The sequence below is a fragment of the Oxynema mangrovii CENA135 genome, from assembly GCF_016632315.1.
GTDB classification, from domain to species: domain Bacteria; phylum Cyanobacteriota; class Cyanobacteriia; order Cyanobacteriales; family Laspinemataceae; genus Oxynema; species Oxynema aestuarii.
This window is the reverse complement of record NZ_JAEOXH010000002.1, coordinates 893,892-1,009,234: the sequence shown is the minus strand read 5'-3', so window position 1 is coordinate 1,009,234 and position 115,343 is coordinate 893,892. Positions and strand designations below refer to the sequence as shown.

The following is a 115,343-nucleotide window of genomic DNA, read 5'->3' as shown; positions in this document are numbered from 1 at the left end:
TTTGGCATCGATCTGATTCTAGAAAACCCCGCTACAATAAGCGTAGAACTACCCGATCTTGTAATATGAACGACCAACAAATTATTACTATAGAACCGGGAAAACGCGGTGGCAAACCCTGTATCAGAAAAATGCGGATTACAGTATACGATGTTTTAGGCTGGCTTGCCAGTGGGATGTCTCATGCAGAAATTTGAGATGACTTCCCCGAATTAACTGAAGAAGATATCCGCGCTTGTCTTGAATTTGCACGAAATCAGTGATGAATTGCACAAGAAATAAGAAGACAAGAAAGAGAAAACCGATCGAACCTCCCGAGGGAGGGGCGAACAATATTTCACCCCTCCCACCGTTCTACTCGGCGGCGTCGCCACTGGTTTGAGTGGGATAACCCCGGGTTACAAAGGGAATTTCGACGACTTCTCCTTCCGCTTCGCCGACGCGAACGCTTAACCCTTCGCCGCCTGCTTTGGTGCGGATGTACGCCAAGCCGAAGGCCCCGGTATCGCCGACGGTACAACTGGTGAGTTTGCCGACTTTGTCTTCGCCGACGGTGACCGGGGTTTCGGGTTCGACACGACGATCTAAACGGACGCCCCACAATTGTTGTTTGACGCCTTTATAGGTGTTGAGACGGGCGATGGTTTCTTGTCCGATGTAGCACCCTTTTTCAAATGAAATGGTTTGCCACAATCCGGCTTCGAGGGGATTATAGTCGTCGGTGAGTTCGCGATCGCTCGCCGGACGCCCTTGTTCGACTCTGAGGCGTTCCCAGGCGCGATCGCCCATGGGTACGGCCCCGGCTTCGGTGAGGCTTTGCCAAAGTGAGGCGCTGCGATCGCCCTCGCAAATTAGAGTATATCCGGGCAGTCCCAGGCCACTCCCCCGACACAAGCGCACTTCTGTACCGTCGATGGCGACGATCGCGTGAGACCCGTCAGTTTGCGGTCCGGCAATGTCCCATTGTTTCAAGAGGCGATCGGCCTCCGGTCCGATTAAACTAAAGGTTCCCGTGGTCTCGGTGAGATCGCTTAACTCGACTTTATCCGCCGGGAAGATATAGCGATCGAGCCATTGCAGCATTTTTTGACGGCGGTTCGGCGAGACCAGCAGCAAGACGGCGGTTTCGGTAACGTAAGCGCTGACGAGGTCGATCGTGCGAGCGGTAGAGGTGACAAACACCGTCTCGCATCCTTGACCGGGTTGCAACCGTTGAAAGTCGTTGGTACTTTGGTTGTGCAGAAAACGCAGTTTGTCGTCTCCGGAGAGTTGCAAGCGTCCCCAGTGGCGGCGATCGCACAAAGCGACCCCGTTGCGGGCGGCGGCGATCGCCTCGCCGTCGTTACCGAAGCTGACCGGGACGGGGCGATCGCCGTCCCCGGACTCAAAGGTGGCTCCGGCGGCTTTTTGTAAAGTTTCGAGATCGGTGGTCATCGTGGTTTTTGTATACAGGTTTTCGTCAATTTCAGCCGATTTAGCCTATTTATTCTACCGTTTAAGCCGGAAAGGCGATCTTATGCATTCGGTAAGTTTGCAAATAAATCGTCGATGACTTTGACCGTTTTTTCTTCCAATTGGGTCCAGTCCACCTCGCCGTTTTCGTCGAGTAAACCCGTATCGATTTCTACTTCTACGGTTTCGGCGGGGGTATGGGTTTCTGTATAATTAGAAAAGCACACCCGATAGCATAATTCCCAGACTTGCACGCGCACTTGTTGTTCTTGTTGGTGCAAACAAAGCTGATAGCCGGGAATGGGGGTTTCGACTTCTTCGTAAGTCCCTTCCCAGGTGGATTGTTCGATCTGTTTGCGGATGTTGTCGAGAACGCGCAGTAGGGTGGGTTGCATCAATAATTCCGCTTGGCGCCACGCTTCCATGTCTTTCAGTTTTGGTTTCATCGCCCCTGACTTGCGAAGTGTTCCTTCATCAGGATAGCGGTTGGTGGCGATCGCGCGCGAGAGCGGGGCGATCGCGCGGCGGACGATTCGATCGATTCTTGATATTTTGTAGCATTTCTTGATTTAATTTTTGGCTTTTTAAAATACGATTAAATCTATTGCATCGATCGAGATTTCCGCTTAAATTAATTTCTAGAATTTGCTAGATTCATGGGACTAGACAGGCTGATTGTACTCGAACTTTCCAGATTTTTAGATCGTTAGTTTACAGGATCGCTCCGATGAATAATCTGTCCGAACAAGATGTGTTCGTTGTCGAAGTCAGTCGAGAACGTTCGATCCGTCGCACGGTCATGTTGCTAGAAACGAAACGCCGACGAATGCGCGAAGAGGCGATCGAGTTAATCCGCAATCTGGCGTTTTTGTCTCTCCCCGTGGATTTAGCCCGCAACACGCCGGATTTGTCGGAAGATATTTTAGCAGAAGCCCTATCGCGCTTGGGCGACGATGCCTTTGCACGCTGGTTGTGGGAAACGATCCAAGAACCGACCCCGTAACCGCCTACTCGCGATCGAGGGGTTCGGCGTTGCGCTGTTCGAGGGAGTCCAACTCCGGCAATTCGACGAGTTCGACTTCTTTTTGAGATTCGGAGGCCGGAAGTTGCTGTAAATCCGGTAAAGCCACCATATCTTTTTCTTTTTCTTTGACGGAAACGGGCATTTTGAGCGGTTGGCGCTCTTCGACCCAGCAACTGGCGACGGGGAGAGTTTTTTCGAGGTCGTCGAGGGGTCGCGGAATCACCATCACGGCGTGGAATTCGCCAATCCGTTCGGCTTCGTACATTCCCGCTTCCACCGCGACGACCACGTCGGCGACGGCGCCGCGCACGATCGCCGTACAGAGTCCGTCCCCGATTTTTTCGTAGGCGGCGAGTTGGACGTTGGCAGATTTGAGCATCGCATCCGCCGCGCCGACCATCGCCGGAAAGCCCCGGGTTTCTAACAATCCGATCGCCTGATTGCTCAAGCGCGACTGTCCTTGTTCTTGGGCGAGGTCGGACAGGCGCGAACCGATGGGAAAGATAACTTCTAAATTGGGCAGGGGACGGGGCAGAATCAGCTTAGAAACGGTCTGTCCGAATTTTTCTGCCGTTTCGGCTCCTGCTTCGACGGCGAGGCGCACGTCGGCGATCCGACCGCGCACGATCGCCGTGCAGTGACCGCCGCCTATTTTTTCGTAACCGACTAAGACGACCCCGGCGGATTTGAGCATCATGTCCGCACAACCGACAATGGCGGGAAAACTCTGGGTCGAAACCAGTCCCAACGCGCTTTCGCTGAGGTTATCCGTTCTTCTCAATTGTTGGCGGGGAATAATTCCCGATTGTTTTCGATCCATAGTCTGACCTCCATCGCTCGCAAGGGCGGGGTTTTCCCCTGCTTTCATTGTAGGTGGAAGGGCGGGCGATCGCTCGGCGGTACGGGTGGAGTTCCGCCCGCAGGGGGGTGCTTCGGCGTGGGGGCGTCCGTGGCGGCGATCGCGATCGCCGTCCCTAACACCCGGTCATTTCAGGCGGATCCGTCCGAGGGATTGGGGGGTTGAGAATGGGGAAACAGAGTAAATAAGAAGCGACTGATATGCTCCTGACCGGAACGCAAGGCGTCCGAGGTGGAGGGGCGATCGTCCCCCGTCGATTCGGTGGTCGATTGGGTTTCCGTTTCTAAGTTCGTTTCGGTTTCCGTTGCCGTCGGGGAAGCCGATGGCGGGGCGGGGCTGGGTTGCTCCGCTCGATCCGGTTCTTTCGCGGCGTCGTCGGCCACGGGTTCGGGCGCCGGGGCGGGTTCGGGGGTCGGGGCGGGTTCGGGGGGAGTAATATCGCTCCACTGACGGCTGCGATCGCCGAGGATCGAACCTGCGGGAACGATTTGCCCGGGGGCGATCGCGGGATTGAGGACCGTGGTGGCGGCGCCGAGGCAGGCATTCGCCCCGATCGTTCCGCTTCCGATCGCCAATACTCCGGCCCCGAGGGTCGCCCCTTCGGCGATCGTCAGGGTACCTTGATGGGCTTGGACGATCGCCCCCATCCCGATCGACACCCCGGCACTGACGATCAACTGACTGTTTGGACTCGCTTGGAGAATCACCCCAGGCGCGATCGCCGCACTCTCGTCAAGCTTTACGTCGCCACTGACGTACACCATCTGGTTGTCAGTGGCTCGTACGGGCGGCAAATACATGGGAAATCAAACCTCAAAGGGTCTTGACAAAATTCGATTATCGTGCATACGACCGTCGGGCAAGCCGCGATCGCGCGGGCGATCGGGGGAATCGGAGCGAGGTTGGCGCCAACGCCACCCCGACTCCCCCCGCCGACGCAAAGGGATTGCCAACGAGATGCGATCTAGGGAGATCTACGGTCTTTGAACGATCGTCTCGACCACCCGGCGTTTGGCTTTCGGGTCGATACCGATCAGGCGCACGTATTCCCCGCTATATTGCGACATGAAGTTTTCCAGTCCGGCGATCGCCCCGGCGGCGCTGCTGGCGTCGAGTTGACCGCAACTCTTCCACGACCCAGTACGGAAACGGCGCTCGTCCACGTGTTCCGCGCCGATGCGGAAACCCCCCGCGAGGAGCTGTTGCACTTGTTCGACCACCTCGCGATCGAGCTTGGTACTCGTCGCCGTCGCCGTCGCCGAAGAACTCCCGCCGAAACGGCCACTACTGCTGCCGCTCGCCGGACGGGCGCCCGCACTCGGCGCCGGATCTCCGGGACGCTGGATAATCGTTTCGACCACCCGGCGTTTGGCTTTCGGGTCGATGCCGATCAGGCGCACGTATTCGCCGCTATGTTCCACCAAGCAGGCGGCGAGGGCGTCCATCACTTCGGAAACTTGCTTGCTGTCGATGGGCGCGCAGCTCTTCCACGATCCGGTGCGGAAACGGCGCTCGTCTACGTGCTCCGTACCGATGCGATAGCCACTCTGGATCAGTTGGCGCACTTGTTCGACCACTTCCCCATCAAAACTCGCCGATCCGGCAGTACCCGCACTGGCGGAACTGGGGCGGGAGGGGGTGTAGCTGCTGCTTTGGCTGCTAAAGGTAGCTTGACCGTTGGGGCGTTGGATGATGGTTTCGAGAACCCGGCGTTTGGCTTTCGGATCGATGCCGATCAGGCGCACGTATTCGCCGCGATGTTCCGCCAAACAGGCTTCCAGGGCGCCGACCACTTGCGAGACTTGCTTGCTGTCGATGGGGGCGCAGCTCTTCCACGATCCGGTGCGGAAACGGCGCTCGTCTACATGTTCCGTGCCGATGCGATAGCCGCTATCGAGCAGTTGCCGCACTTGATTCACCACTTCCGGGGAGAGGGTCGAGTTAGAGGAAGAAGCGCCAAAACCGTTAGAATTACTTGCTGTATTCATTTCGTTGCGAATATTGGTAACACAAGCCACGTTTTCCGCACATTGATATCCCGAGCGCAAGGCTTCGTTAATATCGACGACGTGGCGACTAAATTGAATATCGGCCTGTTGCACGTCGGGGAGGCGATCGGCCTGTTGTTGGTTGGTAATCACCGAGCCGGAAGGCACGTATTTTCCGGGGGGAATTTCCACATCTTGAATCAGGGCGTGCATCATGACGATACAGCCTTCTCCCACTCGGGCGTTGAACACGGTGGAACGGAAGCCGATAAAACAGTTATCGCCGACGTAAGCCGGACCGTGAATCAAGGTCATGTGGGTGATCGAGGCATTTTTGCCGATCCAGACGGAATATTCCTTGCCGTCATCGCCGATGACTCGGCCTTTTTCCAAGCCGTGAATGACGACCCCATCTTGGATGTTGCTTCCCGCACCGATATTGAAGGGGAAGCCTTCATCGGCGCGAATCGAGGTTCCCGGTGCAACGAGGACGTTCGGTCCGATACGTACATCCCCGATGATGTTAGAAAAGGAATGAACGTATGCGGATGTATCGATTTGCGGTTCGGCTAAATTTTTCGACCAGGGCGTGGGGGGGGCGGCGACGCCGACGCTACGGACTACCATAATCTTTGATTTCCTCCTTCCTGAAAACGGGTCATTTGTCATTTGTCGCGATCGATTACAAATGACAAATGACAACTGACCGAGACAACTAACGGTACTGGTCTTTTTTGCTATATAGGGTCTGATTTTCGACGGTCACCGTATCGACGATCGCCACGACGGTTGCATCGACGGGACGCTCTTGAGACGATCCGAAGACTTGGCGGGCGGCACTCCCTCGGGTGACGAGTACCCATTCGTCTACCCCAGCTCCTACGCCACTGTCGGCAGCGACCTCGTAGTCGGGCAGCAGTTGCCCGTTTTCGTCGAGCAGTTGCAATAAGAGCAGTTTGACTCCTCGCAAACTCGGTTCTTTTTGCGTGCTGACGACGGTGCCGCGAACTTTAGCCAGTTGCATGGATTACGGTCGATTCATCGGTCGAATTCCGGCGGTACTCTCGCGAAACTGCTCGACAGCTTCGGTGTACCGAATCGGTAGGACGTATTCGAGGTTTTCGTGGGGACGCGCGATAATATGGGTGGACGCGACTTGTCCGCCGTTGACTCGGTTGACGTTTTCGATTCCGGCAGCGACGGAGGCTTGCACTTCGGAGACGTCGCCGCGCACGATCACGGTGACGCGGGCGCTCCCAATTTTTTCATAGCCGACCAAGGTGACGCGGGCGGCTTTCACCATCGCATCGGCAGCTTCGACGACGGCGGGAAACCCGAGGGTTTCGATCATGCCAACAGCGATTGACATCCGTAATAACTCCCAAATTTAATGTTGGTTTGCGTTTGGCTGATTCGATCGCGATCGCCCTTCGAGCGCGATCGCCTCTAACGGTTAGTAACTGCGGAATTGTTCGACGGATTCGGTATATCGAATCGGCAGCACGTATTCGAGGTTTTCGTGGGGACGGGCGATGATGTGGGTGGACGCCACTTGACCCCCATTGACCCGTTTGACGTTTTCGACGCCAGCCGCGACGGAGGCTTGCACTTCCGACACGTCGCCGCGCACGATTACGGTCACGCGACCGCTTCCAATTTTTTCGTATCCGACTAAGGTGACGCGGGCCGCTTTGACCATCGCATCTGCCGCTTCCACAACGGCGGGAAATCCAATCGTTTCGATCATGCCGACGGCAATAGACATTTTCCTGACTCCCAAATGAATTGTTTCAACAAGATTTTATGGTGAGATCGCCCACTTTTAACAAAATATCGATCGCTTGGAATCGATGAGTAGATCGAACTCGATCTAGTAGGTTCGGAACTGCTCGACAGCTTCGGTGTACCGAATCGGCAGGACGTATTCGAGGTTCTCGTGAGGCCGGGCGATAATGTGGGTAGATACAACTTCTCCACCGTTGACCCGCTTGACGTTTTCGACTCCGGCAGCCACGGAGGCTTGTACTTCCGACACGTCGCCGCGCACGATTACGGTGACCCGGGCGCTCCCGATTTTCTCATATCCGACTAAGGTGACGCGAGCGGCTTTGACCATCGCATCTGCCGCTTCTACGACGGCGGGAAACCCCTTGGTTTCAATCATTCCCACGGCGATTGGCATCTGTTTTGTCTCCTGTTAGGATGAGTCGAATTAATAGCATGAAGCTGTCGAGAAAATTTTGACGGGAATTCCCAGTTTTTCTCGCTTTATAAAAGCTTTCAGTGTTCCTCTATCCAGAATAGGTGAAGCTTGTATCTCTTGACAATATAAATAAATATCATGTTGACAAATTAAAGTCATTAACAAAACTAATATCTTAATTAAAATTAATAATTTATTCATAAAATCGACGTACTTGAGGGACGACCTCCGACCCGGGGATCCTCGCCGATCGCGGCGTCAGGGAAGCGGTAGGACGACGGGTGGGAGGGGAAAAGCGACGGCGAGCGATCGCCGCCGAGATCGGTCCGGGGATCGGATCGATCGCCCGGGGGAATGTCCCTCAAGGGCCGTGCAATCGGGACGGGCGATCGCCGAGTTCCCCTAGGTAATGATGCTCTCGGCGATCGTCAAATCTCAGAAAAAGTGACCCGAGCGATTTATCATTTTTCTAGTCTTCCCGTTATTGGTTTTAGCAATAAAACCCTTAAGCTAAAATTAACCAAAACCTTTTTGCGGGTAGATTTTCCTCGAATTCTATCCGTTTGTTCGAGAGAAATAGAACGATCTACCTCCTGATTGAGGCGGAAGGAACGATGATATTTAACCGCAGATAATTACCAGGAAAATTTCGATGAATGAATTTCTCCTCCAAACGAGTTGGTGGATTCCTATATATGGATCGATCGGAGCCGTCTTAACCTTACCGTGGTCTATGGGTATCGTGCGCCGGACCGGGCCGCGTCCCGCGACCTACTTTAACCTCCTGACCACATTGCTCGCCTTCGTCCACGGCCTATTTCTATTTAGAAGTACCTGGGGTCAAGCCCCACAACAGTTAGTCTTTCACTGGCTTACCGTTGCCGATTTAGATTTATCTTTGATCTTTGAAATTTCCCAAGTCAGTACCGGGGCAATGGAACTGGTGACGGGCTTGAGTTTAATCGCCCAACTCTACGCCCTCGGCTACATGGAAAAAGATTGGGCATTAGCCCGTTTCTTTGGGATGATGGGCTTTTTTGAAGGGGCGATGAGCGGCTTGGCGATTAGTAACTCCCTGTTTCTCAGCTACGCCTTGCTCGAAATGCTCACCCTGTCCACCTACCTCATCGTCGGCTTTTGGTACGCCCAGCCCTTAGTCGTTACGGCGGCCCGAGATGCCTTTCTCACCAAGCGCGTCGGCGATATCTTGCTGCTGATGGGGGTCGTCAGTCTCTCGGCCCTGTCCGGGAGCATGAGCTTCTCCGACTTGGAGGCGTGGTCGGAGACCCAGCAACTGTCTCCCTGGATTGCAAACTTGCTGGGATTGGCCTTAATTGCCGGACCGATCGGCAAATGCGCCCAATTTCCCTTACACCTGTGGCTGGACGAAGCCATGGAAGGGCCCAACCCGGCATCGGTGCTGCGAAATTCCCTGGTGGTCTCCTGTGGCGCTTACGTCTTGATTAAATTGCAGCCGATTTTAGCCCTCTCTCCCTTAGCGTCCACTACCGCGATCGTCTTGGGGACGCTGACGGCGATCGGGGCGTCTTTGGTGGCGATCGCCCAAATCGATATCAAACGCACCCTTTCCCACTCCACCAGCGCCTATTTCGGCTTAGTCTTCATCGCGATCGGAATGCAGCACGTCGATATCGCCTTGCTGCTCATCCTCACCCACGCCCTCGCCAAAGCCCTGCTCTTCATCAGCACCGGATCGGTCATCTTAACCACCAACAACCAAAACATCACCGAAATGGGCGGTTTGTGGTCCCGGATGCCCGCCACGACGATCGCCTTCGTCGTCGGCGTCGCCGGATCGATCGACCTGTTCCCCTTGGGCATGTTCTGGGTCTTGCGGCGCTGGGTCAACGGCTTCTGGAGTGTGCCGTGGTGGTTAGTCGCGGTCTTAGTCATCGTCAATGGCTTAACCGCCTTTAACCTAACCCGCGTTTTTACCCTCGTCTTCTTGGGCGAACGGCAAGCCAAAACCCGCCGCGCCCCCGAGGTCGGCTGGCCGATGGCCTTGCCCCTCGTCTCCCTCACCATTGCCACCTTACTCGTTCCGGTGATGTTGCAACATTGGCAATTCTTGCTCAGTTGGACCGGACCGTGGGCGCGAACCGGACCGGACCCGGCACTGTTTTCGGTTCCCTTACTGGTCCTGTCCGGCGTCGTCGGCTGCGTCGTCGGCGGGGCGATTTACATGTCCCCGAGTTGGCCGAAACCCGTGCAGTTGCCGTGGCCTGCGGTGCAGAACCTATTAGCCTACGACTTTTACATCGATCGCCTCTATCGGCTGACCGTGGTCTTCGCCGTCGAGCAGTTTTCTAAAATCACCGCTTGGATCGATCGCTATTTCGTCGATGGTCTGGTCAACTTAGTCGGCTTTGCCACGATTTTTAGCGGTCAGGGCTTGAAATATACCGTTCCGGGTCGTTCCCAACTCTACGTCCTGACCATCCTCGTCGGGATTAGCGTTTTGGGACTGCTGATGAGCTGGTTGTTATAAATCCGATCCATCTTCTCCATCCTCAACCCGCCGAACCTCTCCCGCCGATCGATTTGGATAAGGAGTTTGACCGTCGATGCTCAGTTTGTTAATTGCTTTGCCCATTCTCGGGGCAATCGCGATCGCGCTTTTACCCGAAAAACCTACCTCCAACCGCTTTCGCCAGTTGGCCTTAGCCACGGCGATCGCCGTCTTCCTGTGGACCGTATTTCTCACGACTCAATTCGACTTCAATCAACTCGGATTGCAATTTGAACGATCCGTATCCTGGATCCCTTCCTTGGGATTGAGCTACCGCCTCGGCTTGGATGGCATTTCCCTGCCCTTAGTACTGTTAAACGGCCTGTTAAGCGCGATCGCCATCTACAGCACGTCGCGCTCCATAACCCGCCCCCGCCTGTACTACGCCCTCGTTTTACTCCTGATGGCGGGAGTTTACGGGGCCTTTCTCGCCCAAGATCTGCTGCTGTTCTTCCTCTTTTACGAAATCGAACTGATTCCCCTCTATCTACTGATCGCCATCTGGGGAGGCAAACGGCGCGGGTACGCCGCCACCAAATTTTTAATCTATACCGCCCTTTCCGGCATCTTAATTCTCGCCGCCTTCCTCGGCTTGGTCTGGTTGGGCGGATCGAGTAGCTTTGCTTACCAAGCCTTCGCCGGAAACCATTTACCCCTGACGACTCAACTCGTGCTACTGGGTGCCTTACTCGTCGGGTTCTGCATCAAAATCCCCGTGGTTCCCTTCCATACCTGGTTACCCGACGCCCACGTCGAAGCCTCGACCCCGATTTCGGTCCTGCTGGCGGGAGTCCTGCTCAAATTGGGGACTTACGGCTTATTACGTTTCGGTTACGGCTTGTTTCCCGAAGCGTGGCATTATTTAGCCCCCGGGTTGGCGAGTTGGGCCGTGGTTAGCGTCCTCTACGGGGCCTTAAGCGCGATCGCCCAAACCGATATGAAAAAAATGGTCGCCTACAGTTCGATCGCCCACATGGGCTACATCCTACTCGCCGTCGCCGCCGCCACCCCCATTAGCTTGCTCGCTGCCGTGTTCCAAATGATCGCCCACGGCTTGATCTCCGCCTTGCTGTTCTTACTCGTCGGCATTATTTACCGCAAAGCCGGAACCCGCGATCTCAGTGTCTTGACCGGATTGCTCAACCCCGAACGCGGTTTACCCGTAATCGGCAGTTTGATGGTTCTCGGGGTGATGGCGAGTGCGGGAATTCCGGGCATGGCCGGATTTATCGCCGAATTTTTGGTCTTTCGCGGCAGTTTCACTGAGTTTCCCGTGCAAACTTTGCTCTCGATGGTCGGTACGGGATTGACCGCCGTCTATTTCTTGCTGTTAATTAACCGAGCCTTTTTCGGTCGCTTGTCTGACGTGGTGGTCAATTTGCCCCCGGTTCAGTGGGACGATCGCATTCCGGCGATCGTTCTGGCAGTGTTTATCGTCATTCTCGGTTTACTCCCGAGTCCCTTGGTGGATTTGACGGAAAATCAAACCACTGCCCTGACCCGCTCCCCCTCTACCTTTTCCGTTTCGATCCTCTCCCCGGATCCTTCTCGGGCCGTAGAACCGTAAGGGCGATCGCCAAAACTTTACCCCTATTGACCGTAGAGTTTTGGCGCGATCGCCCGCTCCCCCTCACTTTGGCTGGAGAGCTGCATGGTAAGGTCAAAATAGACAAAATTTATCAAAAACTCCGCGCTTAACCGACCCCTTTCCCCTGATTCCCCACTTATTCATACCAATTCACAGCGATTCGCAACATTTACTAAATTTAGGGTGAAATTCCGATGACCCGTACCGCATTTAAACCATCCAATCATCCCCTAGCCGCTTATATCGAACGCCTGGAAGCAGGCGGCGACTTACTCCCGGACAGCCCGGAAAACCTCGTCGAAGTCGTCGGCATTTTAAAAAGTTATGGCGTCGTCCTCGATGCCTATTCCAACAACTTAATTTATATCGCCGACCATCAATTTTTAGTCTTCTTTCCCTTTTTTAAATACTTCAACGGCGACATTAACCCCGCCAAGTTGCTCCGCCACTGGTGGCACGATCGCATCAACTACGAATACGCCGAATATGTCATGAAAGTGATGATGTGGCACGGCGGCGGCGGTCTCGACGACTATCTCGATACCGAGCAATTCAAACAGTTAGCCGAAAAAGCCATTCGCGCTAAATTCAAATTCAATCCCGCCATCTCAGCCATTCACGCCATTTTCCCCGATTTCTTGCCGGAGTACGTGCGGCAGTCGTGCTACTATAGCGCACTCGGTCAATTCTGGCGGGTGATGAGCGATATTTTTCTCACCCTCTCCGACCGCTACGATGCCGGAGAGATTCAATCGATTCCCGAAGTCGTCCAATATATCCTCGATGGTTTGGTCGCCGCCGCCAGCAAGCCGATTACCTATGCCGTCAAGATCGGCGATCGCACTTACGACATCCTTCCCAAATCTGCCGGGTTGACCTTCTTAATGGATACCGCCGTCCCTTATGTCGATACGATTTTCTTCCGGGGTACCCCTTTCCCGGGGACGATTTCTTATAATGCCCAAGCCCATCAAATCCCCTATTTTCAAAGGGATTTCGCTTATGGCGCCTTGTATGCCGATCCCTTGCCGACCGGGGGCGCGGGCATTCCGCCGACGTTGTTGATGCAAGATATGCGCCACTATTTGCCGGATTATCTGCACGAAGTTTACCGGACTAACTGCCGGGGGGAAGATGACATCCGGGTGCAAATCTGTCAGAGTTTCCAAAAATCGATGTTCTGCGTGACCACTGCCGCAATTAAAGGGTTGGCCCCCCATCCCCTGACGACGACTAACCCGGAAGAACGCGAAGCCAATCGCCAGTATTTAGAAACCTGGATGGACCGTTTTATCACTTCGCGCCTGCAAATGGTCAACCAACCGACCGAACGCGCCTGTCAACTGTTTCCCGAACCGTCGGAAAAAACCAAATAAATTCAACGAAATCAATATATCAATCTAATCTAGGGGCGAACAATTTTTCTGGTTCGCCCCTAGATTGTCTTTTGATGGGCCGATCGCTTTTTCGAGCGATCGCCTAACTGGCGACTAATTGCGCCATCACGTCGGCGACGGGGACGATTTTTCGAGCGCGTCCGGCGTTACTTCCGGCGAAGATCAAGCCATTTTCGACGTCGCCGCGCGCGGCGCGATCGAGGGCCTGCACGATACAATAGGTCTGGCGCCGATCGCGACAGGCGCACACTTGCAAGCAGTTCGCCAGACATTTTGTCTCTAATTCGTCGGAATTGGCGATCGCTTTTTCGACGAAGGGGTTTTTTAAGGCCCGTCCGGGTAACCCGACGGGAGAGGGAACGATCACCACGTCTTCCGGACGGGCCCGACAGTGGAATTCTTTATAGCGTACGTCGGCATCGCATTCGTCGGTGGTGATAAAGCGCGTGCCGATTTGCACCCCCGCCGCACCTAGTGCGATCGCGCGATCGATGTCGCCGCGATCCCAGATTCCTCCCGCCGCGATGACGGGAATGGGGCGATCGTATTCGCTGTTGAGAAATTCGATTAACTCGGGGATGACGCGATCGGCGTCGAGGGCGGGATCGTCGAGTTCTTCGTATTTCGCGCCTAAGTGACCGCCTGCGGTATTGGGATTTTCGACGACGAAGGCATCCGGGAGGCGATCGTAAAGCCGTTCCCACTTGCGACAGATAACTTTCGCCGCCCGAGTGGAGGAGACGATCGGTACGAGGGCAACGTCGGGATGGTCTTTTGTATATTTCGGCAGGTGAATGGGTAATCCCGCACCTGAGATAATTAAATTGACGCCGCGTTCCGCCGCCGTTCTCACTAACGTTTCGTAATCTCGGGCGACGACCATCGCGTTAATCCCGAGAATGCCGTCCGGACTGAGGGCGCGGGCTTGGTTTAATTCGTCGATTAATGCTAACCGATTGGCTTCAAAAAAATTCCCTTTTTTCTGTTGGCGATCGTAGTAGGGCGAGTTCAGTCCCAATCCGACTGCAGAAACAATCCCAATTCCTCCGGCATTCGCGACGGCTGCCGCGAGTTTGGCTCCCGAAATTCTAATCCCCATACCGCCTTGTACGATCGGGTAGCGGGCGGTATGTCGGCCTATTTGAAGCGTGGGTAAAGAGGTCATCATCTGTTTTGAGAACGGTTAATTTTGTCTTGATTTCAATGAGTCATTGATGAGGAAAACCCCTTGTCTCGAAAAGCAGAAACAAGAGGTTTTTGGCTGTTAGAGAGGGAGAAATTTGAGGGAATTTAGAGTTGAGAGTTTAGATTTTAGATGGAGGGAAGGGGGAATTAGAACGGGCGACCCTCTTCCCTTTTACTTTTTGCCTACTCCCTACTCCCCTTCCTCTGGCCTTTTGCCTCTTTCTAAGCTTCACTTCTGCCTTGCTTGAGGCCATATCCGGATTGTTGCCAGCCCATACATCCACCTTGCAAGTTGTAGACTTTTTGATAGCCTTGGGCGACGAGCCAGTGACCGAGGGCGGCGCTACGGGCGCCGGACATGCAAGTGACGACGATCGCCCGATCTTTGGGGAGTTCTTGGAGAATGCGATCGCGGCTCATCCGTTTGGCGCCGGGAATGTGACCGAAGAGATACTCTAAAAATCCGCGCACGTCGATAATTTCTAATTGCTGTTTACGGGATTTTAATTGAGAGGGGGTCAGGGTTTTCAGGGTTGCCTTGCGTTGTTTGGTTTGAGCCATTGGTTGCAGATTCTCCTATTTGCAAGTTCAATGAGGGTTGGAGTTTGAAATCAATCTGAAATCTGGGTAAAGTTGAGAAAATTTAGGATAGCTTTGACGAAGCTGACACTCTCAAGATCTGCCCCAATTCTTCTTCGATTAGGGGGGTCTTCATCGTGCGGTTTGGTGTTAGCTGCCACCGTCTAAGGATAACTGGTGCAAGCCTAAGAATTGACCGCGAACTTGTTCGCCTTCGGGAAAAGCGGTGACGCCAAAGAGATAGAAACCATCTAATTCGGGATTGCGATCGGTGTGCAGGCGAATGGTGACTTTTTCGCCGGGTTCGATCGCGCGATCGAAGGAAAATGTCCAAGAGCGATCGTTATTGGGATCGGAATTCATTCGTTCGAGGGCAATTTTTCTCCCCCCGCGTCCGCCTTCACAGGCTACGGAAGCATCGAAGTTAAAGTCGAGTGCTTCGGCTCCTTCCGGTTGGGTGATGGTCACTTGTTTGAGCGCTTCTCCCGCACTTTCGGGAACTTCGAGGGTGAAGTAATAGTTTGACGGAACGCTCGCACAAGGATGATTGGCGGAGAGTGAGACAAAACGCGGCGGGGCTTCAAAGGCGATCGTGCCGTCAGGCAGTTCTACCGCACTCGCAGGGGTGGCGATCGCGCCGAGACTGCCTAAGCCAATCGCTACGGTGGTCAAAAGGGAGGAGGGGGAAAATAAATGGGTTAAGCGTTGCATTGAATGTACCTTTCTTTTTGATTGCTGATTTAACTATATATCTAATTAGTTATGTATGTAAATCTGTATTTTTGCTTATTTTTGCAATTAATAGAATCTTTTCAAAAAAGAACAGAGAGGCGCCAACTGTCCCCCCTGTTCGCTCGGACTCAGAGGTAGAATCGCTCTTTTTAGAGGGAGGAGTTAGCTGACACTTGAGTGAGCAGGAACTCGTCCCATCACGGCAAAACTTTTGACAAATGGTCCGGCCATGCGCGGATCTTTAATCATGGCGCCGTAGTCGCCTACGGGAAAGACGATATTGCGCTTCATGTAGGCCATACTCAGACCCATCATATTTAATCCTTGGGAAAGCCATTTTTCCCAGCTTTCTCGGGAAGCGCGCAAATCCCAATTCAGGGTTTGACCGTCGTAGCTTCCGGCGTTCACTGCTTTTCCGTTGACAATTTCAATAAAGCCAGTGGGGCGATCGCTATCTTTAAACCCATAGCCAATAATAGAATTAAAATTGATTTTAGCGAGAGAAGTGGTGAGTTCTTCATCGGCATTCCATGCTTCTTTAAATTGCTCCATCCATTGGGCAGAAAACAAATCTGACATCGATAATGCTCCTAGTTTTAATTGACGAGACTCCGGCTAATTTTTGCTAAATGTAGCCGATTCGATCTAGAGATTGGGTTTTCAATATTTTTGTAAAATCCCAATTTCTAGAGGCGATCGCTGTTGCAGTTCAAAGGGGTTTGACCGATCGCTTTTTAGTTAAAATCGCAAAAGCTTGAGGAATTTTTTAGAGAGAAAAAGGGGGAAGCGATCGCGATATTGGCATCAAATCAAGTTGTTTGTGAGGATGCGGACTCACCCAAATATCATTGGGTGGGGGGGTAGCCGAGGGGGAATGAAACAGTCCGAATCCAACAGCAAAAACAACCAGTAAGACATCGACTATGAGAAAAACCGATAGTAGTTGTCTGATTTGACGCCACACGATCGCTCACCTCTAGGTTCTAAATCAGTTAGGAGTTTGACGTTCTGGAAGGGGGTATACAACCAGAACGTCATTGCAGACTGGGCTTTCCACTCGGATTGTCCTTGCGGTCGATTCGAGTGGACGTGGCGATCGCGCCTCGCCCAGCGATCGATGGGTGCGGACTCTCTAACTCTACTCAAACATAACTATATAGTTGTTTTACGAATAAGTCAAGAAATAAAAAACAATTGGTCTCAAAGCCTTACCCGTGCTGGCTCTCGGCGATCGAGCAGGGGGGATCGGGTTCGGGTCACGGTACGCTGGATCCGAAAAAATAGGAAAGGGTCGATGGAGAAAATTCTCAAAAGTGGCGAAGGCTGGCGCTTGGGGTGGAATCCACAAGCGGAAATCCATCGAGGTTTAGTGGGAAGTGACGATTGGGCGATCGAATTGAGTGAAAGTGAGTTAGACGATTTTTGTCGGCTGCTCAATCAGTTGGCGACCACGATGGCGCAAATGGCTGAGGAGTTGATGGAGGAAGAACGGATCGCTTGTGAAGCGCAAAGCGATTTATTGTGGATGGAGGTTGAAGGCTATCCGGAGGCTTACAGCTTGCGCTTTATTCTCAATGAAGGGCGACGGGGTGAGGGGTTTTGGCCCGCCCGGGTAGTTCCGGAGTTGATTGCGGCGGCGCGAGTGCTGAAAGTCTTTTAAACCCGAGGGAGGGCGATCGCGCAGTGAGTGCGAAGCCCGATCGCGCCGGGAAAGCCAGACGCGCACAGAACCGAGCCACCTCCTAAAATGATTGAAGGAATAGTGCCAGAGGGTGAATTCATGGTCAAGGGGATTTGGCAAAAGTGGTTGGGGAGTGGGAACAGTCAGCCCCCTCGCCGACAACCAGAGGAAACGACAGCAACGCCTGCGAGTCCGCCCCCACCTTTGGAAGCAGAAGATTACGAATTACTGTTTCGACAGATTCGCGAAGGAATGATGACGGGATGGGATCGATCGCGCGTCGTTCAATTTTTCGAGGTGCTCGGGTCTCGGGGGGACGATCGCCTCTGGGCCGAGTGGCTGAGAGGGTACGGCGATCGCCTGTTGGCGCAAAACTCGTCAAGTCGAGAACTGGCCGTCGTTTTAACCCGTTTGGGTCAGATGCAAATCGGCGAATTCAGCAAAGTTGCGATTAGTATTGGCAGCCAGTTACTCGAACGGCAGATGGGGGTACAGACGCCACCCCCTCCACCCGTAGCGCCACCCCCGCCGCCGCCTGCAACGTCGGCAACCCCTTCGGCGACGGAAGCGGGAGAAGGTTCGCAACAGGAAAGTTCGGAACCTCCGGTGTCAGAATCGGGGATCTCGGAATATGAAGTTTCCGAACATGAAGTTTCCGAACATGAAGTTTCGGACTCTCAAGTGTCTTTGAGTCCAGACGAGTATTTCCAAAAAGGGAACGAACAAGTCAGCCAACAAGATTGGGAAGGGGCGATCGCGTCGTATCGTAAAGCGATCGAAATCAAGCCGGATTTTGGGGCGGCGTGGATTAATCTCGGTGGGGTGCATTTTTACGCGCAACAGTATCCGGAAGCGTTGGAAGCCTTCGATCGCGCTACGGCTTTTGCCGCAGACAATCCCAGTTTGTGGTTCAATCACGGCTTTACTTTATCGATGCTCATTCGACCGATCGAGGCGATCGAATCTTATAAAAAGGCGATCGAACTCAAGGGAGATTTTATCCAAGCGTGGCAACATCGGGGGATCGAACTGTCGAAACTACACCGCCATGAAGAGGCGATCGCCTGTTACGAAAAAGCGATTCAAATTAAGCCCGATTTTGCCGAAGGCTGGACCGGACGGGGCAATGCGTTAATGCAATTGGAACGGTACGAGGAAGCCACGACCTGTTACGATCGAGCGATTCAATTCCAATCGAATTATGTGGAAGCTTGGTTTAATCGGGGCTTGGTGTTGATGCAGCAACAGAAACCGCAAGAGGCGATCGCCTCTTTTGAACAAGTGGCGCAGTTGCAACCGCAAAACGATCGCGCCTGGATTAATGTTGGCTTAATTTATCTGAGCCTTCAGAACTACGATCGCGCGATCGCTGCCTTCGATACGGTTTTACAACTGCGACCCAACGACCCGGACGCGATCGCTTTGCGCGAACAAGCCCTCAAGCAAAAAGAGCACAATCCCGATGCTTAAACTACAGCTTTAACCGATCGAAATTGACGATCCAGGCGGGTGAACTTGCCCGTCTGCGATCGCTTCAATCGATGAATCGACCGATTAGGGATCGCTCTTAGTAGAAAATTGAGCAAGTTTCGATCGAGCGGGGGTTTGAGTGAGGAGATTGGCCACTTATGGGAAAATTTTTTGGGAGTTTGCGATCGTCCGCTAGGGAGGCGATCGCTCTTAGTTGAGACCTTATTTGAGAAGATAAAAGTTAAATTGTTTCGATCGATACCATCGAGTTTGTTTTGTTAAAGATCGTGTTTTTCCCTTGATTCATTGCCATCAATTAATGTATAAAATACATAAATAAAACCTCAAAACTAAGGAGATTTTAGGATGACCATCTGGGTAAACGAGCAAGTCGATCCGTCGGGGATGATTTACGCTTGCATCGCTTGTTCCGACGAACAGCAAGCCCAAAAATGCCATCAAGAGTTTTTAGAAAACCTCAGCGACGAACAGAAACAAACGGGCTGGATTGCCCGGATGAGAACGGTGAGTTCCTGGGATGAAGTTCCGGTCAGTGCGTTGAAACTGTCCTGAAAAAGACCGTGACAGGCGATCGCCTCACGGTTGGGGTGGAAACTTGCGCGGGAGGCGCGGCGTTTTCGCCTTTAGAGGGCTGAGAATTTGGTTGAGGCGGCGAAGCTGCTGGGCCGTCCCCATACAAATGAGCGTATCGCCGGGTAAGACCATCGTGTCTGCCGTCGGACCGCCGATCAGGTTGCCATCGCTGCGGCGAATCGCGAGAACCAACGCCCCCGATCGCGATCGCAGGCGCGTATCGGCGAGAGTTTGACCTTCACAGGGACAGGCGCCGGGTTCGATGCGAAACTCTTCGAGATAGAACGCGCGATCGGCCCCGGTAATGATCCCATCGACAAAATCCATCACCTGGGGTCGCAACGCCGCCGCCGCCATCCGCCGACCTCCGGTAATGTAAGGAGAAATGACCGCATCGGCGCCGCCACGCTGAAGTTTTTGCACCGCTTCCTCGCTGTTGGCGCGGGCGATCGACCGAATTTTCGGATTGAGTGTTTTCGCCGAAATCACCGTATAGAGATTTTCCGCATCCGAAGGCATCGCCGTCACCAAACACACGGCGCGATCGATCCCGACCTTCATCAACGTTGCATCTAAAGTAGCATCCGCCTGAATCGTGATATAGCCGAGGTCTTGGGCGATTTGAATCTGTTCCGTATCGGTATCGATCACCACAAACGGAATATTTTCCGCACTGAACTCATAGGCGATCTGACGCCCGGTGCGACCGAAACCACAAAGGATGTAATGATTGGAGAGAGTGTCTAACAAGCGTTGTTGCTGTCTCAAACGCAGTCCATCTTGAAAGTATCCCTGAATCAGGGCTTCTGTAAAGCGGTTGACGATGTAACCGATACTGACCAGACCCATCGCAATCAGCGACACCGTAAACAAGCGACCCCGTTCGCCGAGGGGGTGGACTTCCATATAGCCGACCGTCGAGAGGGTAATCGCCGTCATGTACGCCGCATCCGACAGCTTCCAACCTTCCACCAACCAGTACCACAACGTCCCAATTAACAAAACTCCGGCGAGTCCCACCCCTCCGGCGAGTAATTCATTGCGTATGCGTCGGTATTTTTTCTGAAAATTAGAATACAAGGATTTTGAGAGGGGGGACTCAGTGAAACCTAGCGGCTTAGTTTACCATGGGTATCAATGCGATCGAATGGGTAGTGGAGAACTATTTTGGCCGAACCGAATCAAACCATACATATCACCCTACCGCCGTTGAAAATTACCCTTAAAGACGGCCAGCAAGCGACTTTGGAGTGGCAACCGCAAGCCCAGAATCCCCCGGCGCCAGCGCCATCGCCAGAGGATCGAAGTCGGTATGAAATTAAAGCCTATCCGATTAGTTCGACGGAGGGCTGGACCATCGAACCTGCACCGCCACGGCGAGAATGGATGGATCGGATCCCCCACGGATTTGCTTATCGTTGTTTGCCTTTAGTGATGGCGAATCAGATGGGTTGGATCGTGCGCTGTCCGACGGACTTCGAGGCGGTCTGGAACGGACAAATGCATTATCTCAATTCGATCGCCATCCGGTTTAAGGAAGAAGGGACGCCCTATGAAAAATTGATTGCGTCTCACTTCGGTTCGGGAATCCTCACTTTTTCCCTGCCGTGGCTGTTTCGGACGCCGCCGGGAATTGGGTTGATGGTACGCGGGGCGACGAATTTTTTCAAATTCAATGCGGCGCCTTTGGACGGGGCGATCGAAACGGACTGGTCTCCTTATAGTTTTACGATGAATTGGAAGATCGTCGAAAAAGATATTCCGGTGAAGTTTAGCAAAGGGGATCCGATTTGTATGTTGGTTCCCTATCCGATGGATTTACTCGAACGCTTCGATGCGGGGTTTGTCTCGATGGAAAGCGACCCAAAATTGAAGCAAGATTATTATCAGTGGCATCAATCGCGCAATTCATTCAACCAGCGCCGCGATCGCACTCCCCTAGAATGGCAGAAAAACTATTATGGCGGCAAAGGGCCCGACAATACCCCAGCGCCGAATCATCGCACGTCATTTAAGTTATCTCGATTCGATAAATCGAAACCGTCGGCCCAGGAAGGGGAAAGCTGAGTCGGGAGTCCGTAGCGCGCTCATCAGACCCGCTACCGGGCAACTGTTCACCCCTATTTAAGTTGAGTGGCAATTTAGGAAAAATTGCCTATTTTATGGTTATTTATCTTAGCTTTTGGTACATTACTCGCACCGATCGGGCAAAAAATGCCGTTTTTAAGAAATTAGATCCGATCTCATGAGTAATATCGAACAGGGTAAATCCGGACTTCCTCGTTTTTATGTTGACGTGCGCGATCGACAAGGGACTTTACGTCGAGCTGTATTGAGTGAAGCTCGTCAAAGCGATATGCCCCAGGATTGGACTTGTGAATGGGTTACTTTTTGGGCTCGGTCTGATTTTGATTGTGAAGCAATCATTAAAATGGAGTATCGGAACCATCTAATGGGTCTGATTAGATTTGCCATATATCCTTACCCCTGTGACGAGCCAGAATTTGTCTATATTCATAATGTCGAATCTCAAATAACACAAAAACGTTGAGTAGATCCAGTAGGTTTTTGGTTGCTCTGGTATGCCTGTAAGACTGCCTTAGAGTATTGTTCTGGAGATGAGTCAGAATCGATCGTTTTGTTGGATTCTCTAGAAGATGCTATCCCTTACTATCGAGATAAAGGTAAAATGGAAGGTATCGGTTATGCTTTCAGGTTTACAAAGGAAGGCACGCGCGAATTTTGTCAACGACAAGAAAATACCTTTGAGATTCCAGCCGAATTCTAGGGAAGACTGGATGGAAGATTTTAGCGATCGCTTTACGATCGCCGGGAGTCCCACCGACATAAATCACCAAGAATTTTATGACTATTTGAAACATCGTACTTATCGAGACTCGAAGTAGATCGTCAAAACCATATCTTGGGCAAAAATGCCTAACATCCCCACGAGACCTTGATTGGCGATCGATCGCTCATACAAATCTGCTAACCTCTCCAGATCCCAAAATCGACCCGGTTTAGAATAGGTCAATTCAGTTTTTATTTTTGGGATGCTCATGAGTCCAGAGAGTGTGTTAGACAATCCGGCGGTAGAGAACACCCCTTTCGATGCGGACGAGTTCGATCGCGTGGTGATGAAAACTTACGGGCGTTTCGCGATCGCCCTCGAACGCGGTCGAGGGTGTCGGGTGTGGGATAGCGACGGCAAAGAATACCTCGATTTCGTGGCGGGGATTGCCACCTGTACCCTCGGTCACGCCCATCCGGCGATGGTGGAAGCAGTCAACCGTCAGATTCAAAAACTGCACCACGTCTCGAATTTATATTACATTCGCGAACAAGGGGAGCTGGCGAAATGGCTGGTCGATCGCTCCTGCGCCGATCGCGCGTTTTTCTGCAATTCCGGGGCGGAAGCGAACGAAGGGGCGATTAAATTAAGCCGTAAGTACGCCCATACGGTCTTAAACATCGACGAACCCGTGATTTTAACGGCCAACGCCAGTTTTCACGGGCGGACCCTGGCGACGATTACGGCGACGGGACAGCCGAAATATCAGAAAAACTTCAACCCCTTAGTGCCCGGTTTTCACTACGTCCCCTATAACGATTTCGAGGCGATCGCGGCGGCGATCGCCGAACTCGACGGCGGCGAAAAACGCCGGGTGGCGGCCATTTTACTCGAACCGTTACAAGGAGAAGGGGGTGTCCGTCCTGGCGATCGCGCCTACTTCCAAAAGGTCCGGCAACTGTGCGACGAGAAAGGCATTTTGTTAATTCTAGACGAAGTGCAGGTCGGCATGGGTCGCAGTGGCAAACTCTGGGGATACGAACACCTCGGAATCGAACCGGATATCTTCACCTCGGCGAAAGGATTGGGCGGCGGGATTCCCATCGGGGCGCTGCTGTGTAAGTCGTCGTGCGATGTCTTCGAGCCCGGAGATCATGCCAGTACCTTTGGCGGGAACCCCTTTGCTTGCGGGGTCGCCTTGGCGGTCTGCGAAACTCTGGAACGGGAAAATCTGGTCGAAAATGCCCTCAAACGGGGGGAACAGTTGCGTGCGGGCTTGCAGGCGATCGCCGATCGCTACCCGCAGTTATTCGTCGAAGTACGCGGTTGGGGATTGATCGACGGGATCGAAATTGCCGCCGAGTCGGAGGTCACCTCGATCGAGATCGTCAAAGCGGCGATCGCCGAAGGTTTGCTCTTAGTCCCGGCGGGACCGAAAGTGGTGCGCTTCGTCCCTCCGGCGATCGTCACCGAAGCCGAAATCGATCGCGCCTTGGAAATGGTCGATCGCGCGATCTCTGCCCGGGTCAGTTAATCGAGACCCCGCCCTAGATCCCGACAACCAAGCCCGTCCGAGGCTTGGTTTTTTGCTGGAAAAATGCCATCTTCGGGGGGTTCGCGAAGGGTCTCCAGAGGAGAATCGCCCGTCTCGATTCGTCGAAATTTGTGGCCATTTTCCGATCGCGGGGGTGAAAATCGGGGGTCTGACCCCTTAAGATGAAAATACAGATTAACTTTTAAGCCCACGAGGGGTGAGCTAAACCCATGGCTCCCGAATCTCCACCCACAGGCGAACGAGGACCTCAACTGAATTCAAAAGGAAGAGAACCCAACCCTACAGACTTCCTCTCGACCCCCGTGGGCAGAAATAACCGTTTGCCCGTCGATCCCACCTCGGAAGTCCCCAAAAGTTTTATCCCGGGCTGGTTGGTGGCGATCGCCACGGTCGGCGCCGTCGTTACCGGGGGCATTTCCCTGTACACCCTGTTGCAATTCAATCCCCTCAGTGACAATCGCCCGACCGTCGGGACCGATTCCAAAACCCGAACGACCCAAATGTATACCGTGAGTGCCTTGGGACGGTTGGAACCGGAAGGCGAAATCGTCCAACTGACCGCGCCGATGTCTTTTGAAGGCGAACGCTTGGAAAAACTGCTCGTCGAAGAAGGCGATCGCGTCCGCAAAAACCAGGCGATCGCCATTATGGACAGTCGCAACCGCCTCACCGCCGCCCTCGACATCGCCAAACAGCAAGTGCAAATCGCCCAAGCCCAATTAGGACAAGTCAGGGCCGGGGCCAAAGCCGGAGACATCGCCGCCCAAGAAGCGGCGATCGCCCGTTTGAACGCCCAACTCCCCACGGAAATCGCCGCCCAACAAGCCACGATCTCCCGCCTCGAAGCCCAACTTCAAGGGGATCTGAGCGCCCAACAAGCCACGATCTCCCGTCTCGAAGCCCAGTTACAAGAAGATCGCGTTGCCCAAAACGCTCAAATTGCCCGCCTCGAAGCCCAATTTCAAGGGGACGTTACCGCAGCCCGCGCCACCCTCGATCGCCTCCGCGCCGAATTACAAGGTCGGATCGCCGCCCAAACTACGACCGTCGCCCGTCTCGAAGCCCAATTACGCAACGCCAGCGCCGAATACCAGCGCTATCAAAATCTCTATCGCGAAGGGGTCGTCAGCGAATCCCTATTCGACTCCAAACGCTTGGACCTCGAAACCAGCTTGCAAGAAGTGAAAGAAGCTTACGCGATTTTAGACGAAATTCGAGCTACCGGAGACAAGCAACTCGAAGAAGCCAGCGCCAACTTGCAACGCCTGGAAGTGACCGGACGCAAGCAAATTGAAGAAGCCAAAGCCGCCTTAGCCCGCATCGAAGCCACCGGACGGGAACAACTCAACGAAGCCCGCGCCATTCTAGAGCAAATCCGCAGTACCGGACGGGAACAGATCGCCGAATCCCGGGTGAATTTAGACCGGATCGTGGTGACCCGCGAACAGGATAAAAAACAAGCCGAATCGACGTTAGAGAGTATCGCCGAAGTGCGAACGGTGGACGTCCAAGCCGCACAAGCCGAGGTCGATCGCGCGATCGCGGGGGTGAAAGAAGCCCAAGCGCGCCTCGACGAAGCATACGTGCGATCCCCGATTGACGGTCGCGTCATGACAATCCACACCCGCCCCGGCGAAACCGTCGGCGATCTCGGGATCGTCGAACTCGGTCGCACCGATCGCATGTACGCCGTCGCCGAAGTCTACGAAACCGACATCAAAAACGTCCGCGTCGGTCAACGGGCGACCATTTCCAGCGACGCTTTTGAGGGGGAATTGCAAGGGACGGTGGAGACGGTCGGCTTAAAAATTGGCAAAAAAGATATCCTCGATACCGACCCCGCCGCCGATGTAGACGTGCGCGTGATCGAAGTCAAAATCCGCCTCGATCCCGAACATAGCGATCGCGTCGCCAGCTTGACCAACTTGCAAGTCAGCGTCGAAATTGCCACCCTCACCCCCCAAGAAAATTAATCGTTTTCAATCCGATTCACTTGAAAATTTCACTTGAAAATTTCAAGTGAAAATTCGATCTCTTTCATCTAAACTCACCCTAGTTGTTTGAAATCATGTTCCGTCACAAAATTCCCCTCGCTTGGTGCCAACTGACCCGCGAAAAAAGTCGCTTGTTCGTCGCCTTAGCGGGGATTAGTTTTGCCAATACCTTGATGTTCATGCAACTGGGCTTTCGCGACGCCCTCTTCGACAGTTCCACTCGAATGCATCAAAATCTCAACACTGATTTGGTCTTGATCGATCCGAAGTCCGAGGCGTTAATTGCCATGCAGTCGTTTTCATGGCGGCGTTTGTATCAAGTTTTAGCCTTTGAAGAAGTCGAATCGATCGACCCGTTATATCTGGGATTGATTAATTGGAAAAATCCGGTAGAGAAAAACGATCGCTCCATTCTGGTGATGGGTTTTAATCCCAACAAACCTGCTTTAACAATGCCGGAAGTTAACCAGCATTTGGACAAAATAAAACTGCAAGATGTGGTGCTGTTCGATCGCGATTCTCGCCCGGAATTTGGCCCCATTCCCGATTTACTCGCCGAGAAAGGTTCTGTCGAAACCGAAGTGGGGATGCGCCGGATTCAGGTTCGCGGCTTATTTTCGATGGGGGCTTCTTTTGCTGCCGACGGCAATATTATCACTAGTGATTTGAATTTTATTCGCTTATTTGAAGAGCGCGATTACGGTCAAATTGATGTCGGCTTAATTCAGCTCAAACCGGGAGCCGATCCGGAAAAAGTTCGCCAAAAAATTGATGACTATTTACCGGAAGACGTGCGGGTTTTGACTCATCAAGGGTTTATCGAGTTCGAGCAGGACTATTGGGCGACGAGTACGGCGATCGGCTTTATTTTCGGCTTGGGTGTGGCGATGGGTTTTATTGTCGGTATCGTCATCGTTTATCAGATTCTCTACACCGATGTTTCGGATCACTTGGCGGAATATGCTACGCTCAAGGCGATGGGATATCGAGATTTGTATTTTTTAAGTGTGGTGTTTCAAGAAGCATTAATTTTAGCTATTTTGGGCTATTTCCCAGGATTTTCATTATGTAGTTTTTTCCTCTATTCTTTAACTCAGAATGCCACTCGACTCCCGGTTTACATGACGGCTTCTCGGGCTTTATTCGTGTTTTGTTTGACATTAGTTATGTGTGCCATTTCAGGGGCGATCGCAGTACGTAAATTAGGCGCCGCCGATCCGGCAGATATTTTTTAAAGGCAGATGTTTTGAGGGATATTTGAATCGATCGCAAACATCGATCGGTTGAGGCGATCGCCAATGTACAGCAATTGGCGCTGTCATGAGGTACAAGAGGCAAAGATCCCCCTACCCCCCTTAAATCCCCCTAAATCCACCTTATTAAGGGGGATTTAGGGGGATCGAAATGTACCGCCCAACAGCGAAAACTGCTGTATAGCCATCCTCAATCTTGTTGTAAAATAATCTTGTTGTAAAATGAATGGTTTGTAAGAACACGGCAATGCCGTGTCCTTACGGGTATTTTGTAATTTTACAAAGAACTGCTATATAAAAAAATAATCTTTTACCTTTCCTTAAAACTCTCCTCCTTCCCCAATTGTAAACCCCACAAAATAAATGAAACCTTTTACCTCTGCTGTCGTCAATATTAAAAAGTTGGATCATTATTTCGGTCAAGGAGATTTAAGAAAACAGATTTTATTTAATATTCAACTTAAAATTCATCCCGGCGAAATCGTCTTGATGATGGGACCGTCGGGATCGGGGAAAACGACCTTGCTAACCTTAATCGGGGCATTGCGATCGCCTCAAAATGGGAGTATTGAAGTCTTGGGAAATCAGTTGTGCGACGCACCGACGGAACGATTAGTCTCCGTTCGGCGGCAGATCGGTTATATTTTTCAAGGTCATAACTTGCTGCACTCGCTCACGGCCTGTCAAAACGTGCAAATGTCCTTACAACTACATGCGGACAGCTTGACGGATAAGGAGTTATCCGAACGAGCGGCAACCATGCTCGAAGCTGTGGGATTGGGCGATCGAATCGACTATTATCCGGAGAAACTTTCAGGCGGTCAAAAACAGCGCGTCGCCATTGCCCGCGCTTTAGTCAGTCATCCCCAACTCATTTTGGCAGACGAACCAACCGCCGCTCTCGACAGTAAATCCGGGCGAGATATCGTCGAAATCATGCAACGTTTGGCCAAAGAACAACAAACAGCGATTCTGCTCGTCACCCACGACCACCGCATTCTCGATGTGGGCGATCGCATCGTGCGCATGGAGGACGGGCGTTTAATGCGAGCTGAGGCGATCGCCACTTTACCTTAAAGTTGAAAGCGTTAACCATATTTAACGGCGTCCCGTCGAGCGCGATCGTCGAATGCGGGTATTGCCACCGCCTGCCCCCCTGCCATTGGCGGTGCGCCCCGACATCGAAGTATTTCCAGTCATTGGAGGTTTGCCAATCGAGGTCATTTCCCCTGCTGCCGCCGCTTTCGCCGCTCCCCGTCGGGTGTTGGTACGGAAGGTAACGTTTACCCCTTCGTTGGACTGTTCGAGAACGAGCAAGGGAGTCGGTTTCGCTTTTTGGTCCCAGTGGATGTAAGCCACTCGTCCTTGAATCGTCGGTTGCCAGGTATCGTGATCCTCGCGGGCACTCAAGTAGGTTTCCAAACAGTCGATAATTTGACTGATCGTTTTCGAGGTGGCTTGGGTCGGTAATTTCGTCAGTTTAATTTGAATCCGGAATAACACCCGTTTCCCTGATTTGGCAATTTCTCCGAGTTGATATTCCACGTCAAACACTTCGTCTACTTGCCGACCCGTGCCTCGGTTTTCGGCATTCGGACGCAAGGCGACAGAGATTTTTTCCTTAACTTTGACCTTAATTTGGTTGACAATGGCAAAGTGGAAGTTTTCTTCTTCCATCCGCATTCGCAAATAATCTAAGTTGAACTCCCGAGAGTGAATCAAATCGGGGTTCTTCTCCATTTTGGTAATGGTGGCGAGGGCCATTTTCAGTTTTTTCTGGAGTTCGCGATTTTTGAAATCATCGAACTTGATCTTTTTATTGAGCTTGTCGATGCTAAGTTTAGAAAAAACCGCAAAGCCAATTAATAACAGCAACAATACTCCCGAAACCCCCATCCAGATCTTATCTGAAGAGAGCTTGGCCTCGGCGGGCTGATTCGGAGTAGGAGTCTGTGCCAAAGTCGATGGAACGAGGATATGAGAGTTTGTCATTAGTTCTCCTTCATACAAGCACGCTGGAGTTTCACTTTTAGAATGCCCCCGATCCGACGGGCAGTTTCGGTGCATCCCTCAAACGTGATGGGGGAATTTGCCCCGTAAGACTCAATCTTTCATGGTCGATGCCTCCCTCCTCCTCTTAAGCACTATAACCCCTGGAAGCCGATCGCCCGAGGGCAATTCGTACCGATGACCTAGCTGTAGAAGTACGATAACGACAGTGACCATCCGTTCGAGTTCCGGAGGACTCGCCGGGTCGGCGCCTGTCGCGCGATCGCAACGCGACGCCGGAGGCGGATCGCCCGAGTTCAAAAAAGGAGCGGCAATGGTTGCTATCCTCCAAGCATAAAGCCGGGGAGCAGACTCGCCCAAAACTGACACTCGTTTCGCTATTTTTCAATAAATTTGCAAGTATTGGCCCTTGAAAATTTGACTCCCACCTTTAGCGAAACCTGACTTTAGTTTAAAATCGAGGTCTGTCAGTTGGTCACGCTCTGGCCCGTACATACAAAATCTTTAAAATCAATAATGTCTTGTTTGCCCTTATCCGAGGCGATCGCCCAATCTCGTTTGCAATCCGTGCGTTTGGTCGCTACCGATATGGACGGAACCCTCACCTGCAACGGTCAACTGAGTGGGGAATTACTCGAAGTTTTAGAAGCATTAAGAGATCGCGCGATCGCTACACTCATCGTTACCGGACGGTCGGCGGGTTGGGTCAATGGGTTGAGTCAGTTACTGCCGATTGCAGGGGCGATCGCCGAAAATGGCGGTATTTTTTATGCGGCCAATGGCGAATCCACCTTATTAACCCCTATTGTAGATCTCCCCGGTCATCGCCAACAGCTCGCCGCCGTCTTCGCCGAACTTCAACGACAGTTTCCCGACCTTTGCGAATCGTCGGACAACCCCTTTCGCCTCACGGATTGGACGTTTGACGTGCAAGGATTGACCACCCGAGCGTTACACTCACTTAAACTGCGCTGTCGTGAATTGGGGTGGGATTTTACCTATAGTTCCGTGCAGTGCCACATCCGCCCCCTCGGTCAAGATAAAGCTCAAGGCTTACTCTCGGTCCTGTCGCGCTATTTTCCCGACCATTCCCCGGATTGCGTCGTTACCGTCGGGGACAGTCCCAATGACGAAAGTTTGTTCGACCCGCACTATTTTCAGCTCTCCGTCGGCGTGGCGAACGTCCTCGACTACACCACCCGCCTGACCCACCAACCCGCTTACGTGACCGGACAACCGGAAGGGTGGGGCTTTTGCGAATTGGCCCGGGCCTTGGTCGCATCGGATTAGGCGATCGCACCCCCACGGCGGTGAATCGAGTTAATCGATGCTTTCTTGCTCTCCTGCTGGGATTTCATTGGGTTTGTTCCATAAATCTTGCGGGTTTTCGATCGGTTCGACGCTTCCCGAGAGAAATTTCCACTGTTGATTTTCGCGATCGAGAACGACGGTAATTTTAAACTCTTTATCAATCTCACCGAATAACATCGCGATGTCCTCTTTAAACTCCCAGCGATAAAAGTTGATATCTTCTCGATTCTCTAATAAAAACTGCAATCCCGGATTGCCTAACAAGCGTTGTTGAAAGCTTTCTAAAGTTTCTTCGGCTTGTAAGCGGCTCGATGAGGTGGTGTAGGCCGATTCTAAGTTGTCGATCTCAAATCCTTTTTCCAATCTCATGAAATAAGTATTGGTCGCCCTCGCCGTGGCTTTGGTTTCGGGAAAATAAGTGCTGACAAAATAAAACCAAATTGTCAAATTAACGATCGCGACGGCTAAGAGAATCCAACCGACGATTTTTTGCGGACTGAGGGAATATTTGTTACTCGGAATCGTCGGAACCGCCGCGTTCCTTTTAATCACGAGGGTTTTGGCAAAGCGATCGCCGAGGGTTTGATACTTCGGCGAGAGCAAAATTGGCGAGAGCAATAACAACAAATCAAAGGGTTTGAATAGATTGCGAAGGGCCGCTTGCACCAAACTGGGGCGATGTCCCCGTACTGTCACGACTTCGGCCTGAAAGATAAACTTTCCGAGGGTAAAGCCGAGGAAGGATTCCCCCAGGGACAAATAAGCAACCAGAATTAGGTAAATCACGAACAGGTTTCGAGGCTCGTTTAAGGTGACCACTTGACTGTCCGCAAATAACCCAGTAACCCCGATATTAAATTGAAGACCTAAGCCAAACCAACAGATTGAAATTAAGAGTAAATAATCGATTAAACCAGCGAGGATACGACGTAAAAGGTTGTCCGGAAATGATTGAGAGCGGCGAGAGGTCATAAGGATGGTTTGCGGTTCGAGCAACAATGTCGGTCGAGTGAGTGGTTGGCCGAGGTGTGGGAGCGGGGGAGACGAGAGGACAAGGGACAGCAACGGCAAAGGAAATCGACCAGGGCGTAAAAGTGGCGATCGCGTCAAATTGCCGTCGTTGCCGACCCCCCAGGGGGAGCTAAGGCTCAAAACCGGGCGATCGCGCTGCCATCGGTTCGGGAAATCATTCTAACCCACAGGGGCAGACCCGCGATCGCCACTGACGATCCCGAAATCGTCCCGACGGATTGGAGCTGGGTTGAGTTATGGTGGTGAAATAACCAGCGCTAAGGTTAATCGAATATGAAAAAAATATTCTTACTCGCCTTATTTTTAGTAGGGCTGAGTTGGGCGTTGTTCAACTTCAAAGGTCTGGCAAACCAAGGCACGTTCGATGCAATTGTCTTGGATTTTCGCGAAGATCTCGCCGCCGGACAAGTCGAACGACAACTCGACCAACTCGGCGATCGCTACGGGGTCAAAGCCCGCCTCAACAGCGAATTTTCCCGGGAGGACAACTTTTATATTGTCGAGGGCGATCGCCAACTGCTGAAAACCCTCAAAAAATCCGACCTCTCGAAGTACACCGAGTATATCGAGCCGGATTATCAGTACAAAGCTCTCACTATTCCCAACGATCCGCTCTACGGTCAACAGTGGAATTTCCGCAGTATCAACCTCGAAAAAGCTTGGGAAAATACCAAAGGCAACGGGATTACAGTTGCCGCGATCGATACGGGAGTTTCTAAAGTTCCCGACCTCAAAGACACCCAATTTGTCAAAGGCTACGACTTTGTCAACGATCGCGAACTCGCCGACGACGACAACGGACACGGTACCCACGTCGCCGGAACGATCGCCCAAACGACCAATAACAATTACGGGGTCGCCGGAATCGCTTACGAAGCTAAAATCATGCCCCTCAAAGTCCTCTCTGCAGGTGGAGGCGGCAACATCGGCGATATTGCCGAAGCAATCAAATTCGCCGCCAATAACGGCGCCGATGTCATTAATATGAGTCTCGGCGGCGCGGGCGAAAGTCAAGCGATGAAAGAGGCGATCGCCTATGCCCACGAGAAAGGCGTGGTCGTCGTGGCCGCCGCAGGGAACGAAAATCGCAATTCCGCCTCTTATCCGGCCCGGTACACCCACGTCATCGGCGTGGCGGCGATCGACTCCACCGGACAAAAAGCTCCCTATTCTAACTTTGGCGCGGGGGTCGATATCTCCGCTCCCGGTGGCGATACCAGTAAGGGCGAATCCGGCGGCATTCTCCAAAATACGATCGCGATCGATCCGGATACCCGCCGTCCCACCAGCGTTTTTAAAGCCTTCCAAGGCACCAGCATGGCCGCCCCCCACGTCGCCGGGGTCGCCGCTTTAGTCAAAGCCTCCGGCGTCGAAGACCCGGACGAAGTGGCCGAAATCCTCAAACAATCGGCGCGAGTGATTAAAGACGACCCCCTCAACCACTTTGGCGCGGGTCAACTCGATGCGGCGAATGCAGTGCAACTGGCGATGCACGGTAAAATCGACTTCCGCGACTTCTTCCGGTGGTTGCGCGATAATGGCTATCTCAATCCCGGTTTCTGGATCGATGGCGGCGTTTACGCTTTAGTCCCGAAACTGCTGATGATGCTCGGGTCTTACTTGCTGGCGTGGTTGCTGAAAACCTATTTCCCGTTCGGCTGGACTTGGAGTATGGCAAGCGGCCTGATTTTCGGCAGTTCCGGCTTGTTCGTCCTGCGCGGTTTCTATATCTTCGATTTGCCCCAATGGCCGATGCGGGTCATGGGCAGTTCGCTGCCGGAATTGGGAACGGCGATTCAAGGGAGTAGTGCGTTCAACCCGATTTTTGCGAGCGTGCTGATTCCGGGGATTTTAATCGTGCTGCTGTTGGGTCACCCGCAGTGGAAGAATTTCGCGATCGGTACGACTCTCGGTGTGGCAAGCTGTCTGGCGATTAGTGCGGTTCTCGTCCCGGGTCCGATGTTACTGTGGCTCGGCAGTGGTTTGGGCGCCCGGGCGTTCTTGTTGGTCAATGCATTATTGTGCTTTGGCTTGGCCCGTCTGGCGCTGAAAGGAGAGGAGAAATTGGCATGAGTGTATCGCTAAGCGGAACGATCGAACGTCGCGAAATGGGTACGGGCGCTTGGGCGTTGGTCGCCGATGACGGTCAAACTTACGAAATTTACGAAGGCGCCCCCTCGGACTTGTTGAAACCGGGTCAAAAGGTTAAGGTTAACGGTCGCATCCGCGATGATGTGATGACCTTGGCGGCGATCGGTCCGGTGTTGCAGGTCGATGGGTTCGAGCTGAATTAGGCAAGGATTTTGTGGGGCGGGCATCTTGCCCGCCTTTACTAAGGCTCCCCAAATTCCCAAGTAGGGCAATCGCATACTAAATCGAAGAGAGGACTTTGAGCAGATAGTCATTGTCCCAAGCGGCACGGAGACCTTTGACGTGTTCCACTTGGCCTGACTACTCCTTCACCAGATCTCCTATTCGAGTATCGGATTGCCCTGTGGATGACACGCCCTAGGTTAGGCGATTTCCCACAGTTCTTTAACGCACGATCGGTTTCATTTAATGTGAGTTTTTATCAAATACGGAAAAAAGCTGGGCGAGGAGCAAGCGACGCTTTTTTTCGTCCAACTGGAAGCTATTGTTAGGCTGAATATCTGATGGATTATCAAGAGGAGGTTTTTTGGCTATTAGAGCTGTAGTACAAGCCAGTTCAATATTTTTTTCCATGGGAAGTTCTTTGACAAATTTTTGTTCAAAATAGTCTATTGGGTTACCAATCAAATCAGCAACAGTCATTCTAAGAAATTCATTTTTTGCATCACGGTCTAAGCCGCTTAACCAACTCTTCAAAAACCAAGTTAATGTCCATATGGGCAAGCCACTAGCTATTACCTCTTGTTTCTCGATATGCAAAAAGTCATCAAACAGGTTTTTTAACCCTTGCATACTCATGTTATAATAATGGTTGGGATAGCCATGCAGGGGTTGCAAGAAAGGAACTACACAATAAAGCGTTGCACCAGGCTTCATAACTCGTGATATTTCAGATGCACATTTAAAAGGATCTTTGACATGCTCTAATACGGCAAGAGAAAAGACTGCATCAAAAACGTTATCTTTGAAAGGAAGCTCTTCCCCAACCCCTAAAACATCTGTGGTATCATACGGCACAATTTCAAAATTAACCACATTATTGTAGTAAGTGGAACGCTTCCCAGAACCACAATCTAATATTAAACCATTTGAGTGTTGTTCGATAATTGATAAAGCAATTGGATCGTAGCTATTTGATGAAACGTTCTTGGTATTAATAATATTGTATTTTTTCTGTATTTCTTGACTTAAAAAATTAAAATTCTTCCTTGATTCCTTGTAAGGGAGATCGTCCCTAATTATCGCTCTTATTTTATTTAATTTTTCTTTCTTGCCTTTCACGGAAAATCTCCGATAGGTTTGGAAGCCCTGTCGCTTGAGCGCAGGGAGGAAAAACGACACGGGCGGTTTTAATCGCCGTCCCCTCGTGGGGGGGAGCGAAAAGAGGTACACTTTTCCCTCGCTCCTGTTAGCCGGAGCCACCTAACGTGCACGGCGTAATAGCGCCTCGCCAATGTTATCGGTCGGTACTTTCCAAACCGCACGGTCTTACCCCTCGTACGACGGTTTAACTGTTTGGTTCTAGAGCAGGGGACTGGCACCTTATCCCCAGGTAGGAGCTTTAACGCTTGCCGATAACGTAGCCCTCAAAGGACTTAGGCTGAGTAGGGGCGTTTCGCGAAACGCCCCTACTAAAGGAGAGGCACGAAGCCCCGTCTCTTTAGAGCGGGGTGCTGACGATCGCAACGTGCGTTCTGGATAAGTTGAAAGAGGTGCATCCCAAATTGACTATAATTATATAGCTATTTTCAATTCTATGAGGTAAAAATTGGGGGAATGAATTTCCTCTTCCGCCGGAATGACCGGGTGAGTGGGTGTACCTCATGCTGGTGAGAAATGCTATAAATCTCAAGTTCTATCTCTCAAGCGGAGCTAAGCTTGGAGCAGGGTAAACGCATCAAAATTCAGAGCCATGTTGTGCATGGGAATCCGGGAAAGCATAGCTAAGAATCTCAAGCAGGAAGGAGTTATCCAGCCGAACACGATAACGCTCGATCTTGAAACTGCCCTTACCAGGAGGCTGCTGATGCAGTAAATTCAACGCCAAACGCCTTAAGAGACTGACATTATGAGCCGCATTCTCGGCACGAAGACAGGAGGTATCTTCAGCAAAGACCGCATCCAAACACCAGTTATACAGGATTTTCAACCTCCCAGTGAGTATGAAGCCAAGTCGCTGAAGATGTAACGTCAGCCTCAAAGGAACCTTGATTGTCGCGCTTGGAGTTGGTGTTCCAACCAGACAGAACATTGTAGCACAAAGATTGGCTTGCGATTCATCTCTCGCTTCAATGGGAGATTTAAAGCGAGAGATGAATTGCGGATTTGGCTAAAATCTAAAATCCCCCCTCTCTACATCTTCGCCAATACGAAGGGTTAAATCGGAGTCGAGGTAGCCTGTGGAACTGGTTTCTAAACGAGGGAATTTTAAGAGGGTTTGAAGGGTTTTTGCACTTTCTAAATCACCTTTCTGGACGATGATTTGGCTGTGGGGTTGGCGATCGGGCCAATCTTCGATCGCGTAGACGTTTTTAAATCCTTGTCTTTGTAACTCGTGTAAGAGTTTGCGGGGGATTTGGGGGTTGCCGGAGGCGTTTTGAACGGCGATATCGAGGCGTTTTAGGGCGCGTTCGTCGGGTGGCGATCGCCGCTCGGTTTCGTCGCCGTTGCCGAAATATTGAGCCATGACCCGATCGCGCCCTTGGCGATCGACGATCCAATAACTGCGATCGCTGTCGTGTCCGTCGCTGATTTTTCCGGGAAGCATCACCATTTGCAAGCTTTCCGGCGATCGCCCCAATCCCATTTTGACGGCGGCGAGCAGTTCTTCCAGACTCAAGTTGGTATTGATATACTTCTGCATGACTCGCACAACTTTAGACACTTGAGGTAAAACACTCGGATCGCTCAGCCGCGTCTGTAGGGCTTCGACGAGTAAGTGTTGGCGTTGAATGCGTCCGATATCGCCGTAAGCGTCGTTACGAAAGCGGGCGAAATGTTCGGATTGTCGTCCGTTGAGGGTCTGCCAGCCGGGTTTGAGTTCGATTTTGAGTTGTTGGGTGCGATCGGTGTAGGACATCGGGTAGGGGACGAAGACCTCGACGCCACCGAGCAGATCCACGAGTTCGCGAAAGGCTCCAGTTCCGATGCGGATGTAGCGGTCGATCTCGACATCGAGCAGGTCGGAGATCGCCTCGGAGGTGAGGGTAATTCCGCCGAGGTAGTTCGCTTCGTTAATTTTGGCGTAGCCGCGATCGCCCAACCGGACCCGGGTATCCCGGGGAACGGACAGTAAACTGATGCTTTCGCGGTCGGGATCGAGCCGGACCAGGAGTAAGGTGTCGCTGCGTCCGGAAAAGACGGCTTCGGGGTCGTCAGGAGCGTCGAGGGGGGGATCGACGCCCATCACCAACAGGGTCATCGGTCGGGCTAACTCGAAGCGGGGAAAGCCCATCGAATCGCGATTGGGGGCGATCGCCTTCAATTTTTCGGCAGCTTGTCGGGCTTGCAGTTGTTGGGGACTCAGGGCATTTTTCGGATCGATCAGCGCTAGAACGCCGCCGACGGTGGCGGCGACGGTCGTCATCAATAAGAACGTAAAGCTCCAAAACACCAACCGCGCCAGTTTGACGCTCAACGGTTCGGGGGACATCGGTATCGATTTGCGGGATTTGCGCGATCGCCTCGGAGGGCGCTCGGGTCGTTTCGGTGATTTTTTCCCCGATTTGGGTACGTTGTCATATAGGTCTAGCGCTTCAAACATTTTCACGCAAAGATTTTGAGAGGTATTTTGAGATTGACTTGGAGATGGCCGAGGGTTAAGTTCGGGTTAACAACATTTCTGGAAAAAAGTAGGGGAATTTTTCAATATTTTTTGAAAAATAAATTATCGCTAGTTTTCTGTGGACTCAAGTTTAAACCTCAAAATACTATTTTTTAGCCCAAAACTTTACTCTAAATTCATAAAAAAATAGCTCGTATTTTTGAGGCACATGTTATCATCATTTGACAGAAAAATAAAGAGAAATCGGAGGGTTGAATTGTCAAGGTTTGTGACAACTCAATTCTCCCGGCGATCGCGAAGCCTCGATCGCGATCGAGTTGTCTAAATGGAGCAATGAAATCATCTATGATCCCCGTTATTTTAGCTGGTGGAAAAGGCGAACGATTTTGGCCGCTCAGCCGTCGGGCGCGACCCAAACAGTTTCTTTGCCTCGATCGCACGGGTAAAAGCCTATTACAAGCGACCGCCGACCGACTGCTCGACGTGGCCGGAGGATGGCAAGGCTTGTGGGTGATTACCAGTGCCGAATTGAGCGACGGCGTGCGCGAACAACTGCCCGAGTTACCCCCGGAAAACCTGCTCGCCGAACCGCAAGGACGGGATACCGCGCCTGCGGTTGCCTGGACTACCTTAGAAATTGCCAAACGCCACGGGGATGATGCCCTCATCGGCTTTTTCCCGGCAGATCATTGGATCGGCGATCGCGAGGGGTTCAAAAACACCTTAGAAGCGGCGAGCCAACTGGCGAACAGCCAACGGGCGATCGTCACCCTCGGGATCGAACCGACCTATCCTTCTTCCGGTTACGGTTACATCGAACAGGGACAAGGCGCCGGAACCTATGCCGGAATCAGCGCCTATCGGGTCAACCGCTTTACCGAAAAACCCGACCGCGAGACCGCCGAAACCTTTATCAAAACGGGAACGTACACCTGGAATAGCGGCATGTTTATTTTTCGGGCCGGAGTCGTCATCGACGAATTGCGCGCCTACGCCCCGGAAATTCTCGATCCGATCGCCGAACGCGGGGTCGCCGCTTATGCGGATTTACCGAAAAAGAGCATCGACTACGCTTTGATGGAAAAAACCCATCTCACTTACGTCCTGCCCGCCGATTTTGGTTGGGACGACCTCGGGGACTGGAACGCCCTCGAACGACTGCTCAAAGATGACGAGTGTCCCAACGTGGAAGTCGCCCGTCATCTCGGACTCGATACGCAAGGGAGCATTTTCTACGCCAGCAACCCCGAAGAGGCGATCGTTACCATCGGTTTGGAAGATGTGGTCGTCGTTCGGGATGGGAACGTCACCCTAATTGTTAAAAAAGACCGCACTCAAGACATCAAAAAAGTGCTCCAAATCTTGAAAGAACGACCGGAATACGAATCGGAATTATAACGACAACAGTCCCGACGCGATCGGCGCGTCGAGCCAACTGCGCTATGGTGGAAAGTAACTCGCGATCGGCCCCGATCCTCAATGCGGCGATCGCCCCACCCGTGCGCGACTCTCTCCCGATCTTACCGAGTAAATTTAGAGGTCAAACCATGAGCGAAACCACCACCCCAACCCAAAACGCCACCCAAACCCCCCAAGAAGAAAAAGAAGCGGCCCGCTATCCGGAAACTTCCGAAACCCAAGAACGCTACTGGGGAACGGTCACGGTTTTAGAAACCGGACAGCGCTATCGCATCAGTCGCTTGGAAATTAAACCCGGTCACCGGATCATGACCCAAATTCACTACCACCGCAGCGAACATTGGATCGTGGTGTCCGGAACCGCCAAAGTGATTTGCGGCGAAGACGAATCCCTCGTGATTCAAAATCAGTCTACTTACGTCCCGCCGTGTACGGCGCACCGGGTGGAAAATCCCGGCGTCATTCCCCTGGTCTTGATCGAAGTGCAGAATGGGGAATTTCTCGGGGACGAAGACACCGTGCGCTTAGCCGACGACGCGATCGGCCATGGCGATCGCCAACCATCATAAACCGTAAATTCGCAATCTCCATTCACGGGCGATCGCCTCGCCGTCGCACTCGATGACTCTGGCGGATGGGAAGCCTTCAGGGAATGTCCTACAGGTCGAGATTGGAGTCAACCGTCGCAGGAGCGGCGATCGCTCCAATCCAAAATCTACACTCTACACGCTAAATTCTGCTTCATGCTTTCCAATTTCGTTCAATCTAGCGCTCGCCAACGAGAGATCGTCGAAATCGTATTTCGCAACGGTTGGGATTACATGCGGCGCTTGCTCACCGCAGGGAAAGCCGACGACGAGCCGAAACTGCCCCCCCCTGCGGTCTTACGCAATATCCTCATCGATCTCGGTCCGGTCTACGTCAAATTAGGGCAACTCCTCAGTACCCGCCCGGATATTTTACCCCCGGAATACATCGAAGAACTGACCGCCTTACAAGCAGAAGTCCCTCCGGTTCCTTGGGACGAGATCGAAATCCTCATTCGCCAGCAAATCCGCCAACCCCTCGAAGAGGTTTTTCACACCCTCAATCCCCAACCCGTCGCCGCCGGATCGATCGCCCAAACCCACCGCGCCACCTTGGCGGACGGTCGCGAAGTCGCCCTCAAAGTCCAGCGTCCCGGACTCGAAGAAGTCGTCGAGCAAGATATTGCCTTGCTCAAAGGCTTGGCGGAGTTGGTCTCGATCACCGATATCGGACAGGCTCAAGATTTGATGGGATTGGCGGATGAATTTGGCAACGCCTTACGCGCCGAGTTAGATTTTGCCAAAGAAGCGACCTATACCGATCGCCTCAGCCGCAATTTATCCAAAAGTCGCTGGTACGACCCGAAAAAGCTCAAAATTCCCGAAGTTTTTTGGAATTTAACCACAGAAAAGTTATTGGCGATCGAATGGTTGGACGGCGACCCGATTTTACTCGCCGACTATAACGGACGAGAACACGGTGGCGACAGCGAAGCGCAGAAAAAAGAACTCGTTACCCTGTTAACCCGGGTCTTTTTCCAGCAAATTTGCCTCGACGGGTTTTTCCACGCCGACCCCCACCCGGGGAATTTATTTTATTTAAAAAACGGACAAGTCGCCTTACTCGACTGCGGGATGATCGGACGCATGGACCCGCGCACCCAGCAGTTACTGATCGAGATGCTCTTGGCGATGGTCAATTTAGACGCCCAACGCTGTTCCCAGCTTTCGGTAGAAATGGCGGGAGTATCGAGCAAGCGGGTCAATTTGGCGAATTTAGAGAGCGGTTACGATCGCCTCTTGCGGCGCTATTACAATTTGAGCTTGTCCGAGTTGAGTTTCAGCCAGATGTTTTACGAAGTCCTGCAAGTTTCGCGGGAAAATAATTTGAGATTGCCCTCGAATATGGGACTTTGTGCGAAGGCGATCGCCAACCTCGAAGGAATCGCTCGCACTCTCGACCCAGAGTATAATTTCGCCGAACAGATCAAGCCCCTCATGACCGACCTGTTCGGGCGCCAACTCGTCGGCGAAGCCCCGTTACAAGGCTTGTTGCGAACCGCCCTCGATTTGAAAAACCTCTCGTTACAATCCCCCCGCCAATTGGAAGTGTTTTTAGACCGGGTGACCACGGAAACCTTGCAATGGAATATCGCCGTAAGCGGACTCGACGGACTGCGCCGGACGATGGACGACGCCGCCAACCGCCTCTCGTTCAGTATTTTGGTCGGTTCTCTGATTATGGGCGCCGCGATGATTTCCTCCCAAACTGAGATTTCGCAAGTCTACTGGGTCAGCGACGTGTTGTTCGCGGCGGCGAGTATTGTCGGGTTATGGCTCATTTTTAGTATCCTGCGATCGGGTCGCCTGCGCTAACCATTACTCTCGTCACATCCAGACCCTATCTATCCTTCCTGTTGCAGGCGCAATTCTGTGTAGGGGCGAACAATTTTTCGCCCCTAAAAAATTTGGGCATCGTGCAGACATTCTCTCATCGATCGCGACGATCTCAATCTTCATTGCAGTAATGATTTCAGTAATGATATAACTAATCACCGAGATTCGCCGCATTTTGCTCGGCATAATTCAAGTTATTCTGATATTCCTTAACTTTGGCTTGCGCCCTTGCATAGTCGGAACTCGACTCGGGAACCACCTGCATTAATTGAATGGCTTGTTCCCATTTTGCCGCTACCGCTTGCCACTGTTCGGGAGTTTTCGCCTCCTGGGTTAAAACCGATGCCCGCGTTGCTGCATTTACCCCTTCTCGAAAGGCATTTTCGGGGGAAGATCGAATCGTCCTCGTTTCTGTTTGAATGATAAATTCAACCCGGCGATTTTGTTGCCGTCCTTCTGGATTGTCCGTTCCGTCACTTTTCTGATTGGGGGCGATCGGTTTTGCCTCTCCAAACCCTTGCGTTTGAATGCGAGTGGGTTCTCGATTAAACACGTTGACGAAATAATATTTAACCGCCGCCGCCCGCTTTTCAGATAATTCTTGATTGTAGTCTTCCTCTCCTTTGTTGTCAGTATGTCCGTAAATGACTACGGCGGGATTATCAAAATAAGTGAGCAGGCGATCGATTTTGGTTAAAAGGGGTTTGGCATCGGCTCTAACGTTATACTTGTCAAAGTCAAATAAAACATTATCGGGTAAATTGAATTTAATCCCTTCTAATGTTGTTTCTGCTTCTAATTCGGTTAAAGTTTGCTCGACTTCAGGTGTTGTCGGAACGATAGTTTCAACAATTAAATTGCCGGGATTCGTCGGATTAGTTGGAGGTATTGGCGTCGGCGTTGCTGGTTCGGGTTCGACCTCAATTTCTGTCGTTGTTTCTGGTGAAGTTTCGGCGGTGATGGTACTGGTATTGGAGGAAGTGATGTTAGTTTGGCTGTTATTGGTTTCAACGATCGCAGTCGTTGATGTCGAGTTTGGATTTTCGACGATAAACGTACTCGTTTGGGTCGTCAGGGGTTCGACTTCGACACGACTCGGGGAGATGGGAATTGAGGTGAGTGTGGTGACTTCTGGATAATTTTTGGAGGGGAATTGGCAAGCGGTGAGGATAACAATCAGGATCGGGGCGATCGCAACTTCAGATTTACTAGTTATAACACCCATCATGCTATCACCGTTCGATTAACATATTTTTAAATTCAAGTCTGGGATAATCTCTTGTATTAGCAGAAATTGAATTTGTCATCAAACCTAAATAATTAGCCTGTGGTGAAATGCGACCAATAAAAACAAATTGACCTTGGAGAGTAGTTCCAGGCTGAATGAGTATATTTGGATTTTTGGGAGGAACAGCTAACAAGTAATCATTACCTCTGTCGAGATGATTTTTATTGACATCATCATATAAAATCATCCCATCTCTATAGTTAAGCTGAATAGCATTTCGGCTGCCATTAGTAATGGATAAATCAACAATAATACTATCTTCAGCGAAAGCAATTTGAGTTAAGTGCGCCCAAACTTGTCGATTATTCACCTGTAAATCATAAATTTGGGGTGGTGGTAATTTGCCTGCCCGTTGAGGATGAGTATTATTGTCTTGTTGTTCCGTCTCGTTCTGTGCATTCGCGTTACCAGAATTAGAGGACAGTTGGGCGAGGGGATTGCTTTGACAGCCCGTTATCAATAGACAGGCGATCGCGATCGCCGAGTAGATGCGAAACTTCATCGGAGATTGACCAAAATAACCAGGGATTAATCACCTATCATACAATTTTTTTTATCACTTTGTTGTCCGTAGATTTAGCGAAATAACGCAGGCGATCGCCCCGACTCTCATACATACCGCGATCGCCCCTACCCACACAACTCCCTAAAAATCCTTCCCCTCACTTCTTCCAGAAATCGTCATGACAACGAACCGCAGCCGTCCCCAAGAGTGGAACTGATGCGCTAATCTTGCTAATATCAACTCCTGCAAAACCCAAGATTCTAGGGCATTCGATTCGGTTCAATTATGACCACCACGACCACCGACTTTCTCAGCCAACTCAACCCCAGTCAACGCCAAGCCGCCGAACATTTTTCCGGACCGTTGCTGGTCGTGGCGGGGGCGGGTTCGGGCAAAACGCGCGCCCTGACCTACCGCATAGCCAATTTAATTCGTACCCATCGCATCGATCCCGAAAATATCCTCGCCGTTACCTTCACCAACAAGGCGGCGCGGGAAATGAAAGAACGGATTGAAGTGCTGTTTGCCGAATCTTATGCCTTGGCGCAATATGGCAAACCCTTGGGAGGCTTAGAACCCGTCCAACAAACTCAAGTTCGATCGCGGGTCTGGAAAACCTACATCAAACCTCTTTGGATCGGCACTTTTCACTCTTTGTGCGCGCGAATTTTGCGCTTCGATATCGACAAATATCAAGATGAAAGCGGGCGTCAGTGGAACCGCAATTTTTCGATTGTAGACGAATCGGAAGCCCAAGATTTATTTAAAGAAATCGTCCGCAATCAACTCAACTTAGACGATAAAAAGTTCGACCCGCGCAAAATGCGCTACCAAATTAGCGGGGCGAAAAATCGCGGTTGGACGCCGAAAGATCTCGAACAAAACGAGCCGAATTTTCGCGGGCGGGTGATGGCGGATATCTATCGCAACTATCAAGACCTGCTGGCAAAAAATAATGCTCTCGATTTCGACGATCTGATTCGGATTCCCGTGGAATTATTTCGGCAAAACGAGCAAATTCTCGACTACTGGCATCGCAAGTTCAATCATATTCTCGTCGATGAATATCAGGATACAAACCGGACGCAATACGATCTAATTCGCTTGCTGTCCACCAATGGCGGCCATCCCAAATCCTTCGAGAATTGGGACAAGCGATCGGTGTTTGTGGTCGGCGACGTGGATCAGTCGATCTACAGCTTCCGGATGGCCGATTTTACGATTTTGCTGGAATTTCAAGAAGATTTCGGCGACGGTTTGGCGGATGCAGAAACACGAACCTTAGTGAAGTTAGAGGAGAACTACCGATCGCGCGAAAATATTCTCGAATTAGCGAATAAATTAATCGAGAAAAATACGGAACGCATCGAAAAAGTCTTGCGACCGACGCGCGGCGAAGGCGAACAAATTATCTGCCATCAAGCATTTAATGAGGTCGAAGAGGCAGATTTTGTGGTCAGCCAAATTCGGATGCTGGAATCGGAACATCCGGAGTTAGATTTCGGCGCGTTTGCCATTTTATATCGCACGAATGCTCAATCCCGACCGTTTGAGGAAGTGTTGGTCAAGTCGAGCATTCCTTATAAAATTGTCGGCGGTTTGCGCTTTTACGATCGCAAGGAAATTAAAGATGTTTTAGCCTATTTACGGGCGATCGCCAATCCGGCGGATAGCATCAGTTTACAGCGTATTATTAACACTCCCCGTCGGGGAATTGGTAAGACGACTTTGCAACGCTTGACCGATGCGGCGAGTCAATTAAATGTACCCTTGTGGGAAATTCTCAACGACGAAACCTCGGTGAATACCTTGGCGGGGCGATCGGCAAAAGCGGTCAATGCTTTTGCAAAAACGATCGCCAAATGGCAAGAAAAAATAGAGGATTGTACGGCGGCGGAAATCTATCAAGGGATTCTCGAAGAATCCGGTTACATCGACGAACTCAATCAGCAAGGAACGGACGAAGCGGAAAACCGCCGTCAAAATGTGGAAGAACTCTACAATGCTATTTTGCAGTTTGGCGAAGATGAGGAAGATTCTTCCTTGGCAGGATTTTTAGCCAGTGCGTCCCTCGCGTCGGATTTAGATAATTTAGATGAAGGGGAAGCGGCAGTTTCCTTGATGACTCTTCATTCCTCGAAAGGGTTAGAATTTCCGGTCGTCTTTTTAGTGGGAATGGAAGATGGGTTATTTCCGAATTTCCGCAGTTTGAACGATCCGAAAGCAATTGAGGAGGAACGACGGTTGTGTTATGTCGGCATTACCCGTGCCCAAGAACGACTCTTTTTAACGATGGCTAGCGAACGGCGATTGTGGGGGTCTTACGAACGATCGCGTCCGTCTCGTTTCTTGGCGGAGTTACCTCGGGAATTGTTAATGGGAAATGCAGTGGCAAAGCAACGACGATCGCGCGCGACGGCGAAGAAAATTGCTAAAGGATCGGCGGCGGGGGTGGCCAATTGGAACGTCGGCGATCGCGTGGTTCACGAAACTTTCGGGCCGGGTCAAATTTCCCACGTTTTTGGAACCGGAGAAAAGCTAGCCTTGGCGATCAAGTTTCCCCGGTTGGGTCAGAAGATTATCGATCCGAAAAATGCACCGTTGCAAAAACTTTAGGCTTAATTTTTGCTTAATTTCAGGTTTAATTTCGGGTTTAATTTCGGGCGATCGCCCGTGACGATTTTGTTGATAGTAAACTCACGAGAACAGCGATGGAACGCGGATTGATGTGGTTGCCCCTTCTGGCCATTTTTATCGGCTTGGGGTGGGCGGGTTGGAATGAATATCAAAAAGTTGAAGCGTACCGCCATTGGGCCGAGGACTTCGATCGCGCCAAATACGATATTTACGCGGTTCTGGGACAAAAAGGCGATCGCCTCACCTGGGGCAAACCGACGCGATCGGGTCCGGTGGAATTGCAAAGCTTTTCCTTAAAGGATGTAAAATCAATCCGACTGCTTGTCGATCGGACCGAAGTCGATCCGATCGTCGCTTCTGAAGCTGCCCCCAAGGGCGCTATCTGTTTGGAATTCAGTTTCTCTCAAGGGCAAGACCTCCAACGCATCCGATTTACCGAATGGTCTCTGGCGTCCCAATGGGCGCAATATCTGCGAACCGAGTGGAACAGGTGGCATTCGGAAGCGGTCAATTCTGAGGAAATTTCGTAAACTTTGGGAATACGTGCTTAAAAACGGCAATTTTTTGAAGTTGTCTAAGCGCTATAACGACCATGCGAGTTCCATAGCCATTTCTCACCCAAGGATCCATGATTTTAAAGCTATCCTCCTGGAAAGCATCGGGCGCGATCGCGATCGCTGCCGTTGCTACCGTTTCCACCCTCAAACTCTTCGTTAACGAGTGGGTTCCCGCCACGGTCGCCCAAGAACCGGACGCCCCTCAAGCCGCCCCTGCGGTTGAAGTCAGCGATCGCCTGATTCGCAGCTTCGGCGACGAGACCTATGCGGTATTAGCCCTGGCGTACAGCCCGACCGCCCCAGTTGTCGTCAGTGGCAGCATTGAAGATACGATCAAGTTTTGGCGCAGTACCGACGGCAGCCTACAATATACCGCCGCCACCCACTTAGATGACGTTCGAGCCTTGGCGATGAGTCAGGACGGTAAATATCTGCTCAGTGGTAGCGACGACAAAACCGCCAATATGTGGGATGCGGCGACGGGTCAGATCCGCTTTACCCTGATCGGTCACGAACAAGCAGTCAAAGCGGTGGCGATCGCTCCGGATACCGCGATCGTCGCTACAGGCAGTTGGGACAAAACCATTCGCCTCTGGAACGGGACCAACGGAGACCCGCTTCGGATCCTCACCGGACATAGCGACGGCGTCAATGCCTTGGCGTTCAGTCCCGACGGGACAATCCTTGCCAGTGGTGGCCTCGATCGCACCGTTCGCCTTTGGGATGTCGAAACCGGAACCCAACTTGCCAGCATCGACGCTCACGACGACTGGGTAAGTTCTCTCACATTTACCCCCGACGGCGAGCTGTTAATCACGGGCAGTTTCGACAATACGGTAAAAATTTGGGATGTAGCAACTGGGGACTTGTTGCGAACCATACGCGGTCATGCCTTCCCGGTTTATGACGTGGAAGTGACGCCGGACGGCGAGGCGATCGCCAGCGCCAGCGACGATCGCACGATCAAGCTGTGGAGTGTCAGAGACGGTCGCCTGTTACTCAATCTCACCGGACATACCAAGTCGGTCTTCGCGATCGGCATCAACGGCGACGGAACCCGTCTCGCCAGTGGAAGCAACGACAACACGATCAAAATTTGGGATATTGCCCCGTAATTTTTGGCAATTTTAGGCAAAAATACGGCAATACCATAAGGGTGCATTGACCGATTTTTCACGATAACAATCCTAAATGATTTGTAACCTAAGTAGGCAGCAACATGCTCCCACTCCCAAGGGGTTCGGTAGGGACACGGCATTGCCGTGTCCCTAAAGGGATTTGGGTTTCACTTAACCGTAACACCAACTCGGGGTTGGCCAGGTCAAGGGCGAGGTCTTAGACGCAATTTTCTAATACATCCCTTTAAAATTAAGACGCTACGACCGTACTAGAATCCTCGTGTTCGACACGGAAGACATTCGCCGTTAGGTTGGCAATCATTTGTTTTCCTTCTTGAGTTAATTGCAAATACGCCAACGCATCTTCGATGTAACGATAAACGACATTCCAGAAAAACTTGGGATAATTCTTGCGTAAATCCCCCGGATTGGCGTAACCCAAGACTTTATTTTGTCCCGTTTCTTCAAACTCGTAAAATAAAGCGGGAATTTTTTGTAAATAACGCGGGTCGCTGAGTTGACCGATGAGATCCGCCGCGCGCACTAAACCGGGATAATTGAGAGTATCTTGGTGGTCGCGGTCTTTGGGGACGGGAAAGCGAGTCAGTTCGATATTGGCTTTAATGGCGTCGGCGTCGATCAAACCGTGTCCGCCGAAACGTTCGTGAATAAAGAGTTTGCCGCGATCGACGTGATAGGGAGTCAAACTGGCATCGGTGGCGCCGGGTTGTAGGGAAATTCTGATCCCATCGCGACCCGTAGCATACATACGATCGCCGATCTCGTCGCCGCGACAGACCCCTTTGATATAACCAATATCGTGACAGAGTAGGGAAATAATAAAGTGTAACCAGTCTTCGCAGGAAACACCACCTTCGCGAATATGTTTACCGCGCAAGATTTCTTGTCCGACTAAGGTGACGAAAATTGTATGTTCGACGTTATGATAAAGTGCGTCGCTGTTGGCAATGTTTTCTAACGCCATTGCGCCAGCCCAAGCCAGAATTTCAGCATAATGCGGTTTGTAGCCGCCATAGGTTCGATGGTATCCGTCTTGAAGTTTAGGAACAAACGAATCAATTAAAAGTGCAGTCGCATTTAACATTCCTACTTTCCTCCTGGCAACGCGATGACTGTTTGATGAAGTTTGCGGCTCAACGATATTTTTCCCTCTCCAGAGAAACAGAGATCGTGCAGCCCGGGCGATCGCCAGAAAATTTAATTTCAATTATTCGATAGGTCTTTTTAAGACGTTTCGATCGAGAATTGAAGTTAAATTTTGCTTTTGGCGATTGCCAATCGCTATAATTAGTATGGAGGAATTAAGGATTATAATTCGTGATGCAGATCGAAAATAACCTGTGATTATTTGATGCGTTTTTGTCGATCTAAATCGCTCTCTTTTGGCGATCGATCTCGTTAAAAACAGTGATGTAAATAAGCTTTTCGAGGCGATCGCCATCCCCTGGAACTCGTGATGCAGATCACCGTCACCGCTCGATCCCCGAGCCGTTCGAGAACGTCGATCCCCCACATCCAATCGCGACCGGGGGCGATCGCCCGTCGTCTCTTCCATGCTACTCGATCCGATGGCGATCGACCACCCCCAATCCCCTGTTTCGAGAAAAAACAGCACGGATGCGAGATCTCGTGCCTCAATTGGGGGCGATCGCCGTTAGGATCCCCTCAAACCGAAGCGGAAAGATTCTCTTCCCACCGACGCGGACCGCGATCGTGCCGAATTTCCCGCCAGATTTGGGTCGCCGCCAAGGCGCCATCTCCCGCCGCCACGACCACTTGATTTAATCCCACCTTCAAATCGCCGATCGCAAAAATACGCGGGTGAGAAGTCCGTCCCATTTTATCCGTTATCAAATAACCGCCTTTCATCTCCAACGGGATATTCTTCAAATAAGTATTGTGATAGGTCGAACCCATCGAAATTAACCCCGTTTCTAACCCAATCTCCGTTCCATCGACCAATTCCACCCCAGTCATCTGATGGTTTTCGCCGAGAAACTGCTTAATCGGCGTTTCTACTAACCGATAGCCGTGTTCGCGCAGTTTTTGCCGCAGGGGTTCGCTCACTTCAAATAAGCCGTGGGTGAAAATCGTAATATAGGGCGTAAACCAGCTTAAATTAAACACCATTTCTTCGATGCTGGCTTCACTTCCGGCAAAAAATCCACACTGTTTGTCGGCCATTTCATAGCCATCGCAAACCATGCAAACGTGCAGATTGTAACCCGCATATTCAAAGACATTTCTCATGTCTTCCAACGGCACTAAATTATCGATAATTCCACTCGCCGCGATGATGTATTTTGCTCGAAATATGGGATAAATACTATTTTGCCGACCGACTTTGACGCGCACTGCAAACGTCTCCCCCTCATCGACGACTTCTTCGACGTAACCGTTGAGCATGTCCCCGTTAACGGATTCGTAATGCTGCTCTCCTCGTTTGAGTAAAACTCGTCCGGGAGTATCCGGAGGTAAGCCGAGATAGTTGTGCAGTTCTTGCATCCAAAACGATCGCGCCTTTCCTTTATCAATAATTAAACTCGAAAGGCGATAGCGTTGCAAGTAAATCCCGGCAGAAAGTCCGCCCGCACCGCCGCCAATAACGATCGCATCGTAAACGCGATCGCGCCGTTCTTCCAGGTTTTTTTTGGTAAGTTTCATAGGATTAAGTCAAATAAAAAAACAACAGAATTTTATGAGTGTTTCAGGACGCGCGATCGCCATGTTTGCGCGCAATTCCGGCTAAATGCGGACTGACAATCGGAATCGATAGAGAAAAATTAAACATTTCAACGGCTTCAAAACCAGCTTGTTTGAGGGCGTTTCCCGTTTCCCGATTGGGATTGCAACCGTCAAATGCTTTTTTCCAAGCAGGTTCGATCGCATTCTGCACGGTTCGGGTCAATGTCCCGCATTGTCCGGCGATATGTTCGACAAAAATAAATTGTCCTCCCGGCTTGAGAACTCGCAAAATTTCTTGTAAACTTTGGGACAAGTTCTCGACGGAACATAAAACATAAGTGCCGACGACGGCATTGATTTGTCCGTCTTCAAAGGGCAGTTTTTCCGCAGTTCCTAAGTGAACCCGAGCCTGTTTCAAACCGACTCGTCCAGCTTGTTGTTCGAGATACGGATGCATGAAGGGATTGGGTTCGATTCCCACCCAATTAATTTCGGAACTATAATAACCGAGATTGTTTCCCGCACCGGGACCAATTTCAACGACAGTACCGGACAAATCGCCGAGTAAATCGCGTTTGAGTTCGCCGATCGATCGGTAGCGATCGCATTCGCGCACGGCGATCGCACCTTCATCGGCACGGTTGACTTTTGACATTCCCCAAGCAAACAATTGTTTGTACCAATGGCTTGGAGAGTTTAAACGGGAGATCATGGCAGATCCTCCAGTAAAATGAGTAAAGTTAGGAGGCGATCGCGGAATTTAACAGGCACGAGTTCGGTGGTGCAATTGAATCGAGAATTTGAACAAGTTTCAAGGGGTCGAGGATGACTGTTAAACTCGCGATCGCGATCGATTTCATGACTTAAATTAACAGATTAAATTAACCTAAATTAAGGTTGTTTGCCGCTTCGGGTTTCCAGTCCCAAGCGCTTCCATTCCAACATACCGCCGATCAAGTTCCAAACGAGATCGAAGCCTTGTTTCGCCAAGTAATCCGCAGCAATGGGACTGCGATGGGCACTCAAACAAATGACGGCGACGGTTCGATCTTTTTCGATTTCGCGAAACCATTCGGGCCACACGAGCGATCGCAGCATGGGAATCGAACCGAGCAACAAGCGGGGCAAACTGAGATTGACGGCGCCGGGAACGTGTCCGGTTTGATATTCCAGTTGCGATCGCACGTCGATTAACAAGGGCGGATCGTTGAGGGTAACGAATTCGCGCGGGTCGATATCAGTAAATGCTTGTCGAGCTTTAGAAGCAGTAGAAGTCATGTTTCGATCTCACTTAAATTAACGTCGTCGAGGGCTGGGGTGGCAACGGTTACACCCACCAAGGTCGCGCGCCCGTTCTCGGATCGATATCAGTCCACGGAGCAATCCAGATTCGATTATCCTCTACGCGGACGCGAACCAACTTTAAGGGACGGTCTGCCGGACCGCGTACTACGGAACCGTCGGGACTGTAGCGCGATCCGTGACAGGGACATTGGAATTGTTCGTCTCTCCCGTTCCACGGGAAGGTACAGCCGAGGTGAGTGCAGTTGTTGACGATGCCGCGATCGTCGAGGATCCCGTTCGCTTTCACGGTTAAATAGGTCGGTTCTCCGGCGAGTCCGGCGATTAAGGCGCGGGTACCGACGGGTTCGCTTAAAATCTGGCTGGCGGGAATCACGTGACCGAGTTTGTCTTTGGCGAGAATGGCGCCGTCGCTGCTGTCGCTTTCTTTCGGCGGGACGAAGTACTTCGCTGCCGGATACAGGGCACTGCCCGCACTGGCGGCGACGGCGGCTCCGGTGAGAAAGTTGAGCAGTTTGCGCCGGGACATTGAGGGATTGGAATAACTGAAACTCTCTTGCACGATCGCATCCTCCAGATTTGTCATAATTTTTTACATCTTGCTATATAGCTTAATAGTGATTTAGTTAATTAGTCAAGTAAAAATGGGATCGATCTTGAAAAATTTTGGCAGTAAATGCGGGCAAAGCCTTGCCCTTGAAGGGGTTTAACCGTTTAAAAAAATAAAAAACTTCGATCGCCCCGGAGCGATGGCGACGGTCGTGGTGGCGGTTTTCACGTCTCGGTTGTCCCAGGGCTTCGCAGTGGAATCGCGATCGGGTCTTGTCAATCCCCCCGTAGTATGATTAAATAAGTATTTAGTTATAAATAGTCGTTAAGATTCGATCGCCCGTCAGGTCGGTCTTCGGGATCGCCGCAATCGGCATCGGGTCTACCGGATGGAGGATAAAAAAACAAATGGCACAAATTGTGGTCATCGGGGGCGGAATTGGGGGATTGCCGACAGCCTATGAGTTGCGACATCTCCTCGGGAAGAACCATCGAGTCACGTTAATTTCCGATCGCGCGCAATTCACCTTCATTCCCTCATTACCGTGGGTGGGAATGGATTTAATGCCCCTAGAACGGGTGCAAGTAGACCTGGCAACCGCATTGGGACGTCAGGGGATCGAATGGATTCACGATCGCGTCGAGGCGATCGATCTTCAAGGGCAACAACTGCGAGTCAGCGATCGCGCGATCGCCTACGACTATCTGATCGTAGCCACCGGAGCCGAATTAGCTGTCGATGCCGTCAGTGGCTTGGGACCGCACGGCGGTTATACTCAGTCCGTGTGCAACCCGCAACATGCCTTAATCGCTCGCGATGCTTGGAAAGCGTTTTTAAAAAATCCCGGACCGTTAGTGGTCGGCGCCGTACCGGGAGCCAGTTGCATGGGTCCGGCTTATGAATTTGCGTTATTAGCCGATTTTATCTTGAGAAAGTACGGCTTGCGCGATCGCGTTCCGATTACCTTCATCACCCCGGAACCCTATGCGGGACATCTGGGGATTGGGGGGATGGCGAACTCCTCAGAAATGGTCACCGCCTTGATGAAAAAACGGGAGGTGACGTTGATGGAGAATACCGAGATTACTTCGATCGAGCGCGATCGCGTCTGCTTGAGTAACGGCGAATCGGTTCCCTTTGCCTATTCAATGCTCTTGCCTCCATTTCGCGGGCCTCGCTTCGTGCGATCGACCCCCGGACTCGGCGACGAAAACGGCTTTATTCCCGTGTTACCCACCGGGCGCCATCGGGATTTTCCCTCGGTCTACGCCGCCGGGATTGCCGTGGCGATCGCCCCGCCGGAAGTGACCCCCCTGCCCTTGGGCGTTCCCAAAACCGGACAAATGACCGAAGCGATGGGAATGGCGGCGGCTCACAATATCGCCCTCGAACTCGGCGTCATGAGCGGCAAACCCGTCAAACCGACCTTAGAAGCGATTTGCATGGCCGACTTTGGCGATACGGGCTTAATTTTCATTGCCGATCCGGTGCTCCCCGATCGCAAAACCGGAAAACGCCGTCGGGCCGTGGTCAAACAGGGGCGCTGGGTGAGCTGGAGCAAACTGGCGTTCGAGAAGTTTTTCCTCGCCAAAATGCGCTGGGGAATGGCAGTGCCGTGGTTCGAGCGTTTGGGACTGCGAACCTTGGGCCTGTCCCTCGTCGAACCCCTCGATCCCGACGAAGCGATCGCACTCGAACAGGGGCGATCGCTCGCCGGAGTCGGGGGATCGAAGGTAGAAACGTAAGTTTAACTCGGAAACGGAGGTCGTCAGAGAATGAATCTATAAATTATCCGTTTGGTCTCCCCATCAGAGGTCATCTCGTCCGTTGCGATCGCGCGAACTTGACTCGCCCAGCGATCCGATTCAAACGTATTGAATTCAGCAGTCAATTTCAGGAATTTCTCTATGGAAATGAACCTCAGTCCAGACGAACTCGAATCTCTGGCTAACCGATTCAAAATTTTGGGAGAACCCGCGCGCTTGCAAATTTTATCCTCGATCTGTGGGGGAGAACGGAACGTTCAAGAAATCTGCGATCGCACGGGCTTGAACCAAGCCAACGTTTCCAAACATTTACGCCTCTTAAAAGATGCTAAAATTGTAGCGTGCAAGCGCGTCGGCGTTTGTCGTTACTACCGGGTAATCGACCCAGATTTACTCGGTTTGTGTGTCAGCGCCCGTCATCTTTTACAAGATCGAAAAATCCTGGCACATTCTTAATTGATTCTGGATTGAATCTAGGCGATCGCCCCTTCCTTTTCTAGAAAATCTCCTCGAAAGAATCGGTTACAATTTCGTAAATTTTTACAGATTTTTGTTAAAAAAATCGAACCGATTTCGTCAACAAAGAGGAGGAAAATTGCGGGCGATCGCCCCCTCTCCCCGAGATTCCCCCGCCGCCGTCCGAGATCGAACCCCATCGACCAATTTTTCTCACTTTCGCCCCTCATCGAGCAAGCAACCGTCACCAGGAGGACCCCATGCAGAGTTTAGACGATCGCCACTGGCACCCCCCCAAATCTTTACCGTTACTCCTCGGCGGACTTGTCGTGATTGTCGCCAGTTCCTCGGCAGCAGGCTGGTGGTTGGCGAATACGGTCCAACGGGAACCCGTCGAATCTGCCGCCGTGGCGACGACCCCGGAAGCGATCGCCGTCCGGGTCGCCCCGGCGATCGAACAAACGACCCAAGCCGATCGCAGCGCCATCGGCAGCACGGAAGCGATCGACACCGTAACCGTAACCAGTCGGGTGATGGGGCAGATTCAACGCTTATCCGTGGAAGAAGGCGATCGCGTGAGCCAGGGAGATATTTTGGTCGAGATCGACGCCAAAGATATCCAAGCCGAAAGCAATCGGGCCACCGCCGCGATCGCCCAAGCTCAAGCCTCCGTCACCGTGGCGCGATCGGCGCAAATCCAGGCGATCGCCGGAAAAAATCAAGCCGTCGCCGCGCGATCGCAAGCCGAAGCCCAATTCAATCAAGCGATCGCCAATCGCAACCAGGCGCAAGCGCAAAAGCGGCAAGCTCAAGCCGAACGAGAACGGGCGATCGCCGCCAAACGCGAAGCCCAAGCGCAACTGAGCGAAGCCGAAGCCGAACTCGCCGACGCCGAATTACATCAACAGCGCATGAGCTTGTTATATTCCCAAGGCGCGATCAGCGAGTCCCAACTCGACACCGCCAATACCCGCGTCAGCGTCATCGAAGCGCGCATCGGGCAAATTGAAGCCGGAATCGACCAAGCCGACCGCGCGATCGCCCAAACCGAAGCCGGAATCGACCAAGCGGAAGCGGCGATCGCCCAAGCCGAGGCGGGAGTCGAACGGGCTCGGTCTCAAGTGAGCCAAGCGGACGCGGCGATCGAACAAGCGCAAGGGGCCGTAGACCAATCCGAAGCCAGCATCGCCCAAGCGCGCGCCGGGGTCGAACAAGCCCAAGCGAGCCAAGAACAGACGATCGCCAATTTAGATTACGGTACGGTCAAGGCGCCCTTCGATGGCGTCGTCACCCGCAAACATACCGAAGTCGGCGCCATGGCGGGGCCGGGACAACCGTTAGTCACCCTCGAAAGTACGGAAAAATTGCGCTTTAGCGCCGCCATTCCCGAATCCTTCGTCAAACAAGTGCGCCAGGGAGACGATTTTGAGGTCGAGTTCGACGCGATCGATCGCGTCGTAAGCGGACAAGTCACTCAAATTATCCCCTCCGCCGACCCGACCGCTCACAACTTTACCGTCAAAATTGCCCTGGAGTACGAGCCGGATTTGATTCCCGGAATGTTCGGACGTATCCGCCTGAGTGCGAAACCTTCCGTCGGCGAGCAAGGAGCGTACTGGAGCGCCTTAAGCGTTCCCAAAGCGGCGATCGTCGAACGCATGGGGATTACGGGGGTGTATAAAGTGGTTGACGATCGCGCCCGCTTCCAGGCGATCGCCACGGGTAGCGAAACGGGCGATCGGGTCGAAGTGTTTTCCGGTTTGGAACGCGGCGATCGCGTCATCCTCCAACCCTCCACCGATTTGAAAGATGGTACGACCGTGACCGTCACCAACTCGTAGCGGGGATCGCTGTCAATGGGGTAGCAATTTGTTAAAAAATTGCTACCCCATTGACCGTGATTTTGTAGCAAAGTTCAAAACCCTTTATTATGTGGCATTCTAATTTTTCCAAACTTTCCAAACTTTCCAAACTATTTATCAGTCTGTGTTTGGCTCTTTTTCTCCTCGGTTGGCATCCTCAAAGCGCCAACGCGCAAACCAATCCCCAGGAGTTAGCCAAAGCCGTTCGCGAAATCGAATATCTCGACTCGATGCGATCGGAGTTGGCGGCGACCATCGACCCCGACACCGAACCGACGATGCAAACGATGAAAGAAGTTTGCAAACCTGTCGGGATGCGAGCGCAAGAATTAGCTAAAGAAAACAACTGGCAAGTCAAACAAATTGCCAAAAAATATCGCAATCCCGCTCATGCGCCCGACGGAATGAAAGCCGAAGTCGCCCTCAATAAATTTGACCTCGATTCCGATTTAGTCGGTTTCTGGGATCGCGAAACGATCGACGGTCGCGAAGGAACCCGTTATTATCGCCGGATTAATGTAGAAGCGAGTTGTTTAGCCTGTCACGGCGCTAAAAACGATCGCCCTCAATTTGTCAAAGATAACTATCCCAACGATTTAGCCTATAATTTCAACCCTGGCGATTTACGCGGGATGTATTCGGTTTTTATTCCCGACGTGCGCGAAGCCATCGACGCGGCGATCGCCCCTCAATAGGGAACGGCGATCGTTAGTTTTAGCTTAAATTAATCCAAGAGGCGGCCCGAGAGGCTGCCTTTTGTGCTTTAATCCCTTAACACTTCACCCGGCGTCTCCGGTCGATCGCCGGATAAGTTTTATAATTTAACCATCCAAAATCTAAACTCTAAACTCTAAAGTTTCCCATGAGCTTTACTCCGATAAAAAAACAAGTATTCGTTTGCCAAAATCGCTGCTGTCGCCAGTACGGGAGCGATCGCGTCCTCGCCGCTTTTCAACGAGATCCGGTAGAAGGAGTCACCATTAAAACATGCGGTTGTACCGGACATTGTGGTAACGGTCCGATGGTTCTCGTCGAACCCGATGGGATTTGGTATTGGCGAGTGCATCCCGATGAAGTCCCGACCATTATCGAGCGACATCTTCGCGGCGGTCAACCTGTTAAAGGAATGTTATATCCTAAAATTCATCACGTTTAAATTTCCCACGTTAAATCGAATTTAATTATTTATTTTAGTATCAATTTAAACCTTAAATCAGGGGCGATCGCTTCGGGGAGAAAGAGCATTTTGGTACTGGACACTATTAAATTTTGGTATCGCAATACACAGGCAAAATCGCAAGACTGGTTAACGAATCCCGAAGGCAATGGATCGGGAAAGCCAACGCAAAATTTGCCTGTCGATATTACCCGGCAACTACAGCGCAAAACCGAAGAACTGCCGACGGCGATCGCCCATCAAAAAGCGTTAAAAGATGCATTTAGCAAAGCTTTTGAAAATTGGCGCAGCGATCCCGAAGCCCCGAATAGCCTAGTGGTTCTCGGCAGCCCCACGGATCGCCTTCCCCTGCTTTTTTGCGAAACTATCGCAACCAAAATCGAGCGCCAGTGGACCCACGAGCGATCGCTCGATTGGGAAAGAAGACCCTCCGATTATGCGAGTTTAAGCGTGCAGTTAAAACAGGCGATCGGTGAGACTCAGATCGGTTTTTCTGACGAGGGATCGACCGATATCTTAGAAAAACGGCAAAGCTTGGTGATTGTCCCTCAATTAGAATGGTGTTTTGTGCGGTGTATTGAAGGATTAGAAGCGATCGAATTACTCCGGGAAATGATTTTTACGGATTCTTCTCGATTTTGGTTGATCGGGTGCAATCGGTGGTCTTGGCAATATTTTGATTATGTTTCTAAACTCAGTGCATATTTAGGCGATCGCCTCTCCTTACCCGGCTTAAATGCCGAGGAATTAAAAGCTTGGCTCGATCCGATTTTAAATCCTCTAAACTTTGAATTTTCTGAAGAATTTGATGAAGAAAAAATCGATAAGTTTTGGCAGCAATATTTTAGCTATCTAGCTCATCTTTCCTCGGGAATTCCCAGTGTAGCTGCCGATTTATGGTGGCGATCGCTCGTTTGTCCGCAACCGTCGGAAGACGAGGAGGAAAAATCGGAAGCGATCGCAGAATCATCGCTCAAAACGATAAAAATTATTCCTAAAATACCCAAACTTCCCGATTTACCGAGTTTACTCCCCGAAGATCGCTACTTGCTGTATTCTTTATTACTTCACGGAGGCATGAGTTTATCTCATTTAGCCTTAAGTTTAGGAGAAAGTGAAACGACCGTGCAAGCGAGAGTACATTTTTTGTGGTTGGCGGATGCGATCGAACGTCAAAAAGATTTTCTCTGGGTCAATCCCGCTTATTATCCAAAATTACGAGATATTTTGGAGAGTAATAACTTTTTAGTTGGTAAGGATAAGGTTTGATTTTAGTCTGTTCGATCTTAACAGTGAGTTTTTGTGATTAGGTAAAAATCAGATATATTTTAAAATAATTTCCAATTCTAGAAAATATTGTTTTCTTTTCTCGTAATATTTATCTTCATTCTTCCCTTTTGACTGTTGCCTCTATTTATATTTCCAATGAAAACCCTATTTTTACTCCAAAGTAACGGAAATTCAAGTCAAGCAACGGGACTTGAATCGCTCACCGAAATCACGCTTTATAAAATCGCGATCGCCATCGTCATTGTCGCCGCAACTTACGGTATATTGTGGGCGAATGAAAAACTAATTGACTGGATATCGGAAAAAGTCCCCAGTCGTTTTCGCTTGGCTTTCAAGCAGTCCTTACCCTTTTGCCGTGCAGTGATTATTTTAATAGCGGGTTTAACCCTCATTCGTTTATTTGTTCGCTTGTCGGCGAATAATTTATTAGCGCTGACCGGAACAACTGCCGTGGCGTTAGGCTTTGCATTTAAAGATTATGCCAGTTCTTTAATTGCCGGATTTATTGCTTTATTTGAAGGGCCGTATCGAGTGGGCGATCGCGTGGCAATTGGCGAGCATTATGGGGAAATTGTCAGTTATGGATTGCGTGGGTTTCGTTTAAAAACCCCTGACGATAATTTAGTGACGATTCCCCACAATAAAATCTGGACCGATCCGATTTCCAATGCGAATGCGGGGGAGTTAGAAGCGCAAGCGGTTACCCATTTTTACTTGGCGCATGGGGTTGACGTGGAATTGGTGATGAAAATTCTCTATCAAGCCGCTTATACGAGCAAATACACGCAATTAAAATTACCGATTGTCGTGATTTTGTCAGAAAAGCCCTGGGGAAGTCATTTTCAGGTCAAATCTTATCCGATGGATGCTAGAGATGAGTTTATCTATCAAACGGATCTGATCCAACGGGCGAAACACACTTTTGGCAAATATGGGATCGAGTATCCATCGGTTTGGAGTGATTGGAGCGATCGCCCTTGAGGAGAAAAAGACCTGAAATCAACTTGTAAATCAATATATGGGAAAACAAATGAAGACGACGGACGTCAATCGCGCCCGTCGTCTTAAATCGTTCGGTGACCGATCGAGTTATCTTTTAGTTATCATTTAACGTCGCCGACGAGTTGTTTTTCCGGTAATTCCGTGTATTGGGCGACAATTTCACGGAAGCGATCGCCTTCGATGGTTTCTTCATCGATGAGTAAATCGACCAAGCGATCCATCAACTCGCGATGTTGACCGAGAATGTGATGGGCTTTTTCATAGCAATGGACGGCGATCGCGCGGACTTGGCGGTCAATTTTGGTCGCTAATTCTTCCGAACATTCCGATTTCGACATGAAATCGCGACCTAAAAAGACTTCGTTATTCTCATTTTCCAACGCTACCGGACCGAGATCGGACATTCCGTAACGGGTGACCATTTCCCGCGCCAACTCACTGACCACCCGCAGGTCATTACTGGCGCCGATGGTCACTTCCGAATCGCCGAAGACCACATCTTCCGACGCCCTCCCGCCGAGGGTAATTGTAATCCGATCCATCAACCAGGCGCGGGTATACAAGCCGCTATCGATCATTTCTTCGTCAAACCGTTGTTGGGCGAAACCGCCGACCCCGCCGGAACGGGGAATGATCGTCACTTTGTTTAAAGGGTCGGAATGTTCGAGTAAGGTCATCAGCAAGGCGTGACCGACTTCGTGATAAGCGATCAGGCGTTTTTTCTTGCTGTCGAGTAAGGGAGTCAGGCGCAAACCGACGGTGACGCGATCGATGGCGTCTTCAATTTCCAACTCGCCGATCGCCTCTTTATGGCGTCGCGCCGTTAAAATTGCCGCCTCGTTGAGCAAGTTCGCCAAATCGGCGCCAGAAAACCCGGGGGTCCGACGGGCGATCCGTTCGATCGAAACGTCGGAGGCGAGCTTTTTGTTGCGCGCGTGAACTTTGAGAATACCCAAGCGACCGTTATAACTGGGTAAATCGACAGTCACCTGGCGATCGAAACGACCGGGACGCAATAAGGCGCGATCGAGGACATCCGGGCGGTTGGTCGCGGCGATAATAATAATTCCGGTATTGCCCTCGAACCCGTCCATTTCCGTGAGTAATTGGTTGAGGGTTTGTTCCCGTTCGTCGTTTCCGCCGCCAATTCCGGCGCCCCGTTGGCGACCGACGGCATCGATTTCGTCGATAAAGACGATACACGGGGCATTTTCTTTGGCTTTTTTAAATAAATCCCGGACGCGGGAGGCGCCGACGCCGACGAACATTTCCACGAATTCGGAACCGGAGATGCTGAAAAAGGGGACTCCGGCTTCTCCGGAAATGGCTTTGGCGAGTAAGGTTTTCCCGGTTCCCGGCGGACCGATGAGCAAGACGCCTTTGGGAATTTTGGCGCCGACGGCGGTAAAGCGTTCGGGTTTTTTGAGGAAGCTGACGACTTCTTGCAGTTCTTCTTTGGCTTCTTCGATTCCGGCGACGTCGTCGAAAAGGACTCCGGTTTTGGCTTCCATTTGAAAGCGGGCGCGGGATTTGCCGAAGTTCATCGCTTGATTTCCCGCTTGGGACGATCGCCGCAAAATGGTCATCAAACCGCCGATCAGGAGCAGAATGAGGAGTAAATGGGCGACGATACTGAAAGCCATCGTGCGATCGGCGGACGGTTGGACGTCGAAGGCGATGATTTCGCCGCCTTGACGGTTTTGTTGGTGGATTTTTTGAAATAATTCCGGGTAGCGATCGAACAGAAGAACTTGTTTTTCACCTTTGACGCCTTTGAGTTCGACGGTGGCGATCCGTTGTTCGGGATCGATCGCCACGCTTTCGACTTCGTTGGCTTCAATTTTTTCTAAAAGTTGGCTGTAACTGAGGTTTTCGCTTTTATTTTGGGCGATCGCCGCCCCCCCAGATAAGGCGCCTTGGGCGATCGCGACGGAGGCGACGACGGTTAACATGCGTCGGGCGAATTCAAGGGTCAGGGGCGATCGTACCCGACCCCGCGATTTCCCTTTCGGGGGACTCCCTGTAGTGTTGAGTCTCGAACGACCTCGATCGCGCACCCCACGTTTATCGGCTTTGAGCATTTCCCACTCGATCCATTGTTTCCAAACACCTTTCATAGTCGATTGCCTTTGAGCTGCTGCCTCGGAGCGATCGCTCAGTGCCTGCTGGCTCGAACCTCTGGCAGTCCTTGAATAGAACGTCTTCACCCTATAGTGTAACGCCGTAGACCCAAACTGGCTTTTGCTCGGCTGTGGTCTCTCTTGCATCGCTTTGGATGGCTTCTCGGGATCGTTGACCCGCTTTCTCGATTGGGGCGCGACGGGCGATCGGCTGTCGGCGCACAGACTTGTGTGAGATTAAGCAATGAGTATTAAATAAAAAACTGATAGCTATGTATATAGTGTACCTATTTGCCTAGTGGCGATCGTGCAGTTGGACTCTCTCCCAGTGATGGGGGGATTCAGTTCAAGTCACCTGCGTGTGGGGGCGCTAAAAACACAGTTTCTGGGTAGATTGCAGAAAAATTTATTAACTTATTGATGTTTCACATACTCTTTAAATAAAGCTGGAACCGCCAACAACAACTCCCCATTATCATCGCAGACTTTTTCGATTAAACCCCGTTTTCGCAAAGACTGGATCGCCGTCAAAAAATCTACATCCCGTAGGAGCCGTTCGCGAACCGCCCCTACTTCGGGTTTAGCAAAAATATCGGCGGCTTCTTGGTTGGCCAACCATTGAATGACTATTTTTTCAGATGCGGATAAGCGTTGATAATATTCTTGTAATATCGGTTCTAAGTCTCCCAAGCATAAACTGGGATAAGATAACAAGCGATCGACGCTGCCATTAAATAAGTCTTCAATAGTAGTCGCAAGAATATTCAACCAGGACGGGTTGCCCCCATAGAGTCGGATCAATTCTCCCCATTTCTCTTCATCTTTCAATCCTTTATTGATTAATATTTCTGCCGCATCTTCTGACAAACCGCCCAGTTGTAAGCTCCGGCAATGGCGGTTTTCTCCTTCTAAAGTAGCAACTTCTGTGGGCTTTTCCCAACTCAGTAAGAGAAAGCAACTGTTATGAGGCGATCGCGCGATCTCTTTTAAGAATTTCCCATAACTTGCAGCTTCTGGCAGATAAGTTCCTGCAAATTCCCCAGAAGCAAACAGTTCTTGAAAATCGTCGAGAATAATCAGACAGCGATTTAAACGTAAATACTCGATGAGGGATGATGATTTAGTTTCTTGATTTTGAGAAAAAAACTGGATTAAGTTTATTTTTAGAGAATTCAGGGCAAAACTGTTGTTGCAGTTGCGCCAGACAATATAGTCAAACTTATCTTTAATGTTTTCGACCAGTTCTCTAGCCAGGGTTGTTTTGCCCATTCCCGGCAATCCAAAAATATTAACAATGCGGATTTTTTCGTCAATACTCCACTGTTTCAACAGGTTGATTTCTGCCGTGCGATTGTGGAAATGTTCCAGTTCCGGGGCTTCGGTTAAATCGTGGCGTTGTTCTGGTTGTTTGCTGGTAGAGGTAGAGGGGGAGATGGGCGATCGGGTTTTTGCCGCTTTTTTGGCTTTTGGATAATGGCAAATTTCACTACAAAAATTTATGTTACTCAGAATTTGCAAATCAGAACCAAAATTGGAAATATGGGAAAATTCTATTCTTTCTAATGTGGATTTAAAATTTCTTTTTTTGACCTCTTCCCCTAACACATCCGACAATAACTTCCATAATTCCGCAGCGACTCTTTTAGTATGGTCTTTAGTGCAGTGATAATCTTCGGCGATTTGCTTGTAACTTTGATTCTCTAAAGTTCCTTCTAAGATAGTGCGTTGCAGTGAGTCAAGACGCTTTCCTGTTTTAGCAAAAACCCGATCGTCCGTCCATTCGATCGCTTCCTGAATCTCCATAAGTGTTAGACAAGGTAATCTAGTAGTTAAGATTTGACGTTACTTTATCATACTAAATACAACTTTTGCCACCAAATGTCACTTTTTGTCACCAAGCAGGAAGCCAAAAGCTGGAAAAACTCCCCACCAAATGCCACCGCGTCGAGGGTGACAGGAGACCAATGAGCTGTCAAAATATTAAATTGGACAGTCATTGTATTATCTGTCTACCTCTCTTCTGAAAGAAAGAAGGCATCATTAATTACTAATTGTCTTATGATTCAGAAAATCCTCAGATACTTACCCTCATCTCAAAAAGATGCACTAACAATTTTATTTTTTGGTAAAACTGGGGTTGGCAAAAGTAGCACTCTCAATGCTTTGTTTGGGCTAAACTGGGCTACCGATAATGCTGTAGCTTGTACGAAAAAGCCTCAATTTGTCGATTTAGATACCTCTCCTGACTCGAATTGTCCCTATAAAAAAATACGGGTTGTAGATCTGCCGGGAATAGGAGAGAGTTTGAATGACGATAAAAAATATATGGCTTACTACAAAAAATGGATTCCTAAAGCTGATTCTTTAGTCTGGGTGACTCAAGCAGATACAAGAGCTTACAAACGGGATGAAATATTTTTGAAAAAGTTAAAGCCATTATTTAAGTCCTCTTTATACTTCATAGTGGCTTTAAATAAAATCGATTGTCTGGGAGTTTATGAAGGGGAACATCCATTTAATATTGACAATAGAGAACCTTCAGAATCTCAAATCAGGCTAATCCCCGAGAAAATCGATGATGTTTACGGTATTTTTCAAGGAGCAATTAATGGAAAAGTTATTTTTGAGAAAAAGCAGGTAGTACCTTATACATCTGTTTATGGGTGGGGACTAGAACACCTGAAAATAAAAGTATTGTCAAGGAGTTGAAATATTATGTTGGAATTTTTGAAGCGACCATTCAGCTTATTTTCTGAGAAACAAACTAGCAAATCACCGTTGAGACTCGTCATTGGCTTAAATCAAGTTGATAAAATGACTCCCAACGGGTGGGACAAGCGCTTAAATAGTCCCACCAAGGAGGCAGAAAAGCAAATCGAACGTCGTTGCCAGGATATTATTAAAAAATTGGGTCGAACTACAGAAATATCTGAAGCCAACATCGAATATTACTCAGCGCTTAAGCGTTATCGTTTGATTCGTTTGCTGACTAAGATTATCCAAAATGCTTATGCTGGGTTCAAGCTGGGTAATGTTCAGCCTGCCGATCCATTTAAATTAGCAGATCCAGAAGTTCAAGCTTTTGTAGAGCAAGAACGTCAAAAGAGAGTAAATAGTGTGGCGGCAGTAGGTGATGCTAACAGTCAAGCTTTAGAAGATATAAAAACGCTGATTCCAGAAGAAGACTTTCAGCTAATACTGGAAAAGTTTAAACAGGAAACTGAGTTACCACCCAAAGTAGCAGTGATTGGAAAATCTGGGGTTGGTAAAACAACCACGATTAACAATCTTTTTAACGCTCAGTTAAAAACAAGTCCCACCACCGTGGGCACAACTGAGGCACAAATTAAAGAATTTACTCTGGCAACAGGTGGCACTTTGACGGTGATTGATTTGCCTGGATATGGACGCAGTGAAGCCGAAGATCGAGAGTATGACAAAATTTATCAGCAGCTCATCCCATCTTGCGATTTAATTTTCCTCGTCATCCAAGCAGATACACGAGATTTTGCTGACGATATCGAGATGATTAACAAGATTACAACATGGCTGAAAAATCATTTGGTTCCTCAAAGATGACAAAAACTCCTAAGTTTATTTCACTGTAAATTTATATTCTGAAAGAGGTAGACATGGCTTTAACAGAAGAAGAAGAACAAAAAGTACGCGAATTATTACAGCGAGAAGGCGTTGAACAGCGAAGGGTTATTCTGAAAAGCAAAGAAAACTTTAAAGAATGGTTAAAAGAAGTAGCTTATTATCTGTTAGAAAGGCTTACAGAAGCAGCAATTGACATACTCCTACGTATTCTTCTTGACATGTTAATCATAAAATAATTTTACAAATGCTTGGCTATTCTGCTTTCTTGTATATAGAAAAAGGCGATCGCTCCTTTGCCAAGCTCCCTCCCAACAAACCAGATTTCTATCACGAAAATGCTGGGATGACAGAGATTTTCCATAGAAACCCGGTCTGTGGCTGTTGAATTTAAAGCAACCGCTCTTTGATTTTCAGAGAGGCGATCGCTTTATGTTATGGTTGGACGGGTTGTTAAAAAAATAATATGAGTGGTATCGAGCGAGAAATCTACCTGGAAAACCGAACCAGTCTGATTAACAAGCATCTCCCTGCCACCGAAAAATCACAAAAGGAACTGGAAACAGAAGGGATCGTCTATTTATTTAATAATCGCCGAACAATGGAGCAAGTTGCAGAGGAAATTAAGCAAAGAGGAGAGAGAACCGGAGCAGAGGATTTAGAAGATAAATACGAACGCTATGGATTATTTTTTACCGAGCCAATCGGTTATATTCTAAAATTAGATGGTTCGCAAATTCCTCTCCACTATGGGGAAATAAAAATCAAAAAGACCACAGGTAAGTATCATGTCATCCCTCGCACCAAACCGCGTAGAACAAAACCCTGAAAATATAACAAATCCGCTCGCTAATCAAGCATCAGAACCAGAATGGGAGTTTGCGGAAATCTGGGTCGATCCTTGGCTCTCCCCACCCTATATTCTGATGTTGGTAAAAGAACGCTCGGGTAAATTCTCGATTCAAAATCCCGCACAAAACTATAAATCTATCTTTACCAGCGATACTTACGAAGAGAGCCAAATGTGGCTACTAGAGGATGAATACGAGCGAGTTACAGGTCGCTTTTGCCAACCAGAGTAACAGAAAAGGGATCGTTTTCCTATTGTTTGAAAGGCGATCGCTCCTTTGCCAAGCTCCCGCCCAATAAACCAGGTTTCTATCACGAAAATAGTGGGATGACAGAGATTTTCCATAGAACCCTGGTTTCTGGCTGTTGATTTTAAAGCGATCGCCCTTTTCTTCCCAAAGGGCGATCGCTTTATGTTATGGTTAGACGGTTTGACATTGCACAGATATAGTATGGTGAAAGGAGAAGTTTAGCTTAGATGTTTTATCTTCTGTCCTGATTGCCAATCCCGGAATATTAATAAAATGGGAAAAAGAGGAAAGCAAAATCATATTTGTAAGGATTCTGGGCGTCAATTTATAGATGTTTATTCCGAACGGTGTCACTCAGAAAAGATCGAACGGTGTTGCTTACATCTCTATGTTGAAGGAAATGGGTTTAGACGGATAGCTGTCTAAGTGAAGTGAGTCATAACACAGTAATTCAGTAATTAAGTGGGTAAAAGCTGCCGCGAGTAATCCAACTTCTGAATCGGACGATCGAGCAATTTCCGAAGAAGCGTAGATTGATGAATTGGAAGGTGGGTAAAAAAACAAAATCTAACGGTGGATCGTCATAAATAACAGTAAACTTGACATTTTATGGGAAATAAGGGTTCGTTCTTGAGCCACATTTAAGCCTTTATGGATTCTTATTTCCGGTTAATATTGCTTTTGTTATGTCACGGATGGTTACCCCGTTAATCCAAAATTCATTGACGATATCGATCGCGTTGTTAACCAACAGTATATGACTCGGGTAGAAGGAAAAAATACTAGACTGCGACATAACTTAGCTCGTCTCCATCGGAAAAATGTTACTCAAAATCAGTAGAAAGGTTAATATTTTCCGATCGATTGGTCGTTGACTAGCTCAAAGATAAAAATTTCCCCATACCTTCTTAAGGCATACTGAATTTGTGCAACGCCATTTTTTCGATCGCCTCTCTTAAACAGTTAGCTCTCAACGAGCATCTTTTAATCTTTTTGACCTATTTATTGATAGGTTTGACTTGGAGCCGACTTTAAATCTCAAATTAAATCTTATCCCAACTCCCCAAAATTCCTATCGTGCAGTTCTCTTGCATCCTAAATTAGTCCGGATTATTGTAGCAGAATTTCTGCGCGATCGCCGCTTGTCTCAAGGGCAGTCTCACCCAATAGCCGCGCCAATAGGGGTGCCAATCCGGGGAAAAGCGGCAACGGCAATCAACCCGCCACCGTTCTCGGTTCGGACGGGCGATCGCGCGCTGCTAAGGCGGCGTATGATAGCAAAGAGCAGTTAGAATCGCGGTATCGTGCAAGGATTCGTCAATTTAAACAAGCCTGCTGGCATGACCTCTCACGATTGTGTCGCCCGGATTCGGCGCCTGTTGCGAACCAAGCGCGTCGGACATGGCGGCACCTTAGACCCTGCCGCCACGGGGGTTTTACCGATCGCCGTCGGTAAAGCCACCCGCTTGTTGCCGTACCTCCCCACGGGGAAAGCCTATCGCGGCACCGTGCGCTTTGGGGTGACCACCGCCACCGACGACCTCGAAGGAACCGTCATCAGCCAAAACCCGGTTCCAACCCTGACCCGAGACGCGGTGGAGGCGGTATTGGGGCGCTTCGTCGGGGCGATCGAACAAATCCCACCGGCTTATAGTGCGATACAAGTTAACGGCAAGCGCCTGTATCAACTCGCTCGCGCCGGGGAAGCGGTGGAGGTTCCGTCGCGGCAAGTCGAGATTTACCGGATCGCGCTGTCCGACTGGCGCGGCGGGGACTATCCCGAAGCCGTCCTCGAGATCGAATGCGGCCCGGGAACCTACATCCGGGCGATCGCCCGCGATTTAGGGGAGATTTTGGCAACCGGGGGAACCTTGGCTGCTCTCACGCGTACCCAAAGTTGTGGTTTTGCCCTCCCGGATAGCGTCACCTTCGAGGAGATAGAAACCGCGTGCGATCGTGGCACATTTACCCCGATCGCCCCGGAAAAAGCCCTCGCTCATTTATCTAAAGTCTCCCTTTCCCCCGAATTTGCCCGCCGTTGGTGCCAAGGTCAGCGCGTCCCCCTACCCCCCGCAAGCGTCAATTGCCCCCCCCCGGTATGCGTCGATCGCGACGATGGGGAATTTCTCGGAATTGCGGAAATTACTGAAACCGAAGGCGATCGCCGTCTCGTCCCCAAAATGGTATTTTTACCCGAGGGTTAATCGGTGAGGGGTCGAACCCCTTATGCTGCGTGACCTTCCCGCGATCGCCCGATCGAATCACCCAATTGGGTGAGGTGCGATCGCTGGCATCAGCGATACATTAAAAATGTCCTTGAGAAGTGAGACTCCCCCTCAACCGAGATTGGCACCCCCCAAGATGTCTCCGCTTGTTATTAAGCGATGGTTGAGAACGCTTACCCCGGCGATTCGTCTCCTCTCGGGGACTTTTTTTTTGGGAACCCAGAAGTCCGTAGGGTGGTTAAATTTTAGATTTTAGATTTTAGATCTTAGATTGGATCTTGCGGATAAACGGGACGAATGGGAAAGGGAATTTCAATCCCTTCTTCCTGATAACGTTTGTGCAGGCGTTTGATAAATTCGTGGCGCGTAATCAGATGATCGAAATACTTTTTTGCGCCGAAATAAACTGTAAAATTAATACTGAAATAACCGAAAGTATGAAAACGGAGGAAGGGTTCAAACTCCGGTACGCCACCGACGACCTCCCGCATCACTTCTTCCGCCACCGAGAGGGTCACTTTTTCGACTTTTTCCAGATCGCTACCGTAAGCGACCCCAACTTCCACGAGGACGATAATTTCTCGTTCGGGAAGCGAATAATTTTTAAACGTTGCCGAAACTAACTGGGCGTTAGGAACGACAATTAAATTATTAGGAATTTCGCGAATTGTCGTATGTCTCCAGGTGACATCGGTCACGTAGCCTTCCTCGCCCGTTTCCAGTTTGACATAATCCCCGGGATTGACTTTGCGGGACATAATAATATTCAATCCCGAAAATAGATTAGATAACGTGGTTTGTAATGCCAAACCGATCGAAATACCGCCGACCCCTAACGCGGTCAGTAAAGGTGTAATCGAGATTCCAATCGATTGCAGAATAATTAAACTTCCGATGGTAAAAATAACCAATCGGGTCAGATTGACGAATAACGACGTTAAAGGAAGATCGCTATCGGAAGTCTGACTGTAGACGCGCACAAAACCGATACAAAGCCGAGAAATAACTAAAGTCAGCGCCCCTAAAATAATCGTGAGGATAATTCTCGATAAAAATAAGCGAATTTCGGGGCTGAGTTGACTGGCGATCAACGCCGTGTAAATCCCGGCGGTAAAAAAGATGACGAAGGGAATTCCGTGTAGGGAATCGATAAAGGTTTGATAGCGAGCGTAGTCGCGAACTTGAGGGATCGATTTTAGTTTTTGGATCAGGCGTTTTTCAATAATTAATCCAGCAATTAAGCCGGATAAAATTAAAAATAAGGGGACGAGGAATTTAATGAGGGTACTGGCTTCGATCATCGGATTCGTGAGGTTGTAGAAGGGGGCGATCGCCGAAGGTTAACAAAACAAATAATAGTCTGGAAAAAACAGAGTAAGATTTTAGAGTTTTGTCCGTCCAGCTAACAAGTACAAAGGAGCGATATTTCAAACAGTAAATCGACTGAATTTGACAAAAGATGCACGACATCGAGAGAAAACGGTAGATCCAGAATCCTGTAAGGGAGTTGGCGCGATCGCCTGACGCGACCTCCAGACTCAAAGGACGGGGCGATCGCCCCCGAACGTACACGCGATTGCAGGTCAAGGGAAGCTTAGCCTATACTTGAGGATAATCTGTAAGTTTATTTGTCAACACAAAAATAAAATGGCTAGAGACGAACTTTTACAAATTCGATTGACAGCCCAAGAAAAAGAGCGATTGCAAGCAGAAGCAGACCGTCGGGGCGTTTCCATGTCTGAGGTCATCCGCGATTACATCAAACGACTGCCCAAACAAAAATCCTAGGAATTTATTCTTACCTTCCCCGCTTTTAAAAAAATCCTCAAATGGCTATTTTTTAATCGAGGAAAGCTTTTTTATGTCAGATTTTTTTAACCTCGAACACCCTTACTCGTAGTTTTTAGGAGACCGAAAGCATGACCCGACGGCAAATCCAAGCCTATGGCAGTTGGAAATCCCCGATTTCCTCCGATCTTATTATTGCGGGAACGGTGGGCATCGGACAACTGGCCCTCGATGGCGAGACGGTCTATTGGTTGGAAATGCGACCGACCGAAGGCGGACGGTACGCGATCGCCCGGCGCCGTCCCGACGGCAAAACCGAAGACGTCACCCCACCGGAATTCAACGTCCGCACGCGCGTTCATGAATATGGGGGCGGCGCCTATCTCGTCGCCGAAGAGACGGTCTACTTTGTCAACTTCAGCGACCAACGGCTTTATCGCCAGGACCCCGGAGGAGACCCGGAAGCGATGACCCCGGACGACGGTCGCCGCTATGCCGATTTCGACCTTGACCGACCCCGACAGCGCTTAATCGCGGTCCGGGAAGACCACAGCAGCGCCGGAGAACCCGTCAACACGATCGCCGCCATCCCCCTCGACGGTCGAAGTAGCACGCAAGTCCTCGTCGCCGGGGACGACTTCTATTCCTCTCCCCGCCTGAGTCCCGACGGTTCCCAATTGTGCTGGTTGAGTTGGAATCACCCAGATATGCCGTGGGATGCTACGGAATTGTGGGTGGCATCTCTGGACGCCGACGGCAACCTCGGCGACAGCCAACGGGTGGCAGGCGGTCATGACGAGTCGATCTTTCAACCGCAATGGTCCGAGGACGGTCAGCTCTATTTCGTCGGCGATCGCTCGGGATGGTGGAATTTATATACCTGGAACGGACAAAAAGTGCGAGCAATCTGCCCGCAAACCGCAGAATTCGGCTTACCCCACTGGGTATTCGGGATGTCCACTTACGGCTTGATTTCCCCGGAGGCGATCGCGTGCAGTTACAGCCGCGAAGGCTTATCGCACTTAGGCCGCTTGAATGTCAAAACTGGCGAATTGCAAGAGATTCAAACCCCTTACACCTCCATTGCGTCCCTACAAGTCCAAGGCAACCGCGCCGTGTTTATTGGCGGGTCCGCCAGCGAACCCACCGCAGTCGTCCAACTGGATTTAGACACCGGAACCTACAAAATTCTGCGCCAGTCCACCACCTTAGACTTCGATCGTGCCTACCTGTCCACCCCGAAACCGATCGCCTTTCCGACCACCGAAGGCGCCACCGCTTACGGCATCTTCTACCCGCCGCAAAATCCCGACTACGAAGCCCCCGAGGGCGAATTACCCCCCTTGTTGGTCAAAAGCCACGGCGGACCGACGGCTTCGGCAAGCAGCACCCTCAGTTTGGGGATTCAATATTGGACCTCGCGCGGTTTTGCGGTCCTCGATGTCAACTATCGCGGCAGTACGGGCTACGGACGGGATTATCGCTTGCAACTGCACGGCCATTGGGGCATTTACGACGTGGACGACTGCGCCAACGGGGCGAAATATTTGGCCGATCGCGGCCTCGTCGATGGCGATCGTCTGGCGATTTCCGGGGGCAGCGCCGGAGGCTATACCACATTGTGCGCCCTCACGTTTCGAGATACCTTCAAGGCGGGAGCCAGCCACTACGGCGTCAGCGATTTGGAAGCCCTAGCGAAAGATACCCATAAATTCGAGTCTCGCTATCTGGATAAATTAATCGGTCCGTATCCCGATCGCCGGGACTTGTACGAGCAGCGATCGCCGATTCATCACTGCGATCGCCTCTCGTGTCCGGTCATTTTCTTCCAAGGACTCGAAGATAAAATCGTCCCGCCCAATCAAGCTGAAACCATGCTCGAAGTCCTGCGCGGTAAAGGTTTACCCGTCGCTTACGTCGCCTTTGAAGGGGAACAACACGGCTTTCGCCGGGGCGAAAATATCAAACGCGCCCTCGATGGCGAGTTTTATTTTTACGCCCGGGTGTTCGGGTTCGATCCGGCGGACGCGATCGAACCCGTGGCGATCGAAAATCTATAATTTGTGTTGCGATCGCCAATCTCGTGCGAGAGTTTGGTTAACCTGAACAAGAGAGTATTCGATCCCAATGATGAACAGCAAACGACTTTATCGCAGCCAACGTAACAAACAAATTGCCGGAGTCTGTAGTGGAGTGGCGCAATATTTCGGCATCGATCCGACCGTCGTCCGGTTGGCGTTTGTCCTGTTGGCGTTAATGGGCGGACCGGGACTGGTGTTATACCTGATTATGTGGGTGCTGATTCCCCTCGAACCGTAAACCCAAAGGGGATAAGTTACCCTCGACTTATTCCCTTTTCACACTTAATCTCAGCGATGGTTTCAGGGGCGATCGACCCGAAAAAAATAGGTGAAATTGACCAGATACATCCAATTCCCTCAACTTGTAAAAATCAGGATAATTATTGATGAAATTGATGAAATCAAAACTTTGGCGCGGTTGCACCCTCGTCCTCTTGGCGGGTTCGATCGCCGCCTCGATCGAGCGTCCCCAAACAGCCTCGGCGGATGTCCGCGTCGCCCCATTACAAACCGCCCAATTAGACACAGTTGAAAGTGGCGATCGCCCGACCGATACCAACCGCTTTCAACTGCTCGATCGCGGGGTCGAACCCCGGCAAGAATTGAGTTTTTCTCCCCCCGAAAACTCTAAAGAAATCTTGTCGGTCATTACCAATATGGATATGAATATGTCGATCGCCGGACGCATGATTCCGGCGATGGATATGCCCGGAATGATGATGAAAATGGAAACAGTCGTCGATCGCGTCGAAGACAATGGCGACATTCACGTGAGTTTCGTTTATACCGAATCCGACGTCACGGACGCGGCGAATTCCCCACCGATGATGGTCGAGGCGATCCGTTCCGAACTGCAGAAGATCGTGGGAATGACCGGAACCATGCTCGTTAACAAACATGGGGCGACGAAGCTAGCGAACTTCGATCTTCCCAGCAATATCGACCCCAATACTCAACAACTGTTCGATCGCACCATGAGTTCGATCGAAGAGATTTCTACGCCGTTACCTTCCGAGGCGATCGGTGTGGGAGCGCGCTGGCAAATTGCCAATTCTCCGGCGGTCAATGGCATGAAATTGGAGCAAATTGCGACTTATGAAATTGTCGAATTACAAGACAATCGCATTACCTTAGATATCGCGGTCACTCAAAACGCCGATCCCCAAAGTCCACAGTTACCGGGAATGCCGCCCGATGCGACAATTGACCTCAAATCTTATACCGGAAACGGACGGGGAACAGTGATTTTACAATTGGATAAAATGATGCCCGTGCGCGGTTCGATCGCGATCGATTCCAACACTCAAATGGAGATCGGATCGAAGAGTTCTAATTCGGTGCAAGCGATGCCCGTAGAAATGGACATGACGATGCAAATGGATATGGAATCGCTTTAGAAGCTTTTAGCGTTGCAGACGTGGGGGACGAAGCGATCGCGATCGCTTCGTCCCCCAAAAAAGAAGGGTAGGCGAAGGTCTACCCTTCTGTGGATCGGAAACATTAAATATTAATGGGCGTGCGAATGAGCATGACTGTGAGTGTGGCCGCGAGCATGAGTCCGAGGGGAACTCGCCGAAGCGGCGCTGACCTCGGTTTCCGCGAGGAGGGCTTCAATTTGCGGGTGAGCCCACTCGGCAGCCATTTGTAAGAATTGAGGATGTTCGTTGACGCAAGCCATCTGCACGTAGCGGACGCGATCGTGGCGCGCTTCGAGGGCGTGAATGATGTGGTGGACGTCGAGCAAGGTTTCGTGATTTTCCGTAGCAAAGCCGATCGGCATAAACACGATCGCCTTCGCCCCGAGTTGAATCAAATTTTCGGCAGCTAAGTGAGCGTTGGGTTGGGTCCACTCGATTAAGGGGGTTTGGTGATTGAGCCAGCCGACGGAAATGAGGGGATAGCGGTAGATCAGTCGTTCGCGGACGGACTCGTAGAGGGCCTCACTTTCGCGGATTCCGGAGGTAAACCCTTTCGCTTTGTGAGGACAGCCGTGATTCATGAGGACGATGCCGATTTCCGAGGGGAGGTAGTCGCCACGGAGTTCGGCGGCGATCGTTTCTTCGACCAGTTGGGCCATCAAGGCGATGTAGTCCGGTTCGTTGTAGAACGAGGGGATATAGCGCATCGACTGAATGGGAGAGTGGCCGGAATCTTCGTCGGCGAGGCGATCGAGGGCTTTGTTGACCTGTTCGACGGCGATCCCGCTCGTGAAAATCGAATCGACGACGAGGAGGGGATAGATCAGGAGTTTTTGAAACCCTTGCTGTTGAATTTCGGCGAGGACTTGTTCGGGGAGGAAGGGGGCGCAGAAGTTAAAGGCTTTAAAGACTTCGACGCGATCGCCCCACCGTTGTTGGAGCGCCTTTTCAATGCCTTCGCGTTGTTTCTCGAAAATGGCATTGTGGGGAGAAATAAAATTATCGTGTTGGTGGTTCCATTCGTGAAAATCGAACAGGGCCAGCAGTTTCGCCAACGGCGGATAAATCCAGGTCGGAACCGGGGCGAATTTGGCGGTGAGCAAGTTGAGCGCCTGCTCGTTATAGTTGGCGAAATCTTCGTAACTTTCCACCTCACCATATCCCATCAGCAAGACGGCGACGCGATCGCCGACCTGCGGGCTACGGCTATTGTTCTCGACAGTTTCGGGAGTAGCAACCACTTTAGAATCCTCAACGGGCAACAGTATCGCAACGATCCCAAGACCGGGGACAGGTCAACTCCCATGACATTTCGATGAAATCGTCATCGAAGGGATAGCCCTGTTGCTCGAACCATTCCCGGGCTGGCGATCGCTATCCCCTCTCGGGGGATGTGATTCTTAGGGTAGCATTCCCTACAGATCCGTCGAGCCGGGAGAGGAGATCGCCACGCGATCGCGTCCTTGAGCCTTCGCCTCGTAGAGGGCCGCATCTGCCGCCTCGATCAACCCCGACGCCGACTTTCCATTTTGGGGAAAACAGGCGACGCCAAACGACAGAGAAATCGTCCCGAGAGACTCGCGGTGATATTGAACGTGCAAGTGTTTCACCCCCTGACGCAACAACTCGGCGCGATCGACGATCGTATCGAGAGATGCATCGGGCAGAATCAAGACAAACTCTTCCCCGCCATAGCGACAGGCGATATCCGACTGACGGATATTACCTTGCAAAAACATCGCCAATTCTTTGAGTAACGTATCCCCCGCATCGTGGCCGAAGGTATCGTTAAACTGTTTGAAATGGTCGATATCGAGCAAGATCACCCCCAATCCTTGTTGTTCGCGGGTGGCGCGGTAGAGTTCGCGTTCGAGGGATTCTTCTAAATAGCGGCGATTGAACAAACCCGTCAGGGGGTCGCGAATACTTTGATTTTTGAGTTTTTCCCGTAATTTTAAATTGGCCAACGCCAAACCCAAACGTTCGGCAAAATTATCGGCGAGTTCTTGCTTACTTTCGCTCAACCCGTTGCGCTGGCGAGAACTGAGATAGAGCAGTCCCAAGGTTTCTCCCTGAGCCATCATCGGAATGCACAAGCACATCGACGGAAAAGGGTGACGCAAGTGAGCGCACGCCAAACCGCTATGTTTTTTTTCAAAAATATGGGGTCTTCCCGAACGGATCGCCCAACATTCATCCGGACCGAAAACCAGTTGGCTGCCCGTCGGTTCGCCCCAAGAGCTGACCGCTTCGAGGACGTTACCGGAGGCGCTGAGAATGTAGAGGGATCCCGCTTGTTCGGGAAACAGTTTTTCGACCAGGCGGGGGATCGTGTCGTAAGCTTCTTCGAGGGTGACGCACGCTTGGAGTAAGTCGCCGATCCGGTTGAGTCGCGTCAGCTCGAAGTTGGCTTGAGAGAGGTCTTCGATTTGGCGTTGCAGGTGCAGCGAGCGTTTTTGCACTTCGGCGAGATAGGCGACGACGATCGCCGTGAGCGAGAGACCCGTTCCGAGAAAGATCCAGGCTAAAAGGGGCGCGTTGAAAGGCGTCTGGGCGGTTTTGGGGAGCAGTTGGACGATCGCCTCGCGTCCGGCGATGAGGACCGGGTAGCGACATCGCGCCGGAACCGAGCAGGTGTCCCGGCGCAAGAGGTTGACAATTTTTCCCTGAATTTCCGGCTCGGCGTAGGTTTGCTCCAGATCGCTGCGATAGAGAGTGAGCCATTGAATTTGGGGCGATCGCCTCGGTTCGGAGAAGACCACGTCGATGTCGTCGAGGGGGATTCCTTGAAAGGCTTGTTTGAGCAGGCGACCGGAATCGAACAGGGCGATCGCCAAACCGAGCAGTTCGTCGTCCGCGTCGTAAATCGGCACGATCGCCGCAAAACTGCCGTAGGGGTTGCCCGGAGTCGGCTCGAAGCTGACCGCCGCTTGCTGACTTTCCACGGCCCGTGCGATCGCGTCCTCGAAGGCGGCGATCGTGGTGAGGTCCAACCCCAACGGAAATCCCCCTAGGGTACTCGCTTCGATCGCGCTGACCGGAAACGCAGGGGAACGCCCCTCCCCGAGGGTGACCGCTCGACCCCAACGCTCCCCCATCGCCCGTTCGTAATCCGAGCGCCGTTCCCGGTCGATCCGGGGCGCCCAAATCAGGGCCTCAGCCCCGGGATAGCGGGCGATAAAATGACGGGCTAAGGTCTCGAAACCTTGGGGTTGAAACGACCCCTTCCCGAGAGCGAGAACGTCCCCAATCGACCAGATCCCCTGCAGATAGGCGTCGATGTGACTTTCCACGGCGCGCGCCACGTTCTGAGTTTTCGCTTCCAGAGCGGCCATTTGCATCGATCGCTGCCAGCGCGCGATCGTCTCAAAGCCCACCCCCGACGCCACCAAACCGATACCGACGCTCAACAGCGTCGGTAAATAGCGAGACAGCCACTCCCACTGACAAAATCCCTTCAATTGTTGTTTTACACCCTTCATGGGAACATTATTTTCGAGTGAAAAAACGGGAAAAAATATCGTCGATTTCGATGGTTATCCCGCCATGATTGCGCTGCACCCCCGGCGCGATCGCCAAAAGCGATCCCCACCCCAATCCATGCACGTTATAACAAGTTTCAAAAGCCAGTGACAGATGGGCAGACCCCGTATAAACCCTCGCCGAACCCTTCGGCGCGCGATCGGTTCGAGCGCCCCTACTCCGCCACCACCGTGCGATCGCGCCCCTCCCGCTTCGCCCGGTACAGAGCCGTATCCGCCGCCCGCAGTAAGGTGTCCCCGCTTTGTCCGTGTTCGGGAAAATTGGCCACCCCCACCGAAATCGTAAGCGGACCGAGCAACTGCTGTTGGTAACGAACTTGAACCAGGCGCACTCCCTCGCGCAAGAGATGGGCTTTTTCCTGAGTTTGCTCCAAAGAACTTTGCGGCAAAATTACCGTAAATTCTTCCCCCCCATAACGGCAAGCAATATCCGCTTCGCTACTATTTTCCTGTAGGAACGAGGCCAATTTTTTCAAAATTTCATCCCCCGCCTCGTGACCGAAACTATCGTTAAACTGCTTGAAGCGATCGACATCGAGCATAATGACTCCCACACCGACATTTTGGTTTCTGGCTCGATGAATTTCGCGCCCGAGACATTCTTGTAAGTAGCGGCGGTTGTACAATCCCGTTAGGGGATCGCGAATGCTCTGCTGTTTGAGAGTTTCGCGCAAGGTTAAATTCGCCAGCGACAGGGAAATTTGCTCGGTCACTGTCAAGGTTAATAACTGTTTCGACGCGGTGAATTCACCGCTTTTTTCCGAACATAAATAGAGCGTACCTAATCCCTTCCCTTGGGCCATTAACGGCGTACAACTGTATTCGAGTCCGTCATTGAGTACGTGCTTGCACGGCAATCCCCCGCGATTGTCACACACAAAATGTTCCCGTCCCCGACGCAACGCCCAACATTCTTGAGGCAAAAAAACCGTTTCTGTCGTCTCTACATTCCCCCATTGAGCCACCGCTTCCACTAACTTTTTCGAGTCGTCGAGAATGAACAAAGCCCCACTCAAATTCGGAAACAGTAACTGAACCGATCGCGCGATCACCGCATAAGCTTCCTCTACAGTCAAACAGGCTTGCAGCAAATCGCTCATCTCTCGTAAAATCAGGGTTTCGCGATGGCGATTTTCCAACTCCGTCACCCAATCTTGTAACTTTTGATTCGCCGATTCTAACGCCCCTGCCGCTTGTTTGCGTTCGGTAATATCCCGGACAATCCGCAACAATCCTAGGGTTTTTCCCTCGCCATCTTTAACCACACTATCGATGGTTTCCCCGACAAAAATATCTCGATTCTTGCGTTGATATTGGACTTCATAAGGTTGTACAAAATCCGAGGCGATCGCCCCCTCACTCACTCCCGGGCGCTTTCCTTTTCCATAACAATTTTGTTCTAAATGACTATAATCGGCTTGTAAAACACTCATAGGTTGGCCGAGCATTTCCTCAGAACTGTACCCGAATAATTTAGAAAAAGCGGGATTGAGTAAAATCATTTCACCACTTAAATTTGCAAAAACAACCGCATCGGGGATCGATTTAAAAATCGCTTCAAATTCTGCCGTTTTTTGATATAAAGCTTCTTGTGCCTGTTGTCGTTCTTTAATTTCCTCTAAGGCGCGATCGCGCATTTGGCGATAATCTTGAATGCGTTCGGTCAAATCTGTCACATCTTGAATCGCCAAAATCGCATAATAACTATCTCCTTCAAAACAGGGAATTGAAGTCACCGTAGTATGTTGAATTCTAAAGTCTCCATTGGGTAACTTCGCCGGAATAATATGTTTGTGAAGTTGCGAGGAAAAAATCGTTGGCGGCCCCCCTTGAAAAATCGGTTTGAGGCGGGTTTTATATTTCGGTTTTTCTAAATGAGGAAAAAAATCTACTATCGAGCGTCCGAGAATTGTATGTCTGGGAATTTTCGTCCATTCTTCCAAACGGGAATTCCAAAAGACGACGACTAAATCTTCCCGCAGAATACAACTGCCAAAAGGAATGCGATCGAGGATAAAAAAGGCTTGAGCAACTCTCTCAACTTCGTCCATCATTAATAAATTCATTCATATTGAAGTTGTAACGAATCAATCAAACTATCAAAAGAACTCACGGTAAAAATTAAAATAATATCTCCTTGAATATGCATACTTTCTACGGAAAATCGCGCTTGTGCCAGCAAAATTACTAAATTGGGATCGAACTCGCTCCACGTTAAAAGATGGTCTACTGTATCTTCGATATAAATCGGCAGCGAATAATTAAAATGCTGGCCGAGTAAATTACTAATCGACCCCATGACGCCGTTAATGACAATATTACCGACTTCGCTGAGGGTTCCTATTTTTAACGAATCTAAATCGAGAGAATCTAATTCATCTTGGGTGAGCAAAGAAACTAACTTAGAAGCGCTATCTGTGGGGAACACGAGCTGTGCATTCCCACTTAACGACCCCGTAAACATCAAGCGGACTGCCGAGAGTTGAATCGGCCCTAATCGATGTTCGAGTTCCTCGGTTAATTCCGAAGGTGAAAAAATTTTAATGTACGGAACTTGCAAGGAAATATGAGATTCTAGCATTTCATTCAAAACACTAGCCGCCCTGCCCACTCCGATATTAATCATTTCTTGTAAGGCATCAATTTGTTCCACTGTAGGAGTCATAATTATTGAAGAGACAATGATGTTGCCGTTGGTGATTTCGATATCGGACTGGCCGATAACTGCTAAAACTTAGCAGGACGATAACCCGGTGGATTTAAAATTTTTAATTCAAACAGTAACCCGTGTCAAAGGCGATCGCCTCCTCGATCGTTTACATCAAAAATAAGGTCAATCTATCTCAATTGTAACAAGCGAAAATCCTCGGCGATCGTCCGCGAATTTACCGATCGCCCCTCGTGAAAATACACAACCCAAAACTCAAAAAAACACCCCGATCTCGTCCCCCAACTCACCCAAAACCAACAAGAACAATACCCACCCCAGTTCGCCAGTCCTGTCGTGACCTGCATCTGGCGCGCGCTTCCTCCAAGGGATCCGACGTTCCCTCAAATCTGTCACCCTCATCGTTACCCTACTCACCACGAGCGCACGATCGCCTCCCCCGCTTATCCTTCGGAAGGGGTCGCTAAAACGGCTTCGATCGCATCTTGCATCACCTGCGCTTGAGGGGGTTTGTTCAAGACGGCTTGCGCCCCTAACTCCAAACATTGCTGGCGCGAAGTTTCCTGAATGTCCGCAGTAATCACGATCGTCGGAGTCTTATAGCCTTCCGCACGCAAAATTTTGAGAAACTCCCACCCGTCAATTTCCGGCATCAGCAAATCTAATAAAATACAATCGGGATTGACTTCGCGCACGAGTTCGAGTCCCTCTTTTCCGTTCTTGGCTTCTAGGGTCTCATACCCTTGCTTTTGCAAGGTCTTACGGATCATTTTGCGGCTGAACATTGCATCTTCGACAATTAAAATTAATGCCATCTTGCTGTCTCTTAAAGCCTTAAAATACTGTCCGAATACGATGGTGGGGCGAACTGCGATCGCAGTGTACTCAAGCACGACTTCGTGGGATCTGCACTAAAGTAGGGGAAAAGCGGGCGACGTTCATCGGCGAGCAATTGGCTTGGTCTCATCAGATATTTTAATGGGGTCTGGAAATATCCGGGAGTTGGATAATTGGTAGAACGCAAGATTTCCAGCGAACCACGGCAACCTTACCTTGAAAAAACGACGATTGCGCAAGGGAAGATAACCCGTCACGATCGCCGCTCCGTCGATCCCCTGGGCGCTCAACGGGTCGAAACCCCAGCCAAACTCTACCTAAAATAATCGACAATGGGCAAAACAAGCTACGATCGCAGAGAATCAGCCAATCCCTTCGTTCGCATTCGATCGCTCAATCTCCGATATTGACCTCATATTTAGCCGCTATCGAACACTTTGCGCCTACTCATTTGTCCGGGAATTCACGACCCCCAACTTACCCGCCAGTTTCTCGACGACCTCACCGGAGGCGAACGATGGACCGATCGCCATTTGGAGGTTCTGATTTTTCCCGCGTGGGACTATCCGGCGTACAGTGCGTTACATATTTTGCATTTTCTCGACCGAGAGACGGCCCGGGACGACGATCGCGCGATCGCTTGCATTGCCTTTAGTGCGGGGGTTGTCGGCGCGATTGGCGCCGCTTGGGGATGGCAGGCGTTAGGTGGAACGGTCAAGGGGGCGATCGCCCTCGACGGTTGGGGAGTGCCGCTCTACGGCAATTTTCCCATTTATCGCCTCAGTCACGATCGCTTTACCCATTGGAGTTCGGCTCTCCTCGGTTCCGGACGCGCCAGTTTTTATGCCGATCCTGCCGTCGATCATTTACAGTTGTGGCGATCGCCTGCTACGGTCGCGGGATACGCCGTCGAAAATGACGATTGTACTGCTAAACAACGACGGACGACAGCGTTAGACTTTTTACTCGAAATTCTTTTAGAGTTTAAATTTTAGAGTTTAAATTTTAGAGTTTAGATTTTAGAGTTTAGATTTTACCTTGGGGATTTCGGGGCTAAAAACTTCTCCGAAACCCAATTGTCTCGAACGGCGATCGCCCTAGAAAATTGCGCGGTCTCTTGACTAATAGCCGGAGATCTTTCCAGTTCTACCGTTTTAAAAAAGGCCAACATTAACTGACTGACACTCAATAACAGAACAGACCAAGCGAGAATAGCTAAAGGAGATTTCATCATCCGATCGAGTAAATGCACGAAAGACTTTCCTCTGAGTCTAAAAAAATCCTAAAGCTTTTGACCTCTATCTACTGGTGGATTTACGGAGCAGATTCGCCGACAAGCTGGCATCGTGGCGATCGCCCCCGTAAAAGCCGCAATCTGCTCCCAACTCCGTCGATTTCCCCCAGATGCCTCCCGCGTGTAAAAATGGAACGACGGCGATCGGTCGGGGGGAACGGGCGATCGCACCTCAACTCATTTTAGATAGGCCACAGTCATGCAGGGTGGAACCCACTCTTTTTTATCCAATCCACAAGCTCCGGCATGGAATGCAAAGCTTTACGATGCCAAGCATATCTTTGTCTCGGAATATGCCACCGACTTGTTGAACTTGTTAAACCCAAAACTCGACGATCGTATCTTCGATTTGGGCTGTGGAACCGGACATCTGACGGCGCGCATTGCCGCCAGTGGGGCGCGCTTAGTCGGCGGGGACAGTTCGCCAGCCATGCTCGATCGCGCTCGTGTCCTTTATCCCGCCTTAGAATTTACCTTAGTCGATGGCGAAAATTTACCCTTCGACAACGAATTTGACGCCGTTTTTTCTAACGCGGCACTGCACTGGATGAAACAACCGGAAAAAGTGGCGGCAGGGATTGCGCGATCGCTCAAACCCGGCGGTCGTTTCGTGGCGGAGTTGGGCGGTAAAGGCAATATCGCCCAAATGCGGCGAGCTTTAGATCGAGCCTTAGAAAAAGAAGGATTACCGACCAGTCACATGGATTCGCCCTGGTATTTTCCCAGTATTGGCGAATATACCTCTATTCTGGAAAAATACGGACTGTGCGTGACCTTTGCGGTACTGTTCGATCGCCCCACGTCGCTCTCGGACGGCGATCTCGGGATGCGCAACTGGTTTACCATGTTTGCCAATTATTTTTTCCGAGATTTATCGGACACTCAGCGCGATCGCGTCCTGAGCGATATCGACAATCAGCTTCGCCCCACCTTGTATGAAAACGGCACCTGGATCGCCGATTACAAGCGGTTGCGCGTCGTCGCCGTCAAACCCTCCTCTTAACATGGGGAAGAACTGCGATCGTCTCGATCGATCGTCCCTCGTCAGCTTTCCCCTCGATCGATCCCCCCCTTCACTGATTCCGCTATGAGTTTGAGAATTTACGGCAACCGTCTCGTCAAAACCCTCCCCGGACAACAAACTCGACCCACCGCAGCCCGAGTTCGCGAAGCCTTATTTAATATTTGGCAAGGGGCGATCGTCGGCTGTCACTGGTTGGATTTATGTGCGGGTGCGGGGTCGATGAGTGCGGAAGCTTTATGTCGCGGCGCCGATACCGTCGTGGCGATCGAGCAGTCCGGGCGCGCCTGCCAGCTTATTCGCGACAATTTAGCCAAATATGCCCGAGAAGAACAGCAATTTTACGTTTATCGCGGTGACGTTCTCAAACAATTGCCCAAATTAGGGGCTCGTCAATACGATCGCATCTATTTCGATCCGCCCTATCACGGCGAACTCTATTCCGGCGTTCTCGACGCGATCGCCCGCTACGACCTGCTCGCCGCCGACGGAGAACTCGCCGTAGAACACGATCCGAACCGTCCCCCCATGGCTGCAATTTCCCGCCTAAAAATTTGCCGACAGAAAGTTTATGGCAACTGCGCCATTACCTTCTATCGGCTCGAAACCAACGATGCTACTGCTTAAGCGCGATCCTTCTTTCTCCTTTGGAGATGCCGAGCGAACACAGTCGCCGTGCGATCGCCCCTAGATCGCCCCTAGAGGTCGAACTGGTTGCCCCGCTTGTACTGTTGGTAAGCAGCAAAAAACAAACCCGCCAGGGTCACCGTAATTAAACCGAGGACGATACCGGAAAGTAAGGGTTCTACCATGTTTCGATCTCCTTATGACTGACGTACAGTTGAACGGCACGAAAGTGAACGACCCACGCTGATTCAAAGAATACAGCTCGGTCAACAACCTACTAGACGGCCTCCAAGCGAACTTATCGGTCTTACATCTAGGCGATCGGCCCTATCCTAGTTCCTAAGATTTATAGACAGCACAGATTGTACAAAAAATTGTATGGATCTAGCTTGGTTTTGGCAATTTCGGGCTCGTTCAGGTCGTAGGATTTTACCATGTTTGGGCAGTCGATGTTGAACCCCTCGAAGCATCCCAACGCTCAATCGAAAATTTTTGAGGGGGACTGATTACTCTCCCAACCCCTCAACAAGTTAACATTTCTTGGTTAACCTTTCTTTATAGTGTCTCATAATCCGCGCTTCTCCCTTGGGCGACCCCGAGCGAGAAAAAAGTTGAAAGTAAGCTCGCCGTGGCGGGATGCCCCCTCGACTCAATCCAGACTCCGGCGCTTGCCTATCCCGAGCAATACTTTTAAGATATGTTAGAAAATCAAAAGTTATTTGTACCTTCCTCTCAACTGAGAACTCTGTTGAATCATCAAGTTGCCAAATCTGAAGTGACCTCCTCTTCCCAGAAGGTCTGGGCGATCGCCGTCACGGTCGTCCTGGCAATCCTTATTTCTGTCGCGATCGCCTATCAATTTCAAATTTCCGATCCTTATACCAAAACCGTTTTATCCCTCTCCGGCGATCCCATTCGCGGTCATGCCATTTTTCAGATGAACTGCGCCGGGTGTCATGGCAATCGCCGAGGAACCCAAGTCGGACCGAGCCTCACGGATGTTTCGCAACGTAAATCCCGAGTCGGTTTAATCGAACAAGTCACGAGCGGCAAAACCCCACCGATGCCCCAATTCCAGCCGAGTCCCCAAGCCATGGCGGATTTACTCAGTTATTTGGAAAGTTTGTAAACTCGCGGGACTCTCAACTCCTAACTCCTTCGATCGCCTCCGTAGAAATGACGAGATCGTTTTTGGCGATCGCCGTGATATCAATTTCTCTGTTCTGGGGAATATTGGAAAGTATCACACCCCCAACCAGAATCAAATTCAGAATTCGATCGAGCGGGGATCGTTTCCGCCTCTGAGGACAGGCGTGACATCCTCAGCTCATTTAGGCAATCCCCACACCCTCTCGGCGATCGCTCTCCATAGGCGATCGCGCCTTCAGTTCCTCCGATCGAAAAATTTATTCCTCCACACCTCATCAACTGTTGAGGTGTCAGATCGACTACGAATTTAAAAAACTGGTTTCTAACGAATCTATTTACTCGAACGTCATTAAAAACAGAAACCGGGGTGAAGGGAAAGCGAACGATCCAGGGTATCCGATCTCATGAACTTCCCACAACTACCAAAATTTACCCCAGGTCAAAACAATGAAAATTCCAGAGGATCGATTTTCCGGCGATCGTCAATCGTCGCTCGATTCCGAGCAAAATTTCCGCCGATCTAGTGCATATCGAAACTTACATGTGGTTCGATGGTCTCTGTTCCTGGTTATTGTAGTGTTCTTGGTAGCGGTTGTCCTATCCTCGTTATTAAGTCAAACGAATAATCAAGCTAAGCAACCACGCACTAGACCGTCTAAAAAGGAGTACATGGTGAATCTTGGCGGTCCGGAAAGCGCACCAAGAGCTTATTCTCCAGAAGTGGCAGCTCCAGCAGAACCCTATCCGTTCCCTGGAGAAGTCACCCCGATTACTCCTAATACAGAGACTCAATACAATACCGAAGAATACCATCTCATTACCGATAATACCTTTCACTTAGCCAAAGACAATCCCTTATCTACCTTTTCCATCGATGTCGATACCGCATCGTACAGTAATCTGCGGCGATTTATTACCTCCGCTCACTTACCACCTCCCGATGCGGTCAGAATTGAAGAATTAATTAACTATTTCACCTACGATTATCCTCAACCAGAGGGCGATCGCCCGTTTTCAATTACCACAGAAATCTCTCAAGCCCCTTGGAATCCTCAACATCAATTAGTCCATATTGGATTACAAGGAAAACAGATGGTTCGAGAAGAAATCCCACCCAGCAACTTAGTTTTCTTACTCGATGTTTCCGGGTCGATGTCGTCGCCCAATAAATTACCTCTGGTCAAGTCATCTTTGCAAATGTTGGTCAACCAATTGAGCGAACGAGACCGGGTATCGATTGTGGTTTATGCGGGGGCGGCGGGTTTAGTTTTATCTCCCACTCCCGGCAACCAAAAAGCTGAAATCTTAGGGGCGATCGAGCGCCTCAACTCCGGTGGCTCTACGGCGGGAGGAGCGGGAATTAAACTCGCCTATGAAGTGGCTAAACGCACTTATATTCCTGACGGAAATAACCGCGTCATTTTGGCGACTGACGGTGATTTTAATGTAGGTGCTTCTAGCGATTCCGAACTCGTGCGCTTAATTGAAAGTTATCGCGATCGCGGCGTCTTTCTGACTGTCTTGGGCTTCGGAATGGGCAACCTGAAAGATAGCAAGATGGAACAGTTAGCCGACAAAGGGAATGGCAATTACGGTTATATCGACACGGAGAAAGAAGCCCAAAAAATGCTAGTCACCGAAATGGGCGGCACTTTACTAACGATCGCGAAAGATGTCAAAATTCAAGTCGAATTCAATCCCAATCGCGTCCGAGCTTACCGCTTAATTGGTTATGAAAATCGCATCTTACAAGATCGAGATTTTAATGACGATCGCAAAGATGCGGGAGAATTAGGAAGCGGTCATTCGGTCACCGCTCTTTATGAAATTATTCCCACTGGAGTAGACAGCGATATTCCTTTACCGACTATCGACCCGTTGCGATATCAGACCAATTCATCAGAGATCGCCGATCCGACGGGCTACAAAGCGGACGAGTTGATGCTCGTTAAGTTGCGCTACAAACATCCCGATAAAAATAGCTCGCAATTGATCGCCGAACCTGTCGTCGATCGCAAAACCTCGTTAAAAAACAGCTCCAATAACTTTAAGTTTTCGGCAGCAGTGGCGGAATTTGGTATGATTTTGCGCAATTCTGAATATCGAGGCGATGCCAGTTTCATGCAAGTTTTAGACCTTGCCAAAGAATCGCGCGGTGCCGATTTAGAAGGGTATCGTAAGGAGTTTATCGAGTTAGTAGAAACGGCTCGTGAACTTGAAGATCGTTAGGGTTTCAAACCAAGACAGTGACGATCGCAGAGGGTTGGAAAATTAGTCTGACTCAATGAAGCGATCGAGCGGAGACAAACCGGAGGAGCGCGCATGTTTTTCGCCCCTCCATCCATAACCCGCTTTGGCTCGATTCCCGTGGTTTAAAACCATTGAAAAGTCCGAAAATCGAGGGCGATCGCTCAAGAAAAACGGAAAAGGAAAGTAAACGATCCTTCTCCGAATTTTAAATTAACTTAGCTTACTTTTAGGCGTTGCCTAGGTTTAGAGACTGGGGGTTTTCCCGGTTTGTTCCTGGGAGGGAATTTCGCCGATGTCGGTGTAACCCATATTGGCGGCAATTTCTCGAAGAATGGAAATTTGATCTTGAAATTCGGCGTTTTCAACCTGTTTGAGAAGGTCGTTAACCGCTCCATCGGCTGAGTAATTTTCCGGCAGATCGACCACCGTATCTCCCATGCCGATCGCCCATGCATACCAAACGAGTAACTGATTGTTCGCCGTTAAGGCGCCGTAAGCGTGACTATATTGCGTGTCTTTACGCTCGACGAGATCGCGCATGACTTGCAATTGTTCGTCATCGGATAACTTAAAAAAGTTATCGAGTAATAAAGGGGCAATTTGCGGATCGGTTGCCGTGGGAGCGGCAGGGGTAATTGAATCCCCCATTTTTTCGTAAATCCAATAGAGTAACGCCAATTGGTCGTCGGTTTTTAACCCTTCAAATCTTTCGACAATCTTTTTGGTCTCTTCAGAGCGAATTTGAGAGTTTCCTGTGGTATTAATCGCAGTCATCAATGAGTAAATGGTTATTTCTACTTATGCCACTCTCAAGTTAACGAATTTAACCCGCTTGCTTCATCTATCTGTCAATAGATTATTAGCCGATCGCGCGGCGATCGAAACTCTAACCGTAGAGGGAGACAGCCACAGGTGCGATCGCCGCGAATCCGGCGCGCTGGGGTGGATTAGGCGCGCTTACTTCCAATCGCCGATCGCCTCGCTTTGTTCGACTTTCCAAGTGTGCCAATAATGTCCGAGGCGATCGACAAACGCACTCGGTTTCTCTGCATAAAGGCGATCGCCTAACACTTTCGCCGATCGTTGCAGTTGGTTGCGGCGCAGGTCGATCGAAGCGATTAAGGCTTCCAATTCCTCGCGATCGCGACACAATTTTGGATATTCGACTAACAACTGTCGCAAGACGGCTAAATCGTGATCGTCGCCGAGATAGTCGGACAGTTGTTTGGCTTCGGTTTGCATTTGATTCATCAAACTCGGCCAGATCGATTCTAAAATTCTCAAGTGATACCAAAAGTCTTTAACTCGTTTGCGCCAATTGTGAAAATTTTCGATGCTTCTGTTTTCAAAGGCGTGCTGTAATGCTTTGCGACCTTGTTTGTAAATGCGTTGGAAACCCGGCGCGATCGCCTCCCAATCGCGATCGCCGAGGTTCCATTCCTCCACTTGAGTTCGAGACTGTTCGATTTTCGCCGCCGCTTGTTCCATTTTGTTATCCTCATCTAGATGTTGTTTGAGGATGGCATCGCGGCGATCGATTAATGACGAACGAGTGGTGCTAAACGCATCGGCAGCAATATAATTGGTGTAAGCACTTTTAAGTTTGTCCAAGGTTTCCACATAAACGCTGGCATCGCGGACGTCGGATAATAAGCGTCCCGCATCCCGCCAAGTTTGGTTTTCGCGGCGGTAGGCTCCATCGCCGATGCCGAAGCGCACCAATCGAGCCACAGCTCGCAGTTTTTTCAAGCGTTTGCGCGCGTCGTGAATCGCTTCTTCTTGCGCGAGATGAGTATGACCGCGTAAGTCGGCGATCGCCAGTTCGATTTCGTCACCGACAATTCGCTTGATGGCGAAATCGATGGTTTCTTGTTCTTGGATTCGATAAGCCACGATGGGATTCTCCTTGAGAATTTCTATCAGTTGGAGTCGATTAAAACTCTATGAATAATTTAGGCGCTTCCCGCTCTCATGGTTGAAAAACATTTGATTTTTTAAGATTTTGTCGGCTCGTCCAACACCGATCCAAATAAAGCTGGGGGCGATCGTTCGATGCCGTCCTTCGGGAAGCGAGGGAACGGGTGAAGCGGAGATTTGGGGAAATGTAGAGACTCCCTCGATCGCGCCGTCCGGTTGAAGTGAATCAATCTCCCTCATATTTTAACCCAGCAAGAACGCCGATCTTAACACGAAGAATAGAACCCTAAAATCACTCGCAAGTACGATGTTTTAAGTTTGAAACAATGAGAAAATTATAATGCTTTAAGATTGTCCGATGTTGCCAGAATCGCGAAGTATCAAACCATATAAATCATATAAATCGATGAGTCATCCGCCTTTATCTCCAAATTCTAAAACAACCGATCGCATTTTAGTCGTAGACGATTCTCCCGATAATGTATTACTGGTGACGACAATTTTGGAAGAAGAAGGATACGAAACCAGTACGGCAGAAAGCGGTTATAGCGCCTTGGAGGCGATCGAGCAATCCCCCCCGGATTTAGTGTTGTTAGATATCATGATGCCGGGAATGGACGGTTACGAAGTGACGCGAAGACTTCGTAGCAATGCGGACTTACCGTTTATCCCGATCTTGCTGATTACCGCCCACGATCGCCCCAGTGTCGTCCAAGGACTGGATGTGGGGGCGGACGATTTTATCCGCAAACCCGTAGAAATCGACGAACTGCTCGCTCGGGTGCGATCGCTGCTGCGCCTCAAACACAGCGTGGACGAACGGGACGAAATTGCCCGCCAGCGCGAGGATTTTGTCTCTCGTCTGACTCACGACTTACGCACGCCGTTGGTGGCGGCGGATCGAATGCTCGGATTGCTCGGTCAAGGGGCGTTAGGCGCGGTGACCCCGGAAATGCAAGAAGCCTTCGACACGATGCAGCGCAGCAATGAGAATCTGTTGAAAATGGTCAATACGTTGTTGGAGGTCTATCGCTACGAGGCGGCGCGTAAGCGGTTGACTTTTACCGAGGTCAATCTGTTGCAATTAATCGAGGAATTGTGCGCCGAACTCGAACCGATGGCTCAGGCGCAAGCGATCGATGTCAAAATTGACGATCGCCATCTCTCGCCGGAAAATGGCTTTGCCGGGACCAATATTCGCGGCGATCGCCTGGAATTGCGGCGCTTGTTTACTAATTTAATCGGCAATGCGATTAAATTTACGGAAGCCGGATCGGTGGAAATCACCTTGAAGCCGGAGTCGGGGGCGATCGCGATCGCCGTCGAAGATACCGGACCGGGGATCGAACCCGCCGAGCAAGCGAACCTATTCGAGCGCTTTCGGTCGGGCAATCACAAGCGATCGGGCAGTGGTTTGGGCCTCCATTTGTGTCGTCGCATTGCCGAAGCCCATTCCGGGAGGATCGCGGTGCGATCGCAAGTGGGCAAAGGTAGTGTTTTTACAGTCACTTTACCGATTTTGGATTAAAATCGAGCGGTGAGTCGGCAGTCCGCTCTAAAGTCCCTGGAGGTGCATCGGAATCGGTTTGACTGTACGGCAGTTGTTTGAGGGGACATGACGACGAACTAGAGTTCGCTCCGATCTCGATGTCGTTGGTTAGCCTGTAGAAACGAAATGGAAACCCTTGCATATATTGAATTAGCCCGGGCTTACGAAAGCCAGGGCGATCGCGACCTTCCCAAGGCGACCCCCCGCGATCGCCGCTTTGTGTGGCTGCCTTGTTCGATGCCCCAATTACTGGGATGGTCGGTACTGGCCCTGTTGTTGGCGATTGTCGCTCCGGTTCCGCCGACGGCGGCCCAAACGGTGTTTTTCCAACAAGGGGATAGCGGTCCGTCGGTGCGATCGATCCAGCAGCGTTTGAAGAGTTTCGGTTATTTTAATACGGACGTTACCGACTATTACGGTCCGATTACGGAAGCGGCAGTGATTGAATTCCAACGGGCCAACGCTTTACCCGTCACTGGAATTGTCGATTCGCAAACCCTGCAAGCGATGGGTCGCATGGCGCAGCGATCGGCGCCCGTGCAGAGTTTTACCGCGACTCCGGCCCAAGGATTTGGAACGGTGACGGCGGTCAGTAGCAGTAACCAGGTGTTGCGGGTCGGCGATCGCGGCGTCGAAGTGAGCGCACTCCAGCAGCAATTACAACAACTCGGTTATTTTGCCGGCCCGGTAACGGGAGCGTTTGATTACGATACGGAAACGGCAGTCATTCGCTTCCAACAAAATAACAATCTGCGCGCCGACGGTCTGGTCGGCTCGAACACCCGGGCGGCCCTCGCCAGTCAACCACAACCCGCGCCGACGAGTCAGGGGTTCGTACCCCGTGCGAATACCTCCGGTGAAATCCGTTACGGCGATCGCGGTTCCCAAGTGCGATCGCTCCAGCAACGTCTCGCGATCGCCGGATTTCCTCCATCGCGCATCGACGGGATCTTCGGCGACGATACGGAAATCTCCCTCAAGGAATTTCAACAAGCCTATGGGTTGCCCCCGAGTGGCGTCGCCGACCCGACGACCCGGCGATCGCTCGATCGCAAGTTGTATGTGGTTGTGGTTCCTCAATTCCGTCAGGGAACCTTAGAAGCGGTGCGTCAGATCTTCCCCGATGCTTTTGCCGCCGACTCTCGCTTGGGGGATTACGTCCATGTCGGTTCGTCCTTGCGCCGGGAGATTGCGGAAGAACGCACTAAGCTGTTGCGCTCTCAAGGGTTTGTTGACGCGCGGGTCGCTTATTTTTAAATTTTTTGAAATTGGGTTGAAATTCGGTTTAAAGTGGCAGTAATGCCCGTTGGCAGCGCGGACAAATGGCGTGAATCGTCAGTTGACAGTCGAGCAGGTGATAGCCTTCTTTTTTGGCGGTTTTGGTGCCGACTTTCAAGATCGAGTCGCTTTTGAACTCGATGGTTTTGTTGCAGCGAACGCAAATCAGGTGGTGATGGTGGTGGGGATAGGGTTGATTGATTTCGTAATGTTTGTGACCTTCGGCGAGTTCGAGTTCTCGCAGTACGCCCATGCGCGATAGCAGTTTTAAGGTGCGGTAGATCGTCGATAAGCTGATATTTTCTCCTTGATTTTGGAGCAGCGTGTAGAGATCTTCCGCACTTAGGTGTTCGTTTTTGGGAAGGTTTTGAAAAACCTGTAGAATAGTTTCTCGTTGGGGGGTCAGGCGCCACCCCCGTTCGTTTAACTCTGCCTTGAGTGAGGAGGCCGTGTAAGCAGACATACTAAACCCCGTTCTCTTCTCAACAAACCGTCATTATTGAGAAGGATACACAATTTAACAGTAACTTGCAAGAACGTCTTCTTATTGAGAACTAATTTCGGCGCATCTGCGGGGGCGATCGCCAAAAAAAGTGAAGTGCGGACGCTCCGGCGATCCCCGGTCAAGTCGAGAACCTGGGGACGACTCGCCGGTCGCGGGGGAGCGAACGGAGGGAAAAACGGCGTAGATGTTAAATTTTATAACATCGATCGCCTCGCCGGAACGGACGAGAAAGGTCTTGACGCGATCGCGCGAGCAGTCAAAAAAGTGGTTTTCAAGGCGATCGGCGCGAAAGTGTTGATATGAAATAGATAGCACCCTGTCATCCACTCGCTTTAGCTGAGCGCTTCGAGATAATCGCGGACGCGATTGCGGCGTTTGGGTTGCCGCAGCTTTTGCAGGGCCTTCGCTTCGATCTGACGCACTCGTTCGCGCGACAGGTCCAAGGCGCGGCCAATTTCTGCCAAAGAATAAGGATGACCGTCACCCAATCCGAAACGCATCCGAATCACGTCTCGTTCCCGGGTCGTCAAATCCGCGAGCAGATGTTGCAAATCCCGTTGCAAAGCTTCTCGCATGAGAATTTCTTCCGGCGAGATATCGTCGGTTTCGAGCAAGTCGCCGAGTTCGGTATCTTTTTCTTTACCGACTTTCGTTTCCAGGGAAACGGAACGGGGAACGCGCAAGAGGACTTCGCGCACGTTAGCCGGAGTCATTTCTAACTCTTCGGCGATATCGTCGATGGTCGGGGTGCGACCTTTTTCTTGAGAAAGTTTGCGTTGAGCCTTTTTGATCTTATTGAGTTTTTCGGTAATGTGAACGGGAAGTCGGATCGTGCGGCTTTGGGTGGCGATCGCCCGAGTAATCCCCTGACGGATCCACCAGTAAGCATAGGTGCTAAACCGATAGCCCCGGGTCGGATCGAACTTTTCGACTGCTCGTTCGAGTCCCAAGGTACCTTCTTGGATCAAATCCAACAATTCCAAACCGCGATTTTGATATTTTTTAGCGACGGACACGACCAGGCGCAAATTGGCCTTGATCATGTGTTCTTTGGCGCGCACGCCTTCCGTTTGGATTTGCTCTAGTTCTTCGAGAACTAAGCCTGCTAATTCGGCCCACTTGCGTTTCCCCGCCGCCAAACTCGGCTTGAGTTCGGTCACGTCGATTCCACTTTCCGAAGCCCATCGTTCTAAGGACGGACGCAATCCTAATTGGGAAGATAGGCGATCGCGGGTTTCGATTAAATGGACGTAGCGCTTGAGTTCCGGATTGTCGTCCGTGGCGCCTTCGTCCCGTAATTCTTTCAGTTGCATGTAGCGCTGAACTTTTTGCGCTTCGGCAACTTCCTCGTCGCGTCCGAGCAAGCGAACTCGCCCGATTTCTTGCAAGTACAAGCGGACTAAATCCGTAGTGCGACGGCTGGGTTTGTTCACTAAAGTGGCACTTTCGGCATCGTCCACGTCCAGTTCGACGTCGATGGGAGCGTATGCTTCTTCGTCGTCGGTTTCGCTGGCGATGCGGCGATCGTCAAACTCTTGGGCATTCACTCGTTTGTTGTCTTCCGTATTCGGGTCAAAAGAAATTCCTGGCATGGTGAAAGTCTCAGCAGTTCCAGGGGATCGGAATTTTGGGATCGATCGCTGCCTGTCGGTTAGTATTCCCCCAGGGGAAACATTCGATATCGGAACGATGCGTTCTTCCAGCGAATTGACCTAACTTTATGGGTGTTCTCAACTCCGAAGGAACCCTAGAGAAAGGATTCGGCGAGCAAACCCCCGAGTCGGTCTCGGTTGCTGCGCGGTTGTTTTCTCTCTGGCACTACCCCGGCGAAGAGCCACAGACATCAAGCAAGCGGTTGGTTTTCCATGAAAGGACTGGCCGACCCCTACATGCTAGTATAAGAAGCCCTTTCCGATTTAAGAGTGACTTCGGTCAAGGGGGAAATTAATTTACATCACCTGTGTCATCGGTTCGAGATCGTTGACCAAATCCAATGATTCAAGGGGTTGTAAACCTTTCCCGGAAGAATTTAGAACCGGGAGTTTTTAGGGGCGATCGCGGGGATCCGAAGGGGGCAAAGTTACCGGGATCCCCCGTCGAACGGGTGGCACTTTTCCAGTTGGAAAATATTAAAAACATTAAAGACGGGGCGAGGGACGGCGATCGTCGCCCCGTCGAGGCGGACGGCGCGGGTCGGCTCAAGTGCTATTCCGGTTTGCTCTCGCGACCCATTAACGCTTCGAGGGCGGCTTTGGGGGTGATGCTACCGTCGAGGAGCAGACCGACTTGGTAGGAAATCGGCATCGAAATGTCCCGGCGGCGGGCGCGATCGAGTAAGACGGCGGTGGTGTTGACGCCTTCGGCAGTCCCTTCGAGATCGGCCAAAATTTCCGGCAGGCGGCGATCGCGCGCCAATTGATACCCCACTTGGTAGTTGCGACTGAGGGGAGAATTGCACGTCGCCAAGAGGTCGCCGAGTCCGGACAATCCGTAAAAGGTTTCGACCTGGGCGCCCCAATCGCTGCCGATCCGAATCATTTCTGCCAGTCCTCGGGTGAGTAAGGCGGCTTTGGCGTTGGTGCCCAGTTGTAACCCGTCGCAAACTCCGGCGGCGATCGCCATCACGTTTTTGAGGGTGCCGCCGAGTTCGACGCCGAGGGGGTCGCGATTGGTATAGACCCGAAAATCCATCGAGGAGAAAATCCCTTGCACCCGTTCGGCGGCTGCAAAATCCGTACTGGCGACCACGGTAGCGGCGGGTAACCCTTGTTGGATTTCTTTGGAGAGGTTCGGTCCGGCGAGGACCACCACCGGGCGATCGCCGACGGCGTCTTCCCAGATCGTCGAAGGGGTGCAGGTGGTTTCGGGATCCAAGCCTTTGGTCGCCGTCACGAGAATGGCATCGGGGCGGATCGGCAAGTCGCGGATTTGGGAAGCGACGGGACGCACCCCTTTCATGGAGACGGCGGACAGGAGAATTTCCGCATCGGCGACCGTCTCGGCGAGGGAGCGATCGCCGAGACGGGACCAGAGGCTCACGTGATGGCCGTTGTGGGCGGCTAATTGTCCTAACGTCGAACCCCACATCCCGGCGCCGATGACGGCGAGGCGGGTCGGCGCGATCGCCCCGGCTTCGCGATCGGTGGCGCTCACGATCGGGAACGGGGGTAACGTTCCATGAGGGCGCGCACCTGCTCGGCGTGATAGGAACTGCGGGTCAACGGCGAGGCGACCACTTGCAAGAAGCCCATCGATTCGCCGAGGGTTTGCCACTGCTCAAAGGTTTCCGGCGCGACCCATTCGGCGATCGGCAGGTGTTTCGGCGTCGGTTGCAGGTACTGACCCATCGTCAAAATATCGCAATCGACCCGGCGCAAATCGGCCATCACTTGGCGAATTTCGGCTTCGGTTTCCCCCAAACCGAGCATGATGCCGGATTTGGTGTACACCCACGGGGCGATCGCCCGAGATCGACGCAGCAGTTCTAGAGACCGCTCGTAATTCCCTTGGGGACGTACCCGGCGATAGAGCCGTTCGACGGTTTCGGTATTGTGGTTGAGGACTTCCGGACCTGCCTTGAGAATCGTTTCTAAAGCGTCCCAGTTGCCACATAAATCGGGAATCAACACTTCGATCGTCGTTCCCGGGGAAGCGGCGCGGATCGCCTCGATGCAGCGCGCGAATTGCGTCGCTCCCCCATCGGGCAGGTCGTCGCGGTTGACCGAGGTGACGACCACGTGATTGAGCCGCATCCGACGCACCGCCTCCGCCAAGTTCGCGGGTTCTTCCGGGTCGAGCGATCGCGGCGTTTTGTCGAAGTCGATATCGCAATACGGACAAGCCCGGGTACAAGCCGGACCCATAATCAGGAAGGTAGCCGTCCCGTTATGGAAGCATTCGCCAATATTGGGACAGGACGCTTCCTCGCAGACCGTATTGAGTCCGAGGTCGCGCAGAATTTCTTTGACATTGCCGACGCGCTCCCACTGAGGGGCTTTGACCCGCAACCAATCAGGCTTTACACTCACGCTTGCCATGAAAAATTTAAGTGACACTCTTTACATCCTAGCCAAAGATGATGTTATACTCTAGACTGGTTAAGGAAAAAAACCGCGCATCGGGATGTAGCGCAGCTTGGTAGCGCACTTCGTTCGGGACGAAGGGGCCGCTGGTTCGAATCCAGTCATCCCGATTTTTAAGAGGAATACAGACGCGCCGCCCTTTCTCGTAAGATAGGAGCGGCTGTCGTTGTTTTTTGGGGTTAGTTTTCGTGTTTTCTCGCCGCCAATTTCTGCAACGGTCGTTCGGTACGATGGGGGCGATCGTCAGCTTAAATGCTTTAAGTAAGGGCGATTCTCTCGCCCTCGATCGCCCCAATATTATCGTAATTATGGCCGACGATCTCGGATTTTCCGATATCGGGCCGTATGGCAGCGAAATTGAAACCCCCCATCTCGATCGCCTCGCCCGAGAAGGAATGAAGTTTACTCAATTTTATAATTGCGCGCGCTGCTCTCCATCGCGAGCGTCCCTGTTAACGGGTCTGTACCCCCATCGTGCGGGCATGGGAACGTTAACTAATCTTTCCGGTAAACCCGATTCTCCTGCCTACCAAGGATATTTGAACGATCGTTGCTTGACCGTTGCCGAAGCTTTACAACGTGCCGGATATCAGACGTTAATGTCGGGAAAGTGGCACGTCGGCGAAGAGCGTCCCCACTGGCCCCTCGATCGCGGTTTCGAGCAGTATTACGGCTTAATTGGCGGGGCGAGTCATTACTTCAACCCCAATCTCCTACAAGCAGGCAGAACCCGGGGTCGCGTAGTCGCTCGCAATCATACCCAACTCCTTGAATTTCCCGATAGTTTTTATCTGACCGATGCCATTAGCGAAAATGCGGTGGCTATGTTGCAAGAATATGGTCAAAAATCTGACCCGTTTTTCTTGTATGTCGCTTATACTGCTCCCCACTGGCCTTTGCACGCTTTGCCTGCCGAAACGAAAAAATATATTGGCAAATACTTGCAAGGGTGGGACGCAGTGAGAACTCGTCGGTACCGACAGGCGATCGCGCGCGGGGCGATCGATGCTCGGTGGTCTCTATCAGCACGGGACGAACGAGTTCCACCCTGGGAAACTGTGGAAAATAAAGCCTGGGAAGATATGCGGATGGCAGTGTATGCCGCCCAAATTGAAGCTATGGATCGCGGGATCGGCCAAATGTTGGAGGCACTGAGGCAATTGGGGCGCGATCGCGAGACCCTGGTCTTGTTTTTATCGGATAACGGCGCCAGTGCCGAAATTTTGCCAGATAATCAGTTAGATTTGATGCCCGGTTCCGGTCAAACCTACATGAGTTATGGGATCGGTTGGGGGAATGTCAGCAATACGCCCTTTCGACGTTATAAAATTTCAGTTTATGAAGGCGGAACCGCCACGCCTTTGATCGCCTGGTGGCCGGGGACGATCGCGCCGGGGAGTCGTAACGATCGCGTGGGACATGTTATCGATATCATGCCGACTTGTTTGGAGTTGGCGGGGGTCGAGTATCCAGAAAATTGGGACGATCGCCCGCTACTGCCTTTAGATGGTAAAAGTTTAGTCCCCTCATTCCTCGGTCAACGGAACGAAGACCACGAAACCCTGTATTGGGAACACCACAACAATCGTGCCATCCGCCAAGGCCAATGGAAAGCAGTTTATGAGAAAGAGACGGAAACTTGGGAATTGTACGATTTAGAGCGCGATCGCACGGAGATGAATAACTTAGCGGCAGATTACCCCGAACGGGTAGCGGCCATGAGCGAGCAATGGCAAGTCTGGGCGCAAGAGGTCGGCGTGGATCTGTCGTTTGAGGGGTGAGATCCTCCCGGCGATCGCCCCGCCACTTTCCCAGTTCCTTTCGCAACTTTAGACAACTTTTAGATTTCTGCGGTAGCGATCGCCGATCTTCCATCGCCGCGCACGCGATCGCTTCCATTGGAGTGAGGTTGGTGCATCGGCGCTTTTTCAATGCCAGCGATCCCCATTTTTGGCGATCGAGATCGAGGTTTTGGGTGAGCAAAATCACCGTTCTAGGGGGTGCAAGATCGCACAGATCCCGGGAGCATCGATGCGAGAACGATCGTCTAGAGGACTAGAGGTGTTGAGGAGATCAAATTCATGGAATATACTTGGAAGCCGTTCCGTTGGTTGGCTCAAACGATTGCCCTGCAAATCGTAACGTTAACCGTTGCAGCTTTAATGTTGTGGATCCTATCTTGAGAAAAATCACTTCAAGCCCCCCTACTTCTGCTCGTTCCCACTTGAAGACGATCCCGAATTGTCCCCCGATCGAATGAGAAAACCAATGTCTATATTCGCCACTGGAAATGCGATCGCCGAGCGCTCCAAACGAGTCGATCTCGATCTCGGATGAGGGACGATCCTCCCCACCGTCTTGAGCTTTTCCCCCGTCTCGAAGATCTAACCTCTGGTGATTTCTAGAGTTCGATCCACCCATCAAAACCCCTCCTTATTCGAGTCTGACCCCCTCCATTAGATTGACCTGTAAGGCCAAAAATTGATCCGGTTGTCCCGGTTCTCTCGAAAAGGGAACCACCGTGGTGTAATAGCGAGCGATTTGATTTTCCCCCCATGCTAACTCGATAGTTCCTTGCCAGACCTTTCCACGCTCGATCGCCTGCACGATAGGCGCTAATACCGATTCGATCGCCCGGAGATCGTGAGGTGGGTGGACTGTTGTTCGATCGACCGAACCCGCGCGATACTTTCGACCAAACTGCTCGCGCAAAAAATTAATAATACTGTGGCGATCTCCAACCGAGATTTTAGCGGCTCGTTCTAACGCAAATTTGAGCTCGGAGAGCTGTTTGAGGGTTTCGCGCAGTTGCCGAGCCATTAAATTGCGTTCGGCGATCGCATTACTGTAAGCCGCTAGAGTTTTTTCAAGTAATTGTTCGTCAAAACACCAATCTTCGAGCGATTTAGAATCCTCAAACAGATTGCGATCGCCGTTAGCATTACCATCATCTTTAGAGGGGGTCATCTCAGATTCCTCGCCGTCGTGTAGGGGGAAAACCACAAAAGAAAAGCAGTCTGTATTTCAATGCCTTGGTTTGTAGTTGTTTTAACAGATTTTGACGGGCTTTGGAAGTCGATCGAATCAAAAAGCAGTCAAATTTAATATATAGTCATTCTCCCAGGAACGAGATCCACAAATTGACGAATTTATTATTAAGCTTACATTCTGCACTCAAGAGAAAATAGCGAGAAACCGCATGACTGACAGCCATGCTGATGTGAGATAAAGAGAAAGCCGTGGCGACGATGCGAGTATAAAATATAAAATACTGACGTATTGTAGCCGGAATCAGCGACGAAATGGGCTGGGTAGAACCGATCGCTCGTATCATCCCCCAAGGAACTCCCCAAGAGCTGAGTACGGGAATCCAGGTCAAAGCCATGCTATCGAACGCTTTGGGCTTCATCTACCATTCCATCTGGCACTGGGTCGTTCAGTTTTTTGCAGTGTAGATCGGGTTGTTCCTGTCTCCGGGGTGGTTCTCTCTAATTTGACTGAGGCGAGGCGGCGCGTTCTGAACTTTTCCCCGGGCTTGTCAGCTTTAGTATGCTTCTTATTTTAACTACATCGATCGAACCCATCCAAATACCGTACAATTTTTCTTTTACTTTGCTTGGCAAAAGCGACCTGTGACTCGTTCGTAAGCTATTATCCCTCTTCTGTAACTCTAGGACAACCCTTGTCTTGACTGAATTCTAGAACTCTTACCGGGTTGGCGATCGCGACGGATTTTCCGAATAGAAACTCAAAAATAGGGTCAGAGTCGCCTAGGTCGCTCCCGATCGGGGATCCGGCAATCGCTATCTCCGACAATGACAGAAAAGGGTTATTTGAAATGACTATATTTCATTTCCATGAAAACGGGAATACATCAACCGAATACTGACTCATAAATCCTATAAACTCATTCATTAAAACCGCCGTTCTACTCGCAACACATCCCCCGGAGAAAGGGATTGAACGCGATCGCTCAAATCCAACCACGGCTGTAATTGTCCGGGTTGAAACGTGCGACTCATCACCACATAAATTGAAGTTTGATCGGCACCAATTCCCACCGCTTTAACCCCGTCCCAAGAATTCGCAATCAATTCATCGACAATTTGCCACTGCCGACCGTTCCAACGCAAACGACGGATAAAGTCAAACGGAGCTTTATTTTTCCCCGTAATCAACATTTTTTGTAAAATTCGCCGAATTAAATTCGGAAAAAAACGACCGAAACTTAACATAACCAACCGCAAAACGATCGCCTTAAATGGCGTCATTTGTTGCTGTTTTGCCCAGCCCAACTTTCCTTGAATCAAGATTTCATCTTCGCGAACTTCTACCTCGTAGTCATCGACTAAATGACCGACGGCATTTTTAAACTTTTTACCTTTTAATACTTTGACAGAAAACTGCGTATCGGAAAACAGTAATGTCCCATTTCTAAAAAGTTTAAACACTCCCCCTTTATTCATAGCTAAATAAAGCTCGACATCGGGGGTCGGGCGATCGCCCGCCGAGGTCGCATCTTGCACCCCTTCACCCCGAGTAATCCGGCGATCGATTAATAATTGCGCTTGTTTTAACCAGACGCGACCCGCTTTCGGACGGAGAGATTCGGGACGTTCCGGGACGAAATCGCGCCAAGCTAGTAAATAATTCCAGGTATGATGTCCGAGGATGCGATCGTCCCCATAACACGGACTCAACCCCCGGTCTAGCCCTTCTAAAAAGCGATCGTTAATTTGCAACCCAACAGGCATTTCTCGCCCCATAACTTCAAAACCGTGGGGGAAGAAATTATAAGTATTGCGGCTGGTATATTCGCCGCCATAAGATCCGTCGGGATGGACGAATTGAGCCGCTAATTCGATCGCCTTTTCTAAAACCTGTTTGAGGCGATCGTCCGGTCTACTTTGATAAACTTGGGCCAAACAAGAAATCGTCAGGGTGTGATAGCCCGGATCGCAGCCTTCATATTCTTGAAACCAACCTTCCTCGTTTTGCCAGGAGAACACCCGTTCCAGCCGTTTAGCTTGAGCGCGATCCCATCGGTCAGTTTGTAACAACGCGCCAACTCGTTCCAAACATAAAACAATTAAGGCTTGATGGTTCGTGAGTTGTCCGCTTTCGTGATGGTCTGCCAACCAATTCGCGCGCCGTTCAAAAAACTTGAGAACTTCGTAGTGATCTAGATCGAATAATTGATAACTTTCGACGCAAGCGAGCAGAGAAAAGGCGGCAGCCCCCGCCGCACGTTCGTAAGGGAAATAGTCATCGCAAGACCCATCGGCATGAGCGCTACGCGCCGCGTAAATGATGCCTGCTTCGACCCATTCACGCAGGTTTTCTTGATGGTAAAATGGATTGTCCGCGATCGCGCTGTGGTAAGCCAGCGCCAGGGGCCAGACGAATTCTTGAGACATTCCACTGGGGAAATCGACCACTTTATAATGCCAGAAGGTGCGATCGAAACAGCCATAGGTCGGACTGTGGGGATTGCGATCGCACAAGGTTAAAATTTTAGGGATTTGTTGGAGGGCTAACCGAGCAAAGATATCTTGATTCATTTTAGATTTTAGATTTTAGATTTAGGAATTTTAGATTTTAGCTTGAGAGGGTAATGCTTTTGTTCAAATACCTGAGTGACCCCCTTTACCTCTTGCCTTGAACCCGACTCCCTATTTGCTTCCAGCGTTGCTCTAGATTGCAACAACGGGCTAGAATATCATGCGGTTTAACGGAGTGGTGGGAAACCTTGCAGCAGTTTTCGACATTAATCGAGTTACTACGCGATCGCGCGCAACGACAAAGCGAGCAAACAGGCTACATCTTTCTCGCGGATAGCGAAACGGAATCGGGACATCTGACTTACGCCCAACTCGACGATCGCGCGCGGGCGATCGCCGTCGCCTTACAAGAAAAAGTCCCCCCCGGTTCTCGCGCTTTACTGCTTTATCCCTTTTCAGACGGTTTGGAATTCGTTCCCGCCTTTTTCGGCTGCCTGTATGCCGGAATCGTCGCCGTGACGACCTATCCGCCCCGTCCCAACCAATCCCTCGAAGGCTTTGAAGCGCGGGTCACCTCCTCGGAAACGACGATCGCCCTGACGACCCAAGCCCTCCTCGATTTGATTCGAGGGAATTTGCCGAAAGATTCTCCCCTGGCGTCCATTCACTGGATCGCCACCGATACCCTCTCCACCGATACCGCTCGCCAGTGGCACCCTCCCGAGGTCGGCGCCGATACCTTGGCGTTTTTACAGTACACCTCCGGGTCTACGGGAACGCCGAAAGGGGTGATGGTCACTCACCGCAACATTCTCCACAATTCCGAAGCGATTTATCGCGGCTTCGACCATAACGGCGATAGTCGCGGGGTGATTTGGTTGCCTCAATATCACGATATGGGCTTGATTGGCGGCGTCATTCAACCCGTTTACGGTGGATTTCCCGTCGTGTTGATGTCGCCGATGACCTTCTTGCAAAAACCGTTCCACTGGTTGCAGGCGATTTCGCGCTACCGGGCCACCACCAGTGGCGGTCCCAATTTTGCTTACGATTTGTGCATCCGTTCGGTTACCGAAGAACAGAAACAGCAACTGGATTTGAGCTGTTGGCAGGTCGCTTTTAGCGGCGCCGAACCCGTGCGGGCCGAAACCCTCGGTCGCTTCACCGAGGCATTTGCAGAGTGCGGGTTCCGCCGCGAAGCGTTTTATCCCTGTTACGGGATGGCGGAAACGACCTTATTAGCGTCGGGAGGTTTGAAGTCGGAAGCGCCGATCGTGCGGTATGTAGACGGCGCCGCCCTCGACGAACGTCGCGTCGTCCCGACAGATCCCTCGAACCCCCAAGGGCGGGCGGTGGTCGGTTGCGGGCGCACCTGGTTGGGACAGGAGATCGCGATCGTCGATCCGGACACCTTGCAGCGTTGCGATCGCGATCGCGTCGGCGAGATTTGGGTCGCGGGGGACGGAGTCGGTCGCGGCTACTGGAACCAACCGGAACAGAGCGATCGTACTTTCAATGCGTACCTCGCCGATACGGGAGAAGGCCCGTTTTTACGTACCGGGGATTTCGGCTTTCTCGACGATGGCGAACTGTTCGTCACGGGCCGGCTCAAAAATATGATGATCGTTTGGGGACGCAATCACTACCCGCAAAATATCGAGTTGACCATGCAACAGAGTCATCCGGTCTTGCGTCTCAATGGCGGCGCCGCCTTTAGTCTCGATCGCGGCGGCGAGGATCATCTCGTGGTGATTAACGAAGTGGAACGCACGGCCCTGCGGCGCCTCGATCCGGAGGAAGTCATCGGCGCCATCCGCATCGCGATTCTCAAACAACACGAAATCCAACCCTCGGCGGTGGTGTTGGTCAAGCCGGGAAGCACGCCGAAGACATCGAGTGGCAAAGTGCAGCGTCACGTTTGCCGCGATCGCTTTTTGGCGGGGACGTTACCTGTCGTGGCGGAATGGCAAGACTTTGAAGCCGATCGCACGGAAATTTTGCAATGGTTGGCGCGCTCGAATAGTTAGCGAGAATTCCCAGAGAGTGAAGATCGCGCGATGGGTTCCGGTAGCAAATTTTGCTTGGGGATTGCCAAGTTTCGATCGCCTTATAGGGCGATGCGATCGCGCGATCGATATGCTAGGGTTAACTACAGAAGCCGAAAACTTACCCAATCTTACTCAAACCGTGAGAAATTCCCGGAGCATTGACCAATATTTCTAGAAACTGAATTGTCAATCAAGTCATCAGTGGTGGTAAAATCGGCTCGAGGTAGGCGACATTGGTAGCGTAGAACATTTAAATCCATGTTATTAGGGTTTAAAACACAACTTAAAATTAATCTTACCCAACAACAAAAACTCGCTCGTCATGCGGGAGTGGCGCGTCATGCGTATAATTGGGGTCACGGGTTGTGTTTAGGGATTTTATCACATAATGCCGATTGTAGTCCCGATGAAAAAATCAAATTTCCCACAGCAATTGACCTGCACAAATGGTTAAATCAATTGGTCAAGCCAGAAAATCCCTGGTACTATGAAGTTTCCAAATGTTCCCCTCAGTACGCTTTAAGACATCTCGCTCAGGCGTGGCAAGATTGCTTTAGAAAAAAGAAATCCAGACCTAAATTTAAGAAAAAAGGCAGACAAGACAGCTTTACTCTAGATGGAACCATAAAAATATTATCTGAAAATAAAATTCAGGTTCCTGTCATTGGAATTCTGAAAACTTATGAAAGATTATCGGGGAATTATCAACCCAAAAATGTGACGATTAGTCGAGAGGCAGATCGCTGGTTTATTTCGCTTAAAATAGATGTCAACGTGACCCCCACCGAGAAGAAAACAGATGTACTGGGGATAGATTTGGGGATCAAAGCGCTTGCCACCTTATCAACGGGAGTAAGTATAGAAAGAATAAAAGCATATAAAAAGCACTCAAATAAACTAGCTAGACTCCAAAGACAAGTTAACCGAAAAAGTCTCGGCTCTGCCAATCGAAAAAAAGCCCAGCTTCAAGTCCAGAAAATCCATCGAAAAATCGCCAATCTCAGAAAAGATACGTTACATAAGTTGACTTCACAATTATGCAAAAACCACGCAGTCAATGTGATAGAGGACTTAAATGTATTGGGAATGATGGCCAATCATAAACTAGCTAAATCTATCGCCGATATGGGATTTTATGAATTTCGACGGCAGATGGAATATAAGAGCCAATTGTATGGGTCACAACTAATAATCGTAGACAGATTTTATCCGTCTAGTAAAACCTGTTCTAATTGTGGAAGAATTAAAGACTCATTACTCTTATCAGAAAGACTGTTTGGTTGCGACCATTGTCATCTCAAAATAGACAGAGATTTAAACGCAGCCAAAAATCTGGAAAAAATAGGTCGAGCTACGGCCAAATTAACGCCTGTGGACAAGAGTGAGCCCTACGGGTTCGTCAGTTGCTCTACTTGGGGAGACCCCAAGACCGCACTGACTCACCGACTCCCTTGGTAGAAACAGGAAGTAAAATCGACTCAAATGCATTGTTCATCAAGCTTTCAGACTTGATGGGGAAGTTTGGGTAAGTTTTATCTAGCGGTGAGCCTGAGTTAATCAATATCTTTATTAAATAGCCATTTTTCAGGAGGTTACATGGTCGCCTTCAGCGAGGTTGCCGAACTTGTCGCCTGGTTTTTACTGGCATTTATGTTCGCCAGTTTGGTCGAATATTGGATGCACCGACTCATGCACCAATATCCCAAATTGTGCCAGTTTCACGCGGAACATCACCGCCGCAACGAAGCACAAGGAGTTTTAGGAGAATTTATCGATTATTTTAAGGGCGGTTTAATCTTGATGGTGCCGCTCTTTTTATATTCTTGGGGAGTGGGCATCACTTGGTTTTGCGGAACCTTTTGTTATGGCATCTTTGCCGCCTTTGCCCATCAGTTACAACACGAAAATCCCACTCGGTGTTTCTGGATGAAAATGCCCGTCCATTACGTACATCATCGTTACAATCAATGGCATCATAATTTCGGTTTGGGTCTCGATCTGTGGGATCGGGTTTTCCGAACTTACCAGCCCGTCGAATGGCTTGCCGAAGCGGGGGCCAAGCGGGGAGAGGATCGCCCTTGGTTTCGAGTGCGCTGGCAGTAGGGATCGCTTCGCGGCGATCGCCGCCCATTTCAAAACTTTCCAAAACTTTCAAAAAAATGTTTGCAACTCTCTCTTTAGATTTTCGCTTAGCGGGTTTAAAAATTCGAGTTACAATTAAGAGTTAAATTCGTGAACATTGCTCTGCCGATCTGTTTTAGAGAACATCGCCATTCGATAACGGGAATCGAAGAGATCTCCGGGAGGCTCCGACGTCAAAAAAGCTTTGATGCCGGGAAGTTCGCGTGCGGACTCGCCTCATCAAGATTCTGACGAGCTGCGATACGCCTCCGGCGTCGCTACGCGAACGGATCGTGCGATCGAAACGGGCGTCAAACCATTAACGCGCATCTGCTATTTTTTGATGACTTATTCAGACTGTACCCAGACCTTCGAGACCTTAGTTGACCTGCTTCGCTACCGGGCCGTCCACCAAGCCGACCGAACCGCTTATACCTTCCTCGTCGATGGTGAAAACGAGAGTCTTTCCCTGACTTACGCCCAATTAGATCGGGTCGCCCGGGCGATCGCCGCCGAAGTGCAGGGTAAACTCGATCCGGGAGAACGGGCCTTACTCCTCTACCCGCCCGGACTCGACTACATCGCCGCCTTTTTCGGCTGTCTGTACGCCGGAGTCGTCGCGGTTCCGGCTTATCCTCCCCGTCCGAATCGTTCCCTGTACCGCTTGCAGGCGATCGCGGAAAACGCCCAAGCTTCGGTCGCCTTAACGGTTTCGCCGATTTTAAGCAATATCGAACGCCGAGTAGACCGCGCGCCGGAACTCGACTGTCTGCACTGGATTGCCAGCGATCTCCTCCAATTGGCGCGATCGCACGACTGGCAAACCCCCGACCTCGACGGCGACAGTCTCGCCTTTCTCCAATACACCTCCGGGTCTACCGCCACCCCCAAAGGCGTCCGCATCGGACACGGCAACCTGCTGGCGAACTTAGAGCGCATCCAGCAGGCGGCGGGGCTCTCGGAACGGACCATCGGCCTGTTTTGGCTGCCTCCCTACCACGATATGGGCTTGATCGGCGGCATCTTGCAACCGCTCTATACCGGATGTCCGACGATCTTGATGTCGCCGTTGATGTTTTTACAAAACCCCTGGCGCTGGTTGAACGCGATCTCGCGTTATCGGGCCAATACCAGTGGCGGCCCCAATTTCGCCTACGACTTTTGCGCCCGCAAAATCGCCCCGGAACAGTTAGAACACCTCGATTTGAGCTGTTGGGAAATTGCCTTTAACGGCGCCGAACCCGTCGCCGCCGACACCCTGGATCGTTTCAGTAAAACCTTTGCCCCGTGCGGTTTCCGCCGCGAAACCTTCTATCCGTGTTACGGCATGGCAGAAGCGACCTTGATGATTTCCGGCGGCGACAAACAGGGGCATCCGGTCTGTCAAACCGTGGACGCGGCAGCCTTAGAACAAAACCGGGTGGTTCCGACCCGAGGCGATCGCCCGGGAACCCGCACCCTGGTCGGTTGCGGTCGCACCTTGACCGATCAAATCGTGGCGATCGCCCATCCAGAAACCCTGACCCCCTGCGCCGAGGGCGAAATCGGCGAAATTTGGGTGCGCGGTCCGAGTGTCGCCTCCGGCTATTGGAACAACCCAGAAGCCACCCGGGACAGCTTCGAGGCGTATTTCGCCGATACCGGGGAAGGGCCGTTTTTACGCACGGGAGATCTGGGTTTTGTCGATCGCCACGGCGAAGTGTTCGTCACCGGACGACTCAAAGACCTGATTATCGTCAACGGACGCAATCACTACCCGCAAGATATCGAACGGCTGGTCGAACGGGTTCACCCGCTAATCCGACCCAGTTGTTGCGCCGCCTTTTCCATCGACGCCGACGGCGAGGAACGCTTGGTCGTCGTCGCCGAAGTCGAACGCCGCTACCACCAACTGCAACGTCAAGCCACCTCCACCGTCGCCACCGACGAACCCGGAACCGAGATCGCTAAAGAAGTCATTCAAGCCATCCAACGGGCGATCGCCCGAGAGTTCGACTTGCCCGTTTATACAGTCGAATTGCTCAAAGTCGGCTCGATTCCGAAAACCTCAAGCGGTAAAATCCAGCGTCACGCTTGTCGGGCCGAGTTTCTCGCGGGCAGTTTGGAGGCGATCGCCCCTTGACGGTCAACATTCCCTCGCGCCCCCTCTCCCCCGAGGTCCGACCCGTCGATCTCCAAGGCTTCAAAGATCTTTTCCGCCATCGAGATTCGGGGGGGAAATTGCCGATGGAACGGCTAGAAACAACAAAATCTCTAAAATCAAAAACATCAGTTTCTGCATCGACCTTTGGGTTGCCCTTCGATCGCGTCCGGGCAAAATCAAACAGTGAAAAGGACATTCTCTCGGGGATTTAATGGAGTTGCGATCGCGCCTTTCCGAGCCGCAACCTAGCTTGAACGTGCTAAAAATGTATTTCATGTCCCCCATTAATTTGTTTCCCAATCGAGATCGATGATGCTGACGACTTCGGTCGCTTCATGGCAAAATGAGCCTCAACCCTTCGGGGACGGGGCGATCGACAGTAAAGGTGGCGACCGAACGGACGTCAACGGACGATTCGATGCCTTTCAAAACCCGTCAAATCGGAACCGCAAACGTTCCCAGACGGCAAAAGGCAAAAACCACTAAGCGTTAGAATAACTCCTCACGCAGTGCCACCCCTGAAACTGAGTGATTTTGAGTTTAATTGGATGGAGAACTAAAACATGAATCTCTTGAATCAGCTCTGGAGTCAGGAAGACAGCCAACTCCCTCGCACCGTTTCCCCAGAGTCGGATCGGCCCGTCAACCCCGCCCAGTCTGGTGCAAATGCCCGAGTCATCGAATCTTGGTTGGTCGAACAACTGGCTCGCCGACTGGAGTTGAGCGCCGATCGCATCGACGTCCACAAACCCCTGACCGATTACAACCTCAACTCCCTCGAAGCCATTAACCTGTCCGGCGATTTAGAAAGCTTCCTCGGACGCAGGCTGTCCCCAACCTTGTTATGGGACTATCCCAATATCGAAGCTCTCGCTACCCATCTCGCCAACGAAATCGACAATCCCCACAGCCTCGGCGAACTGCACGTCGAAGCCCTCCCCAACGGTTCGCCGACGAGTCCCACCCCTTCGGACGAGATTTCCCCGGACTATTACCGTTTCGATCGCTTTCCCGAATATCAGAAACTCAGCCAGCAGCTCTTGCAAATCGAAGCTCTGGGTCTGGGAAGCCCTTTTTTTAGCGTTCACGAACGGATCGCCAACGATACCACGACCATTGACGGACGCGAACTGATCAACTATTCCTCTTATAACTATTTGGGGATGTGCGGCGATCCGGCAGTGTCTGAGGCGACGAAAGCGGCGATCGACCGCTACGGAACTTCCGCTTCCGCCAGTCGCGTCGCCTCGGGAGAACGGGTCATCCATCTCGAATTAGAAAGAGAACTCGCCGAGTTTATCGGCGTTGACGATTGTATCGTCTACGTCGGCGGTCATGCCACCAACGTCACGACGATCGCCCACCTGTTCGGCGAAGGGGATTTAATCGTTCACGACGCTCTCAGTCATAACAGTATCTTGCAAGGGTGCGAACTCTCCGGCGCCAGAATTATCGCTTTTCCCCACAACGACTGGCAGGCCCTCGATACCCTCTTGCAGCAGCGCCGCCACCAGTTCAGACGGGTGCTGATCGCGATCGAAGGGGTTTATAGTGCCGATGGCGATATCCCCAACTTGCCGGAGTTCGTCGCCGTCAAAAAACGCCACAAAGCTTTCCTGATGGTCGATGAAGCTCACTCGATCGGCGTGCTGGGAACTCACGGTCGCGGTATTGGCGAGTATTTTGGCATCGACCCCCAGGATGTGGACTTGTGGATGGGAACCCTGAGCAAGTCGTTTGCCAGTTGTGGCGGCTACATCGCCGGGTGTAAGGCGGTGGTGAAATATCTCAAATACACGGCTCCCGGATTTGTCTACAGTGTGGGGATGTCGCCGCCGAATACTGCCGCCGCGTTGGCGTCAATTCGGGTCTTGCGGGAGGAACCGCACCGGGTGGGGCGCCTGCACGATCGCGCTACTTTGTTTCGGAAGTTGGCGCGCGATCGCGGTCTGGATACGGGAACGAGCGAAAATTCTTCCGTCGTACCGATTGTGGTGGGCAATTCGTTGATGTCGGTGAAACTGTCTCAAGTGCTGTTCCATCGCGGGATTAATGTCGGGCCGATGTTTTATCCAGCCGTACCCCATAATGCCGCACGGCTGCGCTTTTTTATCAGTTGCACCCACACGGAAGCGCAAATTCGCGAAACGGTGGCGATCGTTGCCGAAGAATTGGCCAAACTCAAACAGGAAACGATCTTGCCCGAGTTGAACGGTCACGGGTGATGGCAGAGGGTGTCCATTTTCACGGGTTGATTACAGGAGGATCGAGCGGTATCGGCTTGAACGTCGCCCGCTTGTTGGTCGGTCGCGGCGCCAGCGTGTCCCTGCTGGCTCGCGATCGCGCCAAACTCGCCGCCGCCCGGGCCGCACTCGAAGCGGTCCGCACCGACGCCACGCAACAGATCCGCACCTTTGCCGTCGATGTCAGCGATCGCGCCGCCCTCGACCGAGCGGTTTTGGAGGCGATCGCCGCCCTCGGTCCGCCGGATCTGGCCGTCGCTTCCGCCGGAATCGCCCGCCCGGGCTATTTTCACGAGTTGCCCCCGGAAGCGTTCGAGCGCGCGATCTCGGTCAATTATTTCGGCAGTCTCTACACCGCCCGCGCCGTCTTGCCCTCCATGCGCGATCGCGGTCGCGGTCATCTGGTGTTCGTCTCCTCCGGCGCCGGACTGATCGGCATTTACGGTTACACTGCTTACGCGCCGAGCAAATTCGCGGTTCGCGGTTTGGCGGAATCCTTACGCCCCGAATTGCGCGGCACCGGGGTCTCCGTCTCCGTCGTCTATCCTCCCGATACGGATACGCCCCAACTGGCTGAGGAAATGAAAACCAAACCCCCCGAAACTCGACGGATTACCGCCACCGCTCGAACTTGGTCCGCCGAAGCGGTCGCCGCCGCCATTTTACGCGGGGTAGACCGCCAGCAGTTCGCGATCGCTCCCGGTCTCGAAATGACCTGGCTCAACCGCTTGCACAGCCTCTTATTTCCCGTTTTAAACTGGTATTTCGATCGCCTTGCAGCCCCCCGCTAACCATCGGTCGCCTCTTTTTAACCGCCCCACTCCCCGACTCTCTCCGACAGCCTCGCTCCTCGACCTGACATGAAACTGCAAGGATACTATCACAAATCCCTCTTATTCTTCATCGCTTTAACTGTCGCGATCGGTATTTTTTTTCGGTTTTACAATTTAGATAAAAAAGTTTATTGGATTGACGAAATCCACACCTCCGTCCGGGTCGTCGGCTATCAAAAAACGGAATTCGTCGATCGCGCCCCCACGAACCAAATTATCACCCGGGACACCCTCCATCAATTCCAAACCCTCTCCCCCGAACGAGGCTGGGGCGATACGGTAGAAGCCTTAGCCGGGAACGCCGAACATACCCCCATTTACTATTTATTCTGTCGGCTGTGGATGGAGATCTTTGGCAGCTCCCCCACGGTCACCCGGTCTCTGGCCGCACTGATTAGTCTGTTCGCCTTTCCCGCTATTTATTGGCTCTGTTGGGAACTGTTTCGATCGCCCCCCGTCGGCGCGATCGCGATCGCCCTGCTCGCCGTTTCTCCCCTGCAGGTTCTCTACGCCCAAGAAGCCCGCCAATATAGTTTATTTGTCGTTACTACCTTAATTTCCAGTGCCGCCCTGTTGCGATCGTTGCGACAGCCTCACTGGAAAAACTGGGCGCTTTACACTCTGACAGTCATCGTCGCCCTTTACTCCCATTTAATTTCTATTTTAGTAATTTTCGCTCATGGAATTTATGTTTTATTCTTCTCTAAATTCTTTTCTAAACAGTGGTTGACAACTCATCTCAAACCCTATTTAATCGCGGCGATCGCCGGAGGAATCCCCCTGATTCCCTGGGGCATCATTTACTTTCTCAACTCCAGTCGGGTCGGGAGTTGGTTGGGTCGCAACATTCCGACCTTGGCATTAGTTCGCCGTTGGTTTATTAACCTATCTTCGTTGATTTTAGACGTTCAAATCGGCACCCAACAACGGCTCTTCGATGTCGAACTCGGACGGGATGCGGCCTTAAATTTTGCCAATCCGGCGATTTATGCAATTCCGGCGGTGACGATGTTAGTGATTTACGCCCTTTATCGGGTCGTCCGCGAAACGCCGCAACAGACCTGGGGCTTTATCGCGATCGCGATCGCCGTTCCCGGTTTGACCCTGATGTTACCGGATCTCTTCTCCGGCGGACAGCGATCGGGGGTCGCCCGCTATCTATTCCCCTCCTACGTATCGATCCAGATCGCCTTAGCCTATTTATTCGCCCGTCGTCTCCAAGGTTCGCCCCCCCCTTGGCGGTATTTCTGGCGCGGACTATTGGCCCTGGTCTTGACGGCGGGGGTGCTTTCTTGTGCGGTCAGTTCCCAAGCCCAAACCTGGTGGAATAAGTACAGTTGTTATTACAATGCCGAGGTGGCGGCGATCGTCAATCGCTCCCCAAATCCTCTCGTCGTCAGTTCCCAAGCGCGAGTCAGTCGCCTCGTTTCCCTCAGCTATCTCCTCGGGTCTCGCACCCGCTATATGTTAGCGGCGGAGGGGGAAATCCCGAAGGCGATCGATCGCGAAGGGGAGATCTTTTTATTTCGCCCGTCACAAGCGCTTTTCGATCGCCTCCAGGCGGAACCGCGCTATGAATTAAAAGCAGTGCATCGCTTCGGTCACATTTGGCGGGTGGACTTAATCGACCCCACCGTAGCGCGCGACTGAAAGATCGCGCAACCACGCCCACATTTGATCCCCGAGGCAGAAGTGCCACCACTCGTTCGGATGGCGGCAGAATCCCACCTCGTGCAAGATGGCGTGCAGGTGTTCGCGGTTGGCGTGGTAGTCCCGTTCGAGGGGATCGTCGCTGTCGGCGAAGTGATGGGGATAGGAACGCGGCGAAATTTCGTCAATCGGCGATCCCATATCTGCCGGATCGCCGATCGGGTCGAGCAAGGTGACATCGACGGCGCCCCCGGTACTGTGGGGCGGCGGGGTCGCTGGGTCGCGGTTCGGCAGCGCCCAGAATTGATAGACTTCGGCGAGGAGGGCTTGACGCTGTTGTTCGTCGAGCGATCGCCCGTCCAATCCGCGCGATCGCGCCAGTTGGGCGAAACTGTAATCGACCATAAACTGCTGGACGGCGATCGGGCGGTAGGCATCGAAAATCTGAATCCGCCAACCGGGGCGATCGCGCTCTAACTGGCTTTGGGCTTCCAAAAGGGCGGCGAGAACGCCTTCGCGGACGAAAAAGGGGGAGCGATCGCCGTAAGGCGCCCCGAGTTGTTGGTAGGGATGGGGGGAAACCACCGCGAGGCGATCGCGCGGAATCGGAACGAGGGGTTCGCCACAGTCTCGAATCGGTATTTTTTGATAAGGTTTCATGCAAGAGTGATTTGATTTCCGTGGGCTGATTCGGATTCGGGTTAACTCAAAAGCGGGCGCAAACTCTGCCACGCGATCGCCAGGGCGATCGCCGAACTCGCCCCAATGGCGGTATTGATGCCGTTGACGACTTCATTGGTCATCCAGTCCACCTTGCCCTGAACCGTCGCCCCGATCGCGCTTTCCGCATTCGTCGCGATAAACGCAGCCATAACGCAAAATAACACCCCGGTGCCGTCGATTAAATTCACAGCCCAGCCGAGGACGGCGATCGCGATCGATCCGCCTATTCCCGCCAAGGTTCCTTCTAAACTGACGGCCCCTTCCGTTCCCGGCGCCACGGGTTTTAACGTCGTAATCAAAAAGGTGCGCCGACCGTAGACTTTACCCACTTCACTCGCCACCGTATCCGAGAGCTTCGTGCTGAAACTGGCCACGTAAGCGAGCAGTAACAAGGCGATCGCCCCCTGCGCCGAGGGCGCCAGTAACTGCAGTGCCAACACGCCAAAAGCACAGAGTATGCCCGTCAGCGCCGAACCCCAGACATTTTCCGGCCCTCTAGCCCCCGATCGCTTTTCCGCAATTCCTGCCGCTTCTTTCTGGGCCATTCCCACCCGGGTCACCGCCGAACCGACGAGGAAATAGAACATCACCACCGCATAACCGCGCCAGTCGAGAATCCCCCACACCGCAATCCCCAAAATCCAGGCGTGAACCATCCCGGCGGGAGTTAACAGCTTTTTAGGAATGGCATAGGCGATCGCTAACAAAACCGTATTCAACGGCACCGCTACCAACCACGGCGAGAACGAGGAATAATGAAATAAGAATTCCGAAGCATTCATGTTCAGTTCGAGTCGTCCTATGAATAACGTTATCTTTCATCTTGCCTTTCCCGTGAGCGATATCGCTCAAACTAAACAATTTTATGCCGAAGGTTTGGGTTGCAACGTCGGACGCGAAACCCCATCCTCGGTCATTCTCAATCTCTACGGCCATCAATTGGTCGCTCACGTCACTCGGGAGTCCCTCCACCCCCAAAAAACCATTTACCCCCGTCACTACGGCATTATCTTCCAAAATGAAAGGGATTGGGAAGCCCTTTTAGAACGGGCAAAAACTCAAAAATTACACTTTCGCGAAACTGAGAAACGTCGTTTTACCGGGTCTACTGTCGAGCATCGCACCTTTTTTTTAGAAGATCCGTTTTATAACGTTTTGGAGTTTAAATATTATTGCCATCCCGAGGCAATTTTTGGCGCCCGCGAATTTCTAGAAGTCGGCGATCCCGTCGAAGCGTGAAGCAATTTTAGGGTTGAGAATTTAGATTTGAGATTGAGGTAGCCTTGTTCTCAAAGCGGTCAACCTCCCCGCATGACGGACCCCCTCACTCAAGCGATCCGATCTCTAATTGCCGCAACCAACGCCTCCGGTTCGTCGGTTCCGATGCGAAAATGCTGACCGGAAGTGAATGTAATTTCTACTGCATCGAGTCCGGAAACGTTGAACATCCAGCCACGCGGCGTGTAGCGAATTCCCCACCCGTACCACCAGTGATTGCGAACGGCGATCGCATTTGTAATCTGTGCGATCGCAAATTCTTTGCGAATCCAACCCGGACCAAACCAACAGCGAAGATACTGAGAATCGACTTCAACGGTGAGGGTTCCAAAAACAAGAGCGACAATTAACAAACCGAGAACGGTAAATCCCGCGATCGCCCCCGATTGGCGATCGATCGACCAAATAAAGATCATCAAAAGGGTAACCGCCAAGAGAACCCATAAAATCGTGCTTCCGATTTGGGTATGTTTGTAAAACATAGTTGCTGTCATCCTATGTTTTCCTCCAACTGTTTAAAAATAGAATAAAAAA

The 115,343-nt window shown here is 51.1% G+C and carries 111 protein-coding genes, 1 tRNA gene and 1 pseudogene; 65 read left to right on the top strand and 48 right to left on the bottom strand.

The genetic code is table 11. The features are described from left to right. Positions 1-65: 65 nt before the first annotated feature. Positions 66-263 (top strand): annotated as a pseudogene (locus tag JJD41_RS18075) (DUF433 domain-containing protein). Between the two features lie 91 nt (positions 264-354). On the opposite strand, the gene ygfZ reads toward JJD41_RS18075, so the two are convergent. Continuing rightward, on the bottom strand, positions 355-1,434 hold the full coding sequence (gene ygfZ, locus JJD41_RS18070) for a CAF17-like 4Fe-4S cluster assembly/insertion protein YgfZ (RefSeq protein ID WP_200668890.1): 1,080 nt from the start codon (positions 1,432-1,434) through the stop codon (positions 355-357). A gap of 80 nt (positions 1,435-1,514) precedes the next feature. Further along, on the bottom strand, positions 1,515-1,898 hold the full coding sequence (locus JJD41_RS18065; RefSeq protein WP_200668889.1) for a hypothetical protein: 384 nt from the start codon (positions 1,896-1,898) through the stop codon (positions 1,515-1,517). Between the two features lie 281 nt (positions 1,899-2,179). Here JJD41_RS18065 and JJD41_RS18060 point away from each other — a divergent pair, with 281 nt between their 5' ends. Then, positions 2,180-2,455 (top strand): hypothetical protein, encoded by a 276-nt coding sequence (locus tag JJD41_RS18060; RefSeq protein WP_168568872.1) that lies wholly within the window; start codon positions 2,180-2,182, stop codon positions 2,453-2,455. 4 nt (positions 2,456-2,459) lie between these two features. Here the strand turns inward: JJD41_RS18060 and JJD41_RS18055 are convergent, their stop codons facing one another. The 7 genes from JJD41_RS18055 to JJD41_RS18025 form a co-directional block, all read right to left on the bottom strand. After that, positions 2,460-3,296, bottom strand: coding sequence for a BMC domain-containing protein (locus JJD41_RS18055; protein WP_168568871.1), 837 nt, complete (start codon positions 3,294-3,296; stop codon positions 2,460-2,462). 170 nt (positions 3,297-3,466) lie between these two features. Then, positions 3,467-4,135 (bottom strand): LbetaH domain-containing protein, encoded by a 669-nt coding sequence (locus JJD41_RS18050; RefSeq protein WP_200668888.1) that lies wholly within the window; start codon positions 4,133-4,135, stop codon positions 3,467-3,469. Between the two features lie 174 nt (positions 4,136-4,309). After that, a complete protein-coding gene (locus tag JJD41_RS18045; protein WP_200668887.1) occupies positions 4,310-5,950 on the bottom strand; it encodes a ribulose bisphosphate carboxylase small subunit in 1,641 nt (546 codons plus the stop codon). A gap of 88 nt (positions 5,951-6,038) precedes the next feature. After that, positions 6,039-6,347, bottom strand: a complete 309-nt coding sequence (locus JJD41_RS18040; protein ID WP_168568868.1) for a EutN/CcmL family microcompartment protein — start codon at positions 6,345-6,347, stop codon at positions 6,039-6,041. Between the two features lie 3 nt (positions 6,348-6,350). Next, entirely contained in the window at positions 6,351-6,692 is a 342-nt protein-coding gene (locus JJD41_RS18035; protein ID WP_168568867.1) for a carbon dioxide-concentrating mechanism protein CcmK, read from the bottom strand. 84 nt (positions 6,693-6,776) lie between these two features. Continuing rightward, positions 6,777-7,088: a carbon dioxide-concentrating mechanism protein CcmK gene (locus JJD41_RS18030; RefSeq protein ID WP_168568866.1), complete on the bottom strand. Its 312-nt coding sequence runs from the start codon at positions 7,086-7,088 to the stop codon at positions 6,777-6,779. A gap of 105 nt (positions 7,089-7,193) precedes the next feature. Next, positions 7,194-7,505 (bottom strand): carbon dioxide-concentrating mechanism protein CcmK, encoded by a 312-nt coding sequence (locus JJD41_RS18025; protein ID WP_168568865.1) that lies wholly within the window; start codon positions 7,503-7,505, stop codon positions 7,194-7,196. 302 nt (positions 7,506-7,807) lie between these two features. On the opposite strand from JJD41_RS18025, the gene JJD41_RS25430 reads away from it, so the two are divergent. The 4 genes from JJD41_RS25430 (at position 7,808) to JJD41_RS18010 (ending at position 13,020) form a co-directional block, all read left to right on the top strand. Further along, the gene (locus tag JJD41_RS25430; protein WP_255547351.1) at positions 7,808-7,936 is read left to right on the top strand and encodes a hypothetical protein; all 129 of its coding nucleotides are present in this window, start codon (positions 7,808-7,810) and stop codon (positions 7,934-7,936) included. 242 nt (positions 7,937-8,178) lie between these two features. Next, on the top strand, positions 8,179-10,035 hold the full coding sequence (locus tag JJD41_RS18020) for an NAD(P)H-quinone oxidoreductase subunit F (RefSeq protein ID WP_200668886.1): 1,857 nt from the start codon (positions 8,179-8,181) through the stop codon (positions 10,033-10,035). A gap of 76 nt (positions 10,036-10,111) precedes the next feature. Beyond that, a complete protein-coding gene (locus JJD41_RS18015) occupies positions 10,112-11,623 on the top strand; it encodes an NADH-quinone oxidoreductase subunit M (protein ID WP_200668885.1) in 1,512 nt (503 codons plus the stop codon). A 215-nt stretch (positions 11,624-11,838) separates the two neighbouring features. Continuing rightward, positions 11,839-13,020: a CO2 hydration protein gene (locus tag JJD41_RS18010; protein ID WP_200668884.1), complete on the top strand. Its 1,182-nt coding sequence runs from the start codon at positions 11,839-11,841 to the stop codon at positions 13,018-13,020. A 103-nt stretch (positions 13,021-13,123) separates the two neighbouring features. Here the strand turns inward: JJD41_RS18010 and JJD41_RS18005 are convergent, their stop codons facing one another. The 4 genes from JJD41_RS18005 to JJD41_RS17990 all read right to left on the bottom strand — a co-directional run bounded on the left by JJD41_RS18005 (position 13,124) and on the right by JJD41_RS17990 (position 16,116). After that, complete coding sequence (locus tag JJD41_RS18005; protein ID WP_234488903.1) at positions 13,124-14,209, bottom strand: NAD(P)H-dependent flavin oxidoreductase; 1,086 nt, start codon at positions 14,207-14,209, stop codon at positions 13,124-13,126. A gap of 239 nt (positions 14,210-14,448) precedes the next feature. After that, a complete protein-coding gene (locus JJD41_RS18000) occupies positions 14,449-14,787 on the bottom strand; it encodes a rhodanese-like domain-containing protein (RefSeq protein WP_200668883.1) in 339 nt (112 codons plus the stop codon). Positions 14,788-14,955: 168 nt separating this feature from the next. Then, positions 14,956-15,516, bottom strand: coding sequence for a DUF2808 domain-containing protein (locus tag JJD41_RS17995; protein WP_200668882.1), 561 nt, complete (start codon positions 15,514-15,516; stop codon positions 14,956-14,958). A gap of 183 nt (positions 15,517-15,699) precedes the next feature. Further along, a complete protein-coding gene (locus JJD41_RS17990; protein WP_200668881.1) occupies positions 15,700-16,116 on the bottom strand; it encodes an SCP-2 sterol transfer family protein in 417 nt (138 codons plus the stop codon). 715 nt (positions 16,117-16,831) lie between these two features. Between JJD41_RS17990 and JJD41_RS17985 the strand changes: the two genes are divergently transcribed. From JJD41_RS17985 to JJD41_RS17975, 3 genes are all read left to right on the top strand, one after another. Next, positions 16,832-17,197 (top strand): DUF1818 family protein, encoded by a 366-nt coding sequence (locus tag JJD41_RS17985; RefSeq protein WP_200668880.1) that lies wholly within the window; start codon positions 16,832-16,834, stop codon positions 17,195-17,197. A 120-nt stretch (positions 17,198-17,317) separates the two neighbouring features. Beyond that, positions 17,318-18,688: a tetratricopeptide repeat protein gene (locus JJD41_RS17980; RefSeq protein ID WP_200668879.1), complete on the top strand. Its 1,371-nt coding sequence runs from the start codon at positions 17,318-17,320 to the stop codon at positions 18,686-18,688. 366 nt (positions 18,689-19,054) lie between these two features. Continuing rightward, positions 19,055-19,261, top strand: a complete 207-nt coding sequence (locus JJD41_RS17975; protein ID WP_168568855.1) for a glycogen debranching protein — start codon at positions 19,055-19,057, stop codon at positions 19,259-19,261. A 24-nt stretch (positions 19,262-19,285) separates the two neighbouring features. Here the strand turns inward: JJD41_RS17975 and JJD41_RS17970 are convergent, their stop codons facing one another. Next, a complete protein-coding gene (locus JJD41_RS17970; RefSeq protein ID WP_200668878.1) occupies positions 19,286-20,362 on the bottom strand; it encodes a potassium channel family protein in 1,077 nt (358 codons plus the stop codon). A gap of 87 nt (positions 20,363-20,449) precedes the next feature. On the opposite strand from JJD41_RS17970, the gene JJD41_RS17965 reads away from it, so the two are divergent. The 7 genes from JJD41_RS17965 (at position 20,450) to JJD41_RS17935 (ending at position 27,952) form a co-directional block, all read left to right on the top strand. Further along, positions 20,450-21,349 (top strand): DUF6065 family protein, encoded by a 900-nt coding sequence (locus JJD41_RS17965; protein WP_200668877.1) that lies wholly within the window; start codon positions 20,450-20,452, stop codon positions 21,347-21,349. Positions 21,350-21,527: 178 nt separating this feature from the next. Next, complete coding sequence (locus JJD41_RS17960) at positions 21,528-21,833, top strand: hypothetical protein (protein WP_200668876.1); 306 nt, start codon at positions 21,528-21,530, stop codon at positions 21,831-21,833. A gap of 214 nt (positions 21,834-22,047) precedes the next feature. Beyond that, positions 22,048-22,188, top strand: coding sequence for a hypothetical protein (locus JJD41_RS24970; RefSeq protein ID WP_234488902.1), 141 nt, complete (start codon positions 22,048-22,050; stop codon positions 22,186-22,188). 153 nt (positions 22,189-22,341) lie between these two features. Continuing rightward, on the top strand, positions 22,342-23,607 hold the full coding sequence (locus tag JJD41_RS17950; RefSeq protein ID WP_200668874.1) for an aspartate aminotransferase family protein: 1,266 nt from the start codon (positions 22,342-22,344) through the stop codon (positions 23,605-23,607). Between the two features lie 230 nt (positions 23,608-23,837). Further along, positions 23,838-25,601 carry an ABC exporter membrane fusion protein gene (locus tag JJD41_RS17945; RefSeq protein WP_200668873.1) on the top strand — a complete coding sequence of 588 codons (1,764 nt, stop codon included), beginning with the start codon at positions 23,838-23,840 and terminating at the stop codon, positions 25,599-25,601. A gap of 95 nt (positions 25,602-25,696) precedes the next feature. Then, positions 25,697-26,857 (top strand): ABC transporter permease DevC, encoded by a 1,161-nt coding sequence (gene devC / locus JJD41_RS17940; protein ID WP_200668872.1) that lies wholly within the window; start codon positions 25,697-25,699, stop codon positions 26,855-26,857. Between the two features lie 381 nt (positions 26,858-27,238). Beyond that, positions 27,239-27,952, top strand: coding sequence for a DevA family ABC transporter ATP-binding protein (locus JJD41_RS17935; RefSeq protein WP_200668871.1), 714 nt, complete (start codon positions 27,239-27,241; stop codon positions 27,950-27,952). A 21-nt stretch (positions 27,953-27,973) separates the two neighbouring features. On the opposite strand, the gene JJD41_RS17930 is transcribed toward JJD41_RS17935, so the two are convergent. Further along, the gene (locus JJD41_RS17930; RefSeq protein ID WP_234488901.1) at positions 27,974-28,867 is read right to left on the bottom strand and encodes a hypothetical protein; all 894 of its coding nucleotides are present in this window, start codon (positions 28,865-28,867) and stop codon (positions 27,974-27,976) included. 226 nt (positions 28,868-29,093) lie between these two features. Between JJD41_RS17930 and JJD41_RS25425 the strand changes: the two genes are divergently transcribed. Continuing rightward, positions 29,094-29,222 carry a hypothetical protein gene (locus JJD41_RS25425; RefSeq protein ID WP_255547350.1) on the top strand — a complete coding sequence of 43 codons (129 nt, stop codon included), beginning with the start codon at positions 29,094-29,096 and terminating at the stop codon, positions 29,220-29,222. Between the two features lie 179 nt (positions 29,223-29,401). Beyond that, positions 29,402-30,175: an HAD-IIB family hydrolase gene (locus JJD41_RS17925; RefSeq protein WP_200668870.1), complete on the top strand. Its 774-nt coding sequence runs from the start codon at positions 29,402-29,404 to the stop codon at positions 30,173-30,175. A 30-nt stretch (positions 30,176-30,205) separates the two neighbouring features. On the opposite strand, the gene JJD41_RS17920 is transcribed toward JJD41_RS17925, so the two are convergent. Then, the gene (locus JJD41_RS17920; protein WP_200668869.1) at positions 30,206-31,168 is read right to left on the bottom strand and encodes an RDD family protein; all 963 of its coding nucleotides are present in this window, start codon (positions 31,166-31,168) and stop codon (positions 30,206-30,208) included. A gap of 333 nt (positions 31,169-31,501) precedes the next feature. Between JJD41_RS17920 and JJD41_RS17915 the strand changes: the two genes are divergently transcribed. Then, complete coding sequence (locus tag JJD41_RS17915) at positions 31,502-33,301, top strand: S8 family peptidase (protein WP_200668868.1); 1,800 nt, start codon at positions 31,502-31,504, stop codon at positions 33,299-33,301. Next, complete coding sequence (locus tag JJD41_RS17910; RefSeq protein WP_200668867.1) at positions 33,298-33,522, top strand: hypothetical protein; 225 nt, start codon at positions 33,298-33,300, stop codon at positions 33,520-33,522. The genes JJD41_RS17915 and JJD41_RS17910 overlap by 4 nt, the downstream gene beginning before the upstream one ends. Positions 33,523-33,784: 262 nt before the next feature. On the opposite strand, the gene JJD41_RS24965 is transcribed toward JJD41_RS17910, so the two are convergent. The 3 genes from JJD41_RS24965 to JJD41_RS17895 all read right to left on the bottom strand — a co-directional run bounded on the left by JJD41_RS24965 (position 33,785) and on the right by JJD41_RS17895 (position 37,031). Beyond that, positions 33,785-34,660 carry a class I SAM-dependent methyltransferase gene (locus JJD41_RS24965; protein ID WP_200668866.1) on the bottom strand — a complete coding sequence of 292 codons (876 nt, stop codon included), beginning with the start codon at positions 34,658-34,660 and terminating at the stop codon, positions 33,785-33,787. 616 nt (positions 34,661-35,276) lie between these two features. Beyond that, the gene (locus JJD41_RS17900; RefSeq protein ID WP_234488900.1) at positions 35,277-35,528 is read right to left on the bottom strand and encodes a hypothetical protein; all 252 of its coding nucleotides are present in this window, start codon (positions 35,526-35,528) and stop codon (positions 35,277-35,279) included. Between the two features lie 180 nt (positions 35,529-35,708). Continuing rightward, entirely contained in the window at positions 35,709-37,031 is a 1,323-nt protein-coding gene (locus JJD41_RS17895; protein WP_200668864.1) for an LCP family protein, read from the bottom strand. A gap of 477 nt (positions 37,032-37,508) precedes the next feature. On the opposite strand from JJD41_RS17895, the gene JJD41_RS17890 reads away from it, so the two are divergent. The 3 genes from JJD41_RS17890 (at position 37,509) to JJD41_RS17880 (ending at position 40,984) form a co-directional block, all read left to right on the top strand. Next, positions 37,509-38,561 carry a mannose-1-phosphate guanylyltransferase gene (locus JJD41_RS17890; RefSeq protein WP_459543069.1) on the top strand — a complete coding sequence of 351 codons (1,053 nt, stop codon included), beginning with the start codon at positions 37,509-37,511 and terminating at the stop codon, positions 38,559-38,561. A gap of 149 nt (positions 38,562-38,710) precedes the next feature. Continuing rightward, the gene (locus tag JJD41_RS17885; protein ID WP_200669254.1) at positions 38,711-39,151 is read left to right on the top strand and encodes a phosphomannose isomerase type II C-terminal cupin domain; all 441 of its coding nucleotides are present in this window, start codon (positions 38,711-38,713) and stop codon (positions 39,149-39,151) included. A gap of 174 nt (positions 39,152-39,325) precedes the next feature. Further along, positions 39,326-40,984, top strand: a complete 1,659-nt coding sequence (locus JJD41_RS17880) for an ABC1 kinase family protein (protein WP_200668862.1) — start codon at positions 39,326-39,328, stop codon at positions 40,982-40,984. 172 nt (positions 40,985-41,156) lie between these two features. Here the strand turns inward: JJD41_RS17880 and JJD41_RS17875 are convergent, their stop codons facing one another. Together JJD41_RS17875 and JJD41_RS17870 are read right to left on the bottom strand one after the other, a co-directional pair. Next, positions 41,157-42,230 (bottom strand): OmpA family protein, encoded by a 1,074-nt coding sequence (locus JJD41_RS17875; protein ID WP_200668861.1) that lies wholly within the window; start codon positions 42,228-42,230, stop codon positions 41,157-41,159. A 7-nt stretch (positions 42,231-42,237) separates the two neighbouring features. Beyond that, positions 42,238-42,795: a hypothetical protein gene (locus JJD41_RS17870; protein ID WP_200668860.1), complete on the bottom strand. Its 558-nt coding sequence runs from the start codon at positions 42,793-42,795 to the stop codon at positions 42,238-42,240. Positions 42,796-43,083: 288 nt separating this feature from the next. Here JJD41_RS17870 and pcrA point away from each other — a divergent pair, with 288 nt between their 5' ends. From pcrA to JJD41_RS17855, 3 genes are all read left to right on the top strand, one after another. Beyond that, complete coding sequence (gene pcrA, locus JJD41_RS17865) at positions 43,084-45,414, top strand: DNA helicase PcrA (protein WP_200668859.1); 2,331 nt, start codon at positions 43,084-43,086, stop codon at positions 45,412-45,414. A 95-nt stretch (positions 45,415-45,509) separates the two neighbouring features. Next, the gene (locus tag JJD41_RS17860; RefSeq protein WP_200668858.1) at positions 45,510-45,965 is read left to right on the top strand and encodes a hypothetical protein; all 456 of its coding nucleotides are present in this window, start codon (positions 45,510-45,512) and stop codon (positions 45,963-45,965) included. A 98-nt stretch (positions 45,966-46,063) separates the two neighbouring features. Next, on the top strand, positions 46,064-47,107 hold the full coding sequence (locus tag JJD41_RS17855; RefSeq protein WP_200668857.1) for a WD40 repeat domain-containing protein: 1,044 nt from the start codon (positions 46,064-46,066) through the stop codon (positions 47,105-47,107). 253 nt (positions 47,108-47,360) lie between these two features. Here JJD41_RS17855 and JJD41_RS17850 read toward each other — a convergent pair whose 3' ends face one another. The 5 genes from JJD41_RS17850 to petC all read right to left on the bottom strand — a co-directional run bounded on the left by JJD41_RS17850 (position 47,361) and on the right by petC (position 51,704). Continuing rightward, positions 47,361-48,215 carry an Npun_R2479 family HD domain-containing metalloprotein gene (locus JJD41_RS17850; RefSeq protein ID WP_200668856.1) on the bottom strand — a complete coding sequence of 285 codons (855 nt, stop codon included), beginning with the start codon at positions 48,213-48,215 and terminating at the stop codon, positions 47,361-47,363. A 581-nt stretch (positions 48,216-48,796) separates the two neighbouring features. Next, entirely contained in the window at positions 48,797-49,795 is a 999-nt protein-coding gene (locus JJD41_RS17845; RefSeq protein WP_200668855.1) for an NAD(P)/FAD-dependent oxidoreductase, read from the bottom strand. 43 nt (positions 49,796-49,838) lie between these two features. Then, complete coding sequence (locus JJD41_RS17840) at positions 49,839-50,528, bottom strand: class I SAM-dependent methyltransferase (RefSeq protein ID WP_200668854.1); 690 nt, start codon at positions 50,526-50,528, stop codon at positions 49,839-49,841. A 179-nt stretch (positions 50,529-50,707) separates the two neighbouring features. Next, on the bottom strand, positions 50,708-51,094 hold the full coding sequence (locus JJD41_RS17835; RefSeq protein WP_200668853.1) for a rhodanese-like domain-containing protein: 387 nt from the start codon (positions 51,092-51,094) through the stop codon (positions 50,708-50,710). Positions 51,095-51,143: 49 nt separating this feature from the next. Then, positions 51,144-51,704: a cytochrome b6-f complex iron-sulfur subunit gene (gene petC, locus JJD41_RS17830; protein ID WP_200668852.1), complete on the bottom strand. Its 561-nt coding sequence runs from the start codon at positions 51,702-51,704 to the stop codon at positions 51,144-51,146. Positions 51,705-52,075: 371 nt separating this feature from the next. On the opposite strand from petC, the gene JJD41_RS17825 reads away from it, so the two are divergent. The 7 genes from JJD41_RS17825 (at position 52,076) to JJD41_RS17795 (ending at position 59,200) form a co-directional block, all read left to right on the top strand. Further along, the gene (locus JJD41_RS17825) at positions 52,076-53,413 is read left to right on the top strand and encodes an NAD(P)/FAD-dependent oxidoreductase (RefSeq protein WP_200668851.1); all 1,338 of its coding nucleotides are present in this window, start codon (positions 52,076-52,078) and stop codon (positions 53,411-53,413) included. 168 nt (positions 53,414-53,581) lie between these two features. Next, positions 53,582-53,890 carry an ArsR/SmtB family transcription factor gene (locus JJD41_RS17820; RefSeq protein WP_234488899.1) on the top strand — a complete coding sequence of 103 codons (309 nt, stop codon included), beginning with the start codon at positions 53,582-53,584 and terminating at the stop codon, positions 53,888-53,890. A 260-nt stretch (positions 53,891-54,150) separates the two neighbouring features. Continuing rightward, entirely contained in the window at positions 54,151-55,731 is a 1,581-nt protein-coding gene (locus JJD41_RS17815) for an efflux RND transporter periplasmic adaptor subunit (RefSeq protein WP_200668850.1), read from the top strand. An 89-nt stretch (positions 55,732-55,820) separates the two neighbouring features. Then, positions 55,821-56,447 (top strand): Tll0287-like domain-containing protein, encoded by a 627-nt coding sequence (locus JJD41_RS17810; protein ID WP_200668849.1) that lies wholly within the window; start codon positions 55,821-55,823, stop codon positions 56,445-56,447. 167 nt (positions 56,448-56,614) lie between these two features. Then, positions 56,615-56,908 carry a (2Fe-2S) ferredoxin domain-containing protein gene (locus JJD41_RS17805; protein WP_200668848.1) on the top strand — a complete coding sequence of 98 codons (294 nt, stop codon included), beginning with the start codon at positions 56,615-56,617 and terminating at the stop codon, positions 56,906-56,908. A 90-nt stretch (positions 56,909-56,998) separates the two neighbouring features. Continuing rightward, the gene (locus JJD41_RS17800) at positions 56,999-58,198 is read left to right on the top strand and encodes a hypothetical protein (protein WP_200668847.1); all 1,200 of its coding nucleotides are present in this window, start codon (positions 56,999-57,001) and stop codon (positions 58,196-58,198) included. A 156-nt stretch (positions 58,199-58,354) separates the two neighbouring features. Next, entirely contained in the window at positions 58,355-59,200 is an 846-nt protein-coding gene (locus JJD41_RS17795) for a mechanosensitive ion channel family protein (RefSeq protein WP_200668846.1), read from the top strand. Positions 59,201-59,322: 122 nt separating this feature from the next. Here the strand turns inward: JJD41_RS17795 and ftsH are convergent, their stop codons facing one another. The 3 genes from ftsH to JJD41_RS17780 all read right to left on the bottom strand — a co-directional run bounded on the left by ftsH (position 59,323) and on the right by JJD41_RS17780 (position 63,338). Continuing rightward, the gene (gene ftsH / locus JJD41_RS17790; RefSeq protein WP_234488990.1) at positions 59,323-61,173 is read right to left on the bottom strand and encodes an ATP-dependent zinc metalloprotease FtsH; all 1,851 of its coding nucleotides are present in this window, start codon (positions 61,171-61,173) and stop codon (positions 59,323-59,325) included. Positions 61,174-61,755: 582 nt separating this feature from the next. Next, the gene (locus tag JJD41_RS17785) at positions 61,756-63,144 is read right to left on the bottom strand and encodes an NB-ARC domain-containing protein (RefSeq protein ID WP_200668844.1); all 1,389 of its coding nucleotides are present in this window, start codon (positions 63,142-63,144) and stop codon (positions 61,756-61,758) included. 47 nt (positions 63,145-63,191) lie between these two features. Continuing rightward, on the bottom strand, positions 63,192-63,338 hold the full coding sequence (locus JJD41_RS17780; protein ID WP_200668843.1) for a hypothetical protein: 147 nt from the start codon (positions 63,336-63,338) through the stop codon (positions 63,192-63,194). Positions 63,339-63,399: 61 nt separating this feature from the next. On the opposite strand from JJD41_RS17780, the gene JJD41_RS24960 reads away from it, so the two are divergent. From JJD41_RS24960 to truB, 8 genes are all read left to right on the top strand, one after another. Continuing rightward, on the top strand, positions 63,400-64,050 hold the full coding sequence (locus JJD41_RS24960; RefSeq protein ID WP_234488898.1) for a GTPase family protein: 651 nt from the start codon (positions 63,400-63,402) through the stop codon (positions 64,048-64,050). A 6-nt stretch (positions 64,051-64,056) separates the two neighbouring features. After that, on the top strand, positions 64,057-64,920 hold the full coding sequence (locus JJD41_RS24955) for a GTPase family protein (protein ID WP_234488897.1): 864 nt from the start codon (positions 64,057-64,059) through the stop codon (positions 64,918-64,920). 53 nt (positions 64,921-64,973) lie between these two features. Continuing rightward, the gene (locus tag JJD41_RS17770; protein WP_200668842.1) at positions 64,974-65,177 is read left to right on the top strand and encodes a hypothetical protein; all 204 of its coding nucleotides are present in this window, start codon (positions 64,974-64,976) and stop codon (positions 65,175-65,177) included. Between the two features lie 227 nt (positions 65,178-65,404). Next, positions 65,405-65,767 carry a DUF6972 family protein gene (locus JJD41_RS17765; RefSeq protein ID WP_200668841.1) on the top strand — a complete coding sequence of 121 codons (363 nt, stop codon included), beginning with the start codon at positions 65,405-65,407 and terminating at the stop codon, positions 65,765-65,767. Further along, complete coding sequence (locus JJD41_RS17760) at positions 65,727-66,020, top strand: hypothetical protein (RefSeq protein WP_200668840.1); 294 nt, start codon at positions 65,727-65,729, stop codon at positions 66,018-66,020. The genes JJD41_RS17765 and JJD41_RS17760 overlap by 41 nt, the downstream gene beginning before the upstream one ends. 252 nt (positions 66,021-66,272) lie before the next feature. Then, entirely contained in the window at positions 66,273-66,464 is a 192-nt protein-coding gene (locus JJD41_RS25930; protein WP_459543068.1) for an IS1/IS1595 family N-terminal zinc-binding domain-containing protein, read from the top strand. Positions 66,465-66,759: 295 nt separating this feature from the next. Beyond that, on the top strand, positions 66,760-66,879 hold the full coding sequence (locus JJD41_RS25775) for an IS1 family transposase (RefSeq protein ID WP_200669253.1): 120 nt from the start codon (positions 66,760-66,762) through the stop codon (positions 66,877-66,879). Between the two features lie 463 nt (positions 66,880-67,342). After that, positions 67,343-68,242 (top strand): tRNA pseudouridine(55) synthase TruB, encoded by a 900-nt coding sequence (gene truB, locus JJD41_RS17750; protein ID WP_200668839.1) that lies wholly within the window; start codon positions 67,343-67,345, stop codon positions 68,240-68,242. 287 nt (positions 68,243-68,529) lie between these two features. On the opposite strand, the gene JJD41_RS17745 is transcribed toward truB, so the two are convergent. Continuing rightward, complete coding sequence (locus tag JJD41_RS17745) at positions 68,530-69,564, bottom strand: mechanosensitive ion channel family protein (protein ID WP_200668838.1); 1,035 nt, start codon at positions 69,562-69,564, stop codon at positions 68,530-68,532. Positions 69,565-69,910: 346 nt separating this feature from the next. Here JJD41_RS17745 and JJD41_RS17740 point away from each other — a divergent pair, with 346 nt between their 5' ends. From JJD41_RS17740 to JJD41_RS17725, 4 genes are all read left to right on the top strand, one after another. Beyond that, entirely contained in the window at positions 69,911-70,051 is a 141-nt protein-coding gene (locus tag JJD41_RS17740; RefSeq protein ID WP_200668837.1) for a ribbon-helix-helix protein, CopG family, read from the top strand. Positions 70,052-70,182: 131 nt separating this feature from the next. Continuing rightward, entirely contained in the window at positions 70,183-72,111 is a 1,929-nt protein-coding gene (locus tag JJD41_RS17735) for a S9 family peptidase (protein ID WP_200668836.1), read from the top strand. Between the two features lie 67 nt (positions 72,112-72,178). Further along, complete coding sequence (locus tag JJD41_RS17730; RefSeq protein ID WP_234488895.1) at positions 72,179-72,370, top strand: PspC domain-containing protein; 192 nt, start codon at positions 72,179-72,181, stop codon at positions 72,368-72,370. Positions 72,371-72,527: 157 nt separating this feature from the next. Then, positions 72,528-73,529 carry a hypothetical protein gene (locus tag JJD41_RS17725; protein ID WP_200668835.1) on the top strand — a complete coding sequence of 334 codons (1,002 nt, stop codon included), beginning with the start codon at positions 72,528-72,530 and terminating at the stop codon, positions 73,527-73,529. Between the two features lie 110 nt (positions 73,530-73,639). Here JJD41_RS17725 and JJD41_RS17720 read toward each other — a convergent pair whose 3' ends face one another. From JJD41_RS17720 to JJD41_RS17700, 5 genes are all read right to left on the bottom strand, one after another. Further along, positions 73,640-74,791, bottom strand: a complete 1,152-nt coding sequence (locus tag JJD41_RS17720) for a ferrochelatase (RefSeq protein WP_200668834.1) — start codon at positions 74,789-74,791, stop codon at positions 73,640-73,642. 174 nt (positions 74,792-74,965) lie between these two features. Next, entirely contained in the window at positions 74,966-77,032 is a 2,067-nt protein-coding gene (locus JJD41_RS17715) for a sensor domain-containing diguanylate cyclase (protein ID WP_200668833.1), read from the bottom strand. 215 nt (positions 77,033-77,247) lie between these two features. Continuing rightward, positions 77,248-79,158, bottom strand: coding sequence for a sensor domain-containing diguanylate cyclase (locus JJD41_RS17710; RefSeq protein ID WP_200668832.1), 1,911 nt, complete (start codon positions 79,156-79,158; stop codon positions 77,248-77,250). Beyond that, positions 79,155-79,757 (bottom strand): chemotaxis protein CheC, encoded by a 603-nt coding sequence (locus tag JJD41_RS17705; protein WP_168568794.1) that lies wholly within the window; start codon positions 79,755-79,757, stop codon positions 79,155-79,157. Before JJD41_RS17705 ends, JJD41_RS17710 begins: the two co-directional genes overlap by 4 nt. 446 nt (positions 79,758-80,203) lie before the next feature. Next, a complete protein-coding gene (locus JJD41_RS17700) occupies positions 80,204-80,653 on the bottom strand; it encodes a response regulator transcription factor (RefSeq protein WP_370583874.1) in 450 nt (149 codons plus the stop codon). 381 nt (positions 80,654-81,034) lie between these two features. Here JJD41_RS17700 and JJD41_RS17695 point away from each other — a divergent pair, with 381 nt between their 5' ends. Then, positions 81,035-81,592, top strand: coding sequence for a hypothetical protein (locus tag JJD41_RS17695; RefSeq protein WP_200668831.1), 558 nt, complete (start codon positions 81,035-81,037; stop codon positions 81,590-81,592). 38 nt (positions 81,593-81,630) lie between these two features. Here JJD41_RS17695 and JJD41_RS17690 read toward each other — a convergent pair whose 3' ends face one another. Beyond that, positions 81,631-81,849 (bottom strand): hypothetical protein, encoded by a 219-nt coding sequence (locus JJD41_RS17690; protein ID WP_200668830.1) that lies wholly within the window; start codon positions 81,847-81,849, stop codon positions 81,631-81,633. A 241-nt stretch (positions 81,850-82,090) separates the two neighbouring features. Here JJD41_RS17690 and JJD41_RS17680 point away from each other — a divergent pair, with 241 nt between their 5' ends. Next, positions 82,091-82,894: a class I SAM-dependent methyltransferase gene (locus JJD41_RS17680; RefSeq protein WP_200668828.1), complete on the top strand. Its 804-nt coding sequence runs from the start codon at positions 82,091-82,093 to the stop codon at positions 82,892-82,894. Positions 82,895-82,978: 84 nt separating this feature from the next. Then, positions 82,979-83,539, top strand: a complete 561-nt coding sequence (gene rsmD, locus JJD41_RS17675; protein WP_200668827.1) for a 16S rRNA (guanine(966)-N(2))-methyltransferase RsmD — start codon at positions 82,979-82,981, stop codon at positions 83,537-83,539. A 71-nt stretch (positions 83,540-83,610) separates the two neighbouring features. Here rsmD and petG read toward each other — a convergent pair whose 3' ends face one another. Beyond that, positions 83,611-83,724, bottom strand: a complete 114-nt coding sequence (petG, locus tag JJD41_RS17670; protein ID WP_168568799.1) for a cytochrome b6-f complex subunit V — start codon at positions 83,722-83,724, stop codon at positions 83,611-83,613. Positions 83,725-84,236: 512 nt separating this feature from the next. Between petG and JJD41_RS17665 the strand changes: the two genes are divergently transcribed. Together JJD41_RS17665 and JJD41_RS17660 are read left to right on the top strand one after the other, a co-directional pair. Next, positions 84,237-84,668 (top strand): c-type cytochrome, encoded by a 432-nt coding sequence (locus tag JJD41_RS17665; protein WP_234488894.1) that lies wholly within the window; start codon positions 84,237-84,239, stop codon positions 84,666-84,668. A 689-nt stretch (positions 84,669-85,357) separates the two neighbouring features. Beyond that, entirely contained in the window at positions 85,358-86,917 is a 1,560-nt protein-coding gene (locus JJD41_RS17660; protein ID WP_200668825.1) for a vWA domain-containing protein, read from the top strand. A 264-nt stretch (positions 86,918-87,181) separates the two neighbouring features. On the opposite strand, the gene JJD41_RS17655 is transcribed toward JJD41_RS17660, so the two are convergent. Continuing rightward, entirely contained in the window at positions 87,182-87,712 is a 531-nt protein-coding gene (locus JJD41_RS17655; protein ID WP_200668824.1) for an orange carotenoid protein N-terminal domain-containing protein, read from the bottom strand. Positions 87,713-87,895: 183 nt separating this feature from the next. Beyond that, the gene (locus JJD41_RS17650) at positions 87,896-88,831 is read right to left on the bottom strand and encodes a CHAD domain-containing protein (RefSeq protein WP_200668823.1); all 936 of its coding nucleotides are present in this window, start codon (positions 88,829-88,831) and stop codon (positions 87,896-87,898) included. 430 nt (positions 88,832-89,261) lie between these two features. Here JJD41_RS17650 and JJD41_RS17645 point away from each other — a divergent pair, with 430 nt between their 5' ends. Then, positions 89,262-90,383, top strand: a complete 1,122-nt coding sequence (locus tag JJD41_RS17645; protein ID WP_200668822.1) for a sensor histidine kinase — start codon at positions 89,262-89,264, stop codon at positions 90,381-90,383. 147 nt (positions 90,384-90,530) lie between these two features. Next, a complete protein-coding gene (locus JJD41_RS17640; RefSeq protein ID WP_200668821.1) occupies positions 90,531-91,661 on the top strand; it encodes a peptidoglycan-binding domain-containing protein in 1,131 nt (376 codons plus the stop codon). A 28-nt stretch (positions 91,662-91,689) separates the two neighbouring features. Here the strand turns inward: JJD41_RS17640 and JJD41_RS17635 are convergent, their stop codons facing one another. Beyond that, complete coding sequence (locus JJD41_RS17635; RefSeq protein ID WP_200668820.1) at positions 91,690-92,145, bottom strand: Fur family transcriptional regulator; 456 nt, start codon at positions 92,143-92,145, stop codon at positions 91,690-91,692. A gap of 84 nt (positions 92,146-92,229) precedes the next feature. On the opposite strand from JJD41_RS17635, the gene JJD41_RS17630 reads away from it, so the two are divergent. Beyond that, a complete protein-coding gene (locus JJD41_RS17630) occupies positions 92,230-92,490 on the top strand; it encodes a hypothetical protein (RefSeq protein WP_200668819.1) in 261 nt (86 codons plus the stop codon). Positions 92,491-92,519: 29 nt separating this feature from the next. Here JJD41_RS17630 and sigC read toward each other — a convergent pair whose 3' ends face one another. From sigC to lipA, 3 genes are all read right to left on the bottom strand, one after another. Further along, complete coding sequence (sigC, locus tag JJD41_RS17625; RefSeq protein ID WP_200668818.1) at positions 92,520-93,779, bottom strand: RNA polymerase sigma factor SigC; 1,260 nt, start codon at positions 93,777-93,779, stop codon at positions 92,520-92,522. Between the two features lie 613 nt (positions 93,780-94,392). Beyond that, positions 94,393-95,340 carry an NAD(P)H-dependent glycerol-3-phosphate dehydrogenase gene (locus JJD41_RS17620; protein ID WP_370583873.1) on the bottom strand — a complete coding sequence of 316 codons (948 nt, stop codon included), beginning with the start codon at positions 95,338-95,340 and terminating at the stop codon, positions 94,393-94,395. Continuing rightward, a complete protein-coding gene (gene lipA / locus JJD41_RS17615) occupies positions 95,337-96,215 on the bottom strand; it encodes a lipoyl synthase (RefSeq protein ID WP_200668817.1) in 879 nt (292 codons plus the stop codon). The genes JJD41_RS17620 and lipA overlap by 4 nt, the downstream gene beginning before the upstream one ends. Positions 96,216-96,305: 90 nt before the next feature. Between lipA and JJD41_RS17610 the strand changes: the two genes are divergently transcribed. Next, positions 96,306-96,379, top strand: a tRNA-Pro gene (locus JJD41_RS17610). Between the two features lie 78 nt (positions 96,380-96,457). Beyond that, positions 96,458-98,050 carry an arylsulfatase gene (locus JJD41_RS17605; RefSeq protein WP_200668816.1) on the top strand — a complete coding sequence of 531 codons (1,593 nt, stop codon included), beginning with the start codon at positions 96,458-96,460 and terminating at the stop codon, positions 98,048-98,050. Positions 98,051-98,702: 652 nt separating this feature from the next. Here JJD41_RS17605 and JJD41_RS17600 read toward each other — a convergent pair. After that, positions 98,703-99,236 (bottom strand): hypothetical protein, encoded by a 534-nt coding sequence (locus tag JJD41_RS17600; RefSeq protein ID WP_200668815.1) that lies wholly within the window; start codon positions 99,234-99,236, stop codon positions 98,703-98,705. A gap of 335 nt (positions 99,237-99,571) precedes the next feature. Here JJD41_RS17600 and JJD41_RS25770 point away from each other — a divergent pair, with 335 nt between their 5' ends. Beyond that, on the top strand, positions 99,572-99,724 hold the full coding sequence (locus JJD41_RS25770) for a hypothetical protein (RefSeq protein ID WP_200668814.1): 153 nt from the start codon (positions 99,572-99,574) through the stop codon (positions 99,722-99,724). Between the two features lie 459 nt (positions 99,725-100,183). On the opposite strand, the gene JJD41_RS17590 is transcribed toward JJD41_RS25770, so the two are convergent. Further along, complete coding sequence (locus tag JJD41_RS17590; RefSeq protein WP_200668813.1) at positions 100,184-101,830, bottom strand: hypothetical protein; 1,647 nt, start codon at positions 101,828-101,830, stop codon at positions 100,184-100,186. 188 nt (positions 101,831-102,018) lie between these two features. Between JJD41_RS17590 and JJD41_RS17585 the strand changes: the two genes are divergently transcribed. From JJD41_RS17585 to JJD41_RS17550, 8 genes are all read left to right on the top strand, one after another. Next, the gene (locus tag JJD41_RS17585; protein ID WP_200668812.1) at positions 102,019-103,797 is read left to right on the top strand and encodes a fatty acyl-AMP ligase; all 1,779 of its coding nucleotides are present in this window, start codon (positions 102,019-102,021) and stop codon (positions 103,795-103,797) included. Positions 103,798-104,076: 279 nt separating this feature from the next. Further along, positions 104,077-105,276, top strand: coding sequence for an RNA-guided endonuclease InsQ/TnpB family protein (locus JJD41_RS17580; protein WP_234488891.1), 1,200 nt, complete (start codon positions 104,077-104,079; stop codon positions 105,274-105,276). A 138-nt stretch (positions 105,277-105,414) separates the two neighbouring features. Beyond that, positions 105,415-105,921: a sterol desaturase family protein gene (locus JJD41_RS17575; RefSeq protein WP_200668811.1), complete on the top strand. Its 507-nt coding sequence runs from the start codon at positions 105,415-105,417 to the stop codon at positions 105,919-105,921. Positions 105,922-106,282: 361 nt separating this feature from the next. Next, positions 106,283-108,061: a fatty acyl-AMP ligase gene (locus tag JJD41_RS17570; protein WP_200668810.1), complete on the top strand. Its 1,779-nt coding sequence runs from the start codon at positions 106,283-106,285 to the stop codon at positions 108,059-108,061. A 333-nt stretch (positions 108,062-108,394) separates the two neighbouring features. After that, complete coding sequence (locus JJD41_RS17565) at positions 108,395-108,568, top strand: hypothetical protein (protein WP_200668809.1); 174 nt, start codon at positions 108,395-108,397, stop codon at positions 108,566-108,568. 77 nt (positions 108,569-108,645) lie between these two features. Further along, positions 108,646-110,307 (top strand): aminotransferase class I/II-fold pyridoxal phosphate-dependent enzyme, encoded by a 1,662-nt coding sequence (locus JJD41_RS17560; protein WP_200668808.1) that lies wholly within the window; start codon positions 108,646-108,648, stop codon positions 110,305-110,307. After that, on the top strand, positions 110,307-111,116 hold the full coding sequence (locus JJD41_RS17555) for an SDR family oxidoreductase (protein ID WP_200668807.1): 810 nt from the start codon (positions 110,307-110,309) through the stop codon (positions 111,114-111,116). Before JJD41_RS17560 ends, JJD41_RS17555 begins: the two co-directional genes overlap by 1 nt. Before the next feature lie 69 nt (positions 111,117-111,185). Next, positions 111,186-112,808, top strand: a complete 1,623-nt coding sequence (locus tag JJD41_RS17550) for a glycosyltransferase family 39 protein (RefSeq protein ID WP_200668806.1) — start codon at positions 111,186-111,188, stop codon at positions 112,806-112,808. Here JJD41_RS17550 and JJD41_RS17545 read toward each other — a convergent pair. Then, positions 112,779-113,468 carry a M15 family metallopeptidase gene (locus JJD41_RS17545; RefSeq protein ID WP_200668805.1) on the bottom strand — a complete coding sequence of 230 codons (690 nt, stop codon included), beginning with the start codon at positions 113,466-113,468 and terminating at the stop codon, positions 112,779-112,781. The two genes, JJD41_RS17550 and JJD41_RS17545, sit on opposite strands and share 30 nt — an antisense overlap. Positions 113,469-113,509: 41 nt before the next feature. Continuing rightward, a complete protein-coding gene (locus JJD41_RS17540; RefSeq protein WP_200668804.1) occupies positions 113,510-114,313 on the bottom strand; it encodes a TIGR00297 family protein in 804 nt (267 codons plus the stop codon). A gap of 19 nt (positions 114,314-114,332) precedes the next feature. Here JJD41_RS17540 and JJD41_RS17535 point away from each other — a divergent pair, with 19 nt between their 5' ends. Then, complete coding sequence (locus JJD41_RS17535) at positions 114,333-114,770, top strand: VOC family protein (protein WP_200668803.1); 438 nt, start codon at positions 114,333-114,335, stop codon at positions 114,768-114,770. Positions 114,771-114,859: 89 nt separating this feature from the next. On the opposite strand, the gene JJD41_RS17530 is transcribed toward JJD41_RS17535, so the two are convergent. Then, positions 114,860-115,303 (bottom strand): hypothetical protein, encoded by a 444-nt coding sequence (locus JJD41_RS17530; protein ID WP_200668802.1) that lies wholly within the window; start codon positions 115,301-115,303, stop codon positions 114,860-114,862. Positions 115,304-115,343 lie beyond the last annotated feature (40 nt).

What these genes read in the sequence shown, in the direction of transcription:
- JJD41_RS17545 (WP_200668805.1), bottom strand. Translation starts at nt 113,468, where the DNA reads ATGAAACCTTATCAAAAAATACCGATTCGAGACTGTGGCGAACCCCTC.
- JJD41_RS17795 (WP_200668846.1), top strand. Translation starts at nt 58,355, where the DNA reads ATGAAAACCCTATTTTTACTCCAAAGTAACGGAAATTCAAGTCAAGCA.
- JJD41_RS17945 (WP_200668873.1), top strand. Translation starts at nt 23,838, where the DNA reads ATGGCTCCCGAATCTCCACCCACAGGCGAACGAGGACCTCAACTGAAT.
- rsmD (WP_200668827.1), top strand. Translation starts at nt 82,979, where the DNA reads ATGAGTTTGAGAATTTACGGCAACCGTCTCGTCAAAACCCTCCCCGGA.
- JJD41_RS17680 (WP_200668828.1), top strand. Translation starts at nt 82,091, where the DNA reads ATGCAGGGTGGAACCCACTCTTTTTTATCCAATCCACAAGCTCCGGCA.
- JJD41_RS24955 (WP_234488897.1), top strand. Translation starts at nt 64,057, where the DNA reads ATGTTGGAATTTTTGAAGCGACCATTCAGCTTATTTTCTGAGAAACAA.
- JJD41_RS17640 (WP_200668821.1), top strand. Translation starts at nt 90,531, where the DNA reads ATGGAAACCCTTGCATATATTGAATTAGCCCGGGCTTACGAAAGCCAG.
- JJD41_RS17765 (WP_200668841.1), top strand. Translation starts at nt 65,405, where the DNA reads ATGAGTGGTATCGAGCGAGAAATCTACCTGGAAAACCGAACCAGTCTG.
- JJD41_RS17710 (WP_200668832.1), bottom strand. Translation starts at nt 79,158, where the DNA reads ATGAATTTATTAATGATGGACGAAGTTGAGAGAGTTGCTCAAGCCTTT.
- JJD41_RS17730 (WP_234488895.1), top strand. Translation starts at nt 72,179, where the DNA reads ATGATGAACAGCAAACGACTTTATCGCAGCCAACGTAACAAACAAATT.
- JJD41_RS17855 (WP_200668857.1), top strand. Translation starts at nt 46,064, where the DNA reads ATGATTTTAAAGCTATCCTCCTGGAAAGCATCGGGCGCGATCGCGATC.
- JJD41_RS17805 (WP_200668848.1), top strand. Translation starts at nt 56,615, where the DNA reads ATGAGCTTTACTCCGATAAAAAAACAAGTATTCGTTTGCCAAAATCGC.
- JJD41_RS17600 (WP_200668815.1), bottom strand. Translation starts at nt 99,236, where the DNA reads ATGACCCCCTCTAAAGATGATGGTAATGCTAACGGCGATCGCAATCTG.
- JJD41_RS17550 (WP_200668806.1), top strand. Translation starts at nt 111,186, where the DNA reads ATGAAACTGCAAGGATACTATCACAAATCCCTCTTATTCTTCATCGCT.
- JJD41_RS17950 (WP_200668874.1), top strand. Translation starts at nt 22,342, where the DNA reads ATGAGTCCAGAGAGTGTGTTAGACAATCCGGCGGTAGAGAACACCCCT.
- JJD41_RS17590 (WP_200668813.1), bottom strand. Translation starts at nt 101,830, where the DNA reads ATGAATCAAGATATCTTTGCTCGGTTAGCCCTCCAACAAATCCCTAAA.
- JJD41_RS17560 (WP_200668808.1), top strand. Translation starts at nt 108,646, where the DNA reads ATGAATCTCTTGAATCAGCTCTGGAGTCAGGAAGACAGCCAACTCCCT.
- JJD41_RS17880 (WP_200668862.1), top strand. Translation starts at nt 39,326, where the DNA reads ATGCTTTCCAATTTCGTTCAATCTAGCGCTCGCCAACGAGAGATCGTC.
- devC (WP_200668872.1), top strand. Translation starts at nt 25,697, where the DNA reads ATGTTCCGTCACAAAATTCCCCTCGCTTGGTGCCAACTGACCCGCGAA.
- JJD41_RS18060 (WP_168568872.1), top strand. Translation starts at nt 2,180, where the DNA reads ATGAATAATCTGTCCGAACAAGATGTGTTCGTTGTCGAAGTCAGTCGA.
- JJD41_RS17715 (WP_200668833.1), bottom strand. Translation starts at nt 77,032, where the DNA reads ATGAAGGGTGTAAAACAACAATTGAAGGGATTTTGTCAGTGGGAGTGG.
- JJD41_RS17915 (WP_200668868.1), top strand. Translation starts at nt 31,502, where the DNA reads ATGAAAAAAATATTCTTACTCGCCTTATTTTTAGTAGGGCTGAGTTGG.
- JJD41_RS17815 (WP_200668850.1), top strand. Translation starts at nt 54,151, where the DNA reads ATGCAGAGTTTAGACGATCGCCACTGGCACCCCCCCAAATCTTTACCG.
- JJD41_RS17885 (WP_200669254.1), top strand. Translation starts at nt 38,711, where the DNA reads ATGAGCGAAACCACCACCCCAACCCAAAACGCCACCCAAACCCCCCAA.
- JJD41_RS18055 (WP_168568871.1), bottom strand. Translation starts at nt 3,296, where the DNA reads ATGGATCGAAAACAATCGGGAATTATTCCCCGCCAACAATTGAGAAGA.
- JJD41_RS17845 (WP_200668855.1), bottom strand. Translation starts at nt 49,795, where the DNA reads ATGAAACTTACCAAAAAAAACCTGGAAGAACGGCGCGATCGCGTTTAC.
- JJD41_RS17645 (WP_200668822.1), top strand. Translation starts at nt 89,262, where the DNA reads ATGAGTCATCCGCCTTTATCTCCAAATTCTAAAACAACCGATCGCATT.
- JJD41_RS17705 (WP_168568794.1), bottom strand. Translation starts at nt 79,757, where the DNA reads ATGACTCCTACAGTGGAACAAATTGATGCCTTACAAGAAATGATTAAT.
- JJD41_RS17835 (WP_200668853.1), bottom strand. Translation starts at nt 51,094, where the DNA reads ATGACTTCTACTGCTTCTAAAGCTCGACAAGCATTTACTGATATCGAC.
- JJD41_RS17875 (WP_200668861.1), bottom strand. Translation starts at nt 42,230, where the DNA reads ATGGGTGTTATAACTAGTAAATCTGAAGTTGCGATCGCCCCGATCCTG.
- JJD41_RS17540 (WP_200668804.1), bottom strand. Translation starts at nt 114,313, where the DNA reads ATGAATGCTTCGGAATTCTTATTTCATTATTCCTCGTTCTCGCCGTGG.
- petG (WP_168568799.1), bottom strand. Translation starts at nt 83,724, where the DNA reads ATGGTAGAACCCTTACTTTCCGGTATCGTCCTCGGTTTAATTACGGTG.
- JJD41_RS18000 (WP_200668883.1), bottom strand. Translation starts at nt 14,787, where the DNA reads ATGGCTCAAACCAAACAACGCAAGGCAACCCTGAAAACCCTGACCCCC.
- JJD41_RS18045 (WP_200668887.1), bottom strand. Translation starts at nt 5,950, where the DNA reads ATGGTAGTCCGTAGCGTCGGCGTCGCCGCCCCCCCCACGCCCTGGTCG.
- JJD41_RS18065 (WP_200668889.1), bottom strand. Translation starts at nt 1,898, where the DNA reads ATGAAACCAAAACTGAAAGACATGGAAGCGTGGCGCCAAGCGGAATTA.
- JJD41_RS17995 (WP_200668882.1), bottom strand. Translation starts at nt 15,516, where the DNA reads ATGCAACGCTTAACCCATTTATTTTCCCCCTCCTCCCTTTTGACCACC.
- JJD41_RS17825 (WP_200668851.1), top strand. Translation starts at nt 52,076, where the DNA reads ATGGCACAAATTGTGGTCATCGGGGGCGGAATTGGGGGATTGCCGACA.
- JJD41_RS18035 (WP_168568867.1), bottom strand. Translation starts at nt 6,692, where the DNA reads ATGTCAATCGCTGTTGGCATGATCGAAACCCTCGGGTTTCCCGCCGTC.
- JJD41_RS17860 (WP_200668858.1), top strand. Translation starts at nt 45,510, where the DNA reads ATGGAACGCGGATTGATGTGGTTGCCCCTTCTGGCCATTTTTATCGGC.
- pcrA (WP_200668859.1), top strand. Translation starts at nt 43,084, where the DNA reads ATGACCACCACGACCACCGACTTTCTCAGCCAACTCAACCCCAGTCAA.
- JJD41_RS17770 (WP_200668842.1), top strand. Translation starts at nt 64,974, where the DNA reads ATGGCTTTAACAGAAGAAGAAGAACAAAAAGTACGCGAATTATTACAG.
- JJD41_RS17580 (WP_234488891.1), top strand. Translation starts at nt 104,077, where the DNA reads ATGTTATTAGGGTTTAAAACACAACTTAAAATTAATCTTACCCAACAA.
- JJD41_RS17910 (WP_200668867.1), top strand. Translation starts at nt 33,298, where the DNA reads ATGAGTGTATCGCTAAGCGGAACGATCGAACGTCGCGAAATGGGTACG.
- JJD41_RS18015 (WP_200668885.1), top strand. Translation starts at nt 10,112, where the DNA reads ATGCTCAGTTTGTTAATTGCTTTGCCCATTCTCGGGGCAATCGCGATC.
- JJD41_RS17930 (WP_234488901.1), bottom strand. Translation starts at nt 28,867, where the DNA reads ATGACAAACTCTCATATCCTCGTTCCATCGACTTTGGCACAGACTCCT.
- JJD41_RS17725 (WP_200668835.1), top strand. Translation starts at nt 72,528, where the DNA reads ATGAAATCAAAACTTTGGCGCGGTTGCACCCTCGTCCTCTTGGCGGGT.
- JJD41_RS18050 (WP_200668888.1), bottom strand. Translation starts at nt 4,135, where the DNA reads ATGTATTTGCCGCCCGTACGAGCCACTGACAACCAGATGGTGTACGTC.
- JJD41_RS17575 (WP_200668811.1), top strand. Translation starts at nt 105,415, where the DNA reads ATGGTCGCCTTCAGCGAGGTTGCCGAACTTGTCGCCTGGTTTTTACTG.
- JJD41_RS17660 (WP_200668825.1), top strand. Translation starts at nt 85,358, where the DNA reads ATGGTGAATCTTGGCGGTCCGGAAAGCGCACCAAGAGCTTATTCTCCA.
- JJD41_RS18010 (WP_200668884.1), top strand. Translation starts at nt 11,839, where the DNA reads ATGACCCGTACCGCATTTAAACCATCCAATCATCCCCTAGCCGCTTAT.
- JJD41_RS17530 (WP_200668802.1), bottom strand. Translation starts at nt 115,303, where the DNA reads ATGACAGCAACTATGTTTTACAAACATACCCAAATCGGAAGCACGATT.
- JJD41_RS17740 (WP_200668837.1), top strand. Translation starts at nt 69,911, where the DNA reads ATGGCTAGAGACGAACTTTTACAAATTCGATTGACAGCCCAAGAAAAA.
- JJD41_RS17810 (WP_200668849.1), top strand. Translation starts at nt 55,821, where the DNA reads ATGTGGCATTCTAATTTTTCCAAACTTTCCAAACTTTCCAAACTATTT.
- JJD41_RS17975 (WP_168568855.1), top strand. Translation starts at nt 19,055, where the DNA reads ATGACCATCTGGGTAAACGAGCAAGTCGATCCGTCGGGGATGATTTAC.
- JJD41_RS17570 (WP_200668810.1), top strand. Translation starts at nt 106,283, where the DNA reads ATGACTTATTCAGACTGTACCCAGACCTTCGAGACCTTAGTTGACCTG.
- JJD41_RS18040 (WP_168568868.1), bottom strand. Translation starts at nt 6,347, where the DNA reads ATGCAACTGGCTAAAGTTCGCGGCACCGTCGTCAGCACGCAAAAAGAA.
- JJD41_RS17785 (WP_200668844.1), bottom strand. Translation starts at nt 63,144, where the DNA reads ATGGAGATTCAGGAAGCGATCGAATGGACGGACGATCGGGTTTTTGCT.
- JJD41_RS17555 (WP_200668807.1), top strand. Translation starts at nt 110,307, where the DNA reads ATGGCAGAGGGTGTCCATTTTCACGGGTTGATTACAGGAGGATCGAGC.
- JJD41_RS17840 (WP_200668854.1), bottom strand. Translation starts at nt 50,528, where the DNA reads ATGATCTCCCGTTTAAACTCTCCAAGCCATTGGTACAAACAATTGTTT.
- JJD41_RS17820 (WP_234488899.1), top strand. Translation starts at nt 53,582, where the DNA reads ATGAACCTCAGTCCAGACGAACTCGAATCTCTGGCTAACCGATTCAAA.
- JJD41_RS17990 (WP_200668881.1), bottom strand. Translation starts at nt 16,116, where the DNA reads ATGTCAGATTTGTTTTCTGCCCAATGGATGGAGCAATTTAAAGAAGCA.
- JJD41_RS18030 (WP_168568866.1), bottom strand. Translation starts at nt 7,088, where the DNA reads ATGTCTATTGCCGTCGGCATGATCGAAACGATTGGATTTCCCGCCGTT.
- JJD41_RS17890 (WP_459543069.1), top strand. Translation starts at nt 37,509, where the DNA reads ATGATCCCCGTTATTTTAGCTGGTGGAAAAGGCGAACGATTTTGGCCG.
- ygfZ (WP_200668890.1), bottom strand. Translation starts at nt 1,434, where the DNA reads ATGACCACCGATCTCGAAACTTTACAAAAAGCCGCCGGAGCCACCTTT.
- JJD41_RS18020 (WP_200668886.1), top strand. Translation starts at nt 8,179, where the DNA reads ATGAATGAATTTCTCCTCCAAACGAGTTGGTGGATTCCTATATATGGA.
- JJD41_RS17565 (WP_200668809.1), top strand. Translation starts at nt 108,395, where the DNA reads ATGCTGACGACTTCGGTCGCTTCATGGCAAAATGAGCCTCAACCCTTC.
- JJD41_RS17665 (WP_234488894.1), top strand. Translation starts at nt 84,237, where the DNA reads ATGTTAGAAAATCAAAAGTTATTTGTACCTTCCTCTCAACTGAGAACT.
- JJD41_RS18005 (WP_234488903.1), bottom strand. Translation starts at nt 14,209, where the DNA reads ATGATGACCTCTTTACCCACGCTTCAAATAGGCCGACATACCGCCCGC.
- JJD41_RS17935 (WP_200668871.1), top strand. Translation starts at nt 27,239, where the DNA reads ATGAAACCTTTTACCTCTGCTGTCGTCAATATTAAAAAGTTGGATCAT.
- JJD41_RS18025 (WP_168568865.1), bottom strand. Translation starts at nt 7,505, where the DNA reads ATGCCAATCGCCGTGGGAATGATTGAAACCAAGGGGTTTCCCGCCGTC.
- JJD41_RS17655 (WP_200668824.1), bottom strand. Translation starts at nt 87,712, where the DNA reads ATGACTGCGATTAATACCACAGGAAACTCTCAAATTCGCTCTGAAGAG.
- ftsH (WP_234488990.1), bottom strand. Translation starts at nt 61,173, where the DNA reads ATGTTAACCGTCGTCGCCTCCGTCGCGATCGCCCAAGGCGCCTTATCT.
- JJD41_RS17960 (WP_200668876.1), top strand. Translation starts at nt 21,528, where the DNA reads ATGAGTAATATCGAACAGGGTAAATCCGGACTTCCTCGTTTTTATGTT.
- JJD41_RS17780 (WP_200668843.1), bottom strand. Translation starts at nt 63,338, where the DNA reads ATGACTGTCCAATTTAATATTTTGACAGCTCATTGGTCTCCTGTCACC.
- JJD41_RS17745 (WP_200668838.1), bottom strand. Translation starts at nt 69,564, where the DNA reads ATGATCGAAGCCAGTACCCTCATTAAATTCCTCGTCCCCTTATTTTTA.
- petC (WP_200668852.1), bottom strand. Translation starts at nt 51,704, where the DNA reads ATGACAAATCTGGAGGATGCGATCGTGCAAGAGAGTTTCAGTTATTCC.
- JJD41_RS17920 (WP_200668869.1), bottom strand. Translation starts at nt 31,168, where the DNA reads ATGACCTCTCGCCGCTCTCAATCATTTCCGGACAACCTTTTACGTCGT.
- JJD41_RS17760 (WP_200668840.1), top strand. Translation starts at nt 65,727, where the DNA reads ATGTCATCCCTCGCACCAAACCGCGTAGAACAAAACCCTGAAAATATA.
- JJD41_RS17635 (WP_200668820.1), bottom strand. Translation starts at nt 92,145, where the DNA reads ATGTCTGCTTACACGGCCTCCTCACTCAAGGCAGAGTTAAACGAACGG.
- JJD41_RS17980 (WP_200668879.1), top strand. Translation starts at nt 17,318, where the DNA reads ATGGTCAAGGGGATTTGGCAAAAGTGGTTGGGGAGTGGGAACAGTCAG.
- JJD41_RS17735 (WP_200668836.1), top strand. Translation starts at nt 70,183, where the DNA reads ATGACCCGACGGCAAATCCAAGCCTATGGCAGTTGGAAATCCCCGATT.
- JJD41_RS25770 (WP_200668814.1), top strand. Translation starts at nt 99,572, where the DNA reads ATGGGCTGGGTAGAACCGATCGCTCGTATCATCCCCCAAGGAACTCCC.
- sigC (WP_200668818.1), bottom strand. Translation starts at nt 93,779, where the DNA reads ATGCCAGGAATTTCTTTTGACCCGAATACGGAAGACAACAAACGAGTG.
- JJD41_RS17925 (WP_200668870.1), top strand. Translation starts at nt 29,402, where the DNA reads ATGTCTTGTTTGCCCTTATCCGAGGCGATCGCCCAATCTCGTTTGCAA.
- JJD41_RS17985 (WP_200668880.1), top strand. Translation starts at nt 16,832, where the DNA reads ATGGAGAAAATTCTCAAAAGTGGCGAAGGCTGGCGCTTGGGGTGGAAT.
- JJD41_RS24960 (WP_234488898.1), top strand. Translation starts at nt 63,400, where the DNA reads ATGATTCAGAAAATCCTCAGATACTTACCCTCATCTCAAAAAGATGCA.
- JJD41_RS17895 (WP_200668864.1), bottom strand. Translation starts at nt 37,031, where the DNA reads ATGTCCCCCGAACCGTTGAGCGTCAAACTGGCGCGGTTGGTGTTTTGG.
- JJD41_RS17535 (WP_200668803.1), top strand. Translation starts at nt 114,333, where the DNA reads ATGAATAACGTTATCTTTCATCTTGCCTTTCCCGTGAGCGATATCGCT.
- JJD41_RS17870 (WP_200668860.1), bottom strand. Translation starts at nt 42,795, where the DNA reads ATGAAGTTTCGCATCTACTCGGCGATCGCGATCGCCTGTCTATTGATA.
- JJD41_RS17850 (WP_200668856.1), bottom strand. Translation starts at nt 48,215, where the DNA reads ATGTTAAATGCGACTGCACTTTTAATTGATTCGTTTGTTCCTAAACTT.